This window comes from Acetobacterium tundrae, from assembly GCF_008086615.1.
In the GTDB taxonomy this organism is placed as follows: Bacteria; Bacillota; Clostridia; order Eubacteriales; family Eubacteriaceae; genus Acetobacterium; species Acetobacterium tundrae.
Genome location: NZ_RXYB01000001.1, coordinates 57,672 through 173,014, shown reverse-complemented (window position 1 = coordinate 173,014; position 115,343 = coordinate 57,672). Strand labels below are relative to the sequence as shown.

At 41.7% G+C, this 115,343-nt stretch carries 103 protein-coding genes, 1 tRNA gene and 1 riboswitch (2 of these 105 cut by a window edge); of the genes, 37 read left to right on the top strand and 67 right to left on the bottom strand.

Annotated features, from left to right (window positions below; genetic code table 11):
* On the top strand, positions 1–693 hold the 3' portion of the coding sequence (locus FZC40_RS00770; RefSeq protein WP_148602041.1) for an ABC transporter ATP-binding protein. Its footprint begins 21 nt before the window's first position; only the last 693 of its 714 coding nucleotides appear in the window; the start codon falls outside the window, past its left edge; the stop codon is at positions 691–693.
* Positions 694–762: 69 nt separating this feature from the next.
* Here FZC40_RS00770 and FZC40_RS00765 read toward each other — a convergent pair whose 3' ends face one another.
* The 3 genes from FZC40_RS00765 to FZC40_RS00755 are packed head-to-tail and all read right to left on the bottom strand — an operon-like array spanning position 763 to position 5,953.
* Entirely contained in the window at positions 763–2,292 is a 1,530-nt protein-coding gene (locus FZC40_RS00765; protein WP_148602040.1) for a Ppx/GppA phosphatase family protein, read from the bottom strand.
* Positions 2,292–4,403 (bottom strand): RNA degradosome polyphosphate kinase, encoded by a 2,112-nt coding sequence (locus tag FZC40_RS00760; protein WP_148602039.1) that lies wholly within the window; start codon positions 4,401–4,403, stop codon positions 2,292–2,294. The genes FZC40_RS00765 and FZC40_RS00760 overlap by 1 nt, the downstream gene beginning before the upstream one ends.
* Entirely contained in the window at positions 4,400–5,953 is a 1,554-nt protein-coding gene (locus FZC40_RS00755) for a Ppx/GppA phosphatase family protein (protein ID WP_243135612.1), read from the bottom strand. Before FZC40_RS00755 ends, FZC40_RS00760 begins: the two co-directional genes overlap by 4 nt.
* Before the next feature lie 187 nt (positions 5,954–6,140).
* On the opposite strand from FZC40_RS00755, the gene FZC40_RS00750 reads away from it, so the two are divergent.
* Positions 6,141–6,830: a DUF554 domain-containing protein gene (locus FZC40_RS00750; RefSeq protein ID WP_148602037.1), complete on the top strand. Its 690-nt coding sequence runs from the start codon at positions 6,141–6,143 to the stop codon at positions 6,828–6,830.
* Between the two features lie 198 nt (positions 6,831–7,028).
* On the opposite strand, the gene FZC40_RS00745 is transcribed toward FZC40_RS00750, so the two are convergent.
* The 20 genes from FZC40_RS00745 to FZC40_RS00650 form a co-directional block, all read right to left on the bottom strand.
* Positions 7,029–7,826 carry a methyltetrahydrofolate cobalamin methyltransferase gene (locus FZC40_RS00745; RefSeq protein WP_148602172.1) on the bottom strand — a complete coding sequence of 266 codons (798 nt, stop codon included), beginning with the start codon at positions 7,824–7,826 and terminating at the stop codon, positions 7,029–7,031.
* Positions 7,827–7,856: 30 nt separating this feature from the next.
* Entirely contained in the window at positions 7,857–8,519 is a 663-nt protein-coding gene (locus tag FZC40_RS00740) for a cobalamin B12-binding domain-containing protein (RefSeq protein ID WP_148602036.1), read from the bottom strand.
* Between the two features lie 83 nt (positions 8,520–8,602).
* A complete protein-coding gene (locus tag FZC40_RS00735) occupies positions 8,603–9,982 on the bottom strand; it encodes a methyltransferase MtaB domain-containing protein (protein ID WP_148602035.1) in 1,380 nt (459 codons plus the stop codon).
* Positions 9,983–10,003: 21 nt separating this feature from the next.
* A complete protein-coding gene (locus tag FZC40_RS00730) occupies positions 10,004–10,393 on the bottom strand; it encodes a B12-binding domain-containing protein (protein ID WP_148602034.1) in 390 nt (129 codons plus the stop codon).
* Positions 10,394–10,671: 278 nt separating this feature from the next.
* The gene (locus FZC40_RS00725; RefSeq protein WP_148602033.1) at positions 10,672–11,148 is read right to left on the bottom strand and encodes a hypothetical protein; all 477 of its coding nucleotides are present in this window, start codon (positions 11,146–11,148) and stop codon (positions 10,672–10,674) included.
* Positions 11,149–11,769, bottom strand: coding sequence for a GTP-binding protein (locus FZC40_RS00720; protein WP_148602032.1), 621 nt, complete (start codon positions 11,767–11,769; stop codon positions 11,149–11,151).
* Between the two features lie 11 nt (positions 11,770–11,780).
* Positions 11,781–12,443, bottom strand: coding sequence for a cobalamin B12-binding domain-containing protein (locus FZC40_RS00715; RefSeq protein WP_148602031.1), 663 nt, complete (start codon positions 12,441–12,443; stop codon positions 11,781–11,783).
* Positions 12,444–12,455: 12 nt separating this feature from the next.
* Positions 12,456–13,781: a PocR ligand-binding domain-containing protein gene (locus FZC40_RS00710; protein ID WP_148602030.1), complete on the bottom strand. Its 1,326-nt coding sequence runs from the start codon at positions 13,779–13,781 to the stop codon at positions 12,456–12,458.
* Between the two features lie 181 nt (positions 13,782–13,962).
* Positions 13,963–14,124: a rubredoxin gene (rd, locus tag FZC40_RS00705; RefSeq protein ID WP_148566737.1), complete on the bottom strand. Its 162-nt coding sequence runs from the start codon at positions 14,122–14,124 to the stop codon at positions 13,963–13,965.
* A gap of 93 nt (positions 14,125–14,217) precedes the next feature.
* On the bottom strand, positions 14,218–15,138 hold the full coding sequence (locus tag FZC40_RS00700) for an ROK family protein (protein ID WP_148602029.1): 921 nt from the start codon (positions 15,136–15,138) through the stop codon (positions 14,218–14,220).
* A gap of 169 nt (positions 15,139–15,307) precedes the next feature.
* Positions 15,308–16,558: an ABC transporter permease gene (locus tag FZC40_RS00695; protein WP_148602028.1), complete on the bottom strand. Its 1,251-nt coding sequence runs from the start codon at positions 16,556–16,558 to the stop codon at positions 15,308–15,310.
* Positions 16,545–17,273, bottom strand: coding sequence for an ABC transporter ATP-binding protein (locus tag FZC40_RS00690; protein WP_148602027.1), 729 nt, complete (start codon positions 17,271–17,273; stop codon positions 16,545–16,547). The genes FZC40_RS00695 and FZC40_RS00690 overlap by 14 nt, the downstream gene beginning before the upstream one ends.
* Before the next feature lies 1 nt (position 17,274).
* Positions 17,275–18,204, bottom strand: coding sequence for an efflux RND transporter periplasmic adaptor subunit (locus FZC40_RS00685; protein WP_187389056.1), 930 nt, complete (start codon positions 18,202–18,204; stop codon positions 17,275–17,277).
* 87 nt (positions 18,205–18,291) lie between these two features.
* The gene (locus FZC40_RS00680; protein WP_148602025.1) at positions 18,292–19,116 is read right to left on the bottom strand and encodes an ABC transporter permease; all 825 of its coding nucleotides are present in this window, start codon (positions 19,114–19,116) and stop codon (positions 18,292–18,294) included.
* Entirely contained in the window at positions 19,110–19,805 is a 696-nt protein-coding gene (locus FZC40_RS00675) for an ABC transporter ATP-binding protein (protein WP_148566743.1), read from the bottom strand. The genes FZC40_RS00680 and FZC40_RS00675 overlap by 7 nt, the downstream gene beginning before the upstream one ends.
* Positions 19,786–20,175 (bottom strand): GntR family transcriptional regulator, encoded by a 390-nt coding sequence (locus FZC40_RS00670; RefSeq protein ID WP_148602024.1) that lies wholly within the window; start codon positions 20,173–20,175, stop codon positions 19,786–19,788. Before FZC40_RS00670 ends, FZC40_RS00675 begins: the two co-directional genes overlap by 20 nt.
* A 203-nt stretch (positions 20,176–20,378) precedes the next feature.
* Positions 20,379–22,010, bottom strand: coding sequence for an ABC1 kinase family protein (locus tag FZC40_RS00665; protein WP_148602023.1), 1,632 nt, complete (start codon positions 22,008–22,010; stop codon positions 20,379–20,381).
* Complete coding sequence (locus FZC40_RS00660) at positions 21,997–22,344, bottom strand: phasin family protein (RefSeq protein ID WP_148602171.1); 348 nt, start codon at positions 22,342–22,344, stop codon at positions 21,997–21,999. Before FZC40_RS00660 ends, FZC40_RS00665 begins: the two co-directional genes overlap by 14 nt.
* Positions 22,345–22,404: 60 nt before the next feature.
* Positions 22,405–23,601 carry a threonine ammonia-lyase gene (ilvA, locus tag FZC40_RS00655; RefSeq protein WP_148602022.1) on the bottom strand — a complete coding sequence of 399 codons (1,197 nt, stop codon included), beginning with the start codon at positions 23,599–23,601 and terminating at the stop codon, positions 22,405–22,407.
* Positions 23,602–23,631: 30 nt separating this feature from the next.
* Positions 23,632–25,287 carry an NAD(P)H-dependent oxidoreductase gene (locus tag FZC40_RS00650; RefSeq protein WP_148602021.1) on the bottom strand — a complete coding sequence of 552 codons (1,656 nt, stop codon included), beginning with the start codon at positions 25,285–25,287 and terminating at the stop codon, positions 23,632–23,634.
* Positions 25,288–25,616: 329 nt separating this feature from the next.
* Here FZC40_RS00650 and FZC40_RS00645 point away from each other — a divergent pair, with 329 nt between their 5' ends.
* The 8 genes from FZC40_RS00645 to larC all read left to right on the top strand — a co-directional run bounded on the left by FZC40_RS00645 (position 25,617) and on the right by larC (position 34,625).
* On the top strand, positions 25,617–26,918 hold the full coding sequence (locus FZC40_RS00645; RefSeq protein ID WP_148602020.1) for a DUF362 domain-containing protein: 1,302 nt from the start codon (positions 25,617–25,619) through the stop codon (positions 26,916–26,918).
* Positions 26,919–27,035: 117 nt separating this feature from the next.
* Positions 27,036–29,015 (top strand): sigma-54-dependent Fis family transcriptional regulator, encoded by a 1,980-nt coding sequence (locus tag FZC40_RS00640; protein WP_148602019.1) that lies wholly within the window; start codon positions 27,036–27,038, stop codon positions 29,013–29,015.
* Entirely contained in the window at positions 29,016–29,711 is a 696-nt protein-coding gene (gene lipB / locus FZC40_RS00635; protein WP_148602018.1) for a lipoyl(octanoyl) transferase LipB, read from the top strand.
* 11 nt (positions 29,712–29,722) lie between these two features.
* On the top strand, positions 29,723–29,959 hold the full coding sequence (locus FZC40_RS00630) for a biotin/lipoyl-containing protein (protein WP_148602017.1): 237 nt from the start codon (positions 29,723–29,725) through the stop codon (positions 29,957–29,959).
* A gap of 4 nt (positions 29,960–29,963) precedes the next feature.
* A complete protein-coding gene (locus FZC40_RS00625; RefSeq protein ID WP_148602016.1) occupies positions 29,964–30,707 on the top strand; it encodes an SDR family NAD(P)-dependent oxidoreductase in 744 nt (247 codons plus the stop codon).
* Positions 30,708–30,767: 60 nt separating this feature from the next.
* The gene (locus FZC40_RS00620) at positions 30,768–32,627 is read left to right on the top strand and encodes a non-ribosomal peptide synthetase (RefSeq protein WP_148602015.1); all 1,860 of its coding nucleotides are present in this window, start codon (positions 30,768–30,770) and stop codon (positions 32,625–32,627) included.
* Between the two features lie 53 nt (positions 32,628–32,680).
* Positions 32,681–33,430 (top strand): nickel pincer cofactor biosynthesis protein LarB, encoded by a 750-nt coding sequence (larB, locus tag FZC40_RS00615; protein ID WP_148602014.1) that lies wholly within the window; start codon positions 32,681–32,683, stop codon positions 33,428–33,430.
* A 43-nt stretch (positions 33,431–33,473) separates the two neighbouring features.
* The gene (gene larC, locus FZC40_RS00610; RefSeq protein ID WP_148602013.1) at positions 33,474–34,625 is read left to right on the top strand and encodes a nickel pincer cofactor biosynthesis protein LarC; all 1,152 of its coding nucleotides are present in this window, start codon (positions 33,474–33,476) and stop codon (positions 34,623–34,625) included.
* Positions 34,626–34,728: 103 nt separating this feature from the next.
* Here the strand turns inward: larC and FZC40_RS00605 are convergent, their stop codons facing one another.
* On the bottom strand, positions 34,729–35,940 hold the full coding sequence (locus FZC40_RS00605; protein WP_148602012.1) for a sensor histidine kinase: 1,212 nt from the start codon (positions 35,938–35,940) through the stop codon (positions 34,729–34,731).
* Between the two features lie 7 nt (positions 35,941–35,947).
* Positions 35,948–36,619, bottom strand: coding sequence for a response regulator transcription factor (locus FZC40_RS00600; protein ID WP_148602011.1), 672 nt, complete (start codon positions 36,617–36,619; stop codon positions 35,948–35,950).
* Between the two features lie 224 nt (positions 36,620–36,843).
* On the opposite strand from FZC40_RS00600, the gene FZC40_RS00595 reads away from it, so the two are divergent.
* From FZC40_RS00595 to FZC40_RS00570, 6 genes are all read left to right on the top strand, one after another.
* Complete coding sequence (locus FZC40_RS00595) at positions 36,844–37,518, top strand: polyphosphate polymerase domain-containing protein (RefSeq protein ID WP_148602010.1); 675 nt, start codon at positions 36,844–36,846, stop codon at positions 37,516–37,518.
* 38 nt (positions 37,519–37,556) lie between these two features.
* Positions 37,557–38,228 (top strand): DUF4956 domain-containing protein, encoded by a 672-nt coding sequence (locus tag FZC40_RS00590; protein WP_148602009.1) that lies wholly within the window; start codon positions 37,557–37,559, stop codon positions 38,226–38,228.
* Between the two features lie 14 nt (positions 38,229–38,242).
* Entirely contained in the window at positions 38,243–40,315 is a 2,073-nt protein-coding gene (locus tag FZC40_RS00585; RefSeq protein ID WP_148602008.1) for a CotH kinase family protein, read from the top strand.
* 301 nt (positions 40,316–40,616) lie between these two features.
* Positions 40,617–41,735 (top strand): helix-turn-helix domain-containing protein, encoded by a 1,119-nt coding sequence (locus tag FZC40_RS00580; RefSeq protein WP_148602007.1) that lies wholly within the window; start codon positions 40,617–40,619, stop codon positions 41,733–41,735.
* Positions 41,732–42,637, top strand: coding sequence for a CPBP family intramembrane glutamic endopeptidase (locus tag FZC40_RS00575; protein ID WP_148602006.1), 906 nt, complete (start codon positions 41,732–41,734; stop codon positions 42,635–42,637). The genes FZC40_RS00580 and FZC40_RS00575 overlap by 4 nt, the downstream gene beginning before the upstream one ends.
* Positions 42,638–42,788: 151 nt before the next feature.
* A complete protein-coding gene (locus tag FZC40_RS00570; RefSeq protein ID WP_148602005.1) occupies positions 42,789–43,298 on the top strand; it encodes a DUF3862 domain-containing protein in 510 nt (169 codons plus the stop codon).
* A gap of 227 nt (positions 43,299–43,525) precedes the next feature.
* Here FZC40_RS00570 and FZC40_RS00565 read toward each other — a convergent pair whose 3' ends face one another.
* The 11 genes from FZC40_RS00565 to FZC40_RS00515 all read right to left on the bottom strand — a co-directional run bounded on the left by FZC40_RS00565 (position 43,526) and on the right by FZC40_RS00515 (position 55,956).
* Positions 43,526–44,176, bottom strand: a complete 651-nt coding sequence (locus FZC40_RS00565) for an ABC transporter ATP-binding protein (RefSeq protein ID WP_148602004.1) — start codon at positions 44,174–44,176, stop codon at positions 43,526–43,528.
* Positions 44,176–45,309, bottom strand: coding sequence for an ABC transporter permease (locus FZC40_RS00560; protein ID WP_148602003.1), 1,134 nt, complete (start codon positions 45,307–45,309; stop codon positions 44,176–44,178). The genes FZC40_RS00565 and FZC40_RS00560 overlap by 1 nt, the downstream gene beginning before the upstream one ends.
* Positions 45,310–45,370: 61 nt before the next feature.
* Complete coding sequence (locus tag FZC40_RS00555; RefSeq protein ID WP_186843622.1) at positions 45,371–45,796, bottom strand: DUF4418 family protein; 426 nt, start codon at positions 45,794–45,796, stop codon at positions 45,371–45,373.
* A gap of 93 nt (positions 45,797–45,889) precedes the next feature.
* Positions 45,890–48,013: a molybdopterin-containing oxidoreductase family protein gene (locus FZC40_RS00550; protein ID WP_148602001.1), complete on the bottom strand. Its 2,124-nt coding sequence runs from the start codon at positions 48,011–48,013 to the stop codon at positions 45,890–45,892.
* A 66-nt stretch (positions 48,014–48,079) separates the two neighbouring features.
* Positions 48,080–48,586, bottom strand: coding sequence for a 4Fe-4S dicluster domain-containing protein (locus FZC40_RS00545; RefSeq protein ID WP_148602000.1), 507 nt, complete (start codon positions 48,584–48,586; stop codon positions 48,080–48,082).
* Positions 48,587–48,609: 23 nt separating this feature from the next.
* Positions 48,610–50,724: a molybdopterin-containing oxidoreductase family protein gene (locus tag FZC40_RS00540; protein WP_148601999.1), complete on the bottom strand. Its 2,115-nt coding sequence runs from the start codon at positions 50,722–50,724 to the stop codon at positions 48,610–48,612.
* Positions 50,725–50,747: 23 nt separating this feature from the next.
* Complete coding sequence (locus FZC40_RS00535; protein ID WP_148601998.1) at positions 50,748–51,809, bottom strand: helix-turn-helix domain-containing protein; 1,062 nt, start codon at positions 51,807–51,809, stop codon at positions 50,748–50,750.
* Positions 51,810–51,903: 94 nt separating this feature from the next.
* On the bottom strand, positions 51,904–52,812 hold the full coding sequence (locus tag FZC40_RS00530; RefSeq protein ID WP_148601997.1) for an ABC transporter permease: 909 nt from the start codon (positions 52,810–52,812) through the stop codon (positions 51,904–51,906).
* Positions 52,809–53,612 (bottom strand): ABC transporter ATP-binding protein, encoded by an 804-nt coding sequence (locus tag FZC40_RS00525; RefSeq protein ID WP_148601996.1) that lies wholly within the window; start codon positions 53,610–53,612, stop codon positions 52,809–52,811. The genes FZC40_RS00530 and FZC40_RS00525 overlap by 4 nt, the downstream gene beginning before the upstream one ends.
* A 74-nt stretch (positions 53,613–53,686) precedes the next feature.
* Positions 53,687–54,769, bottom strand: coding sequence for an ABC transporter substrate-binding protein (locus FZC40_RS00520; protein ID WP_148601995.1), 1,083 nt, complete (start codon positions 54,767–54,769; stop codon positions 53,687–53,689).
* Positions 54,770–54,849: 80 nt separating this feature from the next.
* On the bottom strand, positions 54,850–55,956 hold the full coding sequence (locus FZC40_RS00515) for a uroporphyrinogen decarboxylase family protein (protein WP_148601994.1): 1,107 nt from the start codon (positions 55,954–55,956) through the stop codon (positions 54,850–54,852).
* A 303-nt stretch (positions 55,957–56,259) separates the two neighbouring features.
* Here FZC40_RS00515 and FZC40_RS16990 point away from each other — a divergent pair, with 303 nt between their 5' ends.
* Entirely contained in the window at positions 56,260–56,412 is a 153-nt protein-coding gene (locus tag FZC40_RS16990; RefSeq protein ID WP_186843623.1) for a hypothetical protein, read from the top strand.
* Between the two features lie 2,016 nt (positions 56,413–58,428).
* Here the strand turns inward: FZC40_RS16990 and yqeB are convergent.
* On the bottom strand, positions 58,429–59,271 hold the full coding sequence (yqeB, locus tag FZC40_RS00510) for a selenium-dependent molybdenum cofactor biosynthesis protein YqeB (RefSeq protein ID WP_148601993.1): 843 nt from the start codon (positions 59,269–59,271) through the stop codon (positions 58,429–58,431).
* Positions 59,272–59,397: 126 nt separating this feature from the next.
* On the opposite strand from yqeB, the gene FZC40_RS00505 reads away from it, so the two are divergent.
* Both FZC40_RS00505 and FZC40_RS00500 read left to right on the top strand, forming a co-directional pair.
* Positions 59,398–60,573, top strand: a complete 1,176-nt coding sequence (locus FZC40_RS00505) for a M20 family metallopeptidase (protein WP_148601992.1) — start codon at positions 59,398–59,400, stop codon at positions 60,571–60,573.
* Positions 60,566–60,907, top strand: coding sequence for a peptidase dimerization domain-containing protein (locus FZC40_RS00500; protein WP_186843624.1), 342 nt, complete (start codon positions 60,566–60,568; stop codon positions 60,905–60,907). Before FZC40_RS00505 ends, FZC40_RS00500 begins: the two co-directional genes overlap by 8 nt.
* A gap of 62 nt (positions 60,908–60,969) precedes the next feature.
* Here FZC40_RS00500 and dpaL read toward each other — a convergent pair whose 3' ends face one another.
* The 15 genes from dpaL to FZC40_RS00425 form a co-directional block, all read right to left on the bottom strand.
* On the bottom strand, positions 60,970–62,199 hold the full coding sequence (gene dpaL, locus FZC40_RS00495) for a diaminopropionate ammonia-lyase (RefSeq protein WP_148601990.1): 1,230 nt from the start codon (positions 62,197–62,199) through the stop codon (positions 60,970–60,972).
* 32 nt (positions 62,200–62,231) lie between these two features.
* Complete coding sequence (locus FZC40_RS00490) at positions 62,232–62,930, bottom strand: helix-turn-helix transcriptional regulator (protein WP_148601989.1); 699 nt, start codon at positions 62,928–62,930, stop codon at positions 62,232–62,234.
* Positions 62,931–63,071: 141 nt separating this feature from the next.
* Positions 63,072–64,004, bottom strand: a complete 933-nt coding sequence (gene arcC / locus FZC40_RS00485; RefSeq protein ID WP_148601988.1) for a carbamate kinase — start codon at positions 64,002–64,004, stop codon at positions 63,072–63,074.
* 215 nt (positions 64,005–64,219) lie between these two features.
* On the bottom strand, positions 64,220–65,419 hold the full coding sequence (locus FZC40_RS00480; RefSeq protein ID WP_148602170.1) for a YgeY family selenium metabolism-linked hydrolase: 1,200 nt from the start codon (positions 65,417–65,419) through the stop codon (positions 64,220–64,222).
* Positions 65,420–65,521: 102 nt separating this feature from the next.
* On the bottom strand, positions 65,522–66,712 hold the full coding sequence (ygeW, locus tag FZC40_RS00475) for a knotted carbamoyltransferase YgeW (protein ID WP_148601987.1): 1,191 nt from the start codon (positions 66,710–66,712) through the stop codon (positions 65,522–65,524).
* 270 nt (positions 66,713–66,982) lie between these two features.
* Positions 66,983–67,573 carry a nucleotidyltransferase family protein gene (locus tag FZC40_RS00470; RefSeq protein WP_186843625.1) on the bottom strand — a complete coding sequence of 197 codons (591 nt, stop codon included), beginning with the start codon at positions 67,571–67,573 and terminating at the stop codon, positions 66,983–66,985.
* Positions 67,574–67,631: 58 nt separating this feature from the next.
* Complete coding sequence (locus FZC40_RS00465) at positions 67,632–68,993, bottom strand: uracil-xanthine permease family protein (RefSeq protein ID WP_148601985.1); 1,362 nt, start codon at positions 68,991–68,993, stop codon at positions 67,632–67,634.
* 62 nt (positions 68,994–69,055) lie between these two features.
* Positions 69,056–71,608 (bottom strand): selenium-dependent xanthine dehydrogenase, encoded by a 2,553-nt coding sequence (gene xdh / locus FZC40_RS00460; RefSeq protein ID WP_148601984.1) that lies wholly within the window; start codon positions 71,606–71,608, stop codon positions 69,056–69,058.
* 11 nt (positions 71,609–71,619) lie between these two features.
* Positions 71,620–72,969, bottom strand: a complete 1,350-nt coding sequence (hydA, locus tag FZC40_RS00455) for a dihydropyrimidinase (protein WP_148601983.1) — start codon at positions 72,967–72,969, stop codon at positions 71,620–71,622.
* Positions 72,966–74,657 (bottom strand): selenate reductase, encoded by a 1,692-nt coding sequence (locus FZC40_RS00450; protein ID WP_148601982.1) that lies wholly within the window; start codon positions 74,655–74,657, stop codon positions 72,966–72,968. The genes hydA and FZC40_RS00450 overlap by 4 nt, the downstream gene beginning before the upstream one ends.
* 17 nt (positions 74,658–74,674) lie before the next feature.
* Positions 74,675–76,003 (bottom strand): putative aminohydrolase SsnA, encoded by a 1,329-nt coding sequence (gene ssnA / locus FZC40_RS00445; RefSeq protein WP_148601981.1) that lies wholly within the window; start codon positions 76,001–76,003, stop codon positions 74,675–74,677.
* A 70-nt stretch (positions 76,004–76,073) separates the two neighbouring features.
* Positions 76,074–76,457 carry a RidA family protein gene (locus tag FZC40_RS00440; RefSeq protein WP_148601980.1) on the bottom strand — a complete coding sequence of 128 codons (384 nt, stop codon included), beginning with the start codon at positions 76,455–76,457 and terminating at the stop codon, positions 76,074–76,076.
* 1,149 nt (positions 76,458–77,606) lie between these two features.
* Positions 77,607–77,683: transfer RNA gene (locus FZC40_RS00435), tRNA-Arg, on the bottom strand.
* Between the two features lie 81 nt (positions 77,684–77,764).
* A complete protein-coding gene (locus FZC40_RS00430; protein WP_148601979.1) occupies positions 77,765–78,634 on the bottom strand; it encodes a DUF2238 domain-containing protein in 870 nt (289 codons plus the stop codon).
* Positions 78,635–78,818: 184 nt separating this feature from the next.
* Positions 78,819–79,538, bottom strand: a complete 720-nt coding sequence (locus FZC40_RS00425) for a gamma-glutamyl-gamma-aminobutyrate hydrolase family protein (protein ID WP_148601978.1) — start codon at positions 79,536–79,538, stop codon at positions 78,819–78,821.
* Between the two features lie 204 nt (positions 79,539–79,742).
* Between FZC40_RS00425 and FZC40_RS00420 the strand changes: the two genes are divergently transcribed.
* A complete protein-coding gene (locus FZC40_RS00420) occupies positions 79,743–80,450 on the top strand; it encodes a hypothetical protein (RefSeq protein ID WP_148601977.1) in 708 nt (235 codons plus the stop codon).
* Positions 80,451–80,568: 118 nt separating this feature from the next.
* On the opposite strand, the gene FZC40_RS00415 is transcribed toward FZC40_RS00420, so the two are convergent.
* Positions 80,569–81,186, bottom strand: a complete 618-nt coding sequence (locus tag FZC40_RS00415; RefSeq protein WP_148601976.1) for an NUDIX hydrolase — start codon at positions 81,184–81,186, stop codon at positions 80,569–80,571.
* Positions 81,187–81,358: 172 nt separating this feature from the next.
* Here FZC40_RS00415 and FZC40_RS00410 point away from each other — a divergent pair, with 172 nt between their 5' ends.
* Entirely contained in the window at positions 81,359–81,745 is a 387-nt protein-coding gene (locus FZC40_RS00410; RefSeq protein ID WP_148601975.1) for a desulfoferrodoxin family protein, read from the top strand.
* A 62-nt stretch (positions 81,746–81,807) separates the two neighbouring features.
* Here FZC40_RS00410 and FZC40_RS00405 read toward each other — a convergent pair whose 3' ends face one another.
* Entirely contained in the window at positions 81,808–82,542 is a 735-nt protein-coding gene (locus FZC40_RS00405; RefSeq protein WP_148601974.1) for a glycoside hydrolase family 25 protein, read from the bottom strand.
* Between the two features lie 142 nt (positions 82,543–82,684).
* Here FZC40_RS00405 and larE point away from each other — a divergent pair, with 142 nt between their 5' ends.
* On the top strand, positions 82,685–83,500 hold the full coding sequence (gene larE / locus FZC40_RS00400) for an ATP-dependent sacrificial sulfur transferase LarE (RefSeq protein WP_148601973.1): 816 nt from the start codon (positions 82,685–82,687) through the stop codon (positions 83,498–83,500).
* On the opposite strand, the gene FZC40_RS00395 is transcribed toward larE, so the two are convergent.
* From FZC40_RS00395 to FZC40_RS00385, 3 genes are all read right to left on the bottom strand, one after another.
* A complete protein-coding gene (locus FZC40_RS00395) occupies positions 83,497–85,272 on the bottom strand; it encodes an ABC transporter ATP-binding protein (protein WP_148601972.1) in 1,776 nt (591 codons plus the stop codon). The genes larE and FZC40_RS00395 overlap by 4 nt on opposite strands.
* A gap of 151 nt (positions 85,273–85,423) precedes the next feature.
* Positions 85,424–86,596: an MFS transporter gene (locus FZC40_RS00390; RefSeq protein ID WP_148601971.1), complete on the bottom strand. Its 1,173-nt coding sequence runs from the start codon at positions 86,594–86,596 to the stop codon at positions 85,424–85,426.
* Positions 86,597–87,361: 765 nt separating this feature from the next.
* On the bottom strand, positions 87,362–88,912 hold the full coding sequence (locus FZC40_RS00385) for a PucR family transcriptional regulator (protein ID WP_148601970.1): 1,551 nt from the start codon (positions 88,910–88,912) through the stop codon (positions 87,362–87,364).
* Between the two features lie 214 nt (positions 88,913–89,126).
* Positions 89,127–89,306: riboswitch (cobalamin riboswitch) on the top strand.
* 90 nt (positions 89,307–89,396) lie between these two features.
* Between FZC40_RS00385 and thiC the strand changes: the two genes are divergently transcribed.
* From thiC to FZC40_RS00325, 12 genes are all read left to right on the top strand, one after another.
* The gene (gene thiC / locus FZC40_RS00380; RefSeq protein WP_148601969.1) at positions 89,397–90,698 is read left to right on the top strand and encodes a phosphomethylpyrimidine synthase ThiC; all 1,302 of its coding nucleotides are present in this window, start codon (positions 89,397–89,399) and stop codon (positions 90,696–90,698) included.
* 2 nt (positions 90,699–90,700) lie between these two features.
* On the top strand, positions 90,701–91,975 hold the full coding sequence (bzaB, locus tag FZC40_RS00375; protein ID WP_148601968.1) for a B12 lower ligand biosynthesis ThiC-like protein BzaB: 1,275 nt from the start codon (positions 90,701–90,703) through the stop codon (positions 91,973–91,975).
* Between the two features lie 318 nt (positions 91,976–92,293).
* On the top strand, positions 92,294–93,391 hold the full coding sequence (gene cobT / locus FZC40_RS00370) for a nicotinate-nucleotide--dimethylbenzimidazole phosphoribosyltransferase (protein WP_148601967.1): 1,098 nt from the start codon (positions 92,294–92,296) through the stop codon (positions 93,389–93,391).
* On the top strand, positions 93,378–94,919 hold the full coding sequence (locus FZC40_RS00365; protein WP_279233299.1) for a DUF2284 domain-containing protein: 1,542 nt from the start codon (positions 93,378–93,380) through the stop codon (positions 94,917–94,919). The genes cobT and FZC40_RS00365 overlap by 14 nt, the downstream gene beginning before the upstream one ends.
* Positions 94,920–94,988: 69 nt before the next feature.
* Positions 94,989–96,317: a B12 lower ligand biosynthesis radical SAM protein BzaD gene (gene bzaD, locus FZC40_RS00360; RefSeq protein WP_148601966.1), complete on the top strand. Its 1,329-nt coding sequence runs from the start codon at positions 94,989–94,991 to the stop codon at positions 96,315–96,317.
* Positions 96,314–97,798: a B12-binding domain-containing radical SAM protein gene (locus FZC40_RS00355; RefSeq protein ID WP_148601965.1), complete on the top strand. Its 1,485-nt coding sequence runs from the start codon at positions 96,314–96,316 to the stop codon at positions 97,796–97,798. The genes bzaD and FZC40_RS00355 overlap by 4 nt, the downstream gene beginning before the upstream one ends.
* Positions 97,799–98,043: 245 nt before the next feature.
* Positions 98,044–98,766, top strand: a complete 723-nt coding sequence (locus tag FZC40_RS00350) for an ABC transporter ATP-binding protein (RefSeq protein WP_148601964.1) — start codon at positions 98,044–98,046, stop codon at positions 98,764–98,766.
* A complete protein-coding gene (locus FZC40_RS00345) occupies positions 98,763–99,503 on the top strand; it encodes an ABC transporter permease (RefSeq protein WP_148601963.1) in 741 nt (246 codons plus the stop codon). Before FZC40_RS00350 ends, FZC40_RS00345 begins: the two co-directional genes overlap by 4 nt.
* 13 nt (positions 99,504–99,516) lie before the next feature.
* On the top strand, positions 99,517–100,365 hold the full coding sequence (locus FZC40_RS00340) for a MerR family transcriptional regulator (RefSeq protein ID WP_148601962.1): 849 nt from the start codon (positions 99,517–99,519) through the stop codon (positions 100,363–100,365).
* Positions 100,366–100,520: 155 nt separating this feature from the next.
* Entirely contained in the window at positions 100,521–100,757 is a 237-nt protein-coding gene (locus FZC40_RS00335; protein ID WP_148601961.1) for a hypothetical protein, read from the top strand.
* 511 nt (positions 100,758–101,268) lie between these two features.
* The gene (locus FZC40_RS00330) at positions 101,269–101,628 is read left to right on the top strand and encodes a PadR family transcriptional regulator (protein WP_148601960.1); all 360 of its coding nucleotides are present in this window, start codon (positions 101,269–101,271) and stop codon (positions 101,626–101,628) included.
* The gene (locus tag FZC40_RS00325) at positions 101,621–102,976 is read left to right on the top strand and encodes a permease prefix domain 1-containing protein (RefSeq protein WP_148601959.1); all 1,356 of its coding nucleotides are present in this window, start codon (positions 101,621–101,623) and stop codon (positions 102,974–102,976) included. The genes FZC40_RS00330 and FZC40_RS00325 overlap by 8 nt, the downstream gene beginning before the upstream one ends.
* Before the next feature lie 198 nt (positions 102,977–103,174).
* Here FZC40_RS00325 and FZC40_RS00320 read toward each other — a convergent pair whose 3' ends face one another.
* Positions 103,175–103,447, bottom strand: a complete 273-nt coding sequence (locus tag FZC40_RS00320) for an SHOCT domain-containing protein (RefSeq protein ID WP_148601958.1) — start codon at positions 103,445–103,447, stop codon at positions 103,175–103,177.
* Positions 103,448–103,983: 536 nt separating this feature from the next.
* Between FZC40_RS00320 and FZC40_RS00315 the strand changes: the two genes are divergently transcribed.
* Positions 103,984–105,126 carry a glycerate kinase gene (locus tag FZC40_RS00315; RefSeq protein WP_148601957.1) on the top strand — a complete coding sequence of 381 codons (1,143 nt, stop codon included), beginning with the start codon at positions 103,984–103,986 and terminating at the stop codon, positions 105,124–105,126.
* A gap of 18 nt (positions 105,127–105,144) precedes the next feature.
* Here FZC40_RS00315 and FZC40_RS00310 read toward each other — a convergent pair whose 3' ends face one another.
* The 3 genes from FZC40_RS00310 to FZC40_RS00300 form a co-directional block, all read right to left on the bottom strand.
* Complete coding sequence (locus FZC40_RS00310; RefSeq protein WP_148601956.1) at positions 105,145–105,765, bottom strand: SOS response-associated peptidase; 621 nt, start codon at positions 105,763–105,765, stop codon at positions 105,145–105,147.
* 240 nt (positions 105,766–106,005) lie between these two features.
* Entirely contained in the window at positions 106,006–106,566 is a 561-nt protein-coding gene (locus FZC40_RS00305; protein ID WP_148601955.1) for a GNAT family N-acetyltransferase, read from the bottom strand.
* 76 nt (positions 106,567–106,642) lie between these two features.
* Complete coding sequence (locus tag FZC40_RS00300; protein ID WP_148601954.1) at positions 106,643–106,924, bottom strand: hypothetical protein; 282 nt, start codon at positions 106,922–106,924, stop codon at positions 106,643–106,645.
* A 706-nt stretch (positions 106,925–107,630) separates the two neighbouring features.
* Between FZC40_RS00300 and FZC40_RS00295 the strand changes: the two genes are divergently transcribed.
* Positions 107,631–108,446, top strand: a complete 816-nt coding sequence (locus FZC40_RS00295) for an EcsC family protein (protein WP_243135610.1) — start codon at positions 107,631–107,633, stop codon at positions 108,444–108,446.
* On the opposite strand, the gene FZC40_RS00290 is transcribed toward FZC40_RS00295, so the two are convergent.
* Positions 108,436–108,897: an AraC family transcriptional regulator gene (locus tag FZC40_RS00290; RefSeq protein WP_148601953.1), complete on the bottom strand. Its 462-nt coding sequence runs from the start codon at positions 108,895–108,897 to the stop codon at positions 108,436–108,438. The genes FZC40_RS00295 and FZC40_RS00290 overlap by 11 nt on opposite strands.
* A gap of 264 nt (positions 108,898–109,161) precedes the next feature.
* On the opposite strand from FZC40_RS00290, the gene FZC40_RS17540 reads away from it, so the two are divergent.
* Positions 109,162–109,287 carry a hypothetical protein gene (locus tag FZC40_RS17540; protein ID WP_279233298.1) on the top strand — a complete coding sequence of 42 codons (126 nt, stop codon included), beginning with the start codon at positions 109,162–109,164 and terminating at the stop codon, positions 109,285–109,287.
* 25 nt (positions 109,288–109,312) lie between these two features.
* Here FZC40_RS17540 and lpdD read toward each other — a convergent pair whose 3' ends face one another.
* The 5 genes in view from lpdD to FZC40_RS00265 are tightly spaced (at most 12 nt apart) and all read right to left on the bottom strand, a layout consistent with a single transcriptional unit that may run on beyond the window.
* The gene (gene lpdD / locus FZC40_RS00285; protein ID WP_148601952.1) at positions 109,313–109,654 is read right to left on the bottom strand and encodes a prenylated flavin chaperone LpdD; all 342 of its coding nucleotides are present in this window, start codon (positions 109,652–109,654) and stop codon (positions 109,313–109,315) included.
* On the bottom strand, positions 109,651–110,211 hold the full coding sequence (locus tag FZC40_RS00280; protein ID WP_148601951.1) for a UbiX family flavin prenyltransferase: 561 nt from the start codon (positions 110,209–110,211) through the stop codon (positions 109,651–109,653). The genes lpdD and FZC40_RS00280 overlap by 4 nt, the downstream gene beginning before the upstream one ends.
* A complete protein-coding gene (locus tag FZC40_RS00275) occupies positions 110,208–111,938 on the bottom strand; it encodes a hydantoinase B/oxoprolinase family protein (RefSeq protein ID WP_148601950.1) in 1,731 nt (576 codons plus the stop codon). Before FZC40_RS00275 ends, FZC40_RS00280 begins: the two co-directional genes overlap by 4 nt.
* Before the next feature lies 1 nt (position 111,939).
* Positions 111,940–114,003, bottom strand: coding sequence for a hydantoinase/oxoprolinase family protein (locus FZC40_RS00270; RefSeq protein ID WP_148601949.1), 2,064 nt, complete (start codon positions 114,001–114,003; stop codon positions 111,940–111,942).
* Positions 114,004–114,015: 12 nt separating this feature from the next.
* On the bottom strand, positions 114,016–115,343 hold the 3' portion of the coding sequence (locus FZC40_RS00265; RefSeq protein WP_148601948.1) for a UbiD family decarboxylase. Its footprint extends 34 nt past the window's final position; the window shows 1,328 of its 1,362 coding nt (coding positions 35–1,362); its start codon lies beyond the right edge, outside the window; the stop codon is at positions 114,016–114,018.

Genomic DNA, 115,343 nt, shown 5'->3' with positions numbered 1-115,343 from the left:
GAAGTCGCTTATGGCGGTATTGAAGCAGTCAGAGGTATTGACCTTGAAGTACCGGAAGGCAGTATCGTCACCCTGATTGGCTCAAATGGCGCCGGAAAAAGCACAACCCTTCGTTCCATCGTTAATCTTGTTAAATCAAAATCAGGAAGCATCAGCTATTTTGGTGAAGAACTAATGGGATTGGATACAACAAAAATTGTTGACAAAGGCATTACATTGGTTCCCGAAGGTCGTCATGTATTCCCAGATCTCACGGTGCTTGAAAACCTTAAAATCGGTGCATACATGCGAAAAGACAGTCTTAAAGAAGATATCCATATGATTTATAATCTTTTCCCTCGATTAGAAGAACGCTCCTGGCAACTGGCCGGAACTTTATCCGGTGGTGAGCAGCAAATGCTGGCTGTCGGTCGTGCCATGATGAGCCGGCCAAAGCTTCTCATGATGGATGAACCTTCTCTTGGATTAGCGCCTCTGGTTGTTAAAGGTATTTTTGAAATCATCCAAACTCTGAATAAAGAAGGTATGACGATCCTACTTATTGAACAAAATGCTAACTCGGCATTAAAAATAGCAGACTATGCCTATGTATTGGAAACCGGAAAAATCACAAAACAGGGTACTGGTAAAGAACTGCTTAATGATGAAAGCATCAAAGAAGCTTACCTTGGAAAAAGCCAACGGAAGAAATAATTTTCAATATATTTACAACGTGAAAAGCTCCGATTATTTTAAAAAATAATCGGAGCTTTTTTTCTAATTTTATTGAGGAATCACCTTATTTTTTATTGTCAAATTTTTATTAAAGACACGTTTAAATTTTTTCCCGCATTCATTGACAATCATGTTGTCAAAAACAGAGTGTCCGGTCGTTAGAACATTCAGCTGAACTTCTTTATCCATAATCACACAATTCAACTCTTTTACAACCCCATCCATACTTCGATCCAAATATTCAGATATTTGCAAAAAAAGACTCAGCTGATCAATTAATCGTCGGTCCTCTTCTCGAAGCAAACCAACATATTCTTCAGAAACCTTAATCTTTTTGTTCGTCCGATGATTGAGTGCAATAAAGGCACTCATTAGAATATCTTTTTGTTCAATCCCCAACAAACCGGCATTGAGAATGATATAAAAGCTATGTTCATGGTGATTTCCATATTGGATTTTAATGCCAGAATCATGAAGCATCGCACTGGCTTTTATCATTTTATCAACATCCCGGGTTATCTCATGTAATGGTTTCAGCTGTTCAAATAAAGCATTTGTAAGTTTCAAAACATGATAGGCATGCGGAATATTCACATTATAATTGAGCACGATATCCAATAATGATAATTCAAAAATATCATAAACCAGATTGTCTTCATTGTAGCCAAAATAATCAAAAATAATGCCATCCCGAATCCCGGCATTACTGATGACAAGCTCAGGAGCGTCAATATGCTGCATCATCCGTTCAAGCATATGACTGGACCCTACGAAAATATCCGTTCGCCCTTTAGAAAGCCCTTTAAGGTTTGATCGCTCTGCTAAATTCATCCCTGCAGCCAAATCACAGACCTGTATAACCTCACTGGGTTTCATATGATAATTATGTTCAATCTCCATTGGATAATCAATCATACTACGATGAATTCTCCCGACATTTCGAATGGTTCCCCCCACTCCGATAATAAGAAGTCCCCTACTCTTTGATAAAATTGGGATTTCTTCGAAAAGTTTATTAAGATATTGCTCCAGATCATTGATTTTATTCTCAGTTATCTCATCAGCAAGATCAAATTTTTCAGATAAATCAACAGATCCTAAAGGAAGGCTGACGGAATCAATTTTTTTGCGATTCTTTATCAGCACAAATTCGGTACTCCCACCCCCGATATCCATCAGTAATGCGTCCTTAATCTCAAGCGTATTGATGGCCCCAAGATAATCCATCGCGGCTTCTTTTTCACCTGAAATAATCTCAACATCCATGCCGATTTTTTTCTTGATCTCTGCCACGTAATCTTTTCCATTTTGAGCTTTTCGAATCGCTGCCGTTGCAACGGCTATTACCTTTTCTATGCCATATGCCTCGCACATACTCTGGAACATCAATAATGTTTCCAGGCCAAAATCCATACGGTCTTTTTGTAAGTATCCTGTTTCTGCGACTCCTTCACTGAGACGCACATTGACCTTAACATCATCAATTATTTGAAAATATTCATTGTTAAAATATTCACCGATCACGAGATGAACACTATTCGAGCCAATATCGATTACTCCGATATTATGTCTTATCACTATTGTTTTCCCCCCATATCATTACTAAGCAGTACGGCTTTTTTCTCTGCTTCTAATTCTTCTTGTGCTTCTTCACAAAAATATTTTTGACAGGAAAGCAATTCTTTACCACGTTTATCGATTCGCTGATATTCACCGGTTTCCGTCATTAGTCGAGTTTTAATTGTATCTCTTAACGTAATATCAATAATATGTTTAATTTTTTTCTTTATATCCTCATCTTCCACGGGAAAAAGAGTTTCAATCCGTCTGTTTAAGTTCCGTTCCATCCAGTCTGCACTGGATAGAAAAATATCTTCTTTTCCTTGATTGTAAAAATAATAGATTCGGCTGTGTTCGAGATAGGTTCCAACGATACTGCGAACGGTAATATTCTCGCTTATTTTGGGGATTCCCGGAATAATTGAGCACATTCCTCTCACTATCAGTTGAATTTCAACGCCTGCTTGGGATGCCTCATACAATTTATTTATGATGCCTTCATCAATAAGGGCATTCATTTTTGCAACAATTTTCCCTTTCTCACCCATTTTTACATTATCGATTTCCCGTTCAATCGCTAAATAAAATGCATTTCGCAGGGTTTTAGGTGCTACTTCGATTTTTTTCCATAAAGTATAATGACTATAACCCGAAAGAAGATTAAACAGTGTTGACACATCCGAAGCGTAGCTTTCTTTCGCCGTAAACATTCCCAAATCAGTATACTGAGCTGCGGTCACATCGTTATAGTTTCCTGTTCCAAGGTGAACATAACGCCTTATTCCGTCTGATTCTTTTCGAACAACCAGAATCATTTTACAGTGAATCTTCAATCCCACCAATCCATAAATGACATGGCATCCCGCCTTCTCCAACTTTTTCGCCCATATAATATTGTTGGCCTCGTCAAAACGAGCTTTCAGCTCCACCAACACCGTAACCTGTTTGCCATTCTGCGCGGCCTGAATTAACGCTTCAATAATAGGTGAATCTCCGCTGACGCGATAGAGTGTTTGCTTAATTGCCAAAACATCTGGGTCTAACGCTGCTGTCCGTACAAAATCAATAACTGTATTAAACGACTGATAGGGATGATGCAAAAGCCGGTCTTTCTCCCGAATGACATCAAAAATGTCTTCACATCCATAAAATTCATTAGACATAAGTGGGATATATCGGGGTTCCCTTAACTCTTCAAACTCAGGTCGTCCCTGAAATTTCATAAAACAGGTTAGATCCAGATTTCCCTTTAGCTCATAGAGTTCGTTTTCTTCAATTTCCAACTCATTCATCAGCCACTTTTTCATTTTCTTACTCATGGTCTTCGAGACTTCCAGTTTTATACTGGCACCCCATTTGCGTTGCTCAATTGATTTTTCAATTTCAATCAGCAAATCCTCTGCTTCATCCTCATCAATTGCCAGGTCGCCATTTCTGGTAATTCGAAATTCAGTGACTTGTTTGACATCATATCCTGTAAAAAGTTCATTGACAAATGGACTGATTAAATCTTCTATAAAAATATAATTGAATTCTTTTGCCTCCTTTGATTTCGGCAAAGCAATGATTCGATCAAGCACTTTGGGGATTTCAAGAATCGCCATATAGTCTTTCTCTTCTTTATTTTTTAATTCAGTGTCATGTAGCATGATGCAAAGATAAACCTTATTGTTTTTTACCAACGGAAATGGACGGCTGTTATCAATCGCCTGAGGAGTCAATACTGGATAACATTCATGCCTGAAATAATAGCGTGCGAAATCTTTGCCTTCTTCATCAAGTTCGTTGAAATTCAAAACAAACACATTATTTTGATTAAGCTCAGGCATAATTGATTTTGAAAGGCAGGTATACTGACGATCCATCATCTCCTGTGTAATTTTTCTTAAATCAGCCAGTTGTTCTTTCGGCGTAAAGCCATCAATACTTTTTTTGTTATAGCCAACATTGATCTGATCCATAATACCAGCCATACGCACCATAAAAAACTCATCCAGATTAGATGCTGTTATGGCCAGAAATTTCAGCCGATCCATAATAAGATTACCTTTATCATAAGCCTCTTCTAAAACGCGGTAGTTAAAATCCAGCCAACTAATCTCTCGATTGATAAATAATTTGTTTTTCATGACTCTATCCTCTTAATTTTCAATATTGGTTTAATGCCATATACTTCTTCCATTGTATTTCTGCTTGCTTTGAAGAAATACTCTTCTAGTTGAAAGTTTTTTCCTGTTGTCACTTCCACAATCAATTTTTCTTCTTTAATATGACACTGGAGCTTTTGAATTTTCTGTTGACTACTTATATCCAAAGCAATCGCTAATTTTAATATCGCCGCAAGTTTTGCAAGCACTAATTGCTCTTCCTTGTCCTTTGAATACATATTTTCTTCTTCAATTGAGAGAAAACTTGTCTTCACTGCTTCAGCAACCTTCCCCAGAAGAGCTTTTTCCTTTTGAGTGACGCCAATAAGATCCGTTGTCTCTATAATATGTCGGCTTTGAACCTGATAATTTTTATGATCAATGAAACTACCGACCTCCAATAAATAACATAGCATGGATAACAGCTGTCGTTCTCGTTTACCCAACTGATGATACTTTTTCAAAGAATCAAATATTTTAAGGCTCATCTTTTCAACAAATTCAGCATGCTTTTGATTGGTGTGATATTTTTGACCAATTGCCTTTGCTGAAGAATAACTCCCCTCTTCAATCCATTCAAACAACTGTTGTTTCTTTGTGACCTGAAATTCAAAATCTAAATAGGCATCTCCAATCATCATCGGAACTAATACAACGGTTTCGACACCGGTTTCAGCCAATAATTTCAAATAAAGTGCGAGGGTATGATTCAGCGTTTCAGCTTCATTCTGATCCAAAAATGGATTTTGCTTCATAAGCTGGTTCGCGGTAAGATCTGCGGTTGTTTTCCATAGTTTTTTAAATTCTTTTGCATTAACAATATAATACTCTTGATGTTCTGTGAACCCACATAATTGCGCAATAACATCTACTTCATGTGACGAAACAAAAAGCCTTTTTACATTTCGTTTTTGAATGTTTTCAACAATATCCTGAGTGTATGTTGAAATGAATTCCATTAGCAAGGTTTCAAATCGTTCTGAGTTTTCTTCAATTGACTTAAGAATTTCTTTTGTTTTTAAATACCCCAGTTCAGCCGTCTGATGATAGTTAATGACCCCATTTTTTAGCAGTGCCACTGATACATTTCCACTGGATATCGCTGCAAACATCTGATCTTCAGTCTCATCTCCGGTAATGTTGAATGCCGAATCACATTTTAGAACCATGTGACGATAAATTAAATGGATTTCTTCTTCTTTCTCCAATATTTCGACTTCATAACCACCTGTGTTGATTTTAATCTGCTCAAGAATATAAAGCCGATTTTTCGCCTCACGAAGGGCCGTTGTCCCAAATATTTTTATTGATTCGACAGCGTAAGCATTTGACATTTCAATATATTCTTTAATCGTTTGACACAATGCATATGCAGATTTAAAACTAATTTCTCCCTTAGTAAAACTCTGGCTTCCAAAACTGATTGGGTACATCGCCCGATCCAAAATATTAATACAGCCTTTGCCTCTTTGTCCAACAATCAGTTCACATCTGCTGGAACCGATATAGATAACTGAAAATCGCTTTATCATAAAAATCACCCCAAATCTTTCTATCATTTTATCATATTTTATATAAAATGGATGTTAAAAGTCTAGAAAGAACCGTCTTTTTGGCTTTTTTTTACATTGAGTTATTTACAACTACTTGTTATTGTATCAGCGGTTATTATTCTATGTTACAATATAAAGATAACTATCAACATCAGGAGGAAAAATCTTGCTCGGTACAATTATTAACGCAGCGGCTATTGTCTTCTGCAGTCTTATCGGCCTTTTATTAAAGGAGGCTTTACCTCAGCGGCTTTGCGAAACCATTACTCAGGGACTAGGTCTGGGCGTCGTCATTATTGGCACGACGATGGCTCTTAAAACTGAAAATATTACGTTAATGTTGGTGAGCCTTTTGCTTGGGGCCATTGTTGGAGAGCTCATCGATATCGAAAAGCAACTCAAACGCATCGGAGATACACTTGAATCAAAAATGAAAAAAAGCAATAACAATGTATCCATTGGTTTTGTAAGTGCTTCCTTATTATTCTGCACCGGCTCAATGGCAATAATGGGTGCACTGGAAAATGGCATAACCGGAACTTACAGTATTTTACTCAGCAAATCACTACTGGATGGTATTTTCGCTATGATTCTTTCTTCAACCATGGGCATTGGCGTTCTACTGTCGGCCATTCCGGTTTTTTTATATCAGGGCAGCATTTCTCTTCTGGCCAATTCAATCAAACCATTCCTTTCAACCGAAATGATCACTGAAATGAATGCCGTTGGGGGTATTCTGATTATGGCCATTGGCATCAACATGCTTAAGATCAAAGAATTTAAAGTCGGCAATCTTCTGCCAGCCATCATCATGCCAATTATTATTCTTTGGATTATTGGTCTTTTAGGACTTTAATCCAAGGTATCTATTGCCCAAAATCATCTGATTTTTTCAAAAAATTAACTACAATTGTTTTATCGGCATATAAAACCTCTTGACAGGCTGGTGAAACCTGCCCATACTAGATTCATAAAACGATAAACAATTGTAGTTAAACGATATTTTTCTTATTCTATTTATTTAAATTGGAGTTATTGGAAATGATGTTAAAAATTAGATGAGCAGGCCCCGGCGGTGTGCTTTTATATAACCACCACAATAGTTATCCAAACCAAGTAACGCCTTGGATGTCACAATATCGGCCATTGTGTTGGAATTGGTCGGATCCAGTACGTATCCATCCATTCCCAACGTCATGGTTTGAACGACAAACAAGCGGTTGAGAATACCCCGATTCGGCAGACCATATGAAATATTACTGAGTCCGCACATGAAGTGAACATCCGGAAAGTCCGTCTTTATTTTCTTTATCGTATCCAGCACCTCAATTCCGGCAGTACCCACACTGCTGACTGGTTTCACCAATGGATCAAAGTACATATCATCACCGGCAATCCCTTCATTTGACAATTTCTCATAAAGATTGCGGACGACTTTAATTCGATCATCCGCCGTAACAGGCATCCCGGTGCTATCCATACACAATACCACAATTTTAGCATTATATTTTTTTATGAGCGGTAAAACAGAATCATATCGTTCCTCCTCATCAGATATTGAATTGATCATCGGACGGCCATTTTTGCACAATGCCAAACCGACATCAAGAGCTGCTGCGCTAGGGCTATCAATGCACAAGGGAAGATCAACTTCATCCTGAATGTTACTGACCAACCACGCCATTGTTTCCTCTTCATTATTAATCATATTACCGCAATTTACATCAATATAGGTTGCACCTGCCTTCGCCTGTTTAGCGGCAAGATTGCAGATATACGCTTTATCTTTATTCATTACTGCTTCTTTTACCGTCTTCCGACTCGTATTAATTAATTCCCCTACAATTGTCAGCATGATTGTTGCCTCCTCTTTTGATTTACCTTAGGCACTGATTGCCTGCTGTCCACAAATTTCATCCATCATTCTGTCGCAAAGATCAACTGCTGTTGAAGCATCCTCAGAATAACCATCGGCGCCTATATCATCGGCAAATTCCTGTGTAACCGGTGCTCCACCAATAATAACTTTAACTTGATCACGAACCCCTTCTTTGATTAATTGTTTGATTGTGGAATCGATTTTCATCATCGTCGTTGTTAATAAGGATGACATTCCAACGATTTCAGGCTGATGTTTTTTAACTGCTGCGACAAAATCTTCTTCTTTGACATCCACACCCAAATCAACAACGACATACCCATTGCTTTCCATCATCATAATCAGAAGATTTTTACCAATATCGTGTAAATCGCCATTCACTGTTCCGATGATAATTTTCCCCTTACTTGGCATATCAGCATCCATAATCAGCGGTTTTACTATTTTCATGCCTTCGTTCATTGTATCGGCGGATTCCATTACTTCCGGTACAAACATTTCTCCACTTTTAAATAAAGGAGCAACAATATTCATCCCAGCAATCAAGCCTTCATTGATAATTTTAATTGGATCCATTCCCTCATCAAGTAACGCTTGAACTAATACTTTAATTTCATCTAAATCACCATCTAAAACACATTGCGAAACATTCTCTAAAGTTGCCATTCTAATACCTCCTGGAATTTCTATATTTTTATTTTTACCGTTCTCGTTATTTGTCTTACCCTCTTTTAACGCATCATTTTTTATTATAAACCATATTCGCTGGGAATAAATTTGTCCAAATCCAACTCCGATTTTATCTGATTGTAGAATTCAATGGCGTCATCTGGAATAGTTTCAATTTGTTTTTCCATTTTATCAAGCCATTTCATATCTCGTTTATCACTTTTAACTTTTCCTTCATTGATTGCTTTCTTTAATTCTGCGACGGTGAGTTGAGCAGCTATTTTCGTTCTTAGAAAATTATCTTGTATTTTTACCAGTTCAGCACTAATTCTCATGACTACATCCGGTTTAAGAACGTAAGCCTGAACATCCAATGCGGCATCGGATTTTACCAGAAAATCTCTGAAAATCAGCTGTTGTCCATTCTCGGTTGCTGCATTCATTAACCGACAGTCGTAAATCAATTGTTCCATCCCCACAATCGGGGCCATTTCCGAAAGTAATTTAACCTGTTGAATTGATTCATTACTCCATGTGTCCGCAACTGCAGCGGCAATGTTGCCAATCGGGCTTAAATGAGCTCCTGCTGCTGATTTGCCTTCCATAGAAATTGGACATCCCGTAATTGCCTTAATGAAAGGGCCTTCATAAGCACAGTCTTTGCTCGGTCCGACAGCTCCTTGCTCAAAAGCCACTAGAGCTCTTGGTACTGCAATCACGCGAATGACAGCAGCAAAAACATGTGGGATAAATCCTTTTTCTGCTAATACCATTGCCGTGTTGGCAAAGCCACATGCTGAGTCACCGGCGGCATAACAATCTTTACCGAGACCGGCGATTTCCACCAAATTCTTCCATAAAAATTCCATGTCTCTACATCCCAGTACTCCTAAAGCAAAAATTGCTTTTCGAATATCCGCTTTAACTAATGCTGAATCATTGATTTCTTTTCCACCCGTTGATTCGATGGAGATAAAATCAGACCCATCTTTTACACTCTGCTCAAAAAGTTCAAGCATGGTATCCCAGTATTTTCCACTTCGCATCACTGGCGGGCGGCTCATTTCTCTTAAATCATTTGGGGTTGTTCGGATCGCTGTTTTTAAACCGTATTTTTCAGCTGCTTCTTTCATACTGTTTATGAGAATACGATTGATTTCGATTCCGTACTTCGGGTGCTCTGTAAAATCAGGAAGCGTTTCATATTCGACTAAAACCCCTGGTGCATATAATTCAGATGCCCGTTTCAAAACGCCATCGATAATATTCGAATAAATCGTTGCTGCCTTCTTTATAGTTGAATCATTAATATCCATTCCCGGCAAAGTGAAATTAATTTCAGGATAAACCGTTCCACCGCCAATAACCATACCACTTTTTGTCGTTACCGGATTTGGACTGGACCCATATACAAAATCATCTAAATTACGATATGCCAGTTGATTAAATTTCTTAGTCATTTTTTTCCTCCAAAATTTTATTTATGAAACTCTAACGGTTGAATTAACCACAACGAAACCCGCCATTCTCACGATTTTTGCTAAAATCTCTTCTCCTTGTTCAGATGCATCTCCGTACACTGGACCAAGGGTAATGTTACCGGATTTTAAATAATTAAGATCCTCTCCGATAATTGGCTGAAGCTTAGCTTTGGCTTCTTTTAACATCTCACCGGCGAATAACAGATCACCAGCGAAATATTTCCCCTGTTCAAACAGCCTTCCAACTTCTTCAGTCCCTTTTTGACATGCTCTCATCACTTCAATTCCTTCATCTCTTGTTGGATTATGAGCAATAAAGTCATCCAATATTTCCACAACAATTTCATCTTCAAGATTTTTTACATACCATATCAACGCTTTATAATCCATATAATCCTCCAACAATTCAAAATAACAACAATCTGTTATTTTGAAATTCTCTTACCCCTCCTCTAATGTTCTTTTTTATTTTTAGTCCTGACAGGATTACTAAAATAAATATTTTATATTCTTATCTTACCGTATCATTTATCATTCGTCTTTAGACGATTTTTACACTATTCGGTATTATCTTGCTTTCTGTATTAATATCGCCAAAATATAACTATAACCAGCACTATTTATTGTAAATATTGCTGGTTATACGATTTATTCATAATTTATCATGATCAATCTTTGTGTAGATGATGCTCCCCGCAGATTGGGCAGACTTCATCTTCTCCATGATGATGCGTTTTTTCGATTGTTATTTTCTCGTTTTTTACAATCTCGATATTTATCTGATCGCCGGCATTTTCAGCTACCAGACATGATCTTTCTAAAAACTGACAACTTTCATTTTCGCTGATATTTGAAACAAGTGAGTTGATGATCATATTTATTTTATTGATATTATTTTGCTTACAATGAACTTCGCTGTTAATATGATTCGAATCATTGATACAACTATATTTAATAAAATTCTCTTTATCAATTTCAGCTAATGCTTTAATGTGACCAATCAAACATTCCTCATTTTTTGAAATATCATCCACATATGAACAAAATATATCATCAATAATCTTCTGCCATTTTTTAACTGAAAAAGTCCGTTCTGATCTCAGTTCAACTTTAAAAACAACCGGAAGAAACTCCTCTTGATACATCTAGCTTACCTCCTTTCCCATAAGATGTTGGCTAAATTCAGACGTTAATTCGTTGTTTAAGTTCATTTTAAAAGATTTAATGCCGGGTTTAATTGATGCTACCATGTCTGCTGCTTCCTCCGTTCTCTCTTTTGATACCTCATCAATTTTGTTGATCACTACATAATTTGCCAAATTCACAGAATCCCAAAACAGTGTTTTTAAATGTTTTTGATAAAAGTCGATCCTGGTTGGATCGAAAATAAAAATATTCTGAATGTCACTTTCAGCATATCCACAATTGGTTATGGCCTCATATAAAGCTAATGGATCCGCCACACCGGATGGTTCAAATAATATATAATCTAAATTATCGTTATTTTCTAGCAAGTGATTAATTGTCGCCTCCAATGTTACTTTCATTGTGCAACACACACACCCGCCAAACAAATCCAGAACATCATAGCCCAACATTCGCATCTGGCGATTATCAATACCCACCTCACCAATTTCATTAATAATAATTGCACATTTTTTCTGATAAACCGATGCCATTTCAATCGTTTTTAAAAGCATGGTTGTTTTACCTGAGCCCAGAAACCCAGTAAACAGAATAACTTCCGGGCGATTATTTTTTATCATTTTTCCACCTTTTAGACATTAAAGTAGCCCTCCTTATTCCCAAGTAGTTTATTTACCACCTCAATGGCTTCAAAAACATCTTTTCCAAAACCATTTGCTCCGATTTCATCAGCATAATTCTGTGTTACCGGTCCGCCTCCTACTACAATCTTAACTCGGTCCCTTAGTCCTTCGTCAATAATAGCTTGAATGACATTTTTAAATTCTCCAATGGTCGTTGTTAACAGTGCCGACATCGCTAGAATGTCTGGTTTATATCGTAGAATTGCTGAAATATAGGATGCCGCCGGAACGTCGATTCCTAAATCAATGACATCATAACCATCCCCTTGCAGGATCATTGAAACCATGTTTTTTCCGATATCATGGAGGTCTCCGGCAACTGTCCCGATAATCACAATGCCTTTCTTTTTGCTCTGATTTGTTTCGATCAGCAATGGCTTTAGAACATAGAGACTGGCATGCATTGCTCTTGATGACATTAACACATCCGGAATATAAATATCACCTGCCTTAAATTCCTTGCCAATTTTTTCCATCGTCGGAATCAATGCCGTTTTTATGATCATATCAGCATCAATCCCCTGTATGAGTGCCTGTTCTGTCGAATTCTTGACAAGTTCTGCATCACCATCAATGATACCATCTTGAATTTTTTTTAAGTATGCATCCATATTTTCCTCCTTTTAAAGGTTCTGTCTAAATTGTGTTGGTGTCATCCCTTCATTGCGACGAAAAACTTTTGAAAAATAACTGCCGTCACTGTAACCCAATGTCATGGCGATTTCTTCAATTTTATAGCGGGGATTTCTCAGCATTTTTTTAGCTTCATCCAGCTTAACCTTTGTCACATAATCCATAACCGTCATGTTCTGACTTTCTTTGAAAATTCGACTGACGTAAAAGGGGCTCAAATAAACAGAATCGGCAATCTCTTCAAGGGTACGGTTTTTATCGTAATTATTCCGAATGAATCCTTTGATTCCCTCAATTGCGGTTCTGTTTTTTGATTTGCGATGATGCTGAATTTCATCTAAATAACGTTCTAATAATGATGATGCGACAATATTTATTTCTCTAATGCTGTAACAGCTGTTTAATTCCTGCAATAAGTTTTCGTTAAAGTTAATTGACTTTTCAATATCAACCCCTGTCTCTACACAAGCTCGTGACATCACCACAATCAATTCATAAACACGGCCTTTAATTTTTAAAATTTTTTCTCCACCCTCAGAAAAAATGTCAGCCAGCATCACCTTGAATATTTTTCGGCATTCTTCTAAATCATTTAACTTTATTTTTCCAATAAGTGCTTTTTCCTTTTCAAAAAAAAAGTTTAGACTCTGGCTATTGAGTTTCTCTTCAAGATTTTTTCGGGTTTGAATCTCTTCATTCAGTAAAAGTTGTTGCAATTCAAATTCTTTTTTTTGATGTAAGCTTTCCCATCCCGTTTTGATGATATAGTTTGCAATCACATACAAAAGTGATGCTGCCCCCTGAACCTTATCACCTGAAACGACTTGCAACTTTTTAGCTGCTATAAACAAGTCTTTGAAATCATCGGTCAAGCATCGATTCATTTCTTCTAATTCAATCCAGAAGAATTCTTCCGGCTCCCACATTAAAACCTGTCCACAGATGATGGTTCCTAAATACTCTTCATCAAAAATAATCGGTGCTGCCCATTCAATTAAGCCGGCAGGGCATCTGAAAATATAAGGTTCATCAAAAATAGCTGCTTGTTTTCCGGCACGAGCATAGGCACCCACACAACGACTGATGCCCTTCTTTTTTTCCATTTTCCATATCATATGACAAAACTCACAATTTTTTTGAGCATCTTTTTTAGAAAAAATTGAGTGTCCTTCCACATCAACGATATTTGCTGTTAAACCGGTTACCTTAGTAAAAGCATCTAATATTTTGACAATAATATCTTTATCAACCAGCTGTAGTAATCGTGCTCGATTGGATAACCGGTAACAATTTTTATCGTTAACTTCCTTTTTCATAATTGCCCCTCATATTCATCGAATTGTAAACGTATAACGTTCTATATTATAAGAGTATATCATTTTCAGATATATTAATAGGTACTTTCTTGCTTTATTTGGTGTTTTTTTGTGATGCTTCATATATTCAGCAAATTTCACAGTAAAAAAAAAGAGCCGAAGCTCTTTTTTAACAATAATATTAGTCTATCGCTGAAAAATCATCTTTACCAACGCCACAGGTTGGGCATTCCCAATCTTCTGGAAGATCAGCAAAAGCTGTTCCAGGAGCTACGCCATTGTCAGGATCACCTAAAGCTGGATCATAAACATAACCACATACATCGCATTCAAATTTCTGCATTTTATTTTTCTCCTATTCATAGTCTTTTTATATTTCTATTATATTTATTCTGAGAAATATTTCAATCTTTTTTATGAATTATTTTAAATTAAATCAAATAAATCTTTTTAAGTTTGCCGCTCCGATAATACCGGCTTCATTTCTAAACGTTGCTAAAACTATTTCCGGCACGGCATTTTGTGGATAGGTTAGCCGTTTTAATGTTTCCATGCGTATTTTTTCAAGCAGAAAATTTCCCGCATAAGACAATCCTCCACCAATCGCATAAATCTCAGGATCAACGATGTCACTAATATTGGCAATTGCCCAACCTAAGTACCTGGCAAGCCGATTAACCGCCTCCAACGCCAAAGGGTCACCGGCTTTTGCCGCATCGATGATTATTTTTCCATCCAGCATTTTTTCAGTGGTCAAGGACGATTCAACGCCATGCTCCATTTGCATTTTACAATAACGAATCAAAGCTGTCGCTGAAGCAAATGTTTCCAGACATCCGTTTTTACCGCAACCGCAGGAATAGAAATTTTTCTCCATCAGCATATGTCCCACTTCGGTTGCAACGCCATGAGCGCCGGAAATGATCCGACCATTAAGGATGAGTCCACCTCCCACACCTGTTCCCAGCGTAATCATCATCGAACTCGTTTTCCCAAGAGTACTCCCAAAAGCTGCTTCGGCAATACCGGCCGCTGTTGCATCATTCACCAGGTTGACTTCCTGTGTTAATCTAGCTTCGAGGTCTTTTTTCAATGTCACATTTTTCCATCGCAGATTCGGACAGGATACCACGATCGCCCCATCCCAAGACAAAATACCGGGAATTCCAATTCCGATCAACTGCTCATCTGGGGCATACGAAAGCAATTCTTTGATCAATGTCAACAAATCATTCAGCAATTTAGAATATCCGCGGTGACTTTCCGTTTTAATAAAACGTTCCAGTAAAATTTTTCCCTGGCTATTCACTATTCCGCCTTTAATGGTCGTCCCACCTAAATCGATTCCTATTCCCATGCTGTACCTCACTGTTTATTTTACTGAATTATAACACGATTTTTGTATGTGTCAGCAGTTTTTTTCCTAATCAGTTGCCAACATTTTATTCAAGTGATTGTGTCTATAATTGAAATACGGACAACTGATTAACAATTGTCCGTATGATTCCAGCACTTTAAATGAATCATTACTCATAACGTAGAGCATCAATAGGATTAAGTTTTGCTGCTTTATTAGCAGGATAATAACCAAAGAAGACACCAATCCCCATTGAGAAGCAAAGAGCAATTATCATGGGCCCGACAGGCGGCGTTGACGGAAATTTCAGCAATGAACTTCCTAATACCCCAAGAACTGAGCCGAGTCCCACTCCGATAATTCCGCCGATGAGACAAATAATAATCGCTTCAATGATAAATTGACTGCGAATGGCAGAGTTTCTCGCCCCCAAAGCCTTCCGGATGCCAATTTCTTTTGTCCGCTCGGTTACAGAAACCAGCATGATATTCATCACCCCAATCCCTCCAACCAGCAAAGATATTCCGGCGATTACTGAAATACCAAGTGAGAGGGTGCTCAACATGCTTGTCGCTTCACTGACCATGGCTTCCATGCTTTGAGCTTCAATCGTATAATCGGACAAGGCTCCCATATTTTTGATAAAATACTGCTTGGTAATTTGAGCAAAGGCCGTCGTGTCGGCATTTGCTGAAGCCATGATCGTGAAGTTATCATAACCAGGTATACTTGTCGATGCAGAATTTAGTGACATTGCCGTGGTAATCGGAATAAAACACTCAATCCGAGTATCATCTCCCATATTGAATAACGGATTGTCAATAACCACTTTTTCATATACTCCGATAATCGTATAGGTTTCATTGGTATTTTTAGTTTTCACCGTAATATCCATGCCTGTTGGATCGCCATTGACACCAACCAAATTATTTCTTAGTGTGGTATCAATGATGATGACGTTTCTGGAACTTTGAATATCCCGATCAGAAATAAAGCGCCCTTGAACCAGGTTGATGTTATTAACTAAACGATAATCCGGGTTTGCTCCAGTGACACTGACATCTTTGTGAACATACCCGCTGTTAAGCTTGCCGGAGCCAAGACTGCTTGAAAGGCTGATTGCTCTAATTTGATCAGCATAAGTTTCTTTAAAGCTGTTAAGCTCATCCTGAGTGATGTAATCCTCCGGTTGCAGAGTGGCCTGGGAATCATAATTTTTAGGAGTTAAAGACACTGAAATATTTTTTCCACCAATTTTGTCCATTGTTTTTGAAACAGAACCAGTCATCGCCGAACCAAGAGTTGAAATTGCCATAACCGAAGCAATCCCAATAATGATTCCTAGCATCGTTAAAAGGGCCCGCATTTTATTCGCTCTTAAACCTTCCAGAGCCAGTCGAATATTTTCAAGCAGATTCATAGCTTCCCTCCAACTGAATTTTTTCATTAATTTTATTTTCCACAATTGAACCATCCTTGAGGCGGATAGTTCTTTCTGTTTCCAGAGCTAATTCGGTGTTGTGGGTAATCAGAATAATCGTTTTTCCCTGTTCCTGATGGAGTCGGTGAAAAATATCCATGACCATCCGACCCGTGTGGGTATCCAATGCCCCGGTGGGTTCATCTGCAAGAATAATGGCCGGATCGTTGGCCATCGCTCTGGCAATGGCGACACGCTGTTTTTGACCGCCTGACAATTCGTTGGGGCGGTGATGGGAACGAGCAGTCATATCAACTAACTCAAGCAGTTCTTTTGCCCGTTTTGTCCGGACGCTTCGGGATTTTCCGCCATAGAGCATCGGGAGAGCCACATTATTCAACGCTGAGGAACGGGGGATCAGATTAAATGTCTGAAAAACAAAACCAATTTTTTCATTTCGTATTTTTGATAAGCCCTCATCTTTGACATTTTCCATCGGAAGTTGATCCAGAAAAAAATGTCCCTGAGTGGGGCGATCCAATGCTCCAAGGATGTTCATTAAGGTAGATTTTCCAGAGCCGGAAGGCCCGACAATGGACAAAAACTCGCCTTCATAAACATCGAGATCAATTCCGTGGAGAATTTCCAGTTCATTGGGAGTTCCAAGATAATAAGATTTGACGATTCCTCTCATTTCAATTATTTTTTTTCTCATATTATACAGTTGCTCCTGCTTCTAGGGAAACCGCATTGCCTGGTTGCAGCGCTTGGGGTTGAACAATAACCGCCATACCGGGAGTGAGCTGGTCGCCAGATATTTCTGCAAGCGAGTCTGTTTCCATACCGAGCGTGACCGGAATGGATGCAACTACCCAGGCACCCGCTTTATCCGGATTTTCTTTTGCAATATAAATGCATGCCTGTCCCGAGTTATCCGTAACCAGAGCATCGAAGGGAACGCTGAAGACATCATTTTTTTCTTCACTTATAATACTCAACCGGGTGGTCATCCCTATTTTAAGTCCCTGAACATTTGCAGGAAGATCAACCTGGATTTCGAACTCAGCATTTTTTGTGGTCGCATCTGTTGAAGGCTGCGTTTCTATTGCTGTTGGTGCGATTTTACTGAGGTTGCCCGAAAAAGTCTGATCTCCGGTGGCATCAGATTTCACCGTTACCGCCATATCTTCATGAATAAGGTTTAAATTCACCTCTTTTATTTTTCCTTGAACTTTAAGATCACTGGTGTCTTCAATCGTAAAAAGCTCGCCACTGGCCATCGCGCCTTTGATGGCATTCACAGCGGTTATGGTACCACTGGTATCCGCTTTTACATTGGTATAGGTATCCGTGGCTTTGTTGTAAAGCTGACATAACCAGTCTCCGCTGCCAACCCAATCACCAACAGATACATAGATTTTTTCGATCTTATCACCGCTGGCATCACTCACTTTAACTTTTGTGGTGCTTTCCACAACCCCCGTCGCAGAAATCGTATTTTGAAGGGTTCCCTTTGCAAGCGGGGTTGTTTTTACAGTGGTCCCAGTGGTGGTGGTGGTTTGTGAACTGGCATAAACAAAAACTCCTCCGCCAATCACAATGGCTGCTCCGATTACGATACACAGGATTATTCCTTTTTTCTTCATCATTTTCTTGCATGATTTACATGAAATTCAAATCATACTTCTCCCTTTTTATATTTTTTTCGAAATTACTTCTATTCTATTATTAATTTATTCTAAATTCAAATGTTTTTCCATAATATACTGAGTACAAAAATAAAATATGACACATAATACCAAGTTAATTAAGGTTGTGCCATTGATAAGCCACTGTGCTGCTTTTATCCCATCAATACCCGAAAAAAGTATATCCAGATTAGCCAGAAGGGGCACGGCTACCAGTATAATCGATACAATGATCTGTAAAACAATGGTAATCACAATATAGGCTCCAAAAGAAGCTAAAACACGATGTTGATTAAACAATTGCCCGATAGCGATAGAAGCATAAATCAACAGGATGGATGAAATCGCACTAACAAGCATACATAAGAATAATTCAAATAAAATTATATTAAGACTCATTCCAAACTGAGTATAAAAATCGGTATAAGCCATGTTGATATCCTGAACCACTTCCATCATTGAAAAACTTCCAAGTGAAAGAATAAAAATAGAAATAACCAGCATTAAACAGCAAACGACTGACCACATTAATCCCACCAATAATTTGGACAATATCAGTTCCCAGGTTTTAACTGGTAAGCTGAACATTAAATAGCCTTCATCAGTAAATAGATTTTTATAAAACCGTTGTATAATAACCACGAAGGTCATCACACATAATGCTGTGATGAAAATAACATATAAGGTAAAAGTGATTCCCAAAATGACTTCTGCAACCGGGCCTGTTGCAATATCATCGGTAAAAAAGTCCGGTGCCCCAATGGTTAATGCCAATTTTGTGAAAATTGTTAATATTAGTAACGCGCCATACATCGGTAAAAAAGTTCTTCCCGTCGCCTTTACTTCATGTTTAAATAACTTTCCTAACATTTGAACACCTCCCTGAATAATCCATCCACTGATTTATTATACTTTTCCCTGATTTCATCAACTGTGGATGTCATGGTTATTTCTCCCTTTGAAATGAAAACAATGTCATCCAGCACCTGCTCGATATCGGCAATCAGATGCGTTGAAATGATCACCGATGCATTCTCTTTATAATTGGTAATAATCGTATTGAGGATGTAATCCCTTGCGGCCGGATCGACTCCGCCAATCGGTTCATCTAATAAATATAGTTCTGCCGAACGGCTCATAATCAAAATCAGCTGAACTTTCTCTTTGGTTCCTTTGGACATGGTTTTCAATCGATCACTGGGATTGATGTTTAATTCTTTCAACATGTTTTCCGCTTTGATGCGGTTGAAATCTTCATAGAAATCTTCAAAGAAAGCGATGATGTCTTCAGCCCGCATCCAACCGTTTAGATAGGTTCTTTCTGCCAAATAGGATGTTTTAGCTTTCGTTTCAACGCCCGGAATTGCACCATCAATGGTTATTTCTCCCTCCGTTGGAACAAGTAAACCCGTTGCCAATTTTAAAAATGTACTTTTTCCGCTGCCATTTGGACCGAGTAATCCAATAATTCGGCCTCTGGGGATCTCCACGTTTACGTTGGAAAGGGCAATCTTCTTGCCAAAACTTTTTGTCAAGTTCTTAGCGCTTAGTATTATCATTGCTGTTTTCCCCTTCCTCAACCTTTTCAATCAATTTCAGAATTTCTTCTTTTCCAAAGCCGAGCAGTTTCATTTTTTCAAAGAACTGTTCAATTTCTCTAAATGCTAAGGCCTTCTTTACTTCATCAATCACTTTCTTATCCTCCGTAATATATCTGCCACTTGTTCGCTGTGCAAAAACAAGATCCATTCTTTCAAGCTCTGCTAATGCCTTTTGCATGGTATTGGGGTTCACACCAGCATCCATCGCCAAATCTCTTACTGAACCAAGTTTATCTCCAGGTGAATAAACTCCTGAAATGATTCTAAGCTCTATTTGTTCCACCAGTTGTTTATAAATTGGTCGATCTGAATCAATGTACCATTTCATCGCTGTCCTCCTTTGTATTATTGTATTGCTGTACTACCTGCTTAATACAATAATACTATTTCAACGTTTTGTCAATGATTTTTTTACAAAAAATAAAAAAAACTCGCGAACCGAGTTTTCAAACTGTCGATAAAACATAAAAATAAGTCCTGATACAAGCGAAACATCAGTGGTCTCCAAGGCGAGGTTGTCACCTATGCATTTCACCGTCTTTTTTTCTTTTTTCGAATCGAAACCATCAGACCGCCACTAAGAATAATGGCCGTTATATAACCAATGGTTCCTAAAGCGGGGATTCCCAACAGCTTTGGGGTCATATCCGTGGTTGCAATAAAGCTCGATCCGATCAACAAAGCAGCATTGATAATACAAACAACAATCTTGTTAACCATTTTATCAACTTCAGCCAATGGCTCCTCTGATCCGATAAGCTCCAAATTAACCTTGATCTGTCCCTTGTTCGCAAGACTGAGAAAATCCGATATTTGTCCTGGTACACTAATCGCTTTTTCACTAGATATGATAAACTTACGTCCATTGTCTTCAATAATCTTGTTTAAATCAAAACCACCAGCTTCCTGACCAGCAATGTGATTTGCCATAATATTTACAATATTAGTACTTGGAGATACCGTTGTTATAACGCCTTCAATCGTTATCATTCCACGGCTTAGCATACTGATGCCGCCTGGCATTGCAATATGGTTCTCACTGGCAATGCGCAATATCTCTTCCAGCAATCTACCCATGTTGATGTTGCTGAATTCTTCCGTTCCATATTCCTCAAGCATGCCGGCAATCGCTTCATACAATTGGGGTTGATTAATTCGTCTCCCCTTGTGAACGCCTAAGGCTAAAACGGCACTCTTGAGCATCTCTACATCACCCGTGGCAACAGCCTTGACATAACGTCTTAAAACGCCCATCTCACGTTTGGATAATCTCCCCATCATTCCCAAATCGATCCAGACAATTTGCCCATTTCGAATGAAGATATTACCCGGATGAGGATCGGCATGAAAAAAACCATCGTCAATAATTTGTTTAACATAGTTTTCTGAAAGCTTTTTGCCAATTTCTTGAAGATCATACCCTTCTTCGGATAAAGCCTCTGTTTCATCAATTTCAATGCCCTCTACTGCTTCCATAACCAACACTTTTGAAGTCGTAAACTGCTTGTAAATGCGAGGACAACTTACATAATTAACAAGGGCATTGCATTCATAAAATAATTGCGCGTTCTGTGCCTCAATCAAAAAATCCATTTCCTGTTGAGCGGTACTCCACATCTCATCCACAATCATTCTAAAATCAATCACGTCTCCAATACCACTGGTAACATTTAGAATTCCAGTTGCTCGATTCAGAAGAACAACATCCTGAGCCATTATCCGATAGATTCCCACCCGCTGAACCTTAATGACCACCTTTGATCCATCGTTTAATTCGGCCTCATGCACCTGGGCGATAGAGGCCGATCCTAAAGGTTCTTTTTTGATTTCTCGGAAAACTTCCTCGACCGGATACTGGTATTCTTCTTCAATAATTTTTATAACGGTTTCAAAAGGCATTGGTTTCACCTGGGATCTTAGTTTTTCAAGTTCCAGGCAATAATCAGAAGGCAAAACATCCCGCCTCATGGACATCATTTGACCGATTTTAATAAAGGTTGGTCCCAGATCTTCGATAATCAATCTCAATTTTTCCGGGGTCAACCCTTTAGTAATTTCATGTTTCATAAGAATGGCGATGATTTTTCCCAGTCTTCTTCCATTGGTGTCTATTTTTTTATTATTCAGTTCATCCATTATTGTGATTGGATCACTGACACTCATCTATTCCGCTTTTTTCAGATGGTTCTGTCTCCATCATCTCAATTGTTTCTTTGATCTTTTGAATTTCTTCAGGTGTCATTTTATTCAAGTTTTCAACAACCGTATCAACTGTTGGTGGAGTTTCTGGATGAATAACATTCACCGTAACATTGTCCTTAATCGTTTCTTTAATATTGTGTTTCAACTCTTCATTTAATATTTTTCCCTGTTCTACCGTTAATTCACCCTTTACCACAAGCTCATCAATAAGCTCTTTAGATTTTTCAGCCGTGGTAGCCACAGCTCCAACTCCAAACAAAAATATTCTTCTTAAGTCTTCACCAATATTTTCCAACATGTTTTCTCCTCCTAATAATTTGAATTTTATATTTATATTATACCCTAATCTGAATGATTAATCCTGTAATTTAAATCCGCCCTCAGTTAATGCCTTCCTGATTTCCAGAATATGCTCGTAATTTCTGGTTTCAAGTTCAATCCGCAGGAAGCATCCATTAATATCTGAACCTTCATTGCTGCGTTCATGATGAATTGAAATTACATTTCCCCCACAATCTGCGATAATCTGAGAAACGCCCTTTAATTGTCCCGGTTTATCAATCAACTCAATATTAAGTGAGCAGGACCGCCCTGATGTTAACAGTCCCCGTTTTATAATCCTTGATAAAATGGTAACATCAATATTCCCCCCTGATATGAGGCATACCACTTTTTTTCCCTTAATCGGGAGTTTGCCAAACATGGCCGCCGCAACTGCTACCGCACCCGCACCTTCAGCAATCAGCTTTTGCTGTTCAATCAAGGTCAGGATGGCTGTTGAAATTTCATCTTCCGTGACCGTTACAATTTCGTCAACATACTTACTGCAAAGATCAAACGTTATTTCCCCAGGTTGTTTTACTGCAATCCCATCAGCGATGGTGTTGGCATGTGACAGGCAGCATACTTTTTTCTCTTTTAGCGATGTCTTCATACTCGGCGCTCCTGAAGCCTGAACCCCGTAAACTTTCACATCAGGCTTAAGCGACTTAATCACATAGGCAATTCCCGATATGAGTCCGCCCCCGCCAATCGGAACAATCACTGCATCCATATCCGGAAGGCTTTCAAACAGCTCCAATCCGATGGTTCCCTGTCCGGCAATCACATCATCATCATCAAACGGATGAATAAAGGTATAACCCCTTTCTGCTTGAAGCTCCAGCGCTTTAGCATAAGCTTCGTCATAGCCGCCTTCTACCAAACATACCTCAGCACCATAAGATTTTGTTGCTTCAACCTTGGAAATAGGCGCTCCATCCGGCAGACAGATCAACGCTTTGATATTGTTAATGGCGGCCGCCATGGCCACACCTTGAGCATGATTGCCCGCAGAACAGGCTATGACCCCTTTGGACCTTTCTTCTTCAGTTAGCTGTGAAATTTTATAGCATGCTCCACGGACTTTGAAAGATCCGGTAATTTGTAAATTTTCCGTTTTCAGATAGATCTCACTGTCTGGACAAATTTTTGGCGCATGAATTAAATCTGTGGGACGAATGTATTTTTTTAATGTAAAAGATGCATGATAGATTTTATCGAGTGTCAACATATTTTATTACTCCTAAGTATATTTTGTTTGTTATTCCGGTTTTGTACACTGTTCTGGATACCATTCGATAAACCACATCGTAAAGAAAACACCCGGAACCAGTAAGGCAAGTGGGAAAATGGCTGCTAAGTATGTCATAAACGTCGTGTTAAGCCAAATTGTGATGACGCCCTGAATAATGAAAATTCCAGACCAGACCAAAGTTAAAATCCGGTTTGTTTTTAGAAACAATGCATTTCTCAATGCATTTCTGCCGTTAAAAAAATGCAAATAATCGGCCGTTAACGGAACTGTCTTCAATAGTGAAACCAGCCAGATTAAAGCAAGACTAAAATATTCAATAATTGCAAACGTATTGCCATCGAAATTTTTTCCAAAAGTCATGAAAATCAATGTGTATAGTGAAAACAACAAAAGTGTCCCCTTTTCGAAATAGACCAAATCAGCACCTCTTTTTATGGTACATAAGATGCCACAAATCACCAGCGGAATGACAATACCAAATAAAGCACTATAATCTAAAAACAGCAAACTAACGATCCACGGAACGATTGTCAGAAAAAACCAATAAGGTGTGTTTTTAAAACTAATGGGAACCACCTTCTTTTTCTTTTCCGGATTAAGTGCAACACTCCCAAACAACCCATCAAAAAAAGCATTTAACAGATTCATGTCTCCCACAACTGAATATTTTTTTTCGATTAGCGCTTGCGCCGCATCAATTTTTCCCTCAAAGATCCGTTCCAGCGTCGATAAATTAAGATTGATTGTAATTGTTTCATCCTTGAAATCATTTTTTAACAATATACATTCATCATTTTTTACGACCAATTGGTATCGTTCTTTAAGATCTGTGAAGTCGATTTGCAAAACAGCGTCCAGACCTGGGCGCACCTTCGGATTAAATGCCGCCAGAACCTGTTTCATATAGGTCCAGGCAATCAATCCGCCATCTAAATCTCTCATCCGGATATCATCAACCCCCCAGCTCAGATTGGCTGTTTTTAAATAGGTAGGAATTTCTATAAAAGGTTTTGCGAGACCTTCACGAATGTTGTCTGGAATTTTCAAATGCTCACTGTATTCTTTTCCCGCAATTCTGACTAAATCAAGATAATGAACCGTGAGATTATCAAGTTGTGATATCCCGAGCAATTCACCTTCAATGCATAGTATTTTTTCCCATTTATCTTCTCCGAATAAATTGTTGAATTGTGCTACAACACCTTCATAATTGTTTTTAGTTGTCGGCAAACCGCAAGTACTGATTAAAATATGCTTTTTATTCTTCATTTTTTCAGGATTCCGAAAAGGCCGTCCATAAGTACCGCCGCCTTCTGGATCCATGAACGGTAATAATAATGGGGTCGTCCGTTCCATAAATTTTTTCATAATACTTGAAATCCCACAATGATAAAGGGGGGTTGTCCAGATAATGATATCAGCCTCTTCATATTTGGTTATAAGCTCAGTCATATCATCTTGAATAACACACTGACCTGGTGTTGTTCTCCAACAGAAAAAGCAGCCTGTACAGGCACTAATATTTTGATCTGCTAAATGAACGGTCTCAATTTCAAAATCTTTTGCATTTTCAGCTAGACCTGACAAAAAACTCTCGGTTATTTTCAAGGTAAAGCTTTTATCACTTTTATGACTGCCATTTAATATTAAAATTTTACGCATTTTTCCCTCCTTTTTCTTAACAATATTTTTTCAATCTCTTTTGAAGTATTATATCAAAAATAACTCTGGTAGAATACCCCATAATTCGATTATAATGTAATCAAGAATAATCTCATTTTGAAACACATATAGTGTGTCATGTCTTATAATAACACACAACCACGTCTCTTTTTGACACATAGCGTAGTCTGTTTAGCATTTTCACTATTAAAAGTGGTGTTTTAATGCCGTTTTACTGTTTTCTTTTTTTGGCATGATAATTGCTTTTCTTTATATATATCCATGCATTTGGATAAATATATGGTAAATGTACCAAAAAGGAGATTATCATGAGTAAACCAGTCGTATCCGTTGTAAAGGTTGAACAACCTAAAGGCAATGCCGAATTCATGGGCGGAAAATTTGTTCGTTATGAAGAGGACATCAAAAAAATAAAAGCTGCTGTTGCTGAAGCAATTAAATTATCCATTGGTTCCCTTGATACCATCATTAAAGAAGGCAATACCGTATTGATCAAACCGAATCTCGCCTTTCAGGCTCCACCTGAAAGCTTTGCTGTCGTTGATCCGAGAACCATCGAAGCGGTTGTTTCTTATGTGAAAGAAAACTCCAAAGCCGGAAAAGTCATTGTTGGCGATAATCCTTCACTGGGAATGCATGTTGGTCGTGCTAAACCAGCCTTTAAAGATTCTAAAATGGAAGAAGCGGCTAAATTGGGTGGCGCTGATGAAGTCATTTATTTTGACGAAACAGATGTCGTTCCGGTGGAAATTAAAGACGCTAAAGTATTTAAACATGCTACTGTTTTTAAACCTTTTCTGGATGCTGATGTTGTCATTAACCTTCCCAAAATGAAAGTACATTTAGCCGGAACCGTCACCCTGGGACTTAAAAACTGGAATGGAATTATCCCGAACTGTCATCCCGATGCTCAGCAACAAGGTGCTCATCGTATCGAATTAGGACAGAAAATGGCTGACTTGTATCGCGTTCGACATGCCGATCTTGTCATCGTCGATGCTGTAATTGGTATGGAAGGCCAGGGACCACATGCTGGCACACCGATTGAAATGAACCTGATTGTTGCCGGAGCCGATACCGTTGCTGTAGATTCTGTAGCCTGTTCGATTATGGGTTTTGACCCGATGGAAATTCCTGCCATTCGGTGTGCCGGTACTGAAGGCCAGGGCGAAATAGATTTAAATAAAATTGAAGTTGTTGGCAACTCCATTGAATCCGTTATGAAACATTTCAAACGTCCCGGCGGCGATCCTATTGGCATGTATGCCGGTTTAACCTGTGCCATGCAGCAAACTTGTCCTGGTTGTCATGTAAATGTTCGTGGTGCTTTGGATTCTTTTGCAATCAGTGGTATTGACATGAAAAAATTTCTGGAAAAACATGGCGAAGTCGTTGTTATCGCCGGTGGGGTTCCCAATTTCGAGCCGGAATTCTGTATCGATAAAAACGTATTTATCTGCGGTGACTGCTGGGAACTTTTCCCATCAGCTGATAAAGTACGAGAAGGTGCAGCACTTGCTAAAACAGTAACCTATTATCCAGGCTGTGCTCCAGTTTACATCTTTGCTCAGCTTAATAATGATCTTCAAAAACTGGCCGCTGGGAAATAAATTTCATTTGTATATGCTAGGGGAACATCCCCTGGTATATACAATGTCTGTTTGAATTCATGCAATCATCTTCTTGAAAAAAAGCTTATTCATCAAAATTAAAGGAGTGTGAACGCTTTGAAAATTCATTCAGATGCTGATATGATAAAAAAAACCTGGAACGATTTTGTAAATGATGGAATCATCGGAAACTTTATTCGAAAACCCATTGTGGATTCCTGGATACGCTGTCAAAAAGCAGGAATTGATCCTCGGTCATTAAATCGAACCCCGACTGTAAGTGAAGCGAATTTTCGAAAGCGCCTGGAACAGAATAAGATACTTTTAGATGTCAGTATTCCTTTTATGGTAGAATTACAGGAATTTGTCAACAAGTCCGGCTTTTCAACCACTCTGAATGATCCGAACGGAGTCATCCTTGAACTTATTTGTGATCAATCGATTATTGAAGAAGCCTTCACTAAAAATCTGGTTCGAGGCAGTATCTGGAATGAAGCCATGGCCGGGACCAATGCAACCGGTTTGGCCATTAATCTTCTTCAGCCAATCCAGGTTATCGGCGCAGAGCATTATTATGAATGCTACCATGATTTAACCTGTTCAGCTGCTCCGATTCTAGATGAAGAAGGGAAATTACTCGGTATTCTTGATATGTCTGGTCCTAAAGAAATGGCCTATCCCCACACCCTGGGTATGGTTGTGGCAAGTGCCAAGGCAATATCCCGACAACTTTGTGTTGCGGAATCTAATCGTCAAGTTGATTTAACGAATCATTACCTCAGTACTCTGATCGACTCCATGTCAGATGGTGTTGTTGCGGTGGATGTAAAAGGAAAGATTATCGGCATCAATTCTCATGGCGCTAAAATTCTTAAGACAACTACTTTCGAGTCTTATGGAAAAAATATTTTGGATATTATGGATGGCGAAACTATTCTCGAACGCAATGGTCATCAGTCTTCTCAATTTGAAGAAAAAGAAAAGCATATCGTAACTAAAAGCAAAAAAATTAATTGCCTTGTCAATAGTAAATTAATACTACGCGATAACGGTACCGTCGTTGGAGCCGTTGCAACTCTCAAAGATGGCGAAATAAAATCGATAGTTCCGGAAAAAAGCAAAAGAAAGGGAACCCGGTTTACATTTGATGATATTATCGGTGAAAGCTCTGAACTCCTGCGATCCATTCATCTTTCTCAAATAGCCGCCAAAGGTACCTCCACGGTATTATTACAAGGCGAAAGCGGTACCGGAAAAGAAATGTTTGCCCAGGCAATTCATAATGCCAATCAGTCGGACAAACCTTTCATCGCCATTAATTGCGCCGGAATTCCTGAATCTCTGATTGAAAGTGTTCTTTTTGGCTATGAAGAGGGTTCCTTTACCGGTGCCAGCAAGCATGGTAAAATAGGCAAATTTGAATTGGCAAAAGATGGAACCATCTTTTTAGATGAAATTGGAGAAATGCCACTTGGCACCCAAACCGTTCTTCTCCGTGTTTTACAGGAACGTTATATTCAACGAATCGGCGGATCAAAGGATATTCCGATTGATGTGCGCATCATTGCTGCCACTAATAAAAATCTTGCTGAAGAAGTAAAAAAGGGAAAGTTTCGACAAGATCTTTACTATCGACTCAACGTTTTACAAATCGATATTCCCCCGCTTCGCAAGCGAAAAAAAGATATCCCTGTTTTGGTAAACTTCTTTCTTAATGAAATCACTGCGATCTGTGGAAAATTCATTAAGCCTCTGCACCCTTCAACCATTGCAACGATGCAAGAGTATGAGTGGCCGGGCAATGTAAGGCAATTTAAAAATGCCATTGAACAGGCGGTAAATTTTACCGAAACCAATCGAATCGATGACTACTTTATTTCCAATTATCTGCCAAATATCAATGAAGAATTGACAGAAGTCAACCGTGTATCACCCACGATTGATGATACCAATGTAGATTTAAAAGATCTTGAACTTAGCACCATAAAAAAAGCATTGCTGCTTTTTCCTGAGCGAAAAAAAGCAGCCGATTATCTGGGTATCTCACGAAGTACCCTTTATCGCAAATTAAAACAGTATCATCTGGAGGATTCGTAAATGAAAAAGGACTTGAGTTGGATTGATCTTGGCTTGATTTCTTATGAAAAGGCCTTTAATCTCCAGGAAAAGATTCATCAAAAATGTGTAGAAGCTAACTGGACGGATACCCTGCTCTTTCAGGAAAATAATCCCATCATCACACTGGGACGCGGCAGTCATGAAAAAAACCTTTTGTGCACCCCGAAAGAATTAGCAGCTATGGGAATCAAGCTTACTTCCGTAAGCCGTGGCGGAGATATCTCCTATCACGGCAATGGACAATTGATTGTATCCCCGATTCTGCATTTTGAACGATACATCAAGGGTGCCCATCATTATGTCCGCTGCCTGGAACAGGTGGTCATTAACCTTTTGGGGAACTACGGTTTACCGGGCAAACGAATAAAAGGGCGCAGCGGCGTCTGGGTGAACGATCCGAATACCGGAGACGATTGCAAAATATCTGCACTCGGAATAGCCATCTCTCATGGTGTTACCCTTCATGGCATATCGATTAACGTTAATCCCAATCTCAAACATTTTTCAACCATTATTCCCTGCGGTATTGAAGATAAGGGTGTGACCTCGATGAAAGCATGCGGATTAACGCCACCACCGCTGGCAGAAGTACGGGATCAGTTTATTTTGGCCTTTGATGCCATGTTTGGAACTCAGACAAGCAAACAAACAATTGACAAAATTAATGAATTTTAAGGAGAATTAAAATGAAATACGAAATTATTATGCCCGAATTTGCTGAAGGCGCTGAAGAAATTAATTTAAGACAGTGGTTAGTTGCAGTGGGAGAACTTGTGAAAAAGGGTGACAATATTGCCGAAGCAGCCACAGATAAGATTTCCATCTATGTGGAATCTCCTGCCGATGGGAAAATCACCGTATTTCTAGCCGAAGAGGGCGACCGCATTCTGGTTGGTCAAATCATCGGCGAAATTGAAGGTTAAGATTATGTCTGCAATACATCAAGATAAAGTGGTTATCATCACTGGCTCCTCCCGAGGAATCGGTTATTCAATTGCCGAATACCTCAGCAATGAAGGTGCCAAGATCGTTATTATCGGCCGGTACATCGAAACCGCACAAGCGGCGGCAGACACACTTCCAACCGACTCCCTTGCTGTTCAATGCGATATTTCCCGTGAAGAAGATGTGAAAACAATGGTTGAAACAGTTATGGAAAAATATGGCAAGATTGATGTTCTGATTAACAATGCCGGCGTTTTTCCGGTTAAAACCTTTAGTGCCATGACCTTCGAGGACTGGCGGTCTGTCATGACCATCGATCTCGATGGCACATTCATTGCAACCCATGCCGTCTATAAAGTTTTGGAAAAACAGAAACATGGCAAGATTATTAATATTGCTTCCGTCGCCGGACGAATCGGCGGCTTGGGCTTCACCCATTATTCAGCTGCCAAAGGCGGTGTCATCGCCTTTACAAAGGCACTGGCAAGAGAGGCTGCCCGACTTAACATCCAGGTAAACGCCATTGCCCCGGGGATCGTTGAAACGGACATGGCTAAATCGAATTTTCCTCAATATGCTTTAACTGAAGCGACCAAAAACACCCCTGCCGGTCGATTGGGAACTGAAGCAGATTTATTCGGCATCATCTCCTTCCTTTGCTCACCGGGCAGTGACTATATTATTGGTCAGACCATCTCTGTTGATGGCGGTTACACCATGATCTAGCCAAAGCTTGAATTGCAACAAATTGCTCGATCACCAGTATCTTAATAAGGAGAGGCTTCGATGAATATTCAAGACGCTTTTATTCAACTAAAGACCAGTAATGAAACCATCACCTATCTTGAAGCCGACGGTCGGGAATTAACCGAAACCTATGCCGCTCTTTTTGAAAATGCTCTGAAAGTGCTTGGCGGATATCAGGCTCAAGGGCTTAAAAAGGGAGATCTTCTGGTCTTCCAGCTAAAAAGCATCCGAGCACAAATTACATCCTTTTGGGCCGGTATTCTGGGCGGTATGGTTCCGTCCATTCTGCCCATTGCCCAGGACGAAAAATCCAGGCAAGCTCTTCATCGTATCCTGAAATCTCTAGAATCGCCTTTTCTGGTCACCGACTTGGAGGGAATCACGACTCTCTTTGAGAATACGATGCATATGTACCGGGCCTTGATCGAATCACACCCCGGGGTTATCACTTCAGTTAAGAATAATGACCCAGGTATGATACAATTAACTTCCGGCACTTCATCCAATCCGAAAGGTGCCATACTGACCTATAAAAATCTTTACGAAGGCGGAATTGCAAGCAGTATTATCGTCCGCGAAAACATTCCGGAGCGTTATTTAAGCTGGCTTCCTCTTTCCCATTGCTTTGGTTTTGTCGGCTATCACCTGGTTCCCATCGTCAATAACTTTTCGCAATACCTAATGAGTCCGGTCCAGTTTGTCCAAAACCCAAACCTCTGGCTGGAAAAACTTTCCAATTTTTCCGCCACGGTTACCGGCGCTGCACTTTTTGGAATTGAGCACTTATTAAAAGTCGGGATAAAAACGAATACAGCTGTTGATCTATCCTCTGTTTATATCTGTTTTTGCGGTGGTGAAGATGTCAATCCCCTTTCTCTCACAACCTTTGAATCCCAGGCTACCCCGTTGGGATGGACAAAGAATACCTTAAAGCCCGCTTACGGACTCAGCGAAACCACCATGGGTGTTGCCTATACCCCTTATGACTCTGAATTTCGAGTGGATCATTTTCTTGGCAGCGGGATTGCCATTGGCGAAAAACTATTCTTCTGTGATCCCGATGAGGATACCATCAACCGGGTCGCGGTCGGCATTTTAGATGAATGCAATGAGGTCGTCATCAAGGATCTTTCGGAAAATATCCTTGATGATGAATATCTCGGTCTTATTCATATCCGAGGAACCAATGTCATGAAAGGTTATTATGCCAAAAACAATGAAAGGATCTCTTCAATCGATGAAAAAGGCTGGTTTAATACTGGTGATCTGGGATTCTTCCGGAATGGCTGGCTGACGGTTTTCGGACGATACAAAGATATCCTCATCGTGAACGGAGAAAATTATCTTGTTTCCGACCTCGAAAAGACCGGAAAACAGACACTATCTGAAGAGATCAATCTCATCCTGATTCAAGGAAAGGATAAGGATAATCAAACGAATTGCCTGATTCTTTTTAGTGATACTATAATTCCAGATGCTCTGGTCTCAGCCAGTCGGTCCATAGCGGCTTCCTGGAATATTCCTATTCAGTGGGGAGTCCTTATTGATACTATTCCTCAAACCCCATCCGGCAAGATCGATCGCCTTTCCCTGTCAGTCGCATGGGAAAACGGTGAATATCAGGAACGGTCCATTCCTCTGATGCAACCATCAACCACTACATTAGAAGGAGACTATCGAGAAATGGCAGAATATTGGTCGAGAATATTAAAAGTATCGCTTTCAAATATTTCCCTAGACAGTCATTTTATCTTTGATCTTGGCGGAGATTCTTTAGGGCTGATTGATTTGGTTAGCCAGTTAGAAAGGATCAATGGAAAAACTATTAATCCGGAAATCCTACGCAGTCACTTAACCCTAAAAGAAATGGCAGATTATATTCAATCAGTTAGTATTTAAAATTTTTGTGATTAAAATATTGAGCTGAATCAACAGCAGTTATGGAGATAATTATGAATGTAGATCAATTAACGAAATTATTGGAAGATGTTAAAAACCAGAATTGCGATATAAACACCGCACTCGAATTACTTAAGACGCTCCCTTATGAAGATTTATCCTATGCCAAAGTAGATCATCACCGTGAACTTAGGAATGGCTATCCTGAAGTAATTTACAGTCCGGGGAAGACCTTGGAGCAGATCAAGGGGATTGTCGAAAATATACTGAAGCGCTCCACCGGAAATATCCTCGCTTCAAGAGCAGATCGCGATGTTTTCGATGCCATAAAATCAGTCACTTCCGATGCCATCTATTATGAAGAAGCCCGCTCTGTCGTCGTCAAGCGGGAGGAATACAAAACGACTGAAGGCTACATTCTCGTTGTCACTGCTGGTACAGCTGATATTCCCGTTGCCGAAGAAGCTGCGATCACCGCTACCGTTATGGGAAATCAGGTTAAACGCCTTTATGATGTGGGTGTTGCCGGTATCCATCGGCTTTTAGATAATGTCTCCATTATAAATCATGCCAAAACAATTATTGTCGTTGCCGGAATGGAAGGTGCTTTAGCGTCCGTTGTCGGCGGACTCTGTGACAAACCGATTGTCGCTGTTCCCACCAGTATCGGTTACGGTGCCAACTTCGGCGGTATCGCAGCATTGCTGGGAATGCTGACCTCCTGCGCCAGCGGTATTGGCGTGGTTAATATTGATAATGGTTTCGGTGCCGCCTGTATGGCATCAAAAATCAATAAGTTATAATTGTATGCATCAGGGCACGGCCCAATAAAGGAGATTTTGTCCAATGAAGGTTTTATATTTTGATTGTTTTTCCGGCATCAGTGGTGATATGGTTTTAGGCGCTTTCATTGACTTGGGAATCGACCCGGTTTTCTTGGAAAATGAACTAAAGAAGCTTAATATCGACGGCTTTAAAATCGCCGCTGAAGCCACCATGAAAAAAGGTATTTCAGGCACACGCTGTCATGTTATTTTAAATGAAGACGGTCATCACCACCGCCATTTTGAAGATATCAAACAGATCATTTCAAACTCATCTCTTTCAGATGAAATAAAAAAAACAGCGCTGGCAATTTTTATGCGGGTCGCTGTTGCCGAGGCAAAAGTACATAACGTTCCTGTGGAACGGGTTCATTTTCATGAAGTTGGTGCTCTGGATTCAATTATCGACATTGTGGGAGCCTCAATCTGCTTTCATGCTCTAAAACCAGATATCATCTATGGTTCAAAAATAAATGTCGGATCCGGATGGGTACGATGCGCTCATGGACTTCTACCGGTACCCGCTCCGGCCACCGCCGAAATTCTCTGTGATGCTAATTTTGAAATCTATTCAAAATGCATCGATGGTGAATCCGCAACTCCAACCGGTGTTGCTATTTTGGCCGAATTGGGAACCTATACCCCCACGACCCCCAGTTTTATTCCGGAAAAAACCGGCTATGGATTTGGCGGAAAAGATTTTGGTATTCTAAACGCCTTGCGTATTATTCAAGGCCGAAAAAGCGAGCCTAATCAAATTATGGTGGTGGAAACCAATGTCGATGACATGACTGGGGAAATGGCTGGATATGTCCTTGAAAGACTACTGAAAAGCCAAGCATTAGATGCTTTCTATACACCGGTTTACATGAAGAAAAACCGTCCTGGCATTCATCTGACCGTATTATGCGAAGAATCAAAGCTTTCCGGAATTGAGGACATCATTCTCCGGGAAACCTCAACCCTTGGTCTCCGCAAATATCCGGTGGAACGCATCTGTATGCATCGCTATTTTAAGAACATCAGCACCCCTTTAGGCGAGGTAACAATGAAAATAGCTGAGCATGGTGACATTCACCGTGAAACGCCTGAATACGAGGACATAAAGAAAATTGCTCAAGAATCCGGCAAATCTCTCTGGGAAGTAATGGAAATGGTGGAAAAATATAAATAACTGATTGACTCTAACAAAAATGGACCTCAAGTTGAGATCCATTTTTTGTTTGCCTTGATGCAAACAATATACTTTCCATTTTTTATCGAACGACATCAAACAATTACAAAGAAACAATAAATTTTACTCCATTATTAGCACTCTCAGTCCATATTTTTCCTTTATGTTCCGCAACGATGGATTTGGCGATGGCCAGACCAAGGCCGTATCCGCCCGTCTGTTTTGAACGGGATTCATCACTTCGGTAAAATCGTTCAAATATTTTTTCTTTCTCGTCTTCCGGTATTCCCTGACCGGTGTTGAATACCTCCATACGAATTTTATTGGCATGTTTTTTTACGGAAATTTTCACTAGACCCCCATCGTTGGCATGCTTAATCGCATTGTCAATCAGTATGGCAATGACTTGTTTTATTTTTTCAGCTTCTCCAATATACTTAATACCTTCATCAATGTTTAACTGATAGTCTTTACCTGCTTCAAAGACAGTGCTTTCAAAAGTCAGTGCGATGCTTAAAACGGCTTTACTCAAATTAAATTCTGCAAAAACGCCCTTGTTTTTCGTAGCATCCAGTCTTGCAAGTGTCAGGAGATCATTTACCAATGTATTCATACGTATCGATTCGGATTGAATATAGGAGAGATATCTATTTTCTCCAACCTCATTTTCAAGAACATCAGCATTCACACCGATTACCGAAAGAGGTGTTTTAAGCTCATGACTAGCATCAGAAATAAATCGTTTCTGCTTTTCAAAAGCTTCTCCGACCGGCTTGATCATAATGTTCACCAGAAACAGCGAGATAAAGAAAAAAACCAATAGGCTGATACTGCCAATTGTGACGGAAGTTATTAACAACCGCTCCGTCATACCATTAGAAATCCGCTGATCCAGAAAACCGATGATTTTCCCATAGCTTTTTCCCATGACCAGATACCGATAGCCGTTCACTGATCCCATTTTTTCGCCGCTTTCCAAAACGTCCCCCACAAGACCCGATATTTCTTCCGACACTGTTGAAAGGTCGGTACTTCCATTAAGTTCAAACACACTGGCATTACTGTTAATTTTGACAGTAAATGTTTTTTGGGTTTCATCCTGATTGGGTGGTTGCGGGTTCGCTGAACCTGGCGTAATCGGAATATCTTTTGGCATGACACCATCATTTTCAACCAGTGATCTTAGTAACGCCATGTTTTGCATATCGTTTGATTTATAGTTGACATAATTAATAGAACCAATAATCAATATGAAAACCACCGCCAATATGCCCATCATCGAGGCGACAAATTTAAATTTGAGCTTTTTTATCATATCATTTCTACACCATTTCCAAATAGTATCCAATTCCCCTATTTACTTTTATTTGAACCTTAGAATCAACAAAATTTATTTTTTTTCGAACAAAGGAAATATAGACCTCAACATTGTTGTATTCTGATTCGGTATCAAAGCCCCAGACTTTTTCGGTTAGCCGTTCCTTTGTGACAATTTGGTTTGTATTAAACATCAAGGTTTCAATTAACAGGAACTCTTTTAAGCCCAATTTCACAGAAGCACCACCGCAGTAAAGTTCTCGGGTCTTTCTTTTTAAAATCAAATCTCCGAAAGACAGGTCATCCTCAGTAATTTCCCCTTTTCGTCTCGTCATGGCACGGATCCTTGCCAATAGTTCACCTGTTTGAAAAGGTTTTGTGAGATAATCATCTGCGCCGCAGTCAAGCCCTTCAATTTTATCCTCCAGCTCGGCCTTCGCTGTAAGCATTAAAACCGGAGTTTCCAACTTGGATGTTCGCAGCTCTTTTAAAACTTCAATTCCATTTTTCTTCGGCAACATAATATCCAGAATGATCAGATCATAAATACCCGTAAGGGCATTATCCAAACCACTGACCCCGTCCATCACGGCATCGACCGAATAATTTTCTTTTATAAATATCGCTTTAAGTGCCTCCACCAATCCGCATTCATCTTCAACCAGTAGTATTTTCATATTGAAAGCACCTCCCCTGCATTATTATCCTTTATTCCGAACTTTACAATCTCAAGCCAACATTATTTCACCATTACTTATTTTTAATTGTATCATTTTAAATTGAATGAATCTTGAAATTTATCTTAAATTATTTAGTTTCAACATATTTTCAAGGTTACTAAACTATTATGGCTATGTAAAGAGCATGTTAAATATATGTTAAGAACTTAGGAGGTGAAAACTTGAAATTCAGACATGAACATAAACATTACATCAATTATATGGATTATGTTGTGCTGCGAAGCAAGCTCAAAGCCATTATGAAACAAGACGACCATACCGACGCAGATGGCGCCTATCAGATTCGCAGCTTGTATTTTGATAATTTCAGAGATACTGTCTTAAATGAAAAAATTGATGGCATCAATCATCGGGAAAAATTTAGGATACGATGTTACAACAATGATTTTTCATTTGTCAATCTTGAAAAAAAGACCAAGATCAACTCACTCTGTTCAAAGATATTGGCCCCCATTACACAAGAAGAGGCTGAAGCAATTCTTGACTGCAATACGGAATGGATGGCAGCCAGTAATTATCCCTTAATTGTCGAACTGTACACGAAGATGAAATCGCAGGGACTCAGACCCAAATCTATTGTTGACTATAGCCGCGAGGCCTATGTCTTTAAGACGGGAAATGTTCGAGTCACGATCGATCGAAATATTCGAACCGGACTTCTCAGTACTGATATGTTCAACCCTAATCTACCAATGATTACCGCCGGAGATTCTCAGATCTTACTGGAGGTGAAATATGATAATTTTTTGCCGGAAATCATTTCAAACATTGTTCAATTGGAAAGCAGACGCCAAACTGCTTTTTCAAAATATGCAGCCAGTAGAATATATGGCTAAGTGCAATAAAGAAATAAAAAAACAGGAGAAATTCAAGAATGAATATAAGTGATCTTTTAAAATCAAATTTTTTAGAAAATGTAACTTCCGTATCAGTTATTGATATGGTCATCGCAATGGTACTTGCTTTTGGAATCGGCGTTTTTATCTACCTTGTCTATAAAAAAACCTATAAGGGTGTTATGTACTCATCTGGTTTTGGGATTACCCTTATTGCTTTAACGATGATTGCCACCTTTGTTATCCTCGCAGTCACAAGTAATGTGGTGCTCTCCCTAGGAATGGTTGGTGCGCTTTCAATTGTTCGCTTCAGAACAGCCATCAAAGAACCCCTTGATATTGCTTTTTTATTCTGGTCCATTGCCTCCGGCATCGTCATTGCTGCCGGAATGATTCCACTTGCGGTCTTCGGCAGTGTGATGATTGGCCTCATTCTTCTTATCTTTGTTAATAAAAAACCCACGGATATGCCTTATATCATTGTTGTGAATTGCAATAACCGAGAAGCTGAAGCCAAGGTAAAAAGCTTTATTGATGCAAATGTCACCAAAAGTATTATTAAAAACAAAACCGTTTCTAAAGAAGGCATTGAACTCAACATTGAAGTTCGTCTTAAAGATGATAACACCGACTTTATCAATAATGTTGTCGACTTAGAAGACGTTAATCATGCCGTGCTTGTCAGCTACAATGGCGAATTTATGAATTGAAAGAGGTGACACAATTGGCAAATCACAAAAATATCAATAGGATTTGCATTATCATTAGTGTCGTGACGATTCTTATTGCAATAATCTATATCTTTTTTGGCCAAGCACTTGGTATCACCGCAAAAATGGCAGATTTGAGCTATACTACAAAACTTTTTGATGACAGCACGGTACATACGATTAATATTGAAATCAGTGATAGCGATTGGAATGATCTTCAGGCGAATGCTGCTGACAAAGACTATCAACAGTGTGCAATAACGATTGATGGTGAAACCCTTCAAAATGTTGGTATCCGAGCAAAAGGAAATTCATCGCTTTCCGGCGTTACATCCTTGGATTCAGAACGCTACAGTTTAAAAGTCGATTTCGACCAATATAACGACGGCGAAAACTATCATGGTCTGGATAAGCTTAATCTAAACAATGTCATATCCGACAACACTTATCTAAAAGATTACCTCACCTACGATATGATGAATTATATGGGGATAGCTGCGCCCCTTACCAGCTTCACCCGTATTTCCATCAACGGTGAATATTTTGGACTTTATCTGGCTGTTGAAGGTGTTGATGAGGCCTTTGCGGCGAGAAATTATGGTTCCGACTCTGGCAATATCTATAAACCGGACAGCATGGAAAATAACGATAATGCTGCTGGAGATATGGGCGGAGTGGCAGCAGATATGGTCCAAATGCCGGATGCAATGACACAGGCTACCGCTACAACACAGACCGCTGATAAAACTCAGATCGCTACGCTGCCGGATATGAGTCAGATGGCTGGTGTGGGCGGCATGATGAGCAAAACTGACGTTGCCTTAGTCTATTCAGATGATCAGCTATCAAGTTATGAAAATATTTTTAACGGCGCGGTTTTTGATGTCACTACAGCTGATAAGAAGACACTAATTAATTCCATTAAGCAGCTAAATGAAGGAGCAAACCTGGCCGATGTGGTGGATGTGGACGAAGTGCTGAAATACTTTGTCGTCCACAGTTTTGTTGATAATTTCGACAGCTATACCGGCAGCTTGATGCATAATTATTATCTTCGCGAAGTAAATGGCCAACTATCGATTATTCCCTGGGATTACAACCTTGCCTTCATGAATTTCAGTGGCGGTGGCGGTGGTGGTGGCCAGGGTGGTAACACAGCAACCACAACTGCCAGTACGGTTGCTGAAGCAACAACTTTAGTGAATTATCCCATTGACACCCCGGTATCCGGTACCACCATGGCGGACAGACCACTGCTCAATGAGCTACTTTCAAATGAAGAATATCTGAATTTATATCATCAATACTATAATGAATTCATAACAGGCTATTTTGACAGTGGTCATTATACCGAGGTTATTGATAAAGCCGCATCGCTTATATCATCCTCAGTAGAAACAGATCCCACCGCTTTTTGTACCTATCAAGAGTACCAGGATGGGGTTGCGGTATTAAAAGAATTCTGTGCCCTTCGTGCAGAAAGCATCAGTGGTCAGCTGGACGGAACCATTCCTTCCACAACAACAGGACAAACTGAACAGCCGACTACCCTGATTGATGCCAGTTCAATTGATATTTCAGCAATGGGGACCAATACTGTGGGTGGCGGTATGAATATGCAAAAAACCGCTAGCGGTGATACCTCAGCAACTGCAACAACTGCCGAAAATACCAAAACTGCAGAAACTGCAAGTAGCAAAACAACCGGAACCGCAACTAATGGTGCTGGAGCGAATCCACCATCCAATGGTGCTGATGAGAATCCACCAACTAATGGCGTTGGTGGGAATCCATCGACTAATGGTACTGGCGAAAATTCAGCAAAGCCAGACGTATCCACAAACGAAACAGCCGCTGCCTCAACCGGCACTACACCTGCAAATGAAACTGCCGACACCGGAACAACTGATACAATTGGTGCCCCCAATCAAGCACCCACTATGAACGGCGGCGGAAAAGGGCTGTCAAACGCCAATAGCTTAACGGAGAAAATCAGTAGCAATCTGTCATCGATTATTCTGCTGGGAGGATCTTTACTGCTTCTGATTGTTGGCATACTCGTGACAAAATTATTCAGACGAAGATAAATTATTATACGATTCGATCTTAACACTAAAGATAATTATTGTAATTCTAAACCCACCACGTCATCGATATCATTTCTCGCGCAATTTTTCATCGCCTCCGGCAGCTTTTATCCAGCAGCCGGGGGCTTTATTTGTGTTCAAAACTGCCTAATTCACGTCTACCATATTAAGTTACCAATTAAAAAAAACATCATATAGAAAAGCAGTTGTATCCTAATGGTTGATTTATTCAACTAAAATCAACTATGCGTCCATTGCCATTTTATTCACAACTCCGTATAATGATGCTAGAGGTGATGAAATGAATGAAATTAATATTGCCAAAACACTAATTGCAAAGCGAAGAGCTAAAGGGATTACCCAGGAAGAACTGGCCGCCTATATCGGCGTGACCAAAGCATCGGTTTCAAAATGGGAAACCGGCCAAAGCTATCCAGATATTACCTATCTGCCACAGCTTGCCGCTTATTTTAACATCAGCGTTGACGACCTCCTTGGCTATTCGCCACAAATGACCAAAGAAGACATCAAAACCCTTTATCACGAGCTTGCTTCAAAATTTGCCGAACAGCCCTTTGCTGAAGTGATTGCGGAATGCCGATTTATTATCAAAAAATACTACTCCTGCTTTCCGCTGCTTCTTCAGATGGCAATACTACTTCTCAATCATCATATGCTGACTCCTGACAAAAAATTACAGGAAGCGATCATTCAGGAATTACTTGATCTCTGCCAACGAGTGAAAAAGGAAAGCGATGATGTATGGATCAACAAAGAAGCTGTTACCATTGAAGCCACCTGTTATCTCATGACGCAAAAACCTCAGCTGGTACTGGATCTTTTTGGAGAAGAGCTCCGTCCAATTCCACAGGATACCGAGATGATCGCCCAATCTTATCAGATGATGGGAAATACAAAAAAAGCCAAAGAAGTCGTGCAGATCAGCATGTATCAGCATTTGCTATTCCTTGTCTCAGAGGCACAGTCCGATATGATGTTGAATACCGATCATCTGGAAAAAGTGGACGAAACGCTGCGCCGCACCCTGGGAACTGCTGAGCTCTATAACCTGGATTCCCTTCATCCCAATACCATGGCGCAAGTCTATTATGTTGCAGCTCATGTCTACTGTCTGAATAATCAAACAAAAAAAGCGCTCGCTATGCTCCAGCGTTACGCCGATGTATGCGTATCTGACTTTTTCCCCTATTCCCTGCACGGCGATGACTACTTTGATGCCATTGAAAATTGGTTTGAAGATTTTGAATTGGGCGTTTCCGCTCCACGTAGTGAAAAAGTCATCAAGGAAAGTATGATCCAAAGTGTCCTTTCAAATCCGGTGTTTGCCAGTTTGGCTGACGATCCCAAATATAAAAATATTGTAAACAAATTAACAGAAAATTTAGGAGGCAATCAATGAAACGATTAGGTGTTTTTCTGGGAATTGTATTCATACTAACATGGGGTGTAGAGTTCACCTTAATGGCCAATGGCGGGTATTCCAATCCTTATCTGACCCTTATCCTGGCCGGTGTGATGCTTATTCCCGCTATTTCCGTTATCCTCACCCGACTCATTACCAAAGAGGGATTTAAAGAGTTTGGATTAAAGCCTCATTTTAAGGGTCATATTCGGTTTTATTTGATGGGTTGGTTTGGTCCCTCCCTGCTCATAATACTTGGCGCAATATGCTATTATCTGATTTTTCCGGCCAATTTTGATCCGACCATGAGCAATTTGACTGAGCTCTACAAAGCCAAAGGGGTCGATGCCACCGCCTCCATGATGACCACTATTTTTATTGCCCAGTTTGCCGCCGGGATGCTTTTAAGCCCTGTTCTCAACATTATCACGACACTGGGCGAAGAAATCGGCTGGCGAGGCTATCTCCTGCCGAAATTGATGGAACGATTCTCGGCCCGCACTTCGATTCTGATTTCCGGTGCGATCTGGGGTTTATGGCATGCCCCGATTATCGCGATGGGCCATAATTACGGAACCGGTTATTCATTTTTTCCCTGGGGTGGGATATTAGCCATGATCGTTTTTTGCCTGTTTATCGGTTCTTTTTTCTCCTACCTCGCCATCAGAACAAAAAGTGTTTTGCCGTCGGCTATGGCCCATGGCTCCCTCAATGGCTTCGTCGGTATTACCGCTTTTTTCACCATTGGCGAGACAAGTCCGTTTATCGGACCTGTGGCCACAGGAATCATCGGCGGGATAGGGTTTATTATTGTTGGCACTATCTGCTTTGTCTTAATCGGTCGGCAGCAGTCAACTGAAAAAAAAGATCTGAACCCCGTATCTGAAAAAACGCAATAGTCCACGGCAAAGCTCTGATCGGGTTATATCCATGCCATCTTTTGATATATTTTTCTTGACTTATCCGGCAAAGGTTCTATAATCAAGTTAGTGGGTCCGTTAAACGAAACGGCATTCACATGAAATTATCAAAAAAGGAAGGCGCTTATTTTTGGAAGAAACTATAAAAGTACCATTTTACCAAAGAATTTGGTTTGTAATGTTATTTTTGGTATTTATTCCACCGATTGGAATTTTATTTTTATGGTTAAACAAACGGTTCAATCTTGCCGTCAAAATCATATTAACCATTGTTTTCGGATATTGGATAGTGATATTATTCGGTTACATGACCGATTCAAAAACGACCACGCAACTTGCGGCAACAGCTGCTAAACAAGCAGTAACTGAACAACAACCAGCAATTGTTGTCCCGGACAACACTCCTCAAATAACTTTGGCTGAATTTGATACCATAAAAAAAGGCATGACCTATGACGAAATCGTAGCGATCGTTGGTAGTCCTGGGACTTTATCATATGGGTATGAAGAAGACATGGGGAACGAAACCCGTTATATTCAAGCGTATACCTTTGAAGGATCTGGCGATAACGGATCCAATGTAATTTTGAGTTTTCAAAACGGGGTACTATCAATGAAAACTCAGAGTGGCCTTAAGTAATCTAAAAGCCCCCTGTTCTAAACATTGTTGAATGGATATTAGTTTTATTTTCACATAAAGCTTTAGAAATAACTTCAGAAAGCCCCTGACCGCTTCTTATACAGCTGTCAGGGGCTTTGTTTGTGGCTTTACTCGCCACTATCATCATCACTCAACGTTTCTAATTGATATATTTCTGTGTTTTTTTATTAGCTTTTTATGCTGTTATTTAATATCAATAGTCAATATTAACAATCTCCCAGGATATATTCCGCATCGACAATCTCAGAAAATCGCTGATCATGGGTACTGACAATCACGGCGGTCCCATCACGGGATAAATTCTTTAGAATTTTCACAATTTTTTCGGCATTGCCGGTATCAAGATTGCTGGTGGGTTCATCTGCAATAACTAATTGCGGATGATTTACCAGTGCCCGGACGATTGCCCCACGTTTTGCCTCGCCTCCCGATAATTGGGCCGGGTAAGAATCCAGGACATGCTCAATTCCAACAGACTGTGCCAATTTTATAATTTTTTCAGGAGAAACATTTTCCCTGTTATGCAGCCAATGAATCAAGGCAATGTTTTCTGAGAGGGTAAGATTGTGCAGCAGTCCATCACCCTGCATAATATAGGCAATATTCTGGTTCAAATATTCTGCATGCCGATCAGCAGTCATTTCAAAAACGTTTTCTTTGTTAAAATAAACTGCGCCATAATCCGGCGTCAGCATACCGGTTATTAAATTAAGTAAGGTGCTTTTTCCACAGCCTGAAGATCCTGAAATACTAACCAACTGCCCCTCTTTTACACTAAGATTGATATCCTTGACCGGAAAAAATTCATGACCATTACGCCTGAACTTTTTAGAAAGATCCTGTGTTTCAAGTAGCATTACTCCGTCTCCTTTACTAACTCACTGGCATCACATGCCAAGAGTCTTTTCGTTGCAAATATAGCCGAACAGATTCCGGTTGATACCGAAATAACCAGTATTTTAATGACCAGCCCGGCAATCTCTGTTAGTTCCGGCAGCAAATAAGGCAATGCCAGTTTTTGACTAATCACGATACTAAATGGAAAGACTGTAATTGCGCCAATCACAATACCCAGTATTGCACCAAATATGGTAATCGTCGTCGCTTCTGTGACAATGATTTGAAAAATCTGTTTATGTCTGGTTCCGATTGAAAGCAGGATTCCAAATTCCTTTTTTCTTTCATTAATCGTAATTGCGAACAAACTGAGCAATGCCACTGCAGCCGAAAGAAATGAAATAGCTTCAGTGAACTTTTCTAGGTCTTTAAAGTTCGCGATACTACCTGCGATCGAGTGCGTCAGTGTTTCGGATGTATAAACACCAACCGAGTTTCCACTCAATTCTTTTTTGATCTGGTCGGAAACTTTTGAAATACTATTCGTTCCGATATCCACAACGACAGTCGAGATAATATTGTCGACCTGTTTCAAATCTTTATTCTTTTCGATATTTGGCGATTCCAGTATCTTTTGGGCATCTTCAAAGTTTAAAAAGACGGAACTATCATATCCCATTCCCGTTCGCTCCATCCGACCTGCCACCTTAAATTCAATACCATAAAAGGTAATGGTGTCTCCCGCCTTTTTATTAACAGAACTTCCCACGACGACAGAGCCTGCCGATAAATTGTTATGGAGACTGCTTTTCAACCATGGCTGAATCACGAAGTCCGTCTTTGGATCAAATGCAATCAGTTGCAGTTGACTGTCGCAGCAGGAGGCGGATAATGTTGCCAGATAGAGTTGCGGAGAGGTCTTCTCGACGCCCTCCACATTTTTGATCTTCTCTTCAATTCCGGCGTCAAAATAGGTAGTGCAGGGAATTCCTTGAAATAACAGACTCTGTACCGAATCTCCGCCTTCTTCCGGCACAACCATGATATCGGCTCCAAGTCGATTGACCACACTGGACAACCCGTTCTCAGTGCTTCTGGAAATGATCGATACCGAAAACATCGTAAAGGCAAGCAGTGTCACAAAAAATATCATTGTTGCGGTCCGGTAAATTCTATATCTGAGATTCTTTAGTGCAATCCTAAATAAACTTTGCTTATTCACTATCCTTTTGCGTCTTTCTTGCTCTTAACAATAAAATGCCATTGACCACAGTCACGGCAATAAAAATTCCGGATAATACATAGATCACTGGTAAGGTTAATGCACGGCAAGGCATCGTTGCCATTGAGCAGGCGCCAATTATGACAGTGGGAATTAAAAAAGCAAAAACGCCTGCGATAATTCCCACAACACTGGCCACAATCCGATAGATATCAGCCTTGATAAAGAAATTCACAATTCCAATGATACCTAAAACAATGCCAATCCAGAAAAGAACATTTAGTGACTGCGTACACTTCATCATCTTTTCTGCAGCACAACCCGGATACAATGTATTAGGGCCGACTGTTAAGGCCAATGCATAAATAATAAAACTAACTCCCGTTATAATTGACGTTTTTGAAACTTTTCTTTCCATAATTTTTCTCCTCATTTGTTTTCATATACCAGGCCAATATGCCTAATTGGGTTTTTGTAATTTTTAAGCAATCTCACATTTAGACAACCTCACTCAGGATTTTTCTATCTGACAAAGCAGGGCTTTGAAAATAGGAAATCCCGAAATTGAATCCCGGTTGTTGAAATCAGTAAGTTGATTGACATTACTATTTCGCCATTCTTCCACCTGAATGGGAGTACCACCGCCCTGATTGACTTCCACGGAGTTTGGAAGGACTTTTTCGGTGACTTTTGCCCAGAAATGCACTTCACCTCTTTGGGTCCTGACCAGCACTTTGTCGCCCTGTTTTATTCCCCGGTTCTCAGCATCTTTCGGATTGATTAAAACTTGGGGCTTATCCTGAATTTTCAAAAGACCGGGAATATTTAAATGCTGGGATCGGAAAGTGGATTGAATTCTGGTTCCGGTGCTTAATATCAAGGGGTATTCTTGATAAACCGATTGATCTCCTTTTGGTCCTTCAATGGGATCGGTATAAATCGGCAAACCTTCATAACCATATTTTTCCAACAGTGAAGACCGCAATTCCACCTTTCCAGATGGCGTTGGGAAGCCAACCTCACCGTCGGAGCGGAGTGATCTACCTGCGTATTTCTGGTATTCTGCTGGTTGCCCGGGAAGCCGGATCCCTTCCTCGCTCGCTTTCAGACGTTCAAGAAGTTCCGGATTTTTCGCAAAAGCTTTTTCCAATAATTCTTCTTCGCTTTGAGGATAAAGATGACCTAATCCCAATCGTTTTGCAAGTTCTCCTAAAATCAGGATATCATTCCTCGCTTCGCCCACCGGTTCAACAACCCGTCTTCGCAGCCGGATATAACCGCCCGGATAACGCTGATACGAATTATTTTCAAAATAGGTTGTTGCCGGCAGAATGACATCAGCAAAAAGAGCATCCTTTGTTTTAAAGCGGTCGATCACCACCAGTAAATCCAGTTTTTTATAGGCCTCTTCGTAAATATCCGGTTCCGGATAGGAGGTTAAAGTTGACGAACCATTGATGAGCAGTGCTTTGACCGGGTATGGATCTGCCTGAAGTACCGCTTTCGGGAACTCCAGAAAATGCGCACTCCCGATAATATCATAGAAAAGAGGATATTTTTCAGCGCCGAATGGCTGCATTAAAGGACGCGGAATATCAACTTTTTCCATCGGCAGTTTAGGTGGCAGGGCGATGGTCAAACCGCCTGGGATATCCAGGTTTCCGGTTAAAGCCCAGAGAATGAAGACGGCCCGAATATTCTGGACCCCGCTGTTGCTATATTCAAGACCTGTATAAGTGCGCAGAGTAACCGGTTTTGATGTCGCGATTTCACGGGCGAGAGACACGATCTGTTCTTTTGATACGCCAGTAATTTTTTCCACTTCTTCCGGAGTAAATTGTTTTACATACTCTTTTAAGTCATCAAAACCGACGGTCCAGTTTTCAACAAAATCGCGGTCGTAGATTTCTTCTGTGATCACAACATTGATTAAGCCCAGTGCTAGGGCACCGTCCGTTCCGGATCGTACGGCAACCCACTGATCCGCCCGGTTGGCAATATCGCTTTTCATTGAATCGATCGCAATAATTTTTTTGCCGTTTTTCTGTGCCTTCACAATGCGTTTAAACATGAATGGCGGAGAATCGGTAACTGGATTGGCCCCCCATACAACAATCAGATTACTATTCTCAAAATCTGGAAGTAAGCCGGTAGCCGGAATTCCAAAAGTTGTGATCGGTGCCAGTAATCCGTAAGAAACATAACATAACGAGCCGACACTGGAAGAGTTGGGCGAACCAAAAGCCCGCAGAAGATTCAGGGACACCATATCTGTACCATTGTAGAAATCTCCCATTGACTGTTCAAATGCACCTCTTCCGGAGTGGCTGGCAATGGCCTGAGGGCCAAACGCTTCACTTATTTCCTTGATTTTATCGGCCACAAAATCCAGCGCCTCATCCCAGCTGGCTTCACGAAAACGTCCCTCGCCTCTTTTTCCGGTTCTGATCAACGGCTTTTTTACCCGATCCGGTGAATAGATGATTTCAGGTGCCGCTTTTCCACGTACACAGAGGCTGCCAAAAGGTGCGTCTTCTGCTGCCTTGACCGAAAGCAGCACGCCATCCTGTAATTCAGCCTGAATTTCACAGCCTCCGGGGCAGATGCCGCAAATGGCTTTTTTTAGCTCACTCATTTTTAACTCCTCTCCAATCCGATAAACTTTTGACTGTTTTCAACACGTTATTTCCTCCATCATTCACTAAATATTCTTTTGCTTCCGCACGACTTTTCTTAAACTTTCACATCCATTTTTTAAAACCTCATTTTTTTCGTTGATCGTAATGGCTTTCCTTGGGCAGGCTTTTACACATGCCGGAAGCTGCCCAAGCAATATTCTTTCCAGACAGCCATCGCACTTTGCGGCTTTATCGGCTGCGATAAACTGGATGGCTTTAAATTCACAGCTTGCGGAGCACTTTTTGCACCCCACACAGTTTTCACTGTCCAGCTGCACTAACTTTGTATGCGCGTCGATTGTAAAACACTTTTTCGGGCAAACTTTCACACAAATCGGGTCCTGACAGTGCATGCAACCGGTTGAATAATATTTGATTCTCACCTTGTTTTTGCGATTGCTTTCTGTTTTAAACGTCTTTCTGAAGGGAAGTACTTCATCAATATCCAATTCTTTTTCATTAATACAGGCAATCACGCAGCTGTTACACCCCACACAATATTTCTGATGAAAATTAAAGTGTATCTCCAATTATTTGACCTCCTCATTCGGCATCACCCGATCTTACTGCTTTTTTCTACCGGCTTCGCCGTCTTTTTTATCTTTTGCACCTTACATCTCACCGTTCTATATCCGGGAAAACCCGAATATGCATCCAAATGATCATTTTTAATAATATTATTCACATCAGCGTCTTCATAATCCTGATACATAAACACATTGTTTTCGGGCACCATGTAAGTTAGATTAGCTTTTATTTTGATGGTTCCAATGGACGTCGTTAGTTCAATATCTTCATCCTGTTTAATCTTTAACTGTTTTGCATCCTTGGGATTAATATCAAGTGCCGGGTAAGGTCTGAGTAATTTTGTCCATTTCATTTTCTGAAAGCGCGAATGAAATTCCTGGGGGATCCTGCCGCCTGATGTCAAGATAAGAGGGTATTTCTTTGCCTTTGCAGGATCCAACGCTTCATAGTAAACCGGCAATGGATTCAAATGATAATCCTGCTCATATTTTTTTATTATTTCCGAGTACAATTCATACCTATGGGTCGGTGTTTTTAAACCGCGTGCCAACAAAGTACCGGGAACATAAGGTTTTTTCCCGGGTATTTTAAGTGGAACTGGCGATAATTTCAAATTATTTAATGTTATTCCCACATCGTGCAAAATGTATTTTGCGCAGTACTCTTCACCTTTTCTCAAAACAGGATCATCTAAATTCAGATAATTGGCCAAATCACAGATAATGTCGATATCTGATTTCGATTCGAATAAAGACGCAATAACCGGTTCTGTATATCGGACACACGGTCCCACCATCTGCAGTTCACTTCTTTCAAAAGACGTACAGACGGGAAGCACAATGTCTGCATATTTTGCCGCTTCGGTATAAAACAAATCGACATCCACATAAAAATCCAGCTTCTTGATTGCTTCCAGCAGTTTGGAATTCTCTGGAAACATGCGACTGTTTAACCCGAAGGCGACCAATGCTTTGATCGGATAGGGTGTGCCTTCTTCAATATTTCGGGTCAGATCCATTGCCTGAAATTCTTCAATCAGCTCGGACCATAAGGGAAACCGTTCACTTCCGATTTTTGGTTTTGAATCAACCGGTCGGGTTTCGTTGATAAATTCTTCAAACAGCAGCCTGGGCTTACTATAAGTTTCCGTGTCATAATCCGGATGAACCGATGGAATATTGCCGCCCTCTCTGTCAAAGTTACCGGTAATGGCCGATAATGCCAGAATGGCTCGGCAACTTTGCATCCCATTGATATGATGCGGTATCGCAGCCACGGATAGTTGCGACGCAATTTTATGATGGCGGCCAACGTATTTCGCTGCTTCCAGTAAATCTTCCGGTGAGATTCCGGTTATTTTTGCCGTCGCCGTCAGTGTGAACTGGGACACATACGCTTTGTATTCCTCATAGCCATGCACATAGTTTGCAATATAGACTTCATCTGTTTTTTTATTTTCGATTAAGTAATGTGCGAAGAAATTGGCCAGTGCTCCATCGGTCCCGACCCTTGGTCTGAGATGCACATCCGCATAGGAAGCTGCCGGCGTCACTCTCGGATCGATCACCATGATATGAATGCCCTTTTCCTGCCACTCCTCAATTTTGACATTTGTACAGTTACCATTGTGAAAGGGGTTATATCCCCAACCCATGAACAATTCCGTATTGCCAATATCCGGTTCCGACAAGGTCCCCGCATTGATTAAATGGGCCATCCGAAAGGACTGGAAGCATGAGCTTGATTCCGAACCATAATTCAACGTGCCAAAGGAATGAACTAATCGATGCAGATAGGGCCGATACCATTTGGAATATCCGGTATAAAAGGCAACCGTATCGGCTCCCTCATCGCCCTTGATTTTCAATAAATTATCTGCAATTTCTGTATATGCTGCTTCCCAAGAAATGGGGATGAACTTTCCTTCGCCGCGCGGTCCCACTCGCTTCAGCGGCGTCTGAATCCGGTCTTCCCGATAAACATATTCTTTACTTGCAAATGCCTTAACACAAAGATTTCCGCCGCTGGGTCCGTCACCCTGGGACCCTTCAACCTTTATTAATATTCCATCTTCTACAGTTGCATCGATTCCGCATTTTCTCAAGCAAATACTGCAATGACTTTTCCTGATTTCATACATTGATACTCACACCCCTTTAATTCTTAATACATGCAATATTCTTTTTTTAATTCTGATGGTGGTTTTCCAAACATTGTTTTGAAAATTTTTGAAAAATAATTAATGTCTTTATATCCGATGCTCGCACTGACTTCATATATTTTCAAATCACTGTTTAGCAATAAGTATTTAGCTCGGATTAATTTAACCGTGCTGAAATATTCGCTGAAATAGCGATTGGTTTTTGCTATAAATAAATTGCTGATATAGGCATTGCTGACCGAAAATTTCTTGGCGATGCACTTTTGATTCAAGGTGCCATCGGTTATACTGCTTAAAATGTAAACCATCATATTATGAATGAGTTCATCATCGGTTTTGTTGTAAAGCTGGGTCATATACTTGAATAAGTGTTTCATGTTTTTGAAACAGCACTTTCGCAAAGTATCATGCTCTTTATCATGGATATCATCAATCACTTCAAGTGCTTTTTTGGCGATGAAATTATGAAGCCATGGGAATTCTCTGTACCACTCCTCGATAATACTGTTATATAACGACTTTACCAAAATTTCTGCATGAATCACATCATTTTTGTCATTGTCATATATTTGATTGATAAACTTCTCTAAGAGATTTAAAGCGCTGTCTTCTCCCTGTTCAAAAAACATAACAATGACATCATTTTCCTTGTCCATACTGCTATATTCGAGACATCGTATTGGCTGATTACTTAAAAATTCGCTGGCCCGTACTAAGATTCTTCCCATCGAAACATCCGAAAATGGTGGTACGAGATAATCAAATGCGCCAAAAATAATACCCTGTCTCGCATGGGCGAAATTCTCAAATTCACTCATTAATACAACGCAGGGTGAGAGATTCTCCTGTCTTGTTTGGCTTAAAATTTGAAGTCCATCATAAAAAGGTGTCAGAATTTCGGCAATCACCAAGTCATATTGGTTCTGCCTGATCAGTTCCATGGCCGTTTCGCCATCTTGTACCGTATCTTGAATGATAAATTCTGAATGTTTGTTCCATATTTGCAGATTTAATATCTTCTCAAGAAGTTCGGCTTTCTCTTCAACAATGATTAGTCGATACATATCCGCCCCCCATTAATTCATATAATGTATATATGTTTTATATGATTATAACTTTTGTCTCGAATTAAATCAATAGGTATTTTGCAAATTGGCTTTACACCAGAGGTTTCCATTTTATAACTAATTTTCGGACAACCCTTAATAAGTAATTAATCGCTGCTACGACAACACCGATGACAATAATTCCAGTTAATTCCTTTGTATAATCGCTATATGCGGCAAATTTCTGTACAAAATATCCAAGCCCAGAGGTCGCCCCAATCATTTCTGCCGCCGTCAAAATCATAAATGAGAAGGAAACCGAGATGGTTAAACCGTCCATGATCCCCGGCAATGAATAGGGTAATATTATTTTAAATAACATCGTCGGTGTCGATACATTCATTGAACGGGCTGAATCGATAATATTTTTATCAATTGCACTCACTCCATTAATCATATTCATAAATGTAGGCCAAAATATCCCTAAAAAGATAACCAGAATCGATGCACTGGAAAAAGTCGGCATCAATGCAATAACATATGGGGTGTAGACAATTGGCGGAATGGGACTTAACACTTTTGCTATTGGATAAATTGTTTCTCTTAAAACAGGGATCCACCCAACAATTAAGCCCAGACTAATTCCAAAAACAAGAGAATAAAAAAAACCAAGTGCCAATAATCTCAAAGAAGAAAGAATACCGGTTAATATTAATTTCCACTGTGTAACAAATACATAAAAGACATTTTCCGGAGCTGGAAATAAAACTTGATTGACCAGATTAAACTTACTCGTTGCCAACTGCCAGATTAAAAAAAGTACAAATAATACAGTTACAATATTTTTTCCCTGTCGGAAAACATCATTTTTAATCATATAAGCAATGTAGATGACTTCAATACCAATAATTACAAGAATCAACACAATTGGGCTATCCGTCTCCCGAACATTCGGTGTAAGCAACGCAAATATAAGGAAGATAAACAGGAAATTGGGAAGGGATAATAGTTTCTTTTTCATATCACTACTTCCTCTCCACCAATTTGTTCTCCGATATTAGCATAGAACAATCCAACTAAGTGATTACGAAAGAAAATAAAATCCTGATTCTTATATAAATCTTCTTTTATCCGTGGTCTTGGAAATTCCACCTTTAAATCTGCTCTTACATTCTTGGGTGTCATAAAGACAATCCGGTCTGCCAATAAAACGGCCTCATCAATGTCATGGGTAATAAAAACAATCGTTTTTGCTTTTTTTTCTGACTGCCATAATTTTAGTAATAATTCCTGGAGTTGCAGTCTGTTTTTGGGATCAATGGCTCCAAATGGTTCATCCATAAGGATAATTTCAGGATCAACTGCTAGCGCTCTGGCAATTGCTACCCTCTGTTTCATTCCACCTGATAATTCATCAGGGAGCTTATCTTCAAAGCCTTCCAATCCGACCTTCTTCAGATACTGTAATGCCAACGCTCTTTTAGCCTCTTTCTTTCCTTTCTTATCCACCTGATTCAAAGCAAAAACAATATTATTTGCCGCAGTTTTCCAGGGCAGTAATGAATAGTTCTGAAATACAACCGAACGTGATTTTCCGGGTCCTTCCACCTTTTGTCCATCAATGTAGACCCCGCCTGTTTTGGGTGGATCGCTTAATCCTGACAAGGTGCTTAAAAGTGTTGATTTTCCGCATCCGCTTGGCCCAAGAATACATACAAACTCGCCTTCTTCAATATTTAGATTGATATGATCCAAGGCTAAAAAAGTCTTATCCTCTTGTCCATACTCTAAAGATAAATCTTTAATTTCTATTTTGCTCATACTACTCCTTCATTTTAATAAATAAGACGGTTGTTTGACAAATGCCTACAACCGCCTTAATAATAGGATTCTAATTATAAATCGTTTTTTTCATAATCTGTCCAAAGCTGTTTGTAAATTTCATCATTTGGATTTTCTTCTATTGTTTGTGTTAAAGCGTCTTTGTACACTGTCGTATCAATGTGATCTTCAATTTTTACATCAGAATTGATATACTTATATTCTTTTAATAAGTTATAATATTTAACAACTGAATTTTTATTAGGATCTACCGTAAAGGTCGCATTAATGTTATAAACTATGTTGCGAATATAATCTTCTGTTTGACCAGTGTATTCAGCTAGAATTTTAACGGTCTCATCCTGATTCTCTTTCCAGAATTTATATGCTCGAAGATTAGCTTTGAGAACACGTACATACGCCTCTCTATTTTCTGTCAGTGAAGACGTTTTGACTGTTTGTCGGCAGCAGACATATTGGGGTTCCAATTGTCCAATATTATAAACTTGACCTAATCCTCTCGATTGAGCACTATCCAATAGTTCATTAATAACATAACCTGCATCAACATTCCCGCTTGCAATGGCCTCAACAATAGCCGGATAAGAAGTAAATTCTACTAATTCATAACCATTCTCAATATCCACTCCTGCTGCTTTAAGATGAGCTCTCGTTAAAATTTCACCCGTACTGCTTCGAACGGTTGCAATCTTTTTTCCTGCCAAATGAGATAAATCTTTATAGTAGTCTACATTTTCTGCTTTAGTCAGTAAGCTTTCTCCCTCATAAGCTGTTCCGCCATAAATAGTAAAATCTGAGCCATTAGCGATGGATGTCAGATAGGGTGTTATCGCCAATGCTGATTGATCCACTTTTCCGGTTTCCATAGAACTGATAATATCACCAACCTGATCAAGATAGACGAGATTTACTTCCACTCCCTCATCTTTATAATAACCAAGTTTGTCAGCTAAAATTGTTAACGCTGGACGGGGAGAGCTAGGTGCCAACGCAATGGTTACGGGTTTTAAGTTTCCATCAGACTTTGTCGCAGCATTGGTGCTACTACAAGCAACGGTGCTAATCGCGATTACTGCCGTGAGAGCCAATGCTGCCACTGTTCTTACTGTTCTTTTTCTAATTTTCTTTTCTTTCATTTTCTTCCCTTTTCTTTTTTATTTTCTTGTCATTTATTTTTAGCCCTCGATCAGCAAATCTAAGGCGAAATTGATACCTTTTAATAACGTTTGTCAAACGATTCTGGGGTAAGCTGATTGAGTGATGTATTGGCATGAATGGCAGCACAATCTCTTGCTGTTTCCATATACTGATACAGATTTTCCCGAGATGTTCCAATCGGAACGGCACACCCCGTGTTAATTAAGAACCCATTTGAGCTGTTATACCCTTTTTTGAAGCACTCGCGAATTCCTTGATCAATGCTCTCTTTAGTTCCATTATAAAGCACTTCTACAGGAGGCAGATTGCCAACAAGAACGACTTTATCCCCAATTCTTGCTTTAGCTACTGATAAATCTACGGCATTGTCTATACTGATTGCATTAGCACCGGTCTCTGCCATTACCTCTAAATTCAGGGTTGTATCACCACAAACATGGTAAGAAATACCATTTGAAGATATTTTTTTCACCTCATCAAACACATATTTTGTATAGGGAAGTGAGAATTTTTGAAAAGCTTTCGTACTTAAAATGGTTCCTGAGGCTACCGGATCCATCATGGCTACACTACTTCCTTCTTTTAAGAATTTAGAATGAACTTTTACCAAAACATCTGCTGAAAATTTAACAAGTTTATGCACCTGCTCCGGTGTTTTAAATATTCCTCTTAATAATCTCTCTGCTCCTGCCAGTCTTGCCGCCAGTGTAAAGGGACCTTCAATACCAATGCCAATTGCACCTACTTCGTCAGATAATCCATCCTGAAGACGATGAAATACTTCATAGGTATGTTGAAAGGTATAATCTTTTTCAGAGCATACCAAATCCAAATCCAACATACTCAAATCCTTTAAATCCTGCACTGGTGTTACCGCTACCGAATTTGGACCAATTTCGCTATAAAAGAGCTTCCCTCCGAATAATCCTACTAAAGCATCTGTATCATATTGTGTGGATACCCCGTCATATCTCAATTCCTGATAAGCATTTACAATTACTTTGGTCCGAAGCTCTGGGTCTTCTCTCCATTCACTGTATTTTAAATTCAGCAAATCTCCTGCACTGCAGCCATAAGCCAGGATAATCGGGTTTCTGTCAACCGCTTGTCCTTTTGCCAATGCCTGTCCACGTTCTAATGGAGTCATTAAATCTTTTTCTGCCATCTATTCTCCCTCTTTTTGTTCATCATATTTTATATAATTCATATATGCTTTATATGCTTTTCATCTGTTTTGCTAAATGATACAGGTATTGTCGCGTTTTGTCTACATGAATTATTTATTAAATTATTCATGTATTATCTTGCTTGACATGTTTTCAGCAATTAATTTTATAATTTAAATTTTATTATCTTTATTTTGCAAAGAATATATTGTATGCGCTTATAAAACAATAAAAAAAGGCTACAGCAGCAACTGTAACCCTTTTTATTGTTTTTAAATAATTAATACAGGAAGCTGAGAAAAATGCGAATTACGGTGTTCGGTGCATCTAATAATTATCTTCGACTATACCAAAACTATCACGGGAGTTTAAGGATGATCTACATGCAAAGCAAGCCGAATGGCATTACGAAAGCCGACGCTGAAGCACAAAAGTCGGAAAATCTGATTAAATAGGATTTTACAACGAGAGCCCCCAATCAAAAATGGCTAACCGATATAACTGAAATTCCCTGTAAAGAAAGAAAGCTTTATCTGGCGGATTATTATGACGATACTATTCCTGAATTCAAGATGACCGACAACATTCGGGCTGACCTTTGTATTGACGCATTCAAAAAATCCTGCACTTTTACTTGTATTTAATCTACACTAAATCAAGACTGCTAAATCATTACAATATTGGCTTTATGCTGGGAGCCTGCCCATGAATTAGAAAAGTCTAAAATTAAAACATCCTCAAATAATGATGAATACTATCATCCAGTTCAAAAACGAAATGCTCTGCCTATCGGTTAAAATTCGGTTAAATATTAAAAAAAGCCATTTATAAGTTGCCTTATAAATGGCTTTGCTATGCGAAAAATGGTGTGCCCGGCGGGATTCGAGCCCACGGCCTCTCGGGTTTAAAATAATGTTTCAGGCTCTTATAGAATGGCTTGCCTATACCATTTTCGCATACCATCAAACGATCAAAAGCCGTTAGTTTTGCGTTGCCATTTGGCTAATATTTGGCTAATTTAGAGTATCTTTTTACCTCGCCTCCGTCAGCTTTTTATCAAAAGTTGACAGAGGCTTTGTTCGTTAATTACCATACTGCCTGCAAATCTCGGCACCGTTGAAGAAACCCCACCATGCCAATAAACGACCAGCTTCTTACTTACGTGCCCAGCTCTACCAACCGCAAGACATCGCGCCCTAGCCACGCTTAACGCTTCTGGCCACGGCGACCGCTTAACTGTAACTGCCAACGCCTAACGACCTGCCAGCCCGGCAGAACGAAGTCGCAGACGACAAGTATAACGTTAGTCTTAGGCAAAGCGTCAGCGAAGTCCATAGCGCAAGACCAGCAGACAGTAAGGCCCAGGTAAGAAAAAAAACCTGGCGTTAAGCCGAAGGTGTGGGATGAGGTCAATATATACATATCATAGCACGCAATTTGTGTCAGCAATGATGTCACAAATTACCGACTAAGCATTCGATCTTTACGTCTGGGAAAATAGCCCTTTATTCCTTAAAAGCCAAGAAAAATTAACAACCAATAAATGGGGCCTTTTCTGTTTAGGACCCCTGTGTTGGTACCGATTTTTTTCGATTAAAAACTTCTGTTCTGTTTTATTTAACAATTCAGAAGCGCGGTACAACGCCGACGGTCCTGCATGAAGTAAATATCGTCAAGAAAAAAGCCCTGAGAACATTAATGCAGTTTCTGGGGATTTTTCCTTTATTCAACTGTCAAAGACCCGCCCCGGGAGTTAAGCCGGGCGAGGAGGTAGAGGTCAAACCTTATAGTCAAATTTGATATTGGTCTTATTTTTATAACATAGAACCCATTTTTATTTTACAACTTCAAGCTCGTATACAACACAAATTGGGGCGAGTGTAGAGTACTTGTACTGTACTGCTCTATGAGCGAACGGTTTTCGACTATGCAGTACGGATCGTCTTGGTTTAGACGGCGGAGACCAGGCGGCCCGAAGCCTGTATCGTACCTAAGCCGCTCGCTCTAGTAGCAGGTCAGGACGAAAACGCCACGCCTGCAATAAATTTAGCCCGGACGCAGCGATAGAGAAACGACAGCGGAGGCATGCGCAGAATCTGTAAGCAGTAAAACTGGGTAACAAAAAAGCCCCGGGCATTAAGCCGTGTTAATGAATCTGTAAAGAGTTTTGTAAATAAAGATTAATTTTTATCCAGATCCAAGTTTGCAATCAAATTGTTAATATTCAAAGGTGGTACAGATCCCTAGAGGCAGCTCTCGAAAGTACGGCAACGATTATGGATTCCGGTAAGTTGGTCGTAAAAGCTTAAATAATGAATTGATTCTTCTGAATTTTTTCTATCTGTGATATCGAATAGGACATCCAGCAATCATAGAGGCGACACCATAGAACTCAGGGCGTACACCGCTTGACTCTATCCCTTCTGCACCACGTTTCATTTTTATATTCTCACAGGCCGTTTTTGGCTTTATTACTTTGCTGCAGCAAGAAGCATCATCACCGCTTCCAGGGCAGCACCACCAATTGTCCGAGCTTTGTCAGAAATCAGAAAGCAGTTTTTCTGCTGATCCCGACGCGGATCGATATCCGCAATTTTGAAGCCTTTCGTCACCATGTATCCGTCTCGTATCATCCCCCGGATAGCACCAGTGATACCGGCCGTTACGTATACATCGCCGATTTTGCCAACGATCTCACCTTGATCGACTACATCTGTAATTTTATGAATGCCATAAAAAGCGCCTGCTGCCGGGGCACGAATAACCCGTTCTTTTCCATATCCGCCGATAATACCGGGATCCCCTGTGTTTGGAATCGTCGGTCCGTCGAAAACAAGACGGCCAAGATCATGTCCCCGCATGGTTTCAATAACAATCTGAACATCTTCTCCGGCTGAGAAACCGGGTCCCAAAGCAATCGTACCGGAAGCCATATCCATCCGGGTGCCCAGATTCTTTTTAGCTAAAATGGCGTCGATCAGTACATCCGGCTTTATCTGTTTCAGGAGATCCAGCTGAGGATCGATCATTATGGGAATCTGATATGTTTTCTCTGGTTTATTTTGCTGATGATTCAACGCCATAATCTGTTTGCAGTGATCTAAATTCATTGCTTTGATACCGATGATATCTTCCACCTGCCATCGTCCTTCATAAACCGCCTCACATAAAGCGACATATCGGCGTATCGCAGAGGGCTTGACGGTTTCACAGGCAATAACGTCGATACCTGCCCGAAGCAGTTTTTGAATCACGCCGGTAGCAATATCTCCGGCTCCTCGTACAATAACAAGAGGCTTTTTTTGATTATCCATCGTAACGCATCCTTTCTGGTTTTTAATCTCACAACCTTTGATGCCCGCATTTCTTTTTCAATAATGATGCAGGAATAGACAAACTATGATAAACTTTTATTAATATATGAAAAAGAAGGTTTAACTATGTTGCTCAATGATAATGATGAAACTCTAAAACTGACTGCCCAGCTTATTTCAATCGACAGTACCAACCCCGGTAAATTCGAAAAGCAAACAGGTGACTTTATTGCCGACTGGCTGACTTTTGAAACCGGACTTCCGGTAATAAAGGATGCCATCGCTCCCGGCCGGTTCAACGTTGTCTGTATCCTTGAAGGAGTTATCAAAGACCCTGCCTACGTCAACATCAATCACATGGATGTCGTACAAAGCGGCGAAGGTTGGGACACCGATCCCTTTATGCCGGTTTTCAAAAACAGCCGGCTTTACGGCCGGGGTTCTGCGGATATGAAATCAGGCCTGGCTGCTGGAATGATCGCTTTTCGGGATACTGTTAGATATGCCCAGGAAAAAGACATTCCGCCGGTACGCAATTACATCTTTATTGCCTCCGCCGATGAGGAAGGCAACAATATGCAAGGCAGCCTTCAGGCCGTTAACAGCGGCTATATTACAGCCAACAGTTATGTTCTTGACCACGAACCTTCCGGTGGTGTCATCTGGCAGGCACACAAGGGCAAAATATTTTTTGATCTTGAACTGATCAGTTCAAGCGGTGTTTCAGATGTCATTTATGGCATGGCCGAAACCATCCACCAAATCCGCTGTGAACTCAAATCACTGCCGGTGAACCCGACTTTCGGACCAAGCACCGTCTGCTTCGGAAAAATAAGAAACGATGAGAAAGCCGGCGGAACCTTAAAAACCTGTACCGTCACATTGGATATGCGGCTGTCCCCGCCCCTGACCCCTGAAAAGGCGATTGAATGCATTGAACATATCTTTTCGAAAATAAAGGAAAAAATGCCAGGTATTGAGAGCCGCTACCATATCATCACTCAAAAACCCTTTGTCGAAATGAATCCTGATTCACTGTTATTGCATGCCCTGAAAGAGGTTGTTTTTGACCTAACTGGAAAGCTGCCGGATACCGAAGTTTTTACCGGGTATACCGATACGGCTGTTGTGGCCGCGGTAACAGGCAACCGAAACACCATGTCTTATGGCCCCAAAGGCAGTACCCTTCATATTGCCAATGAATGGGTCGACTGTGCTTCCGTTCTGGAAGTGTGCGCCGTCTCCCGGCATCTTGCCAGACAAATGGTACTTGGACAGAAAACGAGGAACGATCATGAATAAAGCCATCAAACGCTACACCTATGAAATGACCATCCAGGGAATCCGAGTCCACGGTTCCACGCCCTGGCTGGGAGCCGATTCAATCATTGCCGCTGCCGAAACCATCCGGTTTATCAAAGCACAAATGCCGGCAATTGCGCAGGGCAATGTAACGTTTAATTCCATAAATGGCGGTGACAGTGTCAATGTCATGGCTGAGAACTGCACCATCAGGGTTGGCTTATCCGGATCTTTTCTGACTGCTGCTAAAGCAGAGGAACTTCTTTCCGGAGCACTGGCCGACGGGCTTAGGGAAGCACCGGGAACAACCGGCACCCTTGAGCTGATCCGATAAATTAATAAAAAACTCCCGAAAAGAAGAGGCTTCTTGAAGGGAGTTTTTTTACTTAGAAATGCTTATTTTTCGTAAGTACCGGTTGCTTGCGCATCGCTTGAGCAATAACCATCCCAAACAATTCTCCGGTAATTCTGTCGATCGGTATCACCTTCAGTGCTGAAACATAGTACTTTTGAATTTTTATCTAACTTCAGTTCATCTTTAAGCCATTTTAAATCAGGTCGTGTCATCACTGTAGCAACAAGACCGGCTGTAACCGCGCCGCTTTCTCCTGAAATAACTTTTGGATCAGTTCCAACCGTATTTCCTAATACACGCATACCTTCTGCTGCTACCCAGTCCGGACATGAAACAGCGTATTCGTCGCATTCGGTAATAACGTCCCAACCAATCTGGTTGGGTTCGCCGCAAGCCAGGCCGGCCATGATTGTGTCCATATCGCCAGTAACAAAGTGCAGTTTATTGTCTTTGGCTTCCGCTGTTTTATAAATGCAATCGGCTTTATTCGGTTCGACGATGGTAATGATCGGTTTTTGATCGCCATAGTAGTTTGTCAGCAGACCTGAAACCGCGCCGGCTAAGCTGCCCACCCCAGCCTGAAGAAATACATGGGTCGGAACGTCATCGCCAAGCTGTTCAGTCGCTTCAAAAGCCATTGTTGCATATCCCTGCATGATCCATCGGGGAATTTCTTCATAACCTTCCCATGCCGTATCCTGAACCATGATCCAACCTTTTTCATCGCCCATTTTATTGGCCAGACGAACTGCTTCATCATAGTTCATATCCGTAATGGATGCTTCTGCACCTTCGGCACGAATGTTATTCAGACGTTCCTCAGCACTGCCCTTTGGCATATAAACAACTGATTTCTGTCCCAATTCCCGTGCGGTCCAGGCAACCCCTCGGCCATGATTTCCGTCAGTTGCTGTTACAAAGGTTAAATCGCCGAGTTTCTTCTTTGTTTCCGGATCCGTCAGTTTTTCATAAGTCAGTTCATTTTCTTTGATGCCCAGCTTCTGAGCCATCCACTGACCGATGCTATAGCTTCCACCAAGCACTTTAAAGGCATTTAATCCAAAACGATAAGATTCATCCTTAACATACATTCCTGCCAGACCCAGTTTCTTTGCCAGTTCTTTAAGATCGGCCAGTGGTGTTTCCTGATAAGCTGGGAAGCTCCGATGGTAGTCGATAACATTTTTGCCATGATCCACGCTTAAAAACGCTTTAACGTCTGAACTTTCTTTGGCCTTTGGAATATCAGTGATATAAAATCCATCTTTCATAATTTATCATTTCCTTTATCTTTATTTTAATTTCATGAGATATTTTCCTGTTCTTCGCTTTCACTTTTAGCCCGGGCTACATAACGGTATACGCTCGGTTCACTGATCTCAAATTTTTCAGCACAAAATGAAACGGCGCCTCTTAACTGGAAGAAGCCATCTTTATACATTTCTGAAACGATTTTCTGACGATCCTGAGGTCTGCTTAAAACGACATCAGGGTTCTTATCAATAAAATGTTCATACATCGATTCCATTGAACCTGAATTGCCATCTGAAAAAACTTCGCCGGCAAAAATGACCTTGTTGATATCTAAATTTCGCAAGTTCGTTGTTTCCGCGCCAATGCTTTCAAAAAATTCTTGCGTGGCGATCATTGGTTCCATATTAAAATTAACACACAAAGCTCCGATCGGTTCCCCGTAATCATTTCGGATCAGTACGGTTGAAGATTTGAAACGTCTGCCGTCCCTACCAATCGCATCATGCCGAATCAGGAAATCATCATTATCTTCGTTATTTTCTTTTTCTTTTTGCAACATTTTAATCATGACATCCTTCATCAGAAAGCCAACTTTACGCCCGCTTAAATGGCCGTTGGCAATGGCGATAATTGGATGTTCCGGACCGGTGAGATCGTAAAGAAAAACCTCATAGTTTTCGCCCAGGGTTTTTCCTAAAAAATCCACAAAAGGAATATATTTTTTTAATTCTTTTGCAACTTTTGTCATGGTCTACCTCGTTATTTCATTCGTTTTACTAAATAATTAATTTCTATTTTAAACGTCTATCGTATAAATATACACTACCGCTTTCATAAAATCAACGGATTACCAATAGAAACCACTATTCAGCTATCATGAAAACCATCGTTAGTCGTTAATAAGCCAGGTTCCTGTTTTTCCTTCAAGTCCCTCTTCCAATTTATAAAGAGATGTAATCAATGTTTTTCTACCTGGTGCAGAAGTTGTGAATTCGATCGCTGCCTTTATTTTAGGAAGCATCGAGCCTTCGGGAAATTCGCCTTCGTTGGCAAATTTTTCTGCCTGGCTTACTGTTAGCTGATCCAGCCATTTTTCATCAGGCTGATTGAAATGAACCGCAACTTTTTCAACGCCGGTCAAGATAACCAGACTGTCACAGGAAGCATCGGCCGCAATCATCACCGAGACCCAATCCTTATCGATAACCGCATCGACGGCACGATACCATTTATCTTCTTCATAGATGGGAATTCCACCGCCACCGCCGGCAATAACAACGGATCCGGAAGCAATTAATGCGTTGATTGAATCTTTTTCTAAAATCGCTTTCGGCATCGGTGAAGGAACCACTTCACGGTAGCCGCGACCGGAATCTTCGATCATCACTTTGCCCGTTTTTTCCAATTCATCGGCTTCTGCTCTGGTAAAGAAAGCCCCAACCGGTTTTGTCGGGTTTTGGAAACGTGGATCGTTTTTATCTACCAGAGCCCGTGTGATGACGGTTACAACCGGTTTATCAATCCCGTTTTTACGCAGTTGATTCTGAATCGCATTCTGCAGGTGATACCCAATATAACTTTGGCTCATTGCCACACATTCAGAAAGCGGCATTATTTTCTGACGGCTTTCCCTGTTTCCATAATCAATTGATGTTTTCAGCATCCCGACCTGTGGGCCATTTCCATGACAAATAACAATTTCATAACCCTTTTCGATCAGATCGGCAATTGGCTTAGCAACAATGCCGACGGTTTCGATAAGTCCGTTAAAATCAGTACCCAGGGCGTTGCCACCGAGTGAGATTAAAATACGTTTTCCCATTATTGAACTCCTTTTTAATTTATCGAGCAACTCATAAGCCATTACAATCAGGCCTTATGAGTTTCTCAAGAGGATAGTCGTGCCAAAATTTCAAGGCCGATATGATCACTGTCTGCATCAAGTCGAACCGGCTGTACTTGCCCGAACTTATGCACAAACTCTATGAAAAATCAGCCTTGCAAATTTTGTCCTACTATTAATTTTCTTAGTTCTGACTATTCATTTTCGGTGTAAATGGTTGGCAGCACACTGTAAATGGCCGCACATTTCACAAGATCATCTTTCCATGTGATTTCGTTTGGAGCATGAGCCTGAGCTTCTTTACCCGGTCCAAGACCTACGACTGGGATATTGTGACGTCCCATAATGGCAACCCCATTAGTTGAGAAAGTCCATTTGTCAATAACCGGTTCTTCATAGAGACTTCTGAATGCTTCTGCCAATGCTTGCGTTTCAGGAGCTTCTTCGGGAAGTACCCAGGTTGGGAAGAAGCAATCCTGTTCATAAACTTCACCGGTCCAGGATGGACGATTATATTTGTACATTGTCACTTCTGCGTTGTATTTCTTACAGCTTGGAAGATCAGCAATTTCTTTGATACAGCTTTCGTAGCTTTCACCAACCGTCATACGACGGTCAATAGAAATGGCACAGCCATCTGCCACAGCACATCTGGAAGGAGAGGTATAGAATATTTCAGAAACAGCCAGGGTTCCTTTTCCTAAAAACGCATCATCGGCAAGGTCGTTGTTAAGGTCTCTGACTTCCTGAAGGATATCAGCCATCTTATAAATAGCATTGTCGCCACGTTCTGGAGCCGAACCATGACAGGAAACCCCTTTAACTTCAACACGGATTTCCATCCGGCCACGCTGGCCCCGATGGATCCGGCCGTCGGTTGGTTCAGTTGAAATAACAAATTTTGGTTTGATACCGTCTTTTTCAATGATGTATAACCAGCACATGCCATCGCAGTCTTCTTCCTGAACGGTACCGGTAACCAATACCTGATATTTATCATTAAGAAGTCCCCGATCTTTCATGATCTTAGCGCCATAGACAGCACTGACGATACCGCCAAGTTGATCGGAAGTACCACGTCCGCCGATATTCACATCATCTTCAAAACCTTCACAGGGATCGAAATCCCAGTTTGAAAGTTCGCCGATACCAACCGTATCGATATGGGCATCGTAAGCAATGAGTTCTTTTCCGGTGCCCATAAAACCAAGGATATTTCCCAATGGATCAACCATTGTTTTATCAAAACCCAGTTTTTCCATTTCTTCTTTAATCCGGTAAACTTTATCCTTTTCGTTACAGCTTTCACCGTAAAGTTTTACCAGATCCCGAAGGAACTTGGTCATATCAGCACGGTAACCTTCAGCTGCTTTTTTTACTTCATCAAAATCTATCTTTGTTTTTGTCATTCTTTTATCCTCCATTTATTATAATATTCAGGTATTTTCGAAACTTCGAAGCATCAACCGATTATTGTTTTACACACTGAGTGTTAACTATTCGTTGATTCTGCTTTGATCTTTATCCCAAAGTTCCTGTAATTTATCTTTTGGATTTTTGATTTTCTGCATGAAGATCATTGCCGCAATAACATAAGGTTTGTAACTTGCTTCCTTGTACAAAGGCACTCTGTATCGATCAAATACGCTTGCTTCAACTTCGCCTTCATCACAGCTTACGCCGGTGATATCAGCTGGCAGACAATGCATGTAAAGCGCTTTTCCCGCTTTGGTAGTGGCCATTAATTCTTCGGTGCATGTCCAGTCTTTATGTTGTGCATTCTGGGCCAGCAATTCTTTTTCCAATTTGTCTATTTCATCAAATTTGCCGTCTCCGTAAAATTCGGTTCTTTTTTCCATAGCAGCAAATGGTGCCCAGCTTTTTGGGTAAACGATGTCGGCATTCTTAAACGCTTCGGCCATATCGTTTGTTCTCTTGAACGATCCGCCTGATGCTTGTGCATTTTTGTTGGCGATTTCTTCAACTTCTCCCATGACTTCATAGCCTTCTGGATGCGCCAGTACTACTTCTGCTCCTAAACGGGTTAATAACCCAATAATTCCCTGGGGCACTGAAAGCGGTTTTCCGTAAGATGGTGAGTATGCCCAAGTCATTGCAATTTTTTTGCCCTTGATGTTTTCGAGGCCGCCCATTTCATGGATGATATGTAAGGCATCGGACATACTCTGTGTGGGATGATCAATATCGCATTGAAGATTGACAATGGTTGGTCGTTGTTCAAGAACGCCGTCCTCGTGGCCTTCTTTGACATAATCAGCAAAGTCTTTCTGATAGGTATGGCCTTTGCCGATGTACATGTCATCACGAATTCCCACAACATCAGCCATGAAAGAAATCATATTGGCTGTTTCCTTAACGGTTTCGCCATGGGCTTGTTGTGATTTTGCTTCGTCAAGATCCTGAACTTCAAGACCAAGAAGATTACAAGCTGAAGTAAATGAGAAACGCGTACGTGTGGAATTATCGCGGAATAATGAAATTCCTAAGCCTGAATCAAAAATTTTCGCACTCTTATTGTTTACCCGCAGTTCTCTAAGAGCATCAGCAACAGTGAAGATCGCTTTTAATTCATCATCTGACTTATCCCATGTGAGAAAAAAATCATTCTGAAATAAATCCTTGCATTCGAGCTTTCCCAGCTCCTCTAAATAATCTTTGAAATCCATTGTGTTTTCTCCTTTAATATAAATATTATATTTTTTTTCTGAACTCATCTGGCAACTGTGAGGTTAGCTTTAACACAAAACTTAAAATGTGATAACTAATTATTGGTAAGTGATAGATATTTATCACTTACCAATAATATACTCTCATTGCTCAATAAAGTCAAGAGAATTTTGCAAACTTTTTTTTAAATTAAGTATCATAATGACCTGATCGTTATGACCCAATTCTCCATTCATACCGGGATGTTTAACGTTTACTATTTTTTTCGGTTAAACGATATCCTGGGGAACATCAACATCCCTTAATTCGTTGCTATTGATATCAAAATAGTCAACATCCTCAAGATGCCTTTTCATAACGGCTTTTCCACCGCCGTCTCCTGTTAAATCAAAGAGTTCAGGATAATATTTCTGATCGAAACTTACCGGACTGCCTGATACCTCTTTAGCAGATGCACACAGAAAACCAGCCGGTGTTGATCTTGCCGCCAACATAAAATCGGATAATGTTTCAGGTCTTAACCATGGCTGATCGGCTGTCAAGAAAACAGCCGCTTCATGCTTCACAAAATCATCTTTTAAAGGCCAAGCCAATCCGATTTTGATTGAATTGGCTTGGCCTTCTTCAGGATTAGCATTGTCAATAGCTGTCAGACCCAGTTGATCGGCTTCCCGAAGAATTTCTTCATAAGCTGAAACAACAATGCCGATGCCCGCATCGGGATGATTTTTGAAGAAAGTACTGACATTATTCAAAACAGAACAATACATCGGCTGCCCATTCACTGGAGCAAAAAGCTTATTTGTGCCAAAGCGTCTGCTCAAACCCGAGGCCATGATAATCACTCTTAAGAATCTCACCACCATCACCTCCTTCATTTCTATCTTTTACAGAAACATCCTGAAGAATTAGTGTACGCTACCGTGCATCAACAGGTTCTGCAGATTGCAATTCTTCTTTCTTAACATCCGGTTTGTCTTGAGGCAGGATTATGTTAAGGAATACCGCAACTGCAGCTGCTATTGCAACGCCAGAACCTTCAAATAACATCTTTACGGTTGGATCGAAGTACTGTGCTGCCGTTGGAACAAGTGCAAATCCTACGCCTAAACCAAGCGATGCTGCCAGAATTGTTGCATTTCTGCCCTTCAGCGGCTGTTCTGTAACCTGGTTTACTCCGCTTACGATCAACATGGTGAACATCATAACAGCGGCGCCTCCTAAAACACTGGGTGGCATTAACGCGATCACTGATCCGATTTTAGGGAACAGTCCGCAGATGATCAGGAATATGGCTCCGGTAGCAATCGTGAATCTGTTGACAACCTTAGTCATCGTAATTATGCCAACATTCTGTCCGTATGATGTGCTTGGCAGAACATTGAAGAATGCCGCGAAGATGGAAGCAATACCGTCAGCCATGACAGATCCGGAAATTTCCTTTTCGGTAGCAGGTCTTCCGATTCCCCCGGCAGTGATACCGCAGACATTCCCAACCGTTTCGATAGTGGAAACAATGTAGATGACACAAATTGCTATGATGGCATCCAGATGGAATTCAAATCCAAACTGCATCGGTATTGGTAATGATACCCAGCTTGCTGCAGCGATTGAATCAAAGCTTATTTTTCCGAGCGGTATCGCAACGATATAGCCAACAATAAGACCGATCAGAATTGATGATTTGCTTGCAAGTCCCTTAGTAAAATACTGCACCCCTATGATGGTTATAATGACTATGGTTCCAAGCAGAATGTTCTGCCATGATCCGAAGTCATTGGCACCAACACCACCGGCGAAGTATTTCATTCCTGTTCCGATAAGTGACACACCTATTGTGATCAGCACAACTCCGGTGACGATCGACGGGAAAAATTTTCTGATGTATTTAAGACTAAAACCCAGAAATATCTGAAATACACCACCTACCAAGGCAGCACCTAAAACGCCAGGCAGCCCGTATCTTTCGGCTATTGACAGACACACTGCCAGGAATCCAAAACTGGTACCCATAATAATTGGCAATCTTGCTCCGACAGGTCCGATTGGATAAGCCTGGATCAATGAAGCGATACCTGCAACAAACATGGCGCACTGTATCAGAAATGCTGTCTGCTCCAACGGGAGATGCAAAGCACCCGATATAATAATGACCGGAGTTACGTTACCGACAAACATGGCGAGCACGTGCTGCAGCCCTAAGGGAATTGCTGTTCCCAGAGGCGGTTTTCCATCAAGCTCATAAATCAATTGTCTTTTATCCTTAATTTCCTGGTTCATAATTTTTTCTCCTTAGAAAGTAGTTATTTTTGAAATGCTTTATTAAACGTTTCTCTAACCGCTTACTTTTTATAAGCGGTATGCTGAATCGGCAGTGACAGTCTTTCTTCACCATCGATACGACGGTAGGCATTTGCAATGGCCGGTGCAGCGGGAATACTGCTGATTTCGCCAACCCCTTTTGCACCATACGCCAGACCCTGCTTGTTTGCCTTTTCAACCAGCTTCACCTGGAGTTCCGGGCGTTGTTTTGCACGAAGCAGACCCAATGTTCCATACTTGCTTTTTACATAACCTTTATCCATGATAAAATCTTCTGTTACAGCAAAGCCCATACCCATTAGAATTCCGCCTTCACCCTGACCTTCACAAGCCTGAGGATTGATGATCTGACCGACATCATAGGCCGCAGTAAATTTGCTGATCTTCATGTCGTCCCCAATTTTCGCCACCCCTGCCGCATATCCGTAAGCGATATGGCTGACGGGATGGGGTTTATCCGAACCCATGGGATCTGTCTGTCCAAAATATTCGGCATAGAATTCCTGGCCATTGAGTTCTTCAAGTGAATCTTCCTTTAAAGCTTCGTTTAATTTCAGACCTGCCAGACGGGTTGCCTCACCGGTAAACAGGGTCTGACGCGATGCAGTGGTTGTGCCAGAATCCGGTGTCAATAATGTATCGGGTGCTTCAACAAATACCTGATCGTATTTCAGTCCGGTTGTTTCACAGAGAATCTGCAGCACCACCGTGCCGATTCCCTGACCGATGCAGGCCGCCGATGTGCGGATATGAACGATGCCATCAATGACCACCAGCTTCATTCTACCGATATCCGGCAAACCAACACCGATGCCACTGTTTTTCATGCAAACACCCAAACCCGTCCGGGGGCTGCTGTAATAAGCATCCTTAACCGCCTCTAGGCACTCAACCATGGCCGTTTCGTCACCGGCGATCTGACCGTTTGGCAATGATTCCCCGGAACGGATGGCATTTTTATAACGGAATGCCCAGGGATCCATTCCCGCCATTTCCGCAAGCAGATCAATGTTTACTTCCTGTGCAAAGGCGCTTTGGGTTACTCCAAAGCCACGGAAGGCACCACCAGGAACGTTATTGGTATAGACGCAGGTCCCTTTAACGGCGAAATTATCGTAATGATAGGGTCCGCCGGAGTGGGTGCATGCTCGTTGCAGAACCGGTCCGCCTAACGAAGCATAAGCACCACAGTCCGAGACGATGACAACCTTGCTGGCAGTGAGATTCCCTTCCTCATCACAGGCGGTTGTGATATCCATTTCCATGGCATGACGTTTCACATGGATATTCAGACTTTCCTGTCGCGAGAACTGCACTTTCACCGGCTTACCTGTTTTCCAGGCCATTAACGCCGCATGATGCTGAACACTCATATCCTCTTTTCCGCCAAATCCGCCCCCGACGAGTTTGCTTTGACTGCGGATATTTTCAGCCGGCAGTTTCAGCATCCGGGAAACCTCATGCTGTTCGTCATAGATTCCCTGGGATCCGGTTAACAGCATATAATGATCGTCCCCTTCGGGAATCGCAATGGCACATTCCGGTTCCATAAAGGCATGGTCCGTTTGTGGAGTGGAATAATGCCGGGTTACCACATATTTTGAATTGGCAATCGCCGCATCCACATTCCCGCGATTTACTTCCTCTACATCAAGAATATTTCCTTTTTCATGAATCTTCGGTGCATCCGGTTTTAACGCCTCTTCTGGCGACAACATTGGTACCAGCTCGGTATATGCCACTTCAATCAAACTCAAAACCTCATCAAGGGTTTCTTTATGCCTGGTTGCAACAAGGGCCAGGGCATCGCCGATATATCGGGTGATGTCGCCCTTGGGAATCAGCACATCCCAGTCTGGAACAATATGGCCGGTTTTATTATAAGGCACATCCTCAGCCAGTAAAACCTCAACACAATCCGGGTGAGCCTTGGCCTTTGAAATATCAATTTTTTCCACCCGGGCCCGGGGATATTTTGTTCGGAGGGCTTTTGCATAAATCATACCTGCTACCACAACGTCATCCACATACTGGCCGGTTCCAAGAACCTTTTCTTTTGCATCAACCCGGTGAACCCGTTTTCCGATACCGGCCGCTTCAATTTTTTTAGGAATCGGCAGATCTTCTCTGAACAACTTGGCGGCAAGCATGATTGCCTCTTCGATCTTGACATAACCGGTGCATCGGCAGATATTGCCGTGGATTGCAGCTTTCACTTCATCAGGAGTCGGATTCAGGTTTTCATCCAGCAAGGATTTTGCACTCATGACCATCCCCGGGATACAGAAACCGCATTGAACGGCTCCGGCTTCACCGAAGGCATACACATAAACATCCTTTTCATACTGGGACAAACCTTCAATTGTTACCACCGTCTTGCCTTCATATTTGGATAACTTACCAACACAGATTTTTGTTTTCCGGCCGTCAATGATAACGGTGCAAGCCCCACAGGCGCCTTCGCTGCAGCCATCTTTTGTACCGGTCAGATGCAGTTCATCTCTCAGAAAATCCAGAAGTACCGTATCTTTTTCAGATTCGTACATCTTTCCATTAACTTTAATCTGATACATTGTTTTTCTCCTTATTTCGCATAAACACCGTTGTTTTTCACAATAAGCTTATCGTTTACAACAACCTGGTCACCATTCAGGAAGACATCCTTGACACAACCATTTACCTTAAAGCCCTCATAAGGGGTGTAGTCCACATTCTCAGCCTGGTTCTCTGCTTTAATGACCGATTCACCGTCTTTTTTGTAGATCACCAAGTCGGCATCGCTGCCCACTGCCAGTACCCCCTTTTGAGGATACAGGCCATAGAGCCTGGCCGGATTTTCACTTAACAGTCGTACCAGCTGAACCGGACCCAGGCCTTCGGTTTCATGAAACAGAGTATACATCAAAGACACACGCTGTTGCACACCGGGAATGCCATTGGGGACCTTGGTAAAATCATCGCGTCCCAGTGTCTTCTGTCCGTCAAAATTATAACTGCAATGATCCGTTGCAATCGTCTGAATTTCGCCATTCACAACGGCCTGACGTAAAGCAATCTGATCTGCCCGACTCCGAGCTGGTGGTGAAAACATGAATTTTGCCGACTCAAACCCCGGCAAGTGATAACAGGAATCGTCCAGCAGCAGATATTGCGGACAGGTTTCAACCGTTATCTGTATGCCGGATGCTCTTGCTTGTCTGATTTCTTCAAGCCCTGCTTGAGAACTCAAATGAACCACATGGACCGGATAATCCACCATTTTTCCAATCGTCGCCAGCCGGTTGATGGCCTCTGCCTCAATTTCAGCCGTATGGCACAGAGGGTGAGAGGCAGGTGACAATTCACCCCGGATCCGGCATTTTTCGGTAAGCACATCAATGAGATAACCATTCTCACAATGCGCGCCCAGTACGCCGCCAACCGCCTTCACGGCTTCCAGACTGCGGTAAATATCATCATCCATTAAACGAAACCCATAGGCCAGATAGACTTTAAAGGAAGTCACTCCAAGCTGTTTCATCGCTTTTATTTCGGTTTCCACCTTTTTATCAAAATGGGTGATTTCCATATGAAAACGGTAGTTGCAGCTGGAAACGCCCTGAGCCTTCGCTAGGGATTCATTGAATCCTTCAACCAGTGAGCCGGTTTCAGAGGGTGAAGCAAAATTAATGATGGTTGTCGTTCCGCCGAGAACCGCCGCCTTCGTGCCGGATTGAAAATCATCCGCGGTTGTTGTCATGGCGTTTTTCATTGCGAAATGGGTGTGGGCATCAATAAACCCCGGAAAAACATAACAGCCTGATGCATCCACAACCCGATCGTCTTCTGTTGGTTCAATATGCGAAGCAATGCGAACGATCTTATTCCCGTCTACCGCAATATCTCCCTGGGTGACCGCGTCTGAGACAAGATCCCCATTTTTAATGATAATCATATTAAATAGTATGGATGCTGTTCATTAAATGCACCCACAACTCCTTTTAGCGTTTCCGGAAGGCTGTCAAATTCCATCTGACTTTCTGTGTTTTCCCAGCGAACCAGCCATTGATCGCCCAGCTGACAGAATCCCTGGTTTTTGCTTTGATGGAAATCAGCTCCACTGTCGAAGAAAGTCAGTCGATCCAGATAGGGTTGACAAGGCTCAACGCAGTTGCAGGCACAATTGCCGCATTCATTACAGCTTCCATCAATGTGAACAATGAGTTTGGTATCCACAAGCTCGACGATTTCGTTTGCTCTGTTGGGACAGGCACGAACGCAGTTTTTGCATAAGGCTTTACAGTAAATACTGTCATCGCGCTGATTGGTGAAACCAGGGGATTCATTGTATTTTTTACGGGCCGCCTCACTTTTGATGTAATGTTTATCTGTGGTCACATTGCCAACGATGTCTTTGACGCTTTTTATATCCGTAAGCCGTTCTTCGCTCGATGAAAAGCCGGACAGTTTTTCAGAAATCACTGCCATCTGATCCAGACCCAGCCCTTTTAAAAGAACAGTGCATACCGTAATCGGCCAGATACCGCATTGAAAGATTTCCGCAACATTATCTTTGTCAACACCGCCGCTGTAGGAAATCAGCATTTTTCCGTCAAAGGCTTCCGAAATTTTTTCTGCCACCATAATGGTTAAGGGGTACAGGGATTTACCTGACATATACATCTGTTCCCCTGGCAGCTCATTGTTGTTTACTTTCACCGGCAAGGTATTGGATAGCTTGACCCCAAAATCCAGACCGATTGCTTTGGCCTTATTCTGAAGGCGTGACAGCATCGATACCGCCTGGTTAAACTGAAGATCAACCTTGAACTGTTGATCATCCACCGCAATATAGTCATAACCCATTTTGTCCAGTGTTTTTCGTACCAGCTCATAACCCAGCAAAGTCGGATTGCATTTCACACAGGTATATAAGCGCTTTTCTTCAATTAAATAACTGGTAATCGCTTCTATTTCGTCCGCCGGGCACCCGTGCATCGTTGAAAGGGTTACCGATTGGGATACCTGGCTTGGGATTTGGCCGACATAAGCGGCGTCAATATTTTTGAATCTGGCCAGGTTATTTAAAGACCATGCTTCGCATTCTGCCCAGATCGACGTATTCCCGGCATTTTTCAAGCCTTCGATAAAGTCATCCACCGTTTTAGACTTAATTCCTTCAAGATTGTATCCAACACTCATGTTGAAAACAAATGCGTCCGGATCGCCTAATCCAAATTCCCTGCTGATCAATTTTAGTGCATACCAGGCTTTGATGTATTCTTCCATTGCCTTATCAGCAGAATATTCAGCCGACCATTCGACATTATAGGCCTCGTCTCTGGAGTTAATGCAGGGACGAGGAATGCCCAGATCTTCGCCATATATCTGTTGTATCGTTTTCAACTCAAAGAATCGTCCCCCGGCCGCATAACAGGCGACAATGTTCTGCGCCAGCTGGGTATGCGGTCCGGCTGCAGGTCCAATGGGGTTCTCGATTTGACTTCCCATTATGGAAAGCTGCTGATTGGCGGTACAGTCAATTATTTTTGAAACATTGAAAATGGTATGATGAAGCCGGTATTCTTCTAAAATGTGGTTCATCAACCGACCAAAAGGGATTGCATTCATTACATCGCTCATATTTTTTCTCCTAATTATTAACCATTCAGCCGTTTCCAAAGAGAATCGGCCTCTGCTCTGACTTCAGTTAGAAGAGCTTTTTTATTCATCCCCTGAAGTTCCCGGTCTTTCATTCTTACGATACCGTCCGAAATGGTTGTGACAACATCAGAACCATTGACTCCAAATAAAAGATGTGAATTGATATTTGATTCATTCATTGCGGTTGGCGCATCGTAATCAATAACAATAACATCTGCCACAGCTCCTGGTTTTAAAACACCCAGTGTTTGGCTAAAATGACGCTCTGCCATCATGCGATTATTATTAAACAGCATCTCCGGGACTTCCGTCCACCCTACTCCGGGGTTCTGTGCGCGATGCTTAACCAGACAATTTGCCGCTTTATAGGATTCAAACATATCGCTGGTATAGCCGTCTGTTCCAAGTCCCAATAAAATGCCCTCATTATAAAGTTTTAATATATCCGGTGCACCGACGGCATTCCCCATATTGCTTTCCGGATTGTGCACGACCATTGTATCCGTTTCGGCCAGACGTTTGACTTCGTCATCATTTACATGAATGCAATGTCCCGCAAGGGTTTTTTTACCCAAAATACCTTTTTGATACAATCGTTCAACCGTGCGCAGCCCATACTTGTTCAGGCTGTCTTCCAAATCAGCGATGCCTTCAGCGACATGAATATGGTAGCCTAAATTTTCGGCATTTTCGTTTACAACATAATCAAGGGTTTCAGAGCTTAATGTAAAGGATGCGTGCAGTCCCATCATTGCGGTAAGATGATCCGGATCTTTTTTTGCTTCCTGTGCAAAACGGAGATTTTCAGCTACGGCTTTCTCCATTTCTTCCCGACCGTTTCGGTCACTGACTTCATAACATAAACAGGAACGTACCCCAAACCGTTTGGCTTCCTCTGCAATCACTGAAAGACTTCCGTCGATTTCACCATAACTGGCATGGTGATCAAAAATCGTTGTCACGCCATATTGAATACAGGACAGGTAAGTTGCCACCGCCGAAGCTTTTGTATTCGGATTCATTAATCCTTTATCAATTCGAAACCATTGACCTTCAAGCACCTCGAGAAAATCTTTTGGTGCAAAATCAGTCAGGCTTAATCCTCTGGCCAGAGCCGAGTAAATATGATGATGGACATTGATCAGACCCGGATGAATGATGCCGCCATGAGCGTCAACATAGTCTGCTTCCGGATATTTTTTACGAAGCATTTCAAAATCACCGACTTCGATAATCTTTGTATCTTCCATGACAACCGCACCGTGTTCGATCATCGGGCGTTTCGCATCTCGGGTAAAGACTGTTCCTTCTCCAAGCAATATCATGTTTTTTTCCTTTCAACTAAAAATCAAAAACACACGGAAGTTCGAGAAACCCTAACTTCCATAGCCTTAATTATTGATTAAGATCCGCAATACATTCGATTTCAACCTTACCATCTTTCGGTAATGCTTTTACGGCAACACATGAACGGGCCGGATTTTCGCCCTGGAAAAATTCCCCATAAACTTCATTAACCGTTCCAAAATCACCCATGTCGGTTAGAAAAATAGTGGTTTTAATAACGCTTTTGTAATCAATTCCTGCTTCTGACAGTATTGCCGACATGTTTTTTAGTGAACAACGCGCCTGATCAGCAACACCAACTGGAATTTCGCCTGTTTCCATGTTAATTCCCAACTGACCGGATACATAAAGTGTTCCATTGGCTGCAATCGCTTGTACATAAGGACCGATTGCTGCCGGTGCTTTTTCAGTGTTAATAATTTTCTTTCCCATTTTTTTTACTCTCCTTTTAAATTGTTGTTTAAATCCAATGAATTTACCTTGTTTGTCAATTCCGATTTCCATTCATGCCTAACGATTACATTGCTGCAACCAATTTCTAATTCAAAGTATGCATGACATCACTATCTATAAGTATTACCAATAAAGTTTGTCAATCATAGTGATAAACTTTTACAACTTTATGATAACTATTTATTACTCGCATTATAACAGTCAATTAATAATAAATCAATCAAAAAATAAAAAGAATTCTTTTTTTGATCTGGTGTCTCTGTTTCTCATTAAATCAGAGTTTTCCAACAGCTCCATTGTATAATGTACCCATAGAACAAGACACTTTTTTTAAATCTAAGTGAATCTGCTATACTAAAGGCAGTTAATCCTGCCAGGAAAACAAGAAGTTCAAACAGATATGAAACGACGACAATTCACTCCGAGTTTAAAGCTAAAGTTGTGATGGAAATGCTTCGTGCGGAAAAAGCCACCAGCGAAATCGCCACAGAAACAGAGCGACCTTCTGGATGTCAATCGTACCAGTGGGTATTATCTGCCGGCAAAAAAGAATCAGATGTATGAAAACTAGATTAAGGAAAGTCTGGAATCATCCCTTCGGTCAATACTCTGCCTGACAAAGCAATCTCGTCTTATTTAAAGTACAGCAGCCGAAGGTATTTTTTGGTATTCTAGATGCCTTTATGTCCAAGAAAAGCACTAAAGATAGGACGGGAGCAATATAAACATAACGCTGGGAACCTATACCCATGTATTAGAAAAACAAAAAACAAAAACGGCATCCCTTATTGACTCTCTCTACGATGATGAACCAGTACCCGTTGAAACAGTGACTGATTGCAATTTGATTGAAAGCGATGAAAAGCCTTATTTAAAGATTTTATAGTCTGCACATTTACTTGTGTTTAATCCAAACTAAATCAAGACTGCTAAATCATTACAATATTGGCTTTATGCTGGGTACCTGCCCATGAATTAGAAAAGCCTAAAATTAAAACATCCTCAAATAATGATGAACACTATCATCCAGCTCAAAAACAAAATGCTCTGTCTATCGGTTAAAATTCGGTTAAATAATAAAAAAGCCATTTATAAGTTACCTTATAAATGGCTTTGCTATGCGAAAAATGGTGCGCCCGGCGGGATTCGAACCCACGGCCTCTCGGTTCGTAGCCGAACACTCTATCCAGCTGAGCTACGGGCGCCTAATAATATCGTGGCCAGGGATACTTCCGTTGGCCACGAGTTATATTATAGCACAGTGAAATTTTTTTGAAAAGCTTTTTTTATTTATTTTTTGAATGATGATGTTGTTCGGTGTGTTCACGTTCTTCCAGAATTTCCTCTTCTGTTTTGCGTCGCGGTATAAATCTTTTCACAAAATTCCCTTTGCTTCGCTTCGTAATATAAAAATAACCAATAATTGAAAAGACCACTGCTCCAATAAAATTTACAAACAAGTCCTTCATGGTGTCATACAAACCAATGTCGATGTATCCGCCATAATTCCAGGTTACTCCATTTACAACTATATCATGTATCGGCAAAGTAACCGCCACATTTGCTCCGGTAGGATTTAGAATAACTGAACTGATGGCAGGAAGAATCGTATCTTTCTGCATATCTGTATGAAACAATATATCCATACTAAATTCAAAAAACTCCCACATTACACCAACTGTCATTGAAAAGCAGAAAGCTACAAATGCAACAAAAACAGGAGAAAGAGAAAACTTAACTTTCTCATTTCGGTTCAAAATATCAATCATGGAAAATCCAATGGCCGCACATAGAAAACCATTAATGACATGGAGCATGTCATCCCATTGATGAAAAATAAGATAATACGAGTTAATTTCTCCTAAAATATCAGCACCAAAAATAAATAAGAGTACAATAATCTCGAGTGTATTTGGCAACACGATATGCAGTCGTTTATTTAAAACTGAGGGAATCATAAACAATATAAGCGTTAAAACACAAAGAAAAACGTTATTATAATTGTCATCGTGAGCCTCTTCAATCAGGACAATCACTACGAGAATTCGCAATGCAATATAAACAAAAGTCTTAATTTTATTCTCTTTGACTTCTTTCTTAAAATCTTTAGTAAACTGCTTAATCCAATTTGTTTTATTTTTTTTCTTATTATTCATTAAATATCACTTTCACTTCTAATATATTTATTGCATTATAACATTAATCATCTTTTTTTTACAAAACAAAATAATTATTCACATGTATCACCACTCAAAGTATTATTTGACGAATAATACTTTCGATAATAATAAACTTTAGTTGATTGCATTTACATACTAAAGAGTTACTGAACTAACTCTTTTACCGTGATGCATCAATGAATGCTTTAAATAGATTCAATGTATTTTCGTCTTCACGCCAAAGAAACTCGGGATGCCATTGCACTGCCATGCCAAAGTCAATCTCCGGAATTTCAATGGCTTCCACCAGTCCATCATCACTATAGGCTGTTGCTAGTACACGAGGCGATAAAATGGAAATACCCTGGTGATGCATGCTATTAACCCGAATTCTTTCAGCACCGATAATATCGTTTAGTTGGGTGTTTTTTAGAACGCTGACATCATGAACCGGATGCTCAAAATTATTTTCTTGTTCATGAAGGATTGGCAGATCACGGTTCATTTGGATATTGATGTCTTGATAAAGACTCCCGCCCAAAACAACATTTATTAATTGTAGTCCTCGACAGATTCCAAATATGGGCTTGTTTTTTGCAATGACTGCATTCAGTAGCTTTATTTCAAAACTGTCCAATCGAGCGTTTATTTCATTGCAATATTTCAATACTGGTTCTCCGTAATATTTTGGATCAACATCCTTCCCCCCACTGAAAAGAAATCCGTCTAATCGATCAGCGATTTCTTCAATGTCATCTTGCTCTTTTAAAAGTGAAAGAATCACCGGTATGCCTCCTGCTGCAGTAATTCCGTTGGTATAACCAGGGTACATCCAGATACATTTCTTGTTGCTGTCATATAGAGGTAAAACCCCGATTAATGGTTTTTTGCACTGATTCATTCTATTTCCTTCCATATTTCTATGTTTAATTAATAAGTAGTTCCACTTGCTTTTGTCATTGAAATACCATACGTATTATTTTAAACGAAAAGCATCATAATCACAAGGAAAGTTAGAATCTTAGACATAATTGTGACCAAAGCGTGATTGCTATTCTCTAAAAAGTATTATAAAATGTAACTCATAGAAAGCGGGAGATAAAGCATGTCAAAAAAAACATTTTTAGTTATCACAATTATCACTTTTGTTGTATTACTTTTTACCGGATGTGTTAAAGATGATGGTTCGAAGACTTATATCACTTTAATGTCAGTTCCTATGGAAGCCACAGTACCAAACGGACTGCATCTTGATTGCATCTTAAGCATCACCAATGCCAATCCCAATGCCCCTGAAACCCCTGCGACCGCACAATTTGCAATATTTGGTTTCACAAATACACAAGGGGAAATTGAATACTATGCCTATGGTGAAAAGAAATCAGTTTTAAATGATCAAACCCACCTGCAGGAAGAGGGTTTTTATCCAATAAATTTCGTAAAAGATGGTCAAAATATTTCTGTATCATTAAAGGAAGGCAATTCTCCCCTCGCTAAAGTTAATCCAGGAACAGGAACTCCTGAAAATTATCAAGGTGAATTACCTTTCAGCTTCTACACGCCAACAGGTCAAACCGGTGTTTATACCTTCACTGATGCTTCGGGCAATATCGTTTATCGTGTCTATGCAGCTTTTTCAGGAGGTACCGGAAATTTCTTCCCGGCTAATGCTGATGGCACTATGGTTTCCGGTTCACTTCCAATTAATAAAACGACAGAGACAACACTGCAAAGCCAAGGCTTCGATGCTGTTACCAATTTACTTACAACACCAATTAGTTGTAAAGAAATTCAATTCATCTATGCGATTTAAACTTAGCATCAAAATAGAAACAACGATTTAAGATTAAGCTGATAATATCGTTAATAAAAAGCACCCCGTCTATCAGATCTAAAAAGTCTGTTAGACATGAGTGCTTTTTTTCCGGTTTTTAATCGTATACCGGATAAAACTCGGAATTTTGATGTGCTTTAAAGAACAATAACAATTGTTCTTCGGTCGTGCGTCCTAACGAAAGCGGCGGCAGATTGTCTAAAGCGAAAAATCCACTTTCAATGGTTTCCGTATTCTTTTTAAAATCGCCCTCCAGTAAATCACATAGCATTAAAATTTTATAAATAGTAAAGGGGCACGCATCCTCTACCCATTTACTGCGATCCAGCAAACCCACAAGCCGGGTGGGTTTTACCAACACGCCTGCTTCCTCAAAAGCTTCCTTGATCACATTTTCTTGAGGCGTTCTATTCACATCTGCCCAACCGCCTGGCAACGACCAGCAACCGTCTATTTTTTCTTTAACTAAAAGAATTTTATCATCAACGATGACACCCCCACGAACATCAACCTTTGGTGTTAAATAACCGACTTCACTTTGATAATAGGATTCAATTACTTCTTTTGGGACCTCGGTGTGTTTTTCAATAATTTCCCGAGATAATTTTTCTATTTCTCTGTAACGATCCAAATCATAATCATTTTTACAATATGTTAACCCAGATTGAGATATCGATTGTAACTCTCTTGCCCATACGATCCATTGTTTTTCCATTTTTCTAATTGAAGCGTTGCTTCTCACCTTTCAATTTTTTTAAAAAGAGACTTCTCTTTTTTTTATATTATGCTATAATGTAAATTAGAACAAATCTAAACTATTGATGTTTAAATTCCCATTTTTGGGGAATATAATATCAAAATATCAATTATGACTCAGGAGGTCTATTATGTGTAAAGAACCAAAGTTTTATGTCTGTAAACATTGTGGTAATTTTGTTGGTATGATCCATGAATCTGGTGCTCAAATGATTTGCTGCGGCGATCCTATGACGGAAGTTATTCCCAATACAACTGATGCAGCTCAGGAAAAACATGTTCCAGTCATTACTGTTGATGGTAACAAGGTTAGTGTTGATATCGGAAGTGTTCCCCATCCAATGACACCTGAACATCACATTGCCTGGGTATATCTGGAAACATCCCAAGGCGGCCAGCGCAAATGTTTACCAGTTGATGGTAAACCACATATCGAATTCGCTCTAACCCCTGGTGATAAAGTAATTGCCGCTTATGAATATTGTAACCTTCATGGTTTATGGAAAGCAAGTCTATAATTTAAATACTTTTCGACTTTGAAAGAAGCAGCCTTTTCAGGCCGCTTCTTTTTTAATATTTTCTAAAAAAACTCGTCCAGGAACTCGGCGTAAGTGCCTTTGTAAAGATCCAAATCAATAAAGGTTTCATTCCCGTCGTATCCATCTAAAATGCCCCGTTGGGTATACTGCCAGAATGTAAAAGATCCTCCATTGGGAAGCGTTTTCGGCCAGCTGTTGTCCAAATCGACGATCCAAATTTTATAGTCCGTATAATCTGTCCCGATATATAGGTTGAAAACTCGTTGCGAAGTATAAATAATCGGTTTAACGCCATAATGATCTTCAAGTGCTTTTAGGAACTCATCCAATATAACCTTAGCTTGTTCCTTTGGCAGCGGATTTTCGTCATATTGACCGTACAATTCGAGATCAACGACCGGTGGCAAATTATCTTTTGATACCGGTACATTTGCAATGAAATTATTTGCCTGATCTTTTCCCGTGGTATCATAATCCAGGAAATGATAAGCCCCTACTTTTAAGTCTGTTTTCTGACTTGCATCCCAATTTGTTTTAAATTGGGTATCCACATAATCATTACCTTCTGTCGCTTTGATATAGGCAAAATCAATATTTTGTGCAGCGAGGGTCTTCCAGTCAATCACCCCCTGATAAGCCGATAAATCGACACCTCTTACATAATGGTTTTTTCCATTGTCGTTATTATACAAATTAGTGCAACCATAAATTAAACAAGCAATGAGGATTAATGCCCCAATGCCGGCAAACAATAAAATCAATTTTCTTTTGCTCATTCATTAGTCCTCCTGTTCTTTATTTAGTACCTATTATATCAAAAGATTAACTGGCGGGAAACCCATTTAAGGAGTTATAATATACTCACAGATCGACTGCCCCTAAAAGCTAAATATCAGTCGTCATTTTAAAGGAGATTCTATGGCTAATCAAACAACTTTATCCCCTGTTCTTAAAGCTAAACTCACCCATTTAAAGGAATGCCTGAATGATTTTTCAAATGTCTGCATCGCTTTTTCTGGCGGAGTGGACAGTACTCTATTGCTAAAAACCGCCGTCGAAGTTCTCGGTAAAAAAGTATTGCCCATTACCGTTAACGGCGCCATGCTTCCCCGTTCTGAATTCGCCGAGGCTCAGGCACTTGCTAATGAAATCGGTGTCTCTCCGCTTGTGATCGAAGCAGATGTCTTCGCATTGGAAAATTTCGTCAAAAATTCTTCTGATCGCTGCTATCACTGTAAAAAATTTATTTTCACCCAAATAAAAAAAGCGGCCATTGAAAATGGATATAACGTCATTCTCGATGGATCCAATCTTGATGACATGAAAGACTATCGCCCTGGGATCCGCGCTCTTGGGGAACTGGGTATCTACAGTCCGTTGAAGGAATCCGGCCTGAAAAAGCAGGACATTCGTGATCTTTCGGCTTACTACGGTCTGCCCACCGCTGCCAAACCGGCCATGGCTTGCCTGGCGACTCGCATTCCAACCAGCACCCGAATTACACCCGAGGCGCTTAAGGCGGTGGAAGCCGGTGAGGATTATCTCAAATCAATCGGACTCAGCCAATACCGTCTGCGTTTACTGGGCGATACGGCAAAAATCGAATGTGCCCCCGAAGATTTCAATGCCATTATTGAAAACCGCCAAACATTGGTAGCTACCCTTAAAAACCTGGGTATTAAGACGGTCACTCTGGACCTGGCTGGGTATGGCTGCGGAAATATGAACGGCTAAAACTCCTCGTTAATTTCATCCAGATCTCGGTACATTTGGTACAGATCATAATAGATGCCTTCGCTTTTGATGAGTGACTCATGCGATCCCTGTTCCACAATGCCTTCATCCGTTAATACCAGAATAATGTCTGCATTCCGAATCGTGGTCAGCCGGTGAGCAATGGTGAAGGTGGTTCTCCCTTTTGTCAGTTTTTGAAGTGATTCCTGTACGATTCGTTCGCTTTCATTATCCAATGCCGAAGTGGCTTCATCCAAAATCAAGATCGGGGGATTCTTTAAGAAGACCCGGGCGATACTGATGCGCTGTTTTTGCCCGCCGGACAGTTTGACTCCCCGTTCCCCTACATAGGTATCATACTGTTCCGGCAGTTTCATGATAAAATCATGAGCTCCCGCCTGTTTCGCCGCAAGCTCCACATCCTCATCGACGGCATCAGGCCGTCCGTACATGATATTTTCCCGAATTGTTCCGGAGAATAAATAAACATCCTGCTGAACCATCCCAATCTGAGACCGCAGGGAGTGAAGTTTCAACTCCTTGATGTCCTGTCCGTCAATGCAAATACGACCGGCAGTCACATCATAAAACCGCGGAATAAGATGACACAGGGTGCTTTTACCACTTCCTGATGGTCCAACGATGGCGATATTCTGTCCGTGGATGACATTAAGATCGATATTGGAAAGCACCTCATCGATTCCGTCTGAGTATTTAAAGCTCACTTTTTCAAAGGCTATATCGCCTACGACCTCAGTCAGTTCCTTGGCATTTTCAGCATCGGTAATTTCCGGCGGTTCATCCATCACCTCAATAAAACGTTCAATTCCGGTCATTCCTCTTTGAAACTGTTCAGCAAATTCGACAATTCTTCGAATCGATGCCAGCAACGTTGTAACATACAGTAAATAGGCGATAAAATCACCCGGATTAATGGCTCCATTAATCATAAATAAGGATCCGCCTACGACCACTAAAATACTCATCAGTCCATCAAATATGCGTGTGGTCGCCTGGAATCCAGCCATATAGCGATAGGATTCCTTTTTTATTTTTAAAAACAATCGGTTGCCAACGCCAAATTTTTCTTCTTCTAATTTTTCATTGGCAAACGATTTAACAACCCGGATTCCCAAAAGATTATCTTCAACCTGAGCATTAATTTCACCGGTTTGTACCCGGGCGCGTTTAAACGCTTCCCGCATTTTTTTTCTAAAATAGCTCGTTGATATCAACATCAACGGAAATCCAATAAAAATAATCACCGTCAGCCAGATATTGATATTGCCTAAAATTATAAACGCAACCGTGATCTTCAATCCTGCTATGAAAAATTCTTCCGGACAATGATGAGCAAATTCTGTGATATCAAAAAGGTCAGTGGTAATACGAGAAATCAACTGTCCGACTTTTGTATTGCTGTAAAATGAATAGGAAAGCTTCTGGAAATGACTAAACAGATCCCGTCGCATATCCGTTTCAATTCTTGTTCCCATCACATGACCAATGTACGCCGTAAAATAATTGGCGACTGCATCAATGATCAGCAGTGTCATATAAAACAGACCCAGGGACAAAATGATTTTAATGGTCAGCCCTTGAAGATCATTCATCCCCATATTGGTAAGATATCGAATGATGAGTGGCAATACCAAATCACAAACCGTTGTCAGCATGGCACAAAAAAGATCCAGTGCCAGAATCCATCGGTATTTTTTGTAATAGGGTAAAAAGCGCTTGATTAAATAAGTATTCTTGTGTTGTTTTTCCAAATTTTCTTTTCCTTTCCTATTTTTATATTGCCTCTAGATTATACCATAGTTTTTTTGCATACAAAAACGACCTTGAAAGAATAAATTCAAATTCATTCTATACAAGGTCGTATATTTGTCAAAAGTTTTTTTTCAAAATCAGACAAGAAAATTATTCAGGCTGTGGCACGCCATCTTTTTGGGGTTTGATTATTAAATAAGCGACTGCAGCCAATGCAAACACAATCAATGAAACATAAAATGGGAATTTGATGTTTTCTGTCATACCCATGATTCCGGCAAGGAAAGCAAACATATAAGCCGAGCAGAATCCACCAATGTTCAGAGCTGCCATAACGATACCGGACGCGGTTGGCATTTGACTGGGGTGAACAGCAGCACCTAAATCCATAAAGACAGTCGGTATGATGAAAGCAAAACCAATTCCCGCAAGGGTTGTCCCGATATACATAAATATAATTGAATTGCCTAAGCCGATACTAGTCATGGCAACCGCCAAAAGTGCAAGACCTAGAGCCAGAGAATTTTTCTTGAAAATAGCGAATACTTTAGCGAAAATTAAGCCGCCAAGCATTCCGCCCACCGTAAACATCGTTAAAACCAAAGCGGCTTCTGCCGCACCACCCATACCTGTGGTAGCGATGATGGTTGACATATTAACCAACATAGGATAGATAAGAGCCATTATAAAAAAGATAGCAAGGGCAAATCCAAAAACAGAACCCGGTAATTTTGGTTTTGCTTCACCAGCGGCTTGGGCCGGTACTTTTGCCGGTTCAGGTAAAAATAGGATAAGAATAAGGGTAATAATACCAAGACCATGAATAAGGAACGCATATTCCCATGATGCAGTAGCGGCTATACCACCCAGCATTTGAAAAAGAATGCCGCCAACATTTGCAACAACGTTACTGAAACCCATCATCTTAGCACGCTCTTCACCATCAAAGAAGGCAATAATTAAAGCGGCGCCGAGTGGTACGGTAATCCCAAGACCGATACCGAAGATGGCACGAACGATCAGGATTGCAGTAAAAGACGAAGTGGCCATGAAATAGGGAGCCACGCCACCACCGATAAAGAGAATCATACCAATGATTAAGAGTGTTTTATACGTAACAACACTTCCGGCAAGGCGACCGGAAATTAATGTTGCCGGTACTGACATGAGCACTGCCAGCGTTGAAACAAGCAATAGGGTTGTAAATGGTACAGTTGGAAATGCTGCAGCAATATTTGCAATTGCCGGAGTAATTGTTCCAACTCCCATTTGAACAAAGAAAACGGAAAGAACGGCTATTTTTAGAAATTTACTGTTTTTCATTTTTTCCTCCAAAATTATTAGTAATTATTAAAATTCCATAACCAATGCTTATTAACATCAGTTTTACTGCAAACTAATTTATTGACACATCCTTTCATACTGCTTTAATACAAGGGTTACTCAATTAAAATCTTTCACTTCCCCTACATTTATACAAATTTGATACACTCGACAGCCTGTGATATGTTATTCTCAGCTGCCTCTCCGCGCATATTAGAAACCGTTTTCATTAATCGTTTTCAATTCATTTCCCAAGTACTTTATCTTTGGTGCGAAACATCTGATTCAGGAAATTTTCGAACTCTTAATGTGGCAATTATTATATGCGTACAACTTTTATTTATTTGTATATCTTAAGGTTTTACGATTATTATAGCAACGTATAATTGCACAAAATAATATGCGGGTGCTGTTCAAAATGCACAGCACCTAAACGGATCCGCAGAGATGGAAACTTACGCCCTGAATTATTTAAATGCCTTTATCCGTTATTCTAACTGTTTCATGCTGCCTATTCATCATTGAAAAAGAAAAATAAAACGACTTCTATTTTACTTTTTCAATTCATAAACTTTTAGCTCTATGCACTTCCTGGTTCGTCGATAACCAATTCTCGGTTTTAAATAAGACTAAATATTATTTTTCCAAAACAACTAGGCGATTTTTAGGCAAATAAAAAAGTCTGTATGAATTGGCACCATCCCATACAAACTTTTAATATTAATCTGTTTCTGTTTCTATTTTTGATCATTCCGAATTATTATTTTAAAAAATATCCAGATATTCTAAATACTTCATCTGAAACAAAAGCAGTTCTCGCAGTTTCCAATCATCAAATTGATCACCCAGAAGCTGTTCGATACGATTGATCCGATACTGTAATGAATTTCTATGCATGTGCAGCAAATTTGAAGTCGTCGAAATACTGCTTTCATTCCTAAGATATACTTTAAAAGTTTCAAAATAATCTGATTTGTGTTCCACATCATAATCAAGCAACTTCTGAATCATCGGATGAACCATCCGATCAGCCGGCATCTCATCAAAGAGGAGTTTCATGCCATAAAGGTCCGCAAATTCATAAAAATGATAGATCCGGTCCTCTCTACCCTGCTTTTTTATGAAACCCAGAACCGTCTCAAACATGGGATTAAATTTGTGCAGTTTCAAAAATGATTCAAAAGGAGGACTTAATATGCACAGACAATGATGAAGATCGAGGAATTCCGTCATAATTTTCTGGGTCTCATCGGCCAGATAGTCGTCCCCGCCAATCGGAATGATGATATAAATATACAGGTCCATCGCAATGCATTTTGAATTCGGCATCACTTTTTCCAGATAATCCATAATCGTAAAATATAAATCCATCCTGATGTCACTGTTTCTGAATGAAATCAGTGCCATTTGATAGCTGGAGTCCACATCGAATCCAAGTTTCACTAAAAGCGCATTAATTTCATCTGAATCTTTGAATTTCCGGTTGAAAAGATTGTGCAAAAACTCCTCATAGATCAGACCTCGGTCCGCTTTCATCTCAAAGTACTGACCTGAATTCCTGTTTATTTTCCTGAAAAGGTACTCATACAGCTGAAGAGTGTGCTTGTCAAAAGGTTTCCTCGTTTCATAGAATTTATGCATGCCGAAATAGGCGATCGGTCGGCCACCGCTACGCAACAGCGAAACCTGAACATGATGTCCGCTGATGCTCGAAGTGATCTCAATCGAGCTGCCTTTCGCCTTGATGATATCCCTCATCATCGGTGAAGTGTTCAAAATATTCTCGTAATATTCAGTCATATACCCCAATTTCAGTGATTTCCATATCGGATCATCCGGCGCATCCATTTCTGTACTGATGGCCAGAACCTTATGATTCAGATCCAGAATATTGACCGGCATTTCCACCATTTCTGTCGCCAGATCAATGATTTCCTGCAACGAGGCATTTTCGAGAATCAGCGAATTCAGCCGCTCTTCAAGAGAATTGTAACGATGGAAAATACTGATAATAAAATTTATGTTTTTTTCCGGCGTAATCCCTTCAACCATCAGAAGATTGATGGTCTGATATTTTTTTATTTCAAATCCTTCCGGTATTCCCCAGCAGACCACATTCAAACTAACCGGAACTGCATCCGGGTCAGGCAAATCTTCGGATTTCATCAGATAAAGACAGTTTTCTCTAAAGTCGAAATGGTCGGGATTGTAAATTTCATATGTATCAATCGCCATATCCGCATCGTCGCGGATATTTTTCTGCACAATATGATTGCTTAAAACTTTTTCAATAATATTTATGCTAATTTTCGTCACAATCACCTCCTTTTTATGAGAAATGATTATACCACAATTTTAATATTTGGAGTGGAATTCGCGCCTTATTTCAAGAAATATTTCGAACTTAAAAATCAATTACAACAATAGTCTCCGTTTTCTGAAATTTAAATGCTCTAAAATATACAGAGTTGTTTTTATATTTTTTTCTTGCACATCTAATTTTTTATGTGTATAATCAAAATTAAGTAAATAAAAGAAGCGAACATATGGTGCCTTGAATGCAAGGAGAATAGGGAATCAGGTGAAAATCCTGAACGAACCCATCACTGTAAGGGCGGAGCAAACCACAATAACCACTGTTTTTTTAATGGGAAGGTGTGGCATGCGATGATCCCCAAGTCAGGAGACCTGCCTATGATTCGGTTTGTATGAATGACGGTAAAGTTCATGGTTATTATTATTTAATAACTGTGGACTTTTTTTATTTTCCTAAAGATTAATTAAAATTCAGGAGGAGAATATGACCATTCTAGAAAAAGCCAGAGCCGGTGAAGTCACCGCTGAAATGATTGTTGTCGCAGAAAAAGAAGGGATCAGCCCTGAACTCATTCGTCAGGGAGTTGCCGCCGGTGAAATCATTATTCTAAAAAGCACCCGCCCAAATATTAAACCGGTAGCTGTTGGAAAAGGCCTTTACACCAAAGTATCCGCCAGCGTCGGCATGTACGAAGAGTCCGACACCATTGACGGTGAACTGGCTAAGATCGCGGCCGCTGTAAAAGCCAAAACGGATACTCTAATGGATTTAAGTGTCCGAGGTCCGATTGATGCAATGCGGGAGAAAGTTTTATCAACTGTCGACCGACCCGTGGGAACCCTGCCCCTCTACCAGACCCTTGCCGTGGCCCAGGAAAAATATGGCACCGCTCTGGATATGACCGCCGACGACATGTTTGAAATCATGGAAAAGCAGGCCGCTGAAGGCGTGAGTTTTTTGGCTCTACACTGCGGCACCACCATGGATGTCGTCAATCGCGCCAAAGAAGAAGGTCGAATTGATCCGCTCGTCAGTTATGGCGGATCCCATCTGATCGGCTGGATGGTTCACAACCAATGTGAAAATCCACTTTTTACCCAGTATGACCGTGTTTTGGAAATCTGCCGGAAATACGATGTGGTTCTCAGCTTCGCCGATGGGATGCGACCTGGCAGCATCGCTGATTCCCTGGACGGTGCTCAGGTTCAGGAACTGGTGATCCTTGGCGGACTGGTTAAGAAAGCCCGAAAAGCCGGTGTTCAAGTCATGGTTAAAGGTCCCGGACATGTGCCATTGGATCGGATTCAAACCACCGTTGAATTACAGAAAAGTCTTTGCGGCGGTGCTCCCTATTTTGTCTTCGGTTGTCTTCCCACCGATTCCGGAGTTGGTATGGATCATGTCACCGGCGCCATCGGCGGCGCCATTGCTTCCTATTATGGAGCTGACTTTCTCTGTTATGTCACTCCTGCCGAACATATCGGCATGCCAAACGTTGAAGATGTCTACATGGGGGTTATGGCCAGCCGTATTGCCGCCCATGCCGGAGATATCGGGAAAGGTCATCCTAACGCCATCGCCTGGGATGAAGAAATGTCCGTCGCCCGTCGCAAGCTCGACTGGAACAGACAGATGGAATTAGCCATTGATCCCGAAACCGCCACTAAAACGTGGAAGGCCCGAAGTACCGATTTTTCCTCTGAATGCACCATGTGCGGAGATTTCTGTGCAATGAAAGTTGTTGGCCATTACTTAAGAGAAGAAAACAAGGAAGCGAGGAACTAATAATGACACAAATGATAAAAGCCCGGGCCGGAAAAATAACCGAAGAAATGGAAATGGTTGCGCTTCAAGAAGGCGTAACCCCAGAATTCATCCGCAATGGTGTTGCCAATGGCCGCATCGTCATTCCTAAAAACAAAAATCGCGATCATTCCCAAATCTGCGGCATCGGCGGCGGACTGGATATAAAGATCAACGGTTTGATGGGAACCTCCAGCGATCGGGACGACATGGAAATGGAAGTCAAAAAAATACAGGCGATGGAAGAAGAAGGTGCCAGTGCCTTTATGGATTTGAGCATGGGCGAGCATATCAATGAAATGCGTAAGCTAAGCCTTCAGTCAAACATTGCCGTTGGTTGTGTGCCGGTTTACCAGGCCAGCGTGGAAGCCGTTGAAAAAAGAGACCTAATGGTCAATATGACCTCTGACGATCTTTTTTCAGTCATTGAACAACAATGTGAAGAAGGCATGGATTTTATGGCGGTTCACAGCGCCTTGAATATGGATTTGCTGAAAATCCTCAAAAAAACCGGCCGGGTGACCGACATTGTCAGTCGCGGCGGTTCTTTGATGACGGGATGGATGTTCCATAACGACAAAGAAAATCCTTTATATGCGGAGTTTGACCGTCTTCTGAAGATTCTTAAAGCAACCGATACGGTTCTCAGCATCGGAGATGCCATCCGTCCCGGCTCTAATGCCGATTCACTCGATCAATCACACCTTCGCGGCCTGATGATTGCCGGAGAATTGACCAAACGCGCCCTGGCAGCCGGAGTCCAGGTGATGGTTGAAGGACCCGGGCACGTACCACTGAACCACATTCCAACCGCCATGCTCCTACAAAAACGTCTTTGCTACAATGTTCCCTATTATATTCTGGGCTTCCTGGCCACCGATGTGGCTCCCGGTTATGATAATATTTCCGGTGCCATCGGCGGTGCTTTTGCAGGCATGCACGGCGCAGATTTTCTCTGCTACCTGACTCCTGCAGAACATTTGGGTCTTCCCAATGAAGAGGATGTCCGTATCGGGGTTCGAACCACCAAAATCGCTGCTCAGGCAGCCAATGTTTTAAAACGGGGAACCGCCTGGAACAAAGATCTAGCCATGGCAAAAGCGCGAGTCGCTCGAAATCAAGAGGATCAAATCAAACTGGCGATCAATCAGGCCAACCTGACTGCCGCCTTCGCTGCCAGTCCATCTCACGGCTGCGCCGTCTGCCGGGATACCCGTTGTCCTGCTGATGTGGCGGCTGAATTCTTCGGCCTTGCCTGAAACAAAATTTACTGCTAAACTAGAGAAAGTATTATCAGGATCAGCTGGTTCTGTATGACCGGCTTACAGGCTTATTCCATAGGGGCTTGTATCGCAAGCCCGTAAAACGTTTGAGTCGGTTACGGCATGTTCTGGACGGGCGGGTAATACCCGCCCCTACGAATCCAGATATGGTATTAACAACAGTACCTGTCCCTACGAATCTGGACATGGTATTAACAGCGGTACCTGCCCCTACGAATCTTGACATGATATTAACTGTGGTACCTGCCCCTAAAAATTTAACTGATATAGCAATTTCACATGAAAGGATACGACATGATCGCAACAAAATATACACTTAAACAAGTTATCGAAAACATCGCACCGGCTGACCCGAAGTGGCGGCAGGCGGCAAGAGATCACATTGAAAAACTGGCAATCCCGCCCTGGAGCCTGGGACAGCTTTTGACTTTAGGGGAACAGCTGTCCGGGATTCAACGAACTATTCGCCCCAATGTTGACAAGAAAATGGTCATTACCATGGCTGGAGATCATGGCGTGGTTGCCGAGGGAATTTCGGCCTGTCCCCAGGAAGTCACACCCCAAATGGTTGAAAATTTCGTTAACGGCGGAGCGGGAATCAATATTCTGGCTAAAGCCGCCGGCGCCGAAGTCATTGTCGTGGATATGGGCATTGCCGTTGACCTGCCGGAGCTTGTCAAAAACGGCCAACTGATTGACTGCAAAGTTGCCTATGGTACTAAAAACTTCTACCATGAACCGGCAATGACCCGGGCACAGGCCATTCAGGCTTTGGAGGCAGGCATCAATGTCGCTTCTAAAGTAATTGAAGAACAAGGGATCAACTTATTAGCTACCGGCGACATGGGCATCGGAAACACCACCCCAAGCGCCGCAATTTTAGCCGTCATGGCGGAATATCCGGTTTCATCCGTCACCGGAAGAGGCACCGGCATCGACAACGCCGCCCTGATCAAAAAAATCAAGGTGATTCGGGAATCCATCAATCGCCTTCAACCAGATAAAAATGATCCGATTGATGTCCTGGCCAAAATTGGCGGCTTTGAAATCGCCGGCATTGCCGGAGTAATTCTCGGAGCGGCTTATCATCAGGTACCGGTTTTGGTGGATGGCTTTATTTCCACTGCCGGAGCGCTTATTGCCAAAGGACTTTGTCCTCAATCTCTGGATTATATGATTCCCGCCCATCAATCCGAAGAACCCGGTCATCAGCTCATGTGGCAGAACTTGGGCCTGCATCCTCTCCTTAACTTAAATTTCAGACTTGGAGAAGGAACCGGAGCGGCAGTTGCCATGCATATCGTGGAATCATCCGCCCGGATTATGTGCGATATGTTTACCTATGAAGATGCCGGTGTTACCAAAGGAGCAGGTACTATTGAAAGCTTATGATCCACACACTAATGGCGGCCAATATTTAGAAGATCTTTCAACCGCCTATTGGTTGTCCGATGCTTTGTTTACGGCACTTGAAATGGACATTTTTGAAACAATTCATGTTTTTGGCAGCCAGGGGGCAACCTCTGGTGAGCTCTCCCAGACCTTATGTTCCAACGAAGCCGCAGTCGGCCGTTATCTTGAACTGCTAAGAAGTTTGGGCCTTTTAGAACGATATCAGGAGTTTTATACCAATTCTCTGCTCACTCAAGACTATTTACTGAAGGAAAGTCCCCTCTACCAGGGGGACTCCATTCTGTGGCGAAAAAATCTTATTGCGGATTGGAACACCCTGAAAGCTTCTTTGCAATCCGGAGGCCGGGTTAATTTTCTGTCTGAAGATACCAGCGAAGATGAGTTGGATAACCGCCGGGAGAAATATATCAAAGCCATGGATAACATCGCTAAACTTAAAGCCAGTGAGTGTGTCACTTTTTTTAGCTCTCTTTCCGGCGAAATCCTCGATGTTGGCACCGGTTCCGGAGCTATGGCGCTAGCTTTTTTAGACAAGTTTCCGGATACCAGGGCTACTCTGTTGGACATCCGTCAGGTTCTTCCCCAGACAAAAAAAATAATCGAAAAAACACCTTTTTCAGATCGGGTTGACTATCATCCTGGCAATATTTTAGAACCGGAATGGGGACTGACTAAAAAATACCAACTAATTATTCTATCCAACATCGTCCATGCTTATGCTGAAGCCGAAAATGAGTTAGTGTTAAGTACCGCTACAAAACATTTAACGGATGACGGCATCCTTCTCATTCATGATTTTTTTAACGAGCATTGCCCCGTTAAAGCACACCTTTCCGATGTCAACATGCTGCTGAATACTTATAATGGCAAAGTGTTTTCGGGAGCATGGGTGATTGATACATTAAGAAAAAGCGGTTTATCCACCACTCCCCTTATCCCATTGGAAACCGATACAGCCCTTATTTTTGGTACCAAGTCATCATCTCTGATTGAAAATTTAGCCATCACACCCATTCAGAAACTGATTCATCCGATCCGGGAAATGGGATTTCATGATGTCTTCGAAATTTCTCCTGATTCAGTGGTGATTACAGACTTTGCCAAAAACAAGTGCCGTTTCGGATGTTCGTCGTATGATAAAAAGCATTGTGAATCAAACGACATCAGTCTGGATGAGACCCGGAGTCTGATCTCATCCTATTCAAAAGCCCTTCTTTTGAAAGGCGAACCCCCAACCGGAGATTTTCAGCATAAAATACTGGCTGCTGAAAAATTGGCGTTCACTGCTGGCTTTCATAAAGCTTTCTCCTTTTGGGCCGGTCCCTGTGCCATCTGTCCTAAATGCGATCTTGACAAGCCCTGCAAAAACACGAAAAATCGACGACCTTCTATGGAAGGCTCCGGAATTGATGTTTTTGAAACTGTTCGCGGAAACGGCGAAACTCTGGAAACCCGCTCCGCCAAAGATCAGATCGTCAAATATTACGGACTGTTGCTACTGGAGTAACCCGCACTTTTATCATACTTATGACGATTGATTCATCACATTACTAAAAAATACAATCAAGGAGCCATCATGAAAATATTATTCGTTCAAGCGCTCTCCATGGAGGGCATTGACATCGAACGGGTTTATCCCATTGGGATCGTTGTTCTTGCTTCCCAGGTCGAACGTCAAACCAATTACGATCTCCATCTTTTTGATATGAATATGTCCTCGGATCCCTATGGGGATCTGAGACATCAGCTGGATGCTCATCAGCCAGATGTTATCTGCGTTTCGCTGCGAAATATCGATCCCCTCGGAAACAAAACATCGTCCCTCATTCCTAATTTTGCGGTAACTTTAGCTTTCATTGACAAATACGCTCCGGAAGCAACGATTTTAGTCGGCGGCACCGGTTTTTCTTTATTTCCAGAACGTTTAATGATAGAATATCCAGAAATTGATTTCGGGGTCACCGGCGAAGCAGAAAAAATCATCGTTCCGCTTTTGGCAAATTTAGCGAACCCGCCCCGCCTGCCCGGTTTATGTTTCAGAGAAAACGGGAACGTTTCAATTGTCCCTCCCGTTGGGGATTACAATATGTTGGAATACCAGATGCCCAATCGGGATTTGCTGGACCCCCGGCCCTATCTAACCGTCAATAACTATGTGGAAAGTATCGGTGTGGAAACCAAACGGGGATGCAGTTTTACCTGCGGCTACTGTTCCTATCCACTGCTCCAGGGAAACAACATGCGTTGCCGCACCCCGGAATCTGTTGTGGATGAAATTGAATTTCTTTACGATACCTATGGTGTCACCCGGATTCATTTCACCGATTCGGTGGTAAATCTTCCCGTTGATCACCTGGATAACATCTGTAAGGAAATACTAAAACGCGGTCTCAAGATCAACTGGAGCGGTTTTTTCAGAGAAAACCTTCTAACCGAAGAAAATGTGGCCCTTTACTCAAAGTCCGGCTGTGAGTGTTTTTCGCTTTCACCTGACGGGCTCAGTCAAACCGCACTGGATGCCATGGATAAACACATGGCTGTCAAAGATATCCTCAACACCGCCCAGGTGCTGGCCAACAGCGGTGTCGTGACCGTTTATCATTTCCTGGTTAATACCCCGGGAGACACCGAAGAAACCATTAAAGAGGCCAAAGAGCTGATCGACGCAATTTATAACATTCACTATGCATCGAAAACCCTGGGCACTATTGTTTTAAACAATATTCGTATTTTGCCGGGAACCAAGGTTGAAAAACAAGCGCTTGAAAATCATGTGATTACACCAGAAACCGATTTGCTCTACCCTACCTATTACAATCCCGCCCCTTTTGATCGGTTGCGTTATGATTTGGAAATCTATCATACCAAGAAAAATATATTTATGTGGCAGGAGGTCGCACTATGAAAGTACTTTTATTAGAACATCCCCGCTCCTATGGGGAAGATCGCTGCAACGATATCGCCAATGCTCCCTTATCCGCCTGTTTAAATACCGGCTATATCGGGGGAATGCTTGCTTCCAAAAGTATTGATGTCACCATCGTCGACGGCTATCTGGAAAAGCTGGATTATCCCGCCATTGAAGCAGAGATTGCCAGAATCCGCCCCACCATTTTAGGTATTCACCTGGTGTATCACTGGGAAAACAATCAAACCCTCTACCAGTTTATTGAACAGGTCAAAGCGGCCTATGCCATTGACTACGTCACTGTTTATGGTTTCTATCCCACTTTTGCCTATGCAGAAATTCTCAACCGCTGCCCAGCCATCGACTCGGCACTTTTAGGCGAAAACGAGCTGACGTTCTCAAAACTTGTGGATCATTTCCCGGATGACCATTTGCAGGGAATTGCCTACCGACAGGACGGGAAAATCATCGCCACTCAGGGGGAGATCACCACCGATGTGGATTCACTCCCTTTTCCGCTGCGCAGTAAAGGATCCTATTCTTTTGGAGAAATCAACATCTCCGGCAGTCGCGGCTGCTACGGCGGCTGCACCTTCTGCTACATCAACCCCTATTACGGGGATGCCAAACGAAAATGGCGGGGGCGAAGCCCTGAAAATATCATTGCCGAAATTGACGCTATTATGAAGGAAACCGATATCCGCTATTTCTATTTTGTGGATCCCAACTTTTATGGTCCCGGTCGGGCCGGAAAAGACCGGGTGCTAAAACTTGCCGTACTCTTGAAAGATCGAAACATCCGCTTCGGCATTGAAGCCAGAGCCAACGATATTGAGGAAGAAACCATCACGGCTCTAACCGATGCCGGCCTTTGTCATATTCTCATCGGTTTAGAAAGCGGCCGGGATGAGGCGTTAAAACGGCTGAACAAACTGACCACCGTTGCCGATAATGAAAAAGCTCTGAAGATTTTGAGAAAATACGGTATTGAACCCAGCGTCGGCTTTATTATGTTCGAACCGGACTCCACCCTTGAAGATCTGAAAGTAAATTACGATTTTCTTAAACGAAATGATCTTCTGGAGAAACTGGAAATAAGCGTCAATGTTCTCTATCATCATATGATCATTCTTCAGGGAAGCTCCTCCTACAAAGCCCTTAAGGAACAGGGACGACTCAATATTTCTGATCACTCCACCTACGAAGCCGATACCGATTACCTGAATCCAAAGGTTGCCGCTATGGCCGGAATGATGCGGGATATGACTAACCATATTTTCACTTATATGAAAGATTCCTGGGAACTGAGTTTTAAAAAAGATCCTGTGATCACTGAAAAATACGATCAAATCAATAAGTTGCTGGCGTACTCCTTTGCCGGCTTATTGAATGAATTTGACAATGATGAAATGACGACTGAAAAAATAAATATTTATGTAAAATCATTCAATCAGACCGTTGATTTGATCATGTCATAAAAGTAAAAAGCTATACCGACCATTGCTGCACCTTCAGCAATGGTCGGTACTATTTTTTGGAGCCTGCTGGTCGATACAGACCGCCTCGTTGTATTAATTACCTCTGATTAAGCGAAACCAGGCAGGTGTAATTCCGAAACAGTTTGCTCTTTTTTCCTGTTAAAATTATAAAAACTCACCCTTGACTCTCCCCGTGGAGGAGGATTTATACTTCAAACTGTAGCAAGAAATGATTGGAGGGAAAAATGGAAATCAGTATTGAAGTGAAAAACTTAAACAAGCATTACGGCAATCGGATTGTGGTGAACAACTTAAATCTCACCGTTAAAAAAGGAGAGGTGTTTGGTCTTCTGGGTCCCAACGGGGCCGGGAAATCAACCACCATCGATTGTATCCTGGGTCTTAAATCCTTTGATAACGGATCGGTTCGGATTCTGGGCATGGATCCGACAAAGGAAAGAAAGCGACTTTTTGAGCGGGTGGGTGTCCAGCTGCAGTCCTCCAGTTATCAGGGCAATATCCGGATAGGCGAAATCTGTGAGGAAATGGCTGCCCTTTACCGCTCACCAGCTAATTACGATGACCTGCTGGCCCAGTTTAAACTGGATCAGTACCAAAAGCAGCCCGTGGCAAAACTGTCCGGAGGCGAAAAACAAAAGTTGTCAGTGCTGCTGGCGCTGATCCCTCAGCCCGAGGTCCTCTTCCTGGACGAGCTCACAACTGGGCTGGACACCGAGGCCAGACGGGCGGTATGGGATGTTTTAATCGATCTGAAAGAAAAGGGGCTGACACTTTTTCTCACCTCTCATTACATGGATGAAGTGGAGGTTCTTTGTGACCGAATCTGCATCATCAACCGGGGACATGCGCTGGTGACAGACACCGTTCCTGAGCTGATTAAAAGAAGTCCCTACCAACGACTGGAAGACGCTTATCTCTGGGTAATGAAGGAGGAAATCGCGGTATGAAAAAATTTTTGACCTTACTAAAAATCAAAGGCAAACTTTCCTTGAGATGCATTGACAGCATCTTTTTCGGTGTCTGCATGCCGGTAGGCATTATGATCTTAATCGGACTTATTTCCGGACAAAACCCGACCACTAGCGATGCCGGCACTACCCTGATTCAGAGTTCATTCGGAGCCCTGGCCACTGTGGGAATCTGTGCCACTGCGTTTATGAGCATCCCCCTGACCATCGCGGATTATCGGGACAAGAAAATTCTCAAGCAATTTTTTGTGACACCGGTGAGTCCAACTATGCTATTATGGGTACATTCCGTCATCAATATGTTGCTGTCAGTAGTTTCAGCCCTGCTGATTTACGCCGTGGCCAAGACCTTCTTCAGTTATGAAATGATAGGCTCCAAGCTGACGTTTATGGGGTCTTATCTGCTGGTCATGGTTTCCATGTACAGCCTGGGACTGCTCATTGCCAGCCTGTGCCAAACGGTCAAAACCGCCAACGTGGTCTGTAGTATTGTTTACTTCCCGATGTTGTTTTTATCCGGTGCCACCATTCCCTTTGAGATTTTTCCCAAACCACTCCAGGCAGTAGCTGGCTTTCTCCCCCTTACCCAGGGCATTAAGCTTTTAAAATCTACAAGTCTGGGACTTGAAACAAGTCTGCTGTTTCCCCTGATTGTTTTGTTTGGATCTCTGGTAATCGGAATTATTCTATCGATACGATTCTTCCGCTGGGAATAAGAAAGGAAAGCAAATGAACGAAACCTATCATTGCGAACGAAAAGAAAATACCGTATATTATAAAATCGGGCTGTTTTCAAAAATGAACCGGGTCACCATCAAGGCCCTTCGGCACTATGACGAAATCGGTCTTCTGGCTCCGGCTTTCATCGAAAAATTCACCGGATACCGGTATTATACATCCGAACAACTCCCCATCCTGCACCAAATTCTGGCGCTGCGGGAAATGGGGTTTACGCTGGACGAAATTAAGCAGGTTCAGGGCGGCATCCCAGAAAGAAATCTGCTTCAGCAAAAAAAATTGGAGCTCATGCATAAAATTGCCGAGGACACCATGCGGCTGTCCCAGGTAGAATCCTATCTGGCAAAAAATGATGGGGATACCGGGGAATACCACGTTATCCTCAAGGAGCTCCCTCAGGTGATTGTGGCATCCATGCGTACCATCGTCCCCGGGTACGACTCCCTGTTTCATATTCTCCCCCCGATGGGTGCCGAAATGGAACGACTCGGCTGTGTCTGTGCCGTTCCTGAATACTGCTTTAATATCTATCATGACGGTGAATACCGGGAAACCGATGTGGATGTTGAAATCTGCGAGGCGGTCACCGAAAAAAAAGTGGACTCGGACATGCTGACCTTCAAGGTCATTGACCGGGTGGAAAATGCGGCCTGTGCACTTCACAAAGGCTCCTATATGGGATTCCCCCGAGCCTACAATGCTGTGCTGAAGTGGGTGGAAAACAACGGTTATGAAATCATCGATAATCCCCGTGAATCCTACATTGATGGGGTCTGGAATAAAGATTCAGAGGCGGACTGGCTGACCGAAATCCAGTTTCCGGTTAAGAAGCTTAGCTGATTTTTTCATATTTGCTTGGACATGATCGTTATGGATACCATAAAAAACAAAAACAAGGATAAGGCCAGTTAAATACTAAAAATATTTCACAATAGTTGTATTAAATTAAATTAGAACATGATATACTGCAATTAATAAATGAAGGGGGTTCTCATATGAAACATTGTAGTGATTGTGGTCAGAACGTTATCCCGACAAAAAAATTTAGCTTCGTTTGGTTTTTAATTAATTGTCTCTGGTTAGTAGGGGGTATTGTCTATATCGTTTATTATTTTGCCTTTAAGAAAAAGACCTGTCCTTTATGCGGTTGTTCTAGTTTTGAACCTGAACACGTAGATGGCATCGGCCTCATTACCCGGGGCGTTCAGAAACTATCCAAAGAAGCGAAATAAGAAAGATTCAAAAAAGCTGATGAAGCAAATAAATATACCGTTTTGACAAGCATCTCACCGAGGTGCTTTTTATTTTCCGCAATTATCAGAACCAGCCCCCAACCAATATTTCAAGTCACAGATTCTTCTTCAAACCACAAAATATTGCAATGGATGGTCACTAAAAAAGCAACGAACCCTTGAAGGATTCGTTGCTCAGAAATAGTAAAGTGAGAAGTATGTCCATTACTTTTCACATATATATAGTAGCTATTTAAGCTTAAGATCGTCTGTAAATCACGTCAACAGTCTTATTAATTAAGGAAATACTAAGTTAAAGATCGAGAGGTCGGTTCTCTGTTCTAATGATGGAAATCTTATGTTTCGTGATAAAATCCTTGACTTCAATGTCCGCCTTCATTTTGGCAGCATGCGAGCTTCGCAAAATATTTTTCAACTACCCCTTGTCTTACCTAGAACTTCTATGTATAATACCATTATACCTAGAACATCTTGGTATATAGGAGGTTTTATGAATGTATCCAAGGATTTAATTGCAGCCTCGGCGATTCCTTTTATTCTTGCCATTTTAAAACAGGAGGACAGTTATGGTTATGCAATTATTAAAAAAGTGAAGGAATTAACCGAAGATGAACTTGTCTGGTCAGAGGGCATGCTGTATCCGGTACTCCATCGTCTTGAAGAGAAAAACTTTATCGAATCTTACTGGCAGGGTTCTGAAAAAGGTCGTCAGCGAAAATATTATCGAATCAAAGAAGAAGGCCTGACCGAGCTGGACATGCAAAAAAAACAGTGGGATATAGTCCACTCCGCACTTTCAAAAACCTGGCTGAATTTAATTAATAAAAAGGAGGAATTTCAATATGTTTGATTTAATATCTAATATTCGGACCTGGAGTGATCTACTCCGCGCAAAAGGTGACTTGAGCGAGCCGGACATAATCGAATTGGAAAATCATTTGAAGGATGAAATTGACGATCTGGTAACGATCGGACTTTCAACGGAAGAAGCGTTTTTGATCAGCGTAAAGCGGATGGGAAATGTACATGCGATTTCTAAAGAGTATTCCAAAGTCAGTACCGAAAATCTTTGGAAACATCTAATGATCAATCCAGATGGTGCACTTGATTCCGGCCAGAATCGAAAATATATTGCCATGGTGATTATTTTTTCCCTAATCTCAGGTACCCTCTTCAAACTTCCCGAGCTATTCGGTTTAAATCTGCTTGATTCGGAAAATGGAGTCCTGTTTTTTAAGAACATCAGCTTTTTTATTTTGCCGTTTGTTGCTGCTTTTTTCCTGATTAAACACCAGTCAACCTGGAAAATACCGGCTGTGATCGGGGGTATTTTTGCATTGGCCTGGGTACTGATCAACCTGTACCCCACCTACTCCCCCAATGATACGGAATTCCTGACCGCCTTGCATCTTCCGTTATTTTTATGGTTGATCACCGGCATCGCCTATATGGGCATGGACTGGAAAGCCACCAAAGGCCGGATGAATTTCATTCGGTTTACCGGAGAATCGGTGATTTATGGTACCCTGATCTTCTGCGGAATCATCGTTTTGGCCATGTTTATTCAGGCAATGTTCTTTGCCATTCAAATAAATGCCAGTTGGTTCATCCAGAACTATTTGATTGTCTACGGTTCCAGTTCAGCTGCTATGATTACCATTTACCTGGTGGAGACCAAGAAAAGTGTTGTGGAGAATTTCGCACCGATTCTAGCAAAAATATTCAGCCCGCTTTTCTTATTGGTGATGCTTGTTTTTCTTGGTGTGATGATTGGCAGCAGTAAAAGTCCGTTTATTGAGCGGGATTACCTGATCGCTTTTGATTTCATGCTTGCTCTGGTTCTTGGTCTGGTGATTTATGTGATTTCAGCCCGAAATCCCCATGAAAAAAACACGGTATTCGATTATATCAATCTCGCCCTGATTCTCACCGCCCTGATCATCGACGGCATCGCTTTATCCGCTATCGTTTTCCGTTTATCTGCCTATGGGCTCACACCAAATAAAGTTGCGGCGCTGGGCGAGAATCTGGTACTTCTGGTTAATCTTGGCGGTCTGGCCTGGCTGTACATCCGCTTTTTTTTAAAGAAATTTGATTTTAAAAAGATTGAAGTGTTTCAAACTTCCTACATCTATGTTTATGCCCTATGGTTTGGAATGGTAGCCTTTCTCCTCCCCATATTTTTTGCTTTTCAATAAGAATTTGGGGCAATTGACCTGACGGTGTCAGGGAAACCTCCGACTTTTTTTCGGTATGTAATTTAAGTATTTTATGCAAAACACCCTAGCCGCATTTTGGAGAATCTCGACAAAATGAAAGTGCCGTATCTATCAATTGTAATTGCCGGCACGAAAAAAGCCCCAGACGTCAAGCCTGGGGCATCAATACCATAAAGATCACACTTTTTTAAGTTCCACTTTCTTTTTAGCATACTCTTCGTCTGTTATTTCTCCCGAAGCATAACGTTCGTTCAAAATTTCCATTGCCCGATTGGTTGATTGTTGCTGTTGAGACTCATCTATGCTTTTTCTTAGATTTGAATTTTTAGACATCCAAACAATCGCAAATACTACAAATGCTATTAACAATAAACACATCATAATCATACCACCTATTCTTCCTATCATACTAAGTCCAAAATACATACCATACCCACCTAAATGCATCATTATATTCACCTACCTTCTTTCTGGAAAATACCTAATTTCTAAATTTCACGCACCCTTTTTATTAACTTCAGTTAACGAAATTTTACGAGTCATCCAAGAATATATATTGATTAATTGCAATTATTGAATGTATTATACAAATCAAACCTTAAGAATAGCATGTGTTTTTTTTCCCGACGGCTATAGCCTTTCGCACTGATTGTGGGAGCAGTCCCCTTCATGTTCGAACGCCGGGAATCAGAATAACAAAACCTTCCCTCTTGTGTCACCTGAATATAAATTACGATTATTGTATAATTGTCCAATATCGATAGAATTAATTGGCAAAATCGCCATTGAAAACTATTTCATTTTGGGTATAATTATAATTAATGGTATTTTGCTGCGATTATGAAACTGAATCATCATACTTTGGTATCGGTTTATATTTATATTTTCGAATAGCGAAAAAATCATCAATAATAGCATAGGCCTTTGTTGTTACCCATGTTATTGTTTTTTTAAAAGCCCGAAGATAATTTAAAGGAGACCACAAAATGAGAATAGTGATTGCCCCGGATTCTTTCAAGGGATCCTTATCAGCTGCCGAGGTTTGTAATATCGCAGAAAATGCGATTCTTAAGATCATGCCTACTACCGAAATCATTAAAATTCCTATCTCAGATGGAGGCGAAGGTCTGGTGGACGTACTGGTTAAACACCAATCCGGCGAAATTGTAAAAATCAAAGCAAAAGACCCGTTGTTCAGGGAAATTATGGTAGAGTATGGCATTTTGTACGGAGAGATAGCAGTTATTGAGATGGCAACAGCTTCCGGTTTGCCGCTTCTCAACCCGGGTGAACGCAATCCACTGATTACCAGTACTTACGGCACCGGCGAGATGATAGTTGACGCAGTGATCAATCGAGGATGTCGGAAAATAATTCTGGGGATCGGCGGCAGCGCAACCATCGATGGCGGATTGGGAGTAGCCAGTGCCATGGGCATCCGTTTTTACGACCGGGACAAGCAGCGGCTGACACCGAGTGGTGAAAATCTGAGCCGTGTGATGACCATTGATACCCGTCAGGTGGATGCTCGATTCACTGGCGTGGAAATAACCATCGCATGCGATGTTGAAAATGTACTTTGCGGACATCTGGGTTCAGCGGCGGTGTACGGTCCTCAGAAAGGTGCCGACAAGAAAATGGTGGCTTTTCTGGATCAGGGCCTGCATGTTTTTGGGCAGCTCCTGGAGCAGCAGTCCGGAAAGAAGCTGATGGATTTGAAGGGAATTGGGGCCGCTGGTGGCATGGCATTGCCGCTGGTTGCCTTCTTCAACGCCGAATTAAAATCCGGACTGGATATTGTCTTCGACGAAACCGGCTTTGAATCAGCCATAAAAGATGCCGATCTGATCATCACCGGAGAGGGAAAAACCGATGCTCAAAGCGTGATGGGAAAAGTGATTTCAGGGGTTGGCAAGCACGGAAAGAAACAGCATATTCCGGTCATCGTAATTTCCGGCGCTCTGGAAGAAGGGTATGAAAAAATCTATGATTGTGGTGTAACGGCCGCCTTTGCCATGTTCAGAAATGACAGAGGTCTGGCTTGGCATATGGAAAACGCACCCCAATTGCTGGATGAAACGATCTGCAATCTTTTTGGTTTTCTTTCAAGTGTATGCATGAACCCTTGAATGTTATTACGCGGTGGATCAATCCTCTGTTAAACCGATGAAACTGCCTTGTTTTTCACCCTCAATCAATTTCCTTTTGAGGATAACCCGGTTTTCCGACATGATTTTTAGCGCTGTTTCAGTGGAATAAAGAAAGTCCATTGCCTGATCGGCCGGAATCACCACCGGCATCCGGTTGTGGACTTGTGCCACCGTTTCCACCGGCGGTTTTGTCATAATCAGAAACGCATCCGATCCCTCTGTCTGTCCATGATAGAAGCCCCCGAGATAAATCAGATCATCCATACCGACAAACCGGAATTTCTCTTTTTTCTCATTCCATTCATAAAAGCCGACAGCCGGAATCAGGCATCGCCGATACAGAAAGTCATCCCGAAAAGCAGCTTTTTCCAGCACCGTTTCGGACCGGGCATTAATCAGTAGGGTCTTTTTTTTTCCAATCTGCCGATTATACCCCCATCTCTTCAACTCCAGATCCATTCCCCGCTGATCCGGCCGCGGTGCGTAAACCGGTGCCAGATCGGTTGGGTAAATATCGCCTTTTTTTATCACCATGTGATACTTTTTATTGACTTTTTCAACAATTGCCTTGATTACTCTTTCCTCTTTATTTGAAAACAGAATATAACGTCCACACATTTCATTCACCCTCACGGATCGAGGAGACGGTTCTTTTGTATGCTTACGATGGGGTTTCCCACAACAAAACCATCACGCTCGTGTCCCCTTTCTTGATATTGGCATTCGAACTGAACCTTCAGCCGTGGTATCGATAAACGGGATTTTCACATTTCAGAAATTTCTCAAAGTCCTTGGCATTAAATTGATAGAATTCATCTGATCCCATTTTTCCTCATTTTTACGCAAGTCAATATTCTACTAAGCTTTCCTGGTCTCACATTCTTGCTCTTTTCTGCACCGGAATTCTTCGCTGGATATAGAATAAGCTTTGATATCCCGGATTTCACCGGTATAGATCTTTTCGGCCTGCCGGATTGTTCCTTCGTAAAGAAAACCGCATTTTTCAATCACCCGCTGGGATCCCAGGTTGGATGGATAATGCACGACCGAGATCAGACTAAGACCAAGGGTATCAAAACCATATGCCAGAACGGCTCTGGCAGCTTCCGTCATCATGCCCTGCCCCCAATGATCCTCGCTCAGTGCGTAACCGAGCATCCGTGCCTGATCATTCTGCCGATGGGGATCTTCAATCAATCCGATTGATCCGATAATCTGTTTCTCTTTTTCAATCCCCCAGATATTTTCCTGCCCAACAAAGATTGTCTTCATGATCTCTGCTGTTTCCTCGATTGTTTCATGAGGCTTCCAGCCCGCCCGAGGACCAACATTTTTGCTTTTAGAATAGGCAAAAACGTCGGCTGTGTCTTCCATGGTTAATGGTCTTAATAACAGGTTTCTGGTATTAATGTTCTTCATTTTATTCTCGATCCCTTCAAAATAATATTCTTCTAGCCTGAACGCTATTTTTCTTGCTCCGCTTTATAAATTAAACTCAGTAGAATCTGAAACTCTTTATGAAAATCAGTTTCGTATTTTTCCTTCTTTTCAAAGGATCGCTCAAACGCTTCCAACGCAGCTTCGTCGATCTGATAGGCTGATGACTCTTAGAATCGCCACTGATATTTTCAAGTGCTCCGGGTTGGAGTTCATAAGCCAGCAGGCCGATGGCAAAGTAGCCCTCGCTGGTTATGATATCATACTTTTCCGCTGCCCGGAAACCCAGCCGTCCATGAAATCGGGGATCTCCGTAAATAAGAATCGCCTTAAAGCCCATTTCGGTGGCAACCTGAATGGCGTGACGAATCAGTTTCCGGCCAGTCTCTGCTTCTGATAATCCGGCAAGATGGTCACCGGCTCGAAGGTAATAACTTCTGTTGCCATCCCGTTTGCATCAATGACATGGGCTTTGCTGAGGATATAGTCGCTGATTGGCAGGCTCTCAAAAAACTCTTCAAAGGCATTGATGATATTGACTTCGTTAATAGCCAGATGTTTAAAGATGGTTTCGTCACCCCGCTAATAGTGGAGAATCAGCCGGAGAGTTGGTTCTTCAATTCTTTGCGTAAATAATGACATGATCAATTCTCCCTTTTTCGTTCAGTTATCGCTTTGATATTTTGTCGATACAAATCTATGTTCCCTATCTGAGATACTGCATTTGTTCGCTATTTCTGGCTAGTTATTCCGTAACTGACAGACTTTCAATTGATGATTAAATTGTACCTGACTCCATCAGATACTGTTTTCAATATCCTTTAGTGATCTTCCTTCATCATTCACCCACAACGATCTTAGCATTATCGATGAACTCCTCAAGTTCACTTTCCTTTTCCTCTCTCATGTGTTACTGCCAGGATATAGCTTACTGTCTACTTGCTGATCGAATTCGATTCTGACAAAACATTTGCATTCTTGTTATGCAAAATAAATCAAAAAATGATACAATACGTTCATCAAATCTACCGATTGGAGTTACAAAAATGAAGAAAGACCTTATCCTGACCAAACAGCTGGCGATTCTTGAAAAACAGGAGCAGAAGTTTTTGAATCAGAAAAACAGCCCGTTTATCAAATCAAACTTCACTCCTGTGGTCAATAAAATCCAGGCTAAAATACCGGAAAAACTGCAAGCCACCCTCGACACAGCTTTCTACATGGGCTTTCATTTTGTGTTTGAAAAAGGAAACAGTCTCATCGAAAAAACTTACAACAAAGAAAATATCGATGTGGAATACGATTTAAATAATTACGCACTTGAAAAATATATGAGTAAAAAACATATGAAAACGCTGGATAAATCGTCAAAACAGTCCAAAGCCATCAATGAATCCATTGCGGCAATAGAAGGCGGCGTTCTGGGCTTGCTGGGGATTGGGCTTCCGGATATCCCGCTGTTTCTTGGCGTCATCATCAAAACCATCAATGAAATTGCATTGTCCTACGGCTACCAGTACACCTCCAATGAGGAAAAAGCGTACATCCTTTATCTGATCTGTGCTGCCATGACGAAAGAAGATCTGCGAAAAGTATATGATCAGAAAATCGAGCGTTTAGGCAAGCATATTGATGCCGATACGCCGATGGACATTGATCTGAAAGCGGTTATGAAAGAAACCTCCGACCTTTTGTCCAATACCCTGCTGACTGCCAAATTTATCCAGGGGCTGCCTATCGTGGGCGTCATCGGTGGCGTGGTCAATCCCTTGATGGTCAATAAAACCGGCAAATACGCCCGGATTAAGTATAAGAAGCGGTATCTGCTTTCCAAGCTCAATCCGAATGGCGTCATCGATTAACGATTGGCACGCAAATTTCACACCGATGGTTTTTAACCATTTTGGTCGCATATCTTTCCACTATCGGTTTCGAGCCGTCCATCTCATAACCATGGCTGCTCAGTTCCTGAAATATTTCATGCCAAGCCTGCTGAACTGCTTCTGCCGAATGGTCAATCTCAAAAACCGCATAGTTGCTTTCGCTGATTTTGCCTTTGCTGACATCATCATCCCGGATCGACTGATCCGCCGCTGTAATCAGGCAGACGTCATACCGGCAGTTTTCAGGGTTAGTTGTTTCCGGATTATCCTGCGGGATTCCCAGAATGATTGAGTCTTCGTTCAATAAATGATTCATCGTTGCCCACGCTTTTAATCGTTCCATCGTTTGGATATTGCGCCTGCCGTATGGCCCAATCTGCCTGATGTATGCAATTTCACATTCTGGCATCACTTCAATATTCATTTTCATCTTAATTTATTCCTTTCAATCAACGATTCGACCGGTCTATAAGAAATGTAACATGATTTAAAATGAAAATAAACAAATTTTTTAAAAAATATTTTTCTTTTCATTATGTGAGACAATACTGTAAATCTAGTCCTACACCTCTGCAAACGATAAAACTTAATTGAATCTGTATTTAAAATGGAAATGTCACAAATTTATACATAAACGTTATAATAACTTAAATATTATATGCAATCTATTTATAATAAAGACGAGGTGATGCACATGTATGAAAAAATCGCATCCAAGCTCTTGTATGAGCTGGTTACTTCTGATGATGTCATCAGAAATCTGGAAATGATTATTGAATCCAATATTTCCAGAACAAACTCATCGCCTGATTTGCTCTGAAATCGCCATCAAAATGATGACAGCATCATTTTTTTGCCTGCTCTATCATCTTAATCACCTGACTGATACCCTCTTCCCCATTGACCAGCACCTGCCCGATGTCCGCTCTTTCAATATCATCCAGATGGAAGCCGGCGCAGACGGTGCAGACGCAGTGAAATGCCTCGGACACCCTTCTAGCCAGGGGAATGGCCAGGGCGTCATCCCGGTGCTCCTGGGCGGTATAGACGCTGAGCCGGCCATCATCGCCCACGGCTGTGCAGCCGATGTGGGCTGCTCCTCCAGTCACCAGAATCAGCACATCAGCTCCGGCCATCGTGATCTGATATTTAAGCGCGGTCGGCCCGCTGCCCACTGTTAGTTTCATTCGCTCTCTCCCCAGCGTCTGAAAAGATGGTTGGGAATGCGCAGCAAATCGAAAACCTTACCGACGCTTTGGTTGATGACGTCATCGATGGTCTGGGGCTTGTGGTAAAAGCCAGGCATCGGCGGCAGGATGATGCCGCCGGCTTCGGTGACGGCGGTCATGTTTCGCAGGTGAATCAGCGTCAGCGGGGTTTCCCGGACCATCAGAACCAAAGGCCGGCGCTCTTTTAAAGCCACATCCGCAATTCGGACGATCAGATTATCACTGAAGCCATTGGCAACGCCGGCTAGAGTTTTCATGCTGCAGGGAGCGATCACGGTGGCCTCGGTCCCATAGGAGCCGCTGGAAACAGCCGCCGCCATATCATGGCTGTCATAGACGATGTCTGCCAGAGAGCGCACATATTCTTCACTGTAATCTGTTTCCAGGGCGATGGTTTTACACCCCCAGTCACTGAGAATGAGAGACACCTGGTTGTCCGTTCCCCTTAATGCTTCCAAAAGCCGAATGCCATAGATTACTCCGGAGGCTCCTGTTATTCCAACCGCAATTTTCATCGGATTCCTCGCAATTTTTTCGTTTTTTCTAAATCAATACCGTTTTTGGTGATGGCCACGCCATAAATTTTTTCGGCGGTTTCCAGCGATATGATCTCGTCTTGGACATCATCATAGACCTTCCCGGCCGGTCGTTTCAGCGGATCGCCCCAACCGCCGCCGCCGCTGGTGTTCAAGCAAACCTGATCACCCTTAGTTGCGTGTCGGGGCGCTTCCTTGCTTTCCATCACGGTTTCTTTGCCATCATGAACAAAAACACTTCGGTTGAGACTTCCTTGATGTCCGCCTCTGAGTCCATACGGGGCGAATTTGACGCCGTCTCCGAAATTGACGATATCGCTTTGTTCGGCATAGAGCTCAAAAGCATATTTCATGCCGCAGCCACCGCGATACTCTCCGGCACCGGCGGTATCCGTATCCATTTCATGATAAAGGGTGAGATGGGGATACTGCACTTCATTGGATTCAATATTCGGTGCCTTAACCCCTCCGAAATTCGACAAGGTTGCCATATAAGGCTTGCCGTCATTCCCTTCCATGGCTCCGCCGCTGCCCAGAGAGCAGAAAGAAAAGCCCACGTAATAACGGTCTGTTCTGGCATCCACCCCATAATAGGATGGTCCCAGATAACGATGATAACCTGCAGAAACCCGTCCTGACACGGCCTGATCCAGCGCCTGAAAAATTGTTCCGATGATTTCACTGGCTGGCGTTAAGGTGCAGAGTGTCATCGGTGCCGGTTCATTAGGATTGACCAGTGAACCTTTTGGCAGATTGACATCGATGCAGCGGAATGCCCCGCCGTTTCGAGGAATATCTTTGCCCAAAAACCACAATACCGCGATACCAGAAGCACAGGTTGCGGTGACCACTGAGGTGTTGATGAAGCCTTTTACCTGAGCATCTGTTCCTTCAAAGTCCACCAGCAGCCGATCGCCTTTTATCGTGACGGAAACCGCTATTTTAACCGGTTCTTCCTGAAAGCCGTCATCATCAATATAATCAACTGCCGCATAGCTTCCATCCGGCACCGCAGCAATGCGTTGTCTCGTGAGGGCTTCTGTCTGCTCCATGGTATCCTGTACCGCTTTTTTGACCGTTGCCACCGAATAGGTTTCCAGCATTTCCCGGATCCGTTTAGCGGCCACCCGGTTGGAACCGATCTGCGCTAGAAAATCACTGGTGAGCATCTCCGGATTCCGGGTATTCAAAGCGATTAACGTCAGCACATCGTCGATCATTTCATTGTTTTTCATTAATTTTGTCGGCGGAATGCGAATTCCTTCCTGGAAAATCTCAGTCGCCTTGGGATTGTAGCTGCCGGCGGTGGAACCACCAATATCCCCGTGATGGGCCCGGCTGACGCTGAAGAAGAGCAGTTCGCCGTCATAAAAAACCGGGGTGATGATGCCGATATCTGGAAGATGATTGCCGCCGTCATAAGGATCGTTGATGATGAAAACATCGCCGTCGTCAATATGATGGCCGTATTTTCTCAGCAGGGCCTTGACGCTGAAGGCCCCTGCGGTTGCCAGAATCGGAATCCCGCTGATTTGGGACACCAGTTCTCCATCTTTGTCGCAGATACAGCAGGCAAAATCGCAGGCCTCGGCAAAAATCGGTGAATGAGCGGAATGCTCCAGAGCGATTCCCATTTCACCGGTGATGCTGTCGAGACGGTTGATAATAACCGCACGGTTGATAATATCTTCAGTTCGCTGATTCATACTACAACACCTCCTTTTTAAGTACAAGTATTCCTTCATCTGCCGGCGCACAAAAGAAGTGTTCCGGAATAACCAATGTGGTGTAATCAAAATCAATGAGTGCCGGCCCGGTGATGACTTCATTTAAATCGCCCTCATTGTAAATTGGAACCACGATTTCGTCCTCCTGGTTAAAGGCATACCCGGACACTTTTTTTGTCCGTCCATTAGATTTTTGGGAAGCCATTGGGAAAAGTACATTTTCCCCGTTTTCTTCATAACAGGCAAGATGTAAATCGATGATTTCCCAGTCTTTATCTCTTTCGGCATATTCATAAATTGCTTCATGGGTATCATAAAATTCTTTTTCCACCGTCTCCCAGCTATCCTGTGAAAATGTTCCCTGTTTCCATGGGACGCTTATCTCGTGATGCTGACTGACATAACGCATTTCTAAAATCAGATCAAACCGGCGCTGGTCTTTATCAACGCTAAGCCGCTCCAGCTCACTTTCACCTTCCTGCATCATCAGTGCCAAAGTCTGATTGATTTTTTTTGCATTCCATTGCTTTTTTTCCATAAAAAAGCTTCGGGTTGCATCATAGCGGCTGGAGGCTCCCAGCATCCCCCAGGAACAGAATACCGGTCCCTGTACGGGAATGAGGACCTCCGGCATATGAAGGGACTCTATAATTTTCGCCGCAAAAAGAGGGAAGGCCCCGCCGGCACTGATTAGGCTGTATATTCTGGGGTCATTTCCTTTCTGGGTGGTCACCAAACGAACCGCATCCGCCATCATTTCGGCAGCAATGCCGTAAATAATCCTTGCCGCCTCTTGCACCGACAGATTAAGTGGATCAGCCACCTTTTCCTTTATCGCCTGCTCGGCCCGCTCTCTGGATAAAGCAAACTTTCCGCCCAGAAAATTATCCTCATTAATGAGTCCGAGGATCAGTAAAGCATCCGTAACCGTAGGTTCCGCTCCGCCTAAATCGTAGCAGGCCGGGCCCGGCACCGAGCCGGCGGAATCCGGGCCGATAAAGACCCGTCCGCCGATTTCCACATGGGCAATGCTGCCGCCTCCGGCACCGATGGAGCTGATATCAATCATGGGAATGCTCAAGGGATAGCCGGCAAGCTCGGTTTGCGGCACCAGCTGATTGCTGCTGCCACTGATAACATGAATATCAAAGCTGGTGCCGCCCATGTCCGCCAGCACCGTATGAGTTTTACCCAGTAATTTTCCAATGGTTTCATTCCCCACCGCTCCCCCGGCCGGACCGGATAACAGGGTTTTAACCGCAAATGCTGCCATCGCTTCGGTATCGCTGAGCCCGCCGTTGTTCAGCATAATATGGATTGGTTTCTGCCAGCCATAAAGGGCCAGTTCCTTTTTTATATCGTTTAAATAATCTGCCAGAACCGGTGTCAGATAGGCATTGATCACTGTTGTGGTGGTCCGTTCATATTCTCGGATGCGGGGGGCCACATCCGCGGATAGGGAAACGAACACATCCGGCAACTCCTCCTTTATGATTTCCGCTGTTCGCCGTTCATGCTCAGGATTAAGAAACGAGAACAGATAACAGACTGCAATGGACCTGACCCCCAACTCCCGGCATTTTCGGCAGGCTTCCCGGACTTTGTCTTCATTCAGGGGGGTTACGAGATCCCCTTGATAATCCATTCGTCCCTCAATCCCTAAACGTAATCGGCGAGGAACCAGAACCATCGGTTTTTCCGCGGCCAGATCCCACTGGTTTTTCAATTGAGCGCGGCGGATTTCGAGAGCATCACGAAAGCCTGCTGTTGTGAACAGGGCGGTTTTTACGCCCTTCTTTTCCAACAGAGCATTGAGTGCCAGGGTCGTTCCCAGCGTTATCTTTTCCGTTTCTTTTAAAAACGTCTCTAAATCCGCATCCCATTCCTCAGCTAACTTTTTCAAACCAGCCAGGATTCCATCCGCAGGATGTTGATGATTTGTCGGATTCTTGACGAATATTCTGTGATATGCCTGGTCTTTAAACCTGCCCACCGAGGTATAATCAGTGAAGGTACCACCGGTATCAATTGCTATTTTTATCATCTTTCGGCCTTCTTACTTTGTGTATTTATATAAACGCTTGACTGCTTCCTGGGCCTCTTTATCGATCTCGATCTTGGGTGAAAAACCGCTGAGCGGTTTAGTGGCATCAATTCCCATTTTGTCCGATCGGCTCAGCTCATCAGAAGAAGGGTCCAGGGTTTCGCCCATACAATTCGGTAGAATCATGACCCCTTTGCTGGCCTGGAGCCGTGTTGCCATGGCCCACAGAACCTCCTGCTCATTAAAGACATCGACGTCCTCATCCACCACAACGGCCATCTTAATATGATGGTCCATCCCCAACACTGTCAAAAGCGCCTGTTGCGGCTGGCCTTCAGCAATTTTTTTCATGGAAATATAGCAGTGGAAAATACCGCAGGAGGATAACGGCGAATGCACCGCTTTGATATTCGGCAGGTTCTGATTGAGCGTTTTTAAAATATCCCCTTCTCTCTGGATCGAGACCATGGTGATGTGCTCGCTGCTCATGGCCGGTGTAATATCATGAAAAATGGGGTTTTCACGATAGCGGATGGCATTGACCTGAAAAACATTTTCGGTACTCCGGAAGCATGCATAGTTAGTGTATTCGGCAAACGGGCTTTCCGGCTCCCGAACATTTGCCAGAACCTCGCCTTCCAGGATAATTTCTGCATAGGCCGGCACCTGCAGATCAATGGTTGCACATTGAGCTACCTCTAAGGGTTCTCCGAAAAGACCGCCAATGGCACCGAATTTACCCAGACTGTAGGGCACGGATGCCTGGGAACCCAGGGAAATATTGGGATGCACGCCAATACAAATGGCCATCTTCATATTTTCGCCGCGCTCTTCGCTTCTTCTAAAATATTCCCACATTCTCCCTCTGGAATGGAAAGAGATTCCCAGTTTGTTTTTCCCTTTTAACTGAAGGCGATGAAAGCCACAGGTGTCGGATCCGGTTTCCGGATCCTTGGCCACACAAAGCCCGGATGTAATATAGGGACCGGCATCAATGGGAAAATGTTTGAGAATCGGGAATTTAGTTAAATCCACATCATTTCCAGTGATGAGATTTGCATTGGCGGGAGGATTTTCGACAACCTTTAAATTATCAAACCTGTTTTTGACCCGTTCTCCGAATTCCTGGGATATATTTTCTGTTTTCACGCCCATGGCCTTCGCAAAGCGCTCTCTTGATCCTAAAATATTTGTCACAACCGGGAACTGACTGCCTTCCACTTTATCAAACCACATCACCGGGTAGCGGTGTTCCTTCTCGAGTGCCATCATTAATGTGCTGATTTCGTACTCTCTTTTAACTTCTTCGGTAACGTGTTTTATTTCTCCATCCTTTTCCA

Bases quoted from the DNA above. Each gene is read 5' to 3' on its own strand.
- FZC40_RS00550 (WP_148602001.1), bottom strand. From the start codon at position 48,013: ATGAGTGAGCTAAAAAAAGCCATTTGCGGCATCTGCCCCGGAGGCTGT.
- arcC (WP_148601988.1), bottom strand. From the start codon at position 64,004: ATGGGAAAACGTATTTTAATCTCACTCGGTGGCAACGCCCTGGGTACT.
- FZC40_RS00350 (WP_148601964.1), top strand. From the start codon at position 98,044: ATGGAAATCAGTATTGAAGTGAAAAACTTAAACAAGCATTACGGCAAT.
- FZC40_RS00465 (WP_148601985.1), bottom strand. From the start codon at position 68,993: ATGAACCAGGAAATTAAGGATAAAAGACAATTGATTTATGAGCTTGAT.
- FZC40_RS00680 (WP_148602025.1), bottom strand. From the start codon at position 19,116: ATGTTAGGAAAGTTATTTAAACATGAAGTAAAGGCGACGGGAAGAACT.
- FZC40_RS00665 (WP_148602023.1), bottom strand. From the start codon at position 22,010: ATGAGTGTCAGTGATCCAATCACAATAATGGATGAACTGAATAATAAA.
- FZC40_RS00575 (WP_148602006.1), top strand. From the start codon at position 41,732: ATGAAACGATTAGGTGTTTTTCTGGGAATTGTATTCATACTAACATGG.
- FZC40_RS00715 (WP_148602031.1), bottom strand. From the start codon at position 12,443: ATGGATGCATACTTAAAAAAAATTCAAGATGGTATCATTGATGGTGAT.
- FZC40_RS00560 (WP_148602003.1), bottom strand. From the start codon at position 45,309: ATGATATTTTTTGTGACACTGCTTGCCTTTACGATGTTTTCGGTATCG.
- larC (WP_148602013.1), top strand. From the start codon at position 33,474: ATGAAGGTTTTATATTTTGATTGTTTTTCCGGCATCAGTGGTGATATG.
- FZC40_RS00605 (WP_148602012.1), bottom strand. From the start codon at position 35,940: ATGATAAAAAAGCTCAAATTTAAATTTGTCGCCTCGATGATGGGCATA.
- lipB (WP_148602018.1), top strand. From the start codon at position 29,016: ATGAAAAAGGACTTGAGTTGGATTGATCTTGGCTTGATTTCTTATGAA.
- ssnA (WP_148601981.1), bottom strand. From the start codon at position 76,003: ATGATATTGCTTGGAGAAGGAACAGTCTTTACCCGAGATGCGAAACGC.
- FZC40_RS00300 (WP_148601954.1), bottom strand. From the start codon at position 106,924: ATGGGCTTTAAGGCGATTCTTATTTACGGAGATCCCCGATTTCATGGA.
- larE (WP_148601973.1), top strand. From the start codon at position 82,685: ATGGCTAATCAAACAACTTTATCCCCTGTTCTTAAAGCTAAACTCACC.
- ygeW (WP_148601987.1), bottom strand. From the start codon at position 66,712: ATGGATTTCAAAGATTATTTAGAGGAGCTGGGAAAGCTCGAATGCAAG.
- lpdD (WP_148601952.1), bottom strand. From the start codon at position 109,654: ATGAAACTAACAGTGGGCAGCGGGCCGACCGCGCTTAAATATCAGATC.
- FZC40_RS00425 (WP_148601978.1), bottom strand. From the start codon at position 79,538: ATGAATCAGTGCAAAAAACCATTAATCGGGGTTTTACCTCTATATGAC.
- FZC40_RS00555 (WP_186843622.1), bottom strand. From the start codon at position 45,796: ATGGAAAGAAAAGTTTCAAAAACGTCAATTATAACGGGAGTTAGTTTT.
- FZC40_RS00330 (WP_148601960.1), top strand. From the start codon at position 101,269: ATGAATGTATCCAAGGATTTAATTGCAGCCTCGGCGATTCCTTTTATT.
- rd (WP_148566737.1), bottom strand. From the start codon at position 14,124: ATGCAGAAATTTGAATGCGATGTATGTGGTTATGTTTATGATCCAGCT.
- ilvA (WP_148602022.1), bottom strand. From the start codon at position 23,601: ATGTTGACACTCGATAAAATCTATCATGCATCTTTTACATTAAAAAAA.
- FZC40_RS00590 (WP_148602009.1), top strand. From the start codon at position 37,557: ATGAATATAAGTGATCTTTTAAAATCAAATTTTTTAGAAAATGTAACT.
- FZC40_RS00340 (WP_148601962.1), top strand. From the start codon at position 99,517: ATGAACGAAACCTATCATTGCGAACGAAAAGAAAATACCGTATATTAT.
- FZC40_RS00450 (WP_148601982.1), bottom strand. From the start codon at position 74,657: ATGAGCGATGTAATGAATGCAATCCCTTTTGGTCGGTTGATGAACCAC.
- FZC40_RS00645 (WP_148602020.1), top strand. From the start codon at position 25,617: ATGAGTAAACCAGTCGTATCCGTTGTAAAGGTTGAACAACCTAAAGGC.
- FZC40_RS00405 (WP_148601974.1), bottom strand. From the start codon at position 82,542: ATGAGCAAAAGAAAATTGATTTTATTGTTTGCCGGCATTGGGGCATTA.
- larB (WP_148602014.1), top strand. From the start codon at position 32,681: ATGAATGTAGATCAATTAACGAAATTATTGGAAGATGTTAAAAACCAG.
- FZC40_RS00320 (WP_148601958.1), bottom strand. From the start codon at position 103,447: ATGATGCATTTAGGTGGGTATGGTATGTATTTTGGACTTAGTATGATA.
- FZC40_RS00540 (WP_148601999.1), bottom strand. From the start codon at position 50,724: ATGTATGAAATCAGGAAAAGTCATTGCAGTATTTGCTTGAGAAAATGC.
- FZC40_RS00305 (WP_148601955.1), bottom strand. From the start codon at position 106,566: ATGAAGAACATTAATACCAGAAACCTGTTATTAAGACCATTAACCATG.
- FZC40_RS00675 (WP_148566743.1), bottom strand. From the start codon at position 19,805: ATGATAATACTAAGCGCTAAGAACTTGACAAAAAGTTTTGGCAAGAAG.
- FZC40_RS00565 (WP_148602004.1), bottom strand. From the start codon at position 44,176: ATGCTACTTGAAACACAGGATCTTTCTAAAAAGTTCAGGCGTAATGGT.
- FZC40_RS00280 (WP_148601951.1), bottom strand. From the start codon at position 110,211: ATGAAAATTGCGGTTGGAATAACAGGAGCCTCCGGAGTAATCTATGGC.
- FZC40_RS00530 (WP_148601997.1), bottom strand. From the start codon at position 52,812: ATGAAAAAGAAACTATTATCCCTTCCCAATTTCCTGTTTATCTTCCTT.
- FZC40_RS00420 (WP_148601977.1), top strand. From the start codon at position 79,743: ATGTCAAAAAAAACATTTTTAGTTATCACAATTATCACTTTTGTTGTA.
- FZC40_RS00690 (WP_148602027.1), bottom strand. From the start codon at position 17,273: ATGAGAAAAAAAATAATTGAAATGAGAGGAATCGTCAAATCTTATTAT.
- FZC40_RS00520 (WP_148601995.1), bottom strand. From the start codon at position 54,769: ATGAAAGAAAAGAAAATTAGAAAAAGAACAGTAAGAACAGTGGCAGCA.
- FZC40_RS00670 (WP_148602024.1), bottom strand. From the start codon at position 20,175: ATGAAATGGTACATTGATTCAGATCGACCAATTTATAAACAACTGGTG.
- xdh (WP_148601984.1), bottom strand. From the start codon at position 71,608: ATGTATCAGATTAAAGTTAATGGAAAGATGTACGAATCTGAAAAAGAT.
- FZC40_RS00620 (WP_148602015.1), top strand. From the start codon at position 30,768: ATGAATATTCAAGACGCTTTTATTCAACTAAAGACCAGTAATGAAACC.
- bzaB (WP_148601968.1), top strand. From the start codon at position 90,701: ATGACACAAATGATAAAAGCCCGGGCCGGAAAAATAACCGAAGAAATG.
- FZC40_RS00685 (WP_187389056.1), bottom strand. From the start codon at position 18,204: ATGAAGAAAAAAGGAATAATCCTGTGTATCGTAATCGGAGCAGCCATT.
- FZC40_RS00630 (WP_148602017.1), top strand. From the start codon at position 29,723: ATGAAATACGAAATTATTATGCCCGAATTTGCTGAAGGCGCTGAAGAA.
- FZC40_RS00310 (WP_148601956.1), bottom strand. From the start codon at position 105,765: ATGTGTGGACGTTATATTCTGTTTTCAAATAAAGAGGAAAGAGTAATC.
- FZC40_RS00290 (WP_148601953.1), bottom strand. From the start codon at position 108,897: ATGAAAATGAATATTGAAGTGATGCCAGAATGTGAAATTGCATACATC.
- FZC40_RS00700 (WP_148602029.1), bottom strand. From the start codon at position 15,138: ATGGGAATAGGAATCGATTTAGGTGGGACGACCATTAAAGGCGGAATA.
- FZC40_RS00490 (WP_148601989.1), bottom strand. From the start codon at position 62,930: ATGACAAAAGTTGCAAAAGAATTAAAAAAATATATTCCTTTTGTGGAT.
- FZC40_RS17540 (WP_279233298.1), top strand. From the start codon at position 109,162: ATGTATGAAAAAATCGCATCCAAGCTCTTGTATGAGCTGGTTACTTCT.
- FZC40_RS00295 (WP_243135610.1), top strand. From the start codon at position 107,631: ATGAAGAAAGACCTTATCCTGACCAAACAGCTGGCGATTCTTGAAAAA.
- FZC40_RS00710 (WP_148602030.1), bottom strand. From the start codon at position 13,781: ATGAAAAAGGAAGTTAACGATAAAAATTGTTACCGGTTATCCAATCGA.
- bzaD (WP_148601966.1), top strand. From the start codon at position 94,989: ATGAAAATATTATTCGTTCAAGCGCTCTCCATGGAGGGCATTGACATC.
- FZC40_RS00355 (WP_148601965.1), top strand. From the start codon at position 96,314: ATGAAAGTACTTTTATTAGAACATCCCCGCTCCTATGGGGAAGATCGC.
- FZC40_RS00345 (WP_148601963.1), top strand. From the start codon at position 98,763: ATGAAAAAATTTTTGACCTTACTAAAAATCAAAGGCAAACTTTCCTTG.
- FZC40_RS00315 (WP_148601957.1), top strand. From the start codon at position 103,984: ATGAGAATAGTGATTGCCCCGGATTCTTTCAAGGGATCCTTATCAGCT.
- FZC40_RS00580 (WP_148602007.1), top strand. From the start codon at position 40,617: ATGAATGAAATTAATATTGCCAAAACACTAATTGCAAAGCGAAGAGCT.
- FZC40_RS00505 (WP_148601992.1), top strand. From the start codon at position 59,398: ATGTTGCTCAATGATAATGATGAAACTCTAAAACTGACTGCCCAGCTT.
- cobT (WP_148601967.1), top strand. From the start codon at position 92,294: ATGATCGCAACAAAATATACACTTAAACAAGTTATCGAAAACATCGCA.
- FZC40_RS00525 (WP_148601996.1), bottom strand. From the start codon at position 53,612: ATGAGCAAAATAGAAATTAAAGATTTATCTTTAGAGTATGGACAAGAG.
- FZC40_RS16990 (WP_186843623.1), top strand. From the start codon at position 56,260: ATGCGAATTACGGTGTTCGGTGCATCTAATAATTATCTTCGACTATAC.
- FZC40_RS00270 (WP_148601949.1), bottom strand. From the start codon at position 114,003: ATGATAAAAATAGCAATTGATACCGGTGGTACCTTCACTGATTATACC.
- FZC40_RS00600 (WP_148602011.1), bottom strand. From the start codon at position 36,619: ATGAAAATACTACTGGTTGAAGATGAATGCGGATTGGTGGAGGCACTT.
- FZC40_RS00325 (WP_148601959.1), top strand. From the start codon at position 101,621: ATGTTTGATTTAATATCTAATATTCGGACCTGGAGTGATCTACTCCGC.
- dpaL (WP_148601990.1), bottom strand. From the start codon at position 62,199: ATGAAAGATGGATTTTATATCACTGATATTCCAAAGGCCAAAGAAAGT.
- FZC40_RS00440 (WP_148601980.1), bottom strand. From the start codon at position 76,457: ATGGGAAAGAAAATTATTAACACTGAAAAAGCACCGGCAGCAATCGGT.
- FZC40_RS00415 (WP_148601976.1), bottom strand. From the start codon at position 81,186: ATGGAAAAACAATGGATCGTATGGGCAAGAGAGTTACAATCGATATCT.
- FZC40_RS00695 (WP_148602028.1), bottom strand. From the start codon at position 16,558: ATGAATCTGCTTGAAAATATTCGACTGGCTCTGGAAGGTTTAAGAGCG.
- FZC40_RS00740 (WP_148602036.1), bottom strand. From the start codon at position 8,519: ATGGCAACTTTAGAGAATGTTTCGCAATGTGTTTTAGATGGTGATTTA.
- FZC40_RS00760 (WP_148602039.1), bottom strand. From the start codon at position 4,403: ATGAAAAACAAATTATTTATCAATCGAGAGATTAGTTGGCTGGATTTT.
- thiC (WP_148601969.1), top strand. From the start codon at position 89,397: ATGACCATTCTAGAAAAAGCCAGAGCCGGTGAAGTCACCGCTGAAATG.
- FZC40_RS00650 (WP_148602021.1), bottom strand. From the start codon at position 25,287: ATGCGTAAAATTTTAATATTAAATGGCAGTCATAAAAGTGATAAAAGC.
- FZC40_RS00735 (WP_148602035.1), bottom strand. From the start codon at position 9,982: ATGACTAAGAAATTTAATCAACTGGCATATCGTAATTTAGATGATTTT.
- FZC40_RS00275 (WP_148601950.1), bottom strand. From the start codon at position 111,938: ATGAATCAGCGAACTGAAGATATTATCAACCGTGCGGTTATTATCAAC.
- FZC40_RS00730 (WP_148602034.1), bottom strand. From the start codon at position 10,393: ATGGATTATAAAGCGTTGATATGGTATGTAAAAAATCTTGAAGATGAA.
- FZC40_RS00430 (WP_148601979.1), bottom strand. From the start codon at position 78,634: ATGAATAATAAGAAAAAAAATAAAACAAATTGGATTAAGCAGTTTACT.
- FZC40_RS00625 (WP_148602016.1), top strand. From the start codon at position 29,964: ATGTCTGCAATACATCAAGATAAAGTGGTTATCATCACTGGCTCCTCC.
- FZC40_RS00390 (WP_148601971.1), bottom strand. From the start codon at position 86,596: ATGAAAAACAGTAAATTTCTAAAAATAGCCGTTCTTTCCGTTTTCTTT.
- FZC40_RS00720 (WP_148602032.1), bottom strand. From the start codon at position 11,769: ATGATAAAAAATAATCGCCCGGAAGTTATTCTGTTTACTGGGTTTCTG.
- FZC40_RS00725 (WP_148602033.1), bottom strand. From the start codon at position 11,148: ATGTATCAAGAGGAGTTTCTTCCGGTTGTTTTTAAAGTTGAACTGAGA.
- FZC40_RS00335 (WP_148601961.1), top strand. From the start codon at position 100,521: ATGAAACATTGTAGTGATTGTGGTCAGAACGTTATCCCGACAAAAAAA.
- FZC40_RS00535 (WP_148601998.1), bottom strand. From the start codon at position 51,809: ATGTATCGACTAATCATTGTTGAAGAGAAAGCCGAACTTCTTGAGAAG.
- hydA (WP_148601983.1), bottom strand. From the start codon at position 72,969: ATGATTATCATTAAAAATGGGGATCTTGTCTCAGACGCGGTCACCCAG.
- FZC40_RS00515 (WP_148601994.1), bottom strand. From the start codon at position 55,956: ATGGCAGAAAAAGATTTAATGACTCCATTAGAACGTGGACAGGCATTG.
- yqeB (WP_148601993.1), bottom strand. From the start codon at position 59,271: ATGGATAATCAAAAAAAGCCTCTTGTTATTGTACGAGGAGCCGGAGAT.
- FZC40_RS00500 (WP_186843624.1), top strand. From the start codon at position 60,566: ATGAATAAAGCCATCAAACGCTACACCTATGAAATGACCATCCAGGGA.
- FZC40_RS00410 (WP_148601975.1), top strand. From the start codon at position 81,359: ATGTGTAAAGAACCAAAGTTTTATGTCTGTAAACATTGTGGTAATTTT.
- FZC40_RS00755 (WP_243135612.1), bottom strand. From the start codon at position 5,953: ATGATAAAGCGATTTTCAGTTATCTATATCGGTTCCAGCAGATGTGAA.